The sequence below is a fragment of the Kluyvera sp. genome, from assembly GCF_047971185.1.
Taxonomy (GTDB): domain Bacteria; phylum Pseudomonadota; class Gammaproteobacteria; order Enterobacterales; family Enterobacteriaceae; genus Kluyvera.
On record NZ_JBKDZH010000003.1, the window covers coordinates 1 to 87,493 of the forward strand.

80 protein-coding genes and 7 tRNA genes are annotated in these 87,493 nt (G+C 56.2%); 23 read left to right on the forward strand and 64 right to left on the reverse strand.

Features of this window, described 5'->3' with window-relative positions:
* The first annotated feature begins 221 nt into the window (after positions 1–221).
* The 3 genes from cstA (at position 222) to ACK5JN_RS00195 (ending at position 3,849) form a co-directional block, all read left to right on the forward strand.
* Positions 222–2,327 carry a pyruvate/proton symporter CstA gene (cstA, locus tag ACK5JN_RS00185; RefSeq protein WP_416868301.1) on the forward strand — a complete coding sequence of 702 codons (2,106 nt, stop codon included), beginning with the start codon at positions 222–224 and terminating at the stop codon, positions 2,325–2,327.
* Positions 2,328–2,398: 71 nt separating this feature from the next.
* A complete protein-coding gene (locus ACK5JN_RS00190) occupies positions 2,399–2,596 on the forward strand; it encodes a YbdD/YjiX family protein (protein WP_006177086.1) in 198 nt (65 codons plus the stop codon).
* A gap of 92 nt (positions 2,597–2,688) precedes the next feature.
* Positions 2,689–3,849, forward strand: coding sequence for a pyridoxal phosphate-dependent aminotransferase (locus ACK5JN_RS00195; protein ID WP_416868302.1), 1,161 nt, complete (start codon positions 2,689–2,691; stop codon positions 3,847–3,849).
* Here ACK5JN_RS00195 and ACK5JN_RS00200 read toward each other — a convergent pair whose 3' ends face one another.
* The 3 genes from ACK5JN_RS00200 to citR form a co-directional block, all read right to left on the reverse strand.
* Entirely contained in the window at positions 3,850–4,476 is a 627-nt protein-coding gene (locus ACK5JN_RS00200; protein WP_416868303.1) for an IbrB-like domain-containing protein, read from the reverse strand.
* Positions 4,461–5,684, reverse strand: coding sequence for a phosphoadenosine phosphosulfate reductase (locus ACK5JN_RS00205; RefSeq protein ID WP_416868366.1), 1,224 nt, complete (start codon positions 5,682–5,684; stop codon positions 4,461–4,463). The genes ACK5JN_RS00200 and ACK5JN_RS00205 overlap by 16 nt, the downstream gene beginning before the upstream one ends.
* Positions 5,685–5,810: 126 nt before the next feature.
* The gene (gene citR, locus ACK5JN_RS00210; protein WP_416868304.1) at positions 5,811–6,710 is read right to left on the reverse strand and encodes a DNA-binding transcriptional repressor CitR; all 900 of its coding nucleotides are present in this window, start codon (positions 6,708–6,710) and stop codon (positions 5,811–5,813) included.
* Positions 6,711–7,353: 643 nt separating this feature from the next.
* Here citR and ahpC point away from each other — a divergent pair.
* Together ahpC and ahpF are read left to right on the forward strand one after the other, a co-directional pair.
* A complete protein-coding gene (ahpC, locus tag ACK5JN_RS00215) occupies positions 7,354–7,917 on the forward strand; it encodes an alkyl hydroperoxide reductase subunit C (RefSeq protein ID WP_035895873.1) in 564 nt (187 codons plus the stop codon).
* A 179-nt stretch (positions 7,918–8,096) separates the two neighbouring features.
* Positions 8,097–9,662 carry an alkyl hydroperoxide reductase subunit F gene (ahpF, locus tag ACK5JN_RS00220; protein ID WP_416868305.1) on the forward strand — a complete coding sequence of 522 codons (1,566 nt, stop codon included), beginning with the start codon at positions 8,097–8,099 and terminating at the stop codon, positions 9,660–9,662.
* Positions 9,663–9,736: 74 nt separating this feature from the next.
* Here ahpF and uspG read toward each other — a convergent pair whose 3' ends face one another.
* Positions 9,737–10,165: a universal stress protein UspG gene (gene uspG / locus ACK5JN_RS00225; protein WP_416868306.1), complete on the reverse strand. Its 429-nt coding sequence runs from the start codon at positions 10,163–10,165 to the stop codon at positions 9,737–9,739.
* A 162-nt stretch (positions 10,166–10,327) separates the two neighbouring features.
* Complete coding sequence (gene rnk, locus ACK5JN_RS00230; RefSeq protein WP_416868307.1) at positions 10,328–10,738, reverse strand: nucleoside diphosphate kinase regulator; 411 nt, start codon at positions 10,736–10,738, stop codon at positions 10,328–10,330.
* A 234-nt stretch (positions 10,739–10,972) separates the two neighbouring features.
* Here rnk and ACK5JN_RS00235 point away from each other — a divergent pair, with 234 nt between their 5' ends.
* Positions 10,973–11,803, forward strand: coding sequence for an alpha/beta fold hydrolase (locus ACK5JN_RS00235; protein ID WP_416868308.1), 831 nt, complete (start codon positions 10,973–10,975; stop codon positions 11,801–11,803).
* A gap of 35 nt (positions 11,804–11,838) precedes the next feature.
* Here the strand turns inward: ACK5JN_RS00235 and rna are convergent, their stop codons facing one another.
* Positions 11,839–12,639, reverse strand: a complete 801-nt coding sequence (gene rna / locus ACK5JN_RS00240; protein WP_416868309.1) for a ribonuclease I — start codon at positions 12,637–12,639, stop codon at positions 11,839–11,841.
* Between the two features lie 93 nt (positions 12,640–12,732).
* Positions 12,733–14,103: an anaerobic C4-dicarboxylate transporter DcuC gene (gene dcuC, locus ACK5JN_RS00245; protein WP_416868310.1), complete on the reverse strand. Its 1,371-nt coding sequence runs from the start codon at positions 14,101–14,103 to the stop codon at positions 12,733–12,735.
* Positions 14,104–14,757: 654 nt separating this feature from the next.
* Here dcuC and pagP point away from each other — a divergent pair.
* Positions 14,758–15,333 (forward strand): lipid IV(A) palmitoyltransferase PagP, encoded by a 576-nt coding sequence (pagP, locus tag ACK5JN_RS00250; protein WP_416868311.1) that lies wholly within the window; start codon positions 14,758–14,760, stop codon positions 15,331–15,333.
* A 162-nt stretch (positions 15,334–15,495) separates the two neighbouring features.
* Positions 15,496–15,705: a transcription antiterminator/RNA stability regulator CspE gene (cspE, locus tag ACK5JN_RS00255; protein ID WP_000034825.1), complete on the forward strand. Its 210-nt coding sequence runs from the start codon at positions 15,496–15,498 to the stop codon at positions 15,703–15,705.
* A gap of 58 nt (positions 15,706–15,763) precedes the next feature.
* Here the strand turns inward: cspE and crcB are convergent, their stop codons facing one another.
* Positions 15,764–16,147 (reverse strand): fluoride efflux transporter CrcB, encoded by a 384-nt coding sequence (gene crcB / locus ACK5JN_RS00260; protein ID WP_416868312.1) that lies wholly within the window; start codon positions 16,145–16,147, stop codon positions 15,764–15,766.
* 116 nt (positions 16,148–16,263) lie between these two features.
* Between crcB and ACK5JN_RS00265 the strand changes: the two genes are divergently transcribed.
* A complete protein-coding gene (locus tag ACK5JN_RS00265; protein ID WP_416868313.1) occupies positions 16,264–17,052 on the forward strand; it encodes a deaminated glutathione amidase in 789 nt (262 codons plus the stop codon).
* A gap of 126 nt (positions 17,053–17,178) precedes the next feature.
* A complete protein-coding gene (gene tatE / locus ACK5JN_RS00270) occupies positions 17,179–17,379 on the forward strand; it encodes a twin-arginine translocase subunit TatE (RefSeq protein WP_416868314.1) in 201 nt (66 codons plus the stop codon).
* Between the two features lie 212 nt (positions 17,380–17,591).
* Here tatE and lipA read toward each other — a convergent pair whose 3' ends face one another.
* The 15 genes from lipA to leuS all read right to left on the reverse strand — a co-directional run bounded on the left by lipA (position 17,592) and on the right by leuS (position 33,158).
* On the reverse strand, positions 17,592–18,557 hold the full coding sequence (gene lipA / locus ACK5JN_RS00275) for a lipoyl synthase (RefSeq protein WP_416868315.1): 966 nt from the start codon (positions 18,555–18,557) through the stop codon (positions 17,592–17,594).
* Positions 18,558–18,757: 200 nt separating this feature from the next.
* The gene (locus ACK5JN_RS00280; RefSeq protein ID WP_416868316.1) at positions 18,758–19,714 is read right to left on the reverse strand and encodes a YbeF family transcriptional regulator; all 957 of its coding nucleotides are present in this window, start codon (positions 19,712–19,714) and stop codon (positions 18,758–18,760) included.
* Between the two features lie 292 nt (positions 19,715–20,006).
* Complete coding sequence (gene lipB / locus ACK5JN_RS00285; protein ID WP_416868317.1) at positions 20,007–20,648, reverse strand: lipoyl(octanoyl) transferase LipB; 642 nt, start codon at positions 20,646–20,648, stop codon at positions 20,007–20,009.
* 97 nt (positions 20,649–20,745) lie between these two features.
* Positions 20,746–21,009 carry a DUF493 family protein YbeD gene (gene ybeD, locus ACK5JN_RS00290; RefSeq protein WP_416868318.1) on the reverse strand — a complete coding sequence of 88 codons (264 nt, stop codon included), beginning with the start codon at positions 21,007–21,009 and terminating at the stop codon, positions 20,746–20,748.
* A 106-nt stretch (positions 21,010–21,115) separates the two neighbouring features.
* Positions 21,116–22,315, reverse strand: a complete 1,200-nt coding sequence (gene dacA, locus ACK5JN_RS00295) for a D-alanyl-D-alanine carboxypeptidase DacA (protein ID WP_416868319.1) — start codon at positions 22,313–22,315, stop codon at positions 21,116–21,118.
* Positions 22,316–22,454: 139 nt separating this feature from the next.
* Positions 22,455–23,582, reverse strand: a complete 1,128-nt coding sequence (gene rlpA / locus ACK5JN_RS00300; RefSeq protein ID WP_416868320.1) for an endolytic peptidoglycan transglycosylase RlpA — start codon at positions 23,580–23,582, stop codon at positions 22,455–22,457.
* A gap of 10 nt (positions 23,583–23,592) precedes the next feature.
* Positions 23,593–24,705 (reverse strand): peptidoglycan glycosyltransferase MrdB, encoded by a 1,113-nt coding sequence (mrdB, locus tag ACK5JN_RS00305; RefSeq protein WP_416868321.1) that lies wholly within the window; start codon positions 24,703–24,705, stop codon positions 23,593–23,595.
* A 2-nt stretch (positions 24,706–24,707) separates the two neighbouring features.
* Positions 24,708–26,609, reverse strand: coding sequence for a peptidoglycan DD-transpeptidase MrdA (gene mrdA / locus ACK5JN_RS00310; protein WP_416868322.1), 1,902 nt, complete (start codon positions 26,607–26,609; stop codon positions 24,708–24,710).
* A gap of 26 nt (positions 26,610–26,635) precedes the next feature.
* On the reverse strand, positions 26,636–27,103 hold the full coding sequence (gene rlmH, locus ACK5JN_RS00315; RefSeq protein ID WP_064548242.1) for a 23S rRNA (pseudouridine(1915)-N(3))-methyltransferase RlmH: 468 nt from the start codon (positions 27,101–27,103) through the stop codon (positions 26,636–26,638).
* Positions 27,104–27,106: 3 nt separating this feature from the next.
* Positions 27,107–27,424, reverse strand: a complete 318-nt coding sequence (rsfS, locus tag ACK5JN_RS00320; RefSeq protein WP_416868323.1) for a ribosome silencing factor — start codon at positions 27,422–27,424, stop codon at positions 27,107–27,109.
* Between the two features lie 260 nt (positions 27,425–27,684).
* Positions 27,685–28,296, reverse strand: coding sequence for an adenosylcobalamin/alpha-ribazole phosphatase (locus tag ACK5JN_RS00325; protein WP_416868324.1), 612 nt, complete (start codon positions 28,294–28,296; stop codon positions 27,685–27,687).
* A 9-nt stretch (positions 28,297–28,305) separates the two neighbouring features.
* A complete protein-coding gene (gene nadD, locus ACK5JN_RS00330; protein WP_416868325.1) occupies positions 28,306–28,965 on the reverse strand; it encodes a nicotinate-nucleotide adenylyltransferase in 660 nt (219 codons plus the stop codon).
* A complete protein-coding gene (holA, locus tag ACK5JN_RS00335) occupies positions 28,958–29,989 on the reverse strand; it encodes a DNA polymerase III subunit delta (protein ID WP_416868326.1) in 1,032 nt (343 codons plus the stop codon). The genes nadD and holA overlap by 8 nt, the downstream gene beginning before the upstream one ends.
* Positions 29,989–30,561 carry an LPS assembly lipoprotein LptE gene (lptE, locus tag ACK5JN_RS00340; RefSeq protein ID WP_416868327.1) on the reverse strand — a complete coding sequence of 191 codons (573 nt, stop codon included), beginning with the start codon at positions 30,559–30,561 and terminating at the stop codon, positions 29,989–29,991. Before lptE ends, holA begins: the two co-directional genes overlap by 1 nt.
* Before the next feature lie 14 nt (positions 30,562–30,575).
* Positions 30,576–33,158 (reverse strand): leucine--tRNA ligase, encoded by a 2,583-nt coding sequence (gene leuS / locus ACK5JN_RS00345; protein WP_416868328.1) that lies wholly within the window; start codon positions 33,156–33,158, stop codon positions 30,576–30,578.
* A gap of 225 nt (positions 33,159–33,383) precedes the next feature.
* Between leuS and ACK5JN_RS00350 the strand changes: the two genes are divergently transcribed.
* Complete coding sequence (locus ACK5JN_RS00350) at positions 33,384–33,866, forward strand: zinc ribbon-containing protein (protein ID WP_416868329.1); 483 nt, start codon at positions 33,384–33,386, stop codon at positions 33,864–33,866.
* A gap of 89 nt (positions 33,867–33,955) precedes the next feature.
* Here the strand turns inward: ACK5JN_RS00350 and rihA are convergent, their stop codons facing one another.
* The 10 genes from rihA to miaB all read right to left on the reverse strand — a co-directional run bounded on the left by rihA (position 33,956) and on the right by miaB (position 44,237).
* The gene (gene rihA / locus ACK5JN_RS00355; protein WP_416868330.1) at positions 33,956–34,891 is read right to left on the reverse strand and encodes a pyrimidine-specific ribonucleoside hydrolase RihA; all 936 of its coding nucleotides are present in this window, start codon (positions 34,889–34,891) and stop codon (positions 33,956–33,958) included.
* Between the two features lie 118 nt (positions 34,892–35,009).
* Positions 35,010–35,735: an amino acid ABC transporter ATP-binding protein gene (locus ACK5JN_RS00360; protein WP_065355519.1), complete on the reverse strand. Its 726-nt coding sequence runs from the start codon at positions 35,733–35,735 to the stop codon at positions 35,010–35,012.
* Positions 35,735–36,409: a glutamate/aspartate ABC transporter permease GltK gene (gene gltK / locus ACK5JN_RS00365; RefSeq protein ID WP_416868331.1), complete on the reverse strand. Its 675-nt coding sequence runs from the start codon at positions 36,407–36,409 to the stop codon at positions 35,735–35,737. The genes ACK5JN_RS00360 and gltK overlap by 1 nt, the downstream gene beginning before the upstream one ends.
* On the reverse strand, positions 36,409–37,149 hold the full coding sequence (locus tag ACK5JN_RS00370; protein ID WP_416868332.1) for an amino acid ABC transporter permease: 741 nt from the start codon (positions 37,147–37,149) through the stop codon (positions 36,409–36,411). Before ACK5JN_RS00370 ends, gltK begins: the two co-directional genes overlap by 1 nt.
* 166 nt (positions 37,150–37,315) lie before the next feature.
* Positions 37,316–38,224: an amino acid ABC transporter substrate-binding protein gene (locus tag ACK5JN_RS00375; protein ID WP_416868333.1), complete on the reverse strand. Its 909-nt coding sequence runs from the start codon at positions 38,222–38,224 to the stop codon at positions 37,316–37,318.
* 403 nt (positions 38,225–38,627) lie between these two features.
* Positions 38,628–40,166, reverse strand: coding sequence for an apolipoprotein N-acyltransferase (lnt, locus tag ACK5JN_RS00380; protein ID WP_416868334.1), 1,539 nt, complete (start codon positions 40,164–40,166; stop codon positions 38,628–38,630).
* A gap of 5 nt (positions 40,167–40,171) precedes the next feature.
* Positions 40,172–41,050 carry a CNNM family magnesium/cobalt transport protein CorC gene (corC, locus tag ACK5JN_RS00385; RefSeq protein WP_064548409.1) on the reverse strand — a complete coding sequence of 293 codons (879 nt, stop codon included), beginning with the start codon at positions 41,048–41,050 and terminating at the stop codon, positions 40,172–40,174.
* A gap of 98 nt (positions 41,051–41,148) precedes the next feature.
* The gene (gene ybeY / locus ACK5JN_RS00390; protein WP_416868335.1) at positions 41,149–41,616 is read right to left on the reverse strand and encodes an rRNA maturation RNase YbeY; all 468 of its coding nucleotides are present in this window, start codon (positions 41,614–41,616) and stop codon (positions 41,149–41,151) included.
* The gene (locus ACK5JN_RS00395; protein WP_416868336.1) at positions 41,613–42,659 is read right to left on the reverse strand and encodes a PhoH family protein; all 1,047 of its coding nucleotides are present in this window, start codon (positions 42,657–42,659) and stop codon (positions 41,613–41,615) included. The genes ybeY and ACK5JN_RS00395 overlap by 4 nt, the downstream gene beginning before the upstream one ends.
* A 153-nt stretch (positions 42,660–42,812) precedes the next feature.
* A complete protein-coding gene (gene miaB, locus ACK5JN_RS00400) occupies positions 42,813–44,237 on the reverse strand; it encodes a tRNA (N6-isopentenyl adenosine(37)-C2)-methylthiotransferase MiaB (RefSeq protein WP_416868337.1) in 1,425 nt (474 codons plus the stop codon).
* 149 nt (positions 44,238–44,386) lie between these two features.
* Between miaB and ubiF the strand changes: the two genes are divergently transcribed.
* Positions 44,387–45,550: a 3-demethoxyubiquinol 3-hydroxylase gene (gene ubiF, locus ACK5JN_RS00405; RefSeq protein WP_416868367.1), complete on the forward strand. Its 1,164-nt coding sequence runs from the start codon at positions 44,387–44,389 to the stop codon at positions 45,548–45,550.
* An 86-nt stretch (positions 45,551–45,636) separates the two neighbouring features.
* On the opposite strand, the gene ACK5JN_RS00410 is transcribed toward ubiF, so the two are convergent.
* The 12 genes from ACK5JN_RS00410 to nagB all read right to left on the reverse strand — a co-directional run bounded on the left by ACK5JN_RS00410 (position 45,637) and on the right by nagB (position 52,681).
* A tRNA-Gln gene (locus tag ACK5JN_RS00410) sits at positions 45,637–45,711 on the reverse strand.
* 105 nt (positions 45,712–45,816) lie between these two features.
* Positions 45,817–45,891: transfer RNA gene (locus ACK5JN_RS00415), tRNA-Gln, on the reverse strand.
* 45 nt (positions 45,892–45,936) lie between these two features.
* Positions 45,937–46,013: transfer RNA gene (locus tag ACK5JN_RS00420), tRNA-Met, on the reverse strand.
* A gap of 16 nt (positions 46,014–46,029) precedes the next feature.
* Positions 46,030–46,104: transfer RNA gene (locus tag ACK5JN_RS00425), tRNA-Gln, on the reverse strand.
* Between the two features lie 36 nt (positions 46,105–46,140).
* Positions 46,141–46,215, reverse strand: a tRNA-Gln gene (locus ACK5JN_RS00430).
* Positions 46,216–46,238: 23 nt separating this feature from the next.
* Positions 46,239–46,323: transfer RNA gene (locus ACK5JN_RS00435), tRNA-Leu, on the reverse strand.
* Between the two features lie 8 nt (positions 46,324–46,331).
* A tRNA-Met gene (locus ACK5JN_RS00440) sits at positions 46,332–46,408 on the reverse strand.
* A 280-nt stretch (positions 46,409–46,688) separates the two neighbouring features.
* Positions 46,689–48,353: an asparagine synthase B gene (asnB, locus tag ACK5JN_RS00445; protein ID WP_416868338.1), complete on the reverse strand. Its 1,665-nt coding sequence runs from the start codon at positions 48,351–48,353 to the stop codon at positions 46,689–46,691.
* Between the two features lie 270 nt (positions 48,354–48,623).
* Entirely contained in the window at positions 48,624–49,376 is a 753-nt protein-coding gene (locus ACK5JN_RS00450) for an HAD-IIA family hydrolase (protein WP_035892682.1), read from the reverse strand.
* 68 nt (positions 49,377–49,444) lie between these two features.
* Positions 49,445–50,665, reverse strand: coding sequence for a DNA-binding transcriptional regulator NagC (nagC, locus tag ACK5JN_RS00455; RefSeq protein WP_416868339.1), 1,221 nt, complete (start codon positions 50,663–50,665; stop codon positions 49,445–49,447).
* Positions 50,666–50,673: 8 nt separating this feature from the next.
* A complete protein-coding gene (gene nagA, locus ACK5JN_RS00460; protein ID WP_416868340.1) occupies positions 50,674–51,822 on the reverse strand; it encodes an N-acetylglucosamine-6-phosphate deacetylase in 1,149 nt (382 codons plus the stop codon).
* 58 nt (positions 51,823–51,880) lie between these two features.
* Positions 51,881–52,681: a glucosamine-6-phosphate deaminase gene (gene nagB, locus ACK5JN_RS00465; protein WP_416868341.1), complete on the reverse strand. Its 801-nt coding sequence runs from the start codon at positions 52,679–52,681 to the stop codon at positions 51,881–51,883.
* Between the two features lie 339 nt (positions 52,682–53,020).
* Here nagB and nagE point away from each other — a divergent pair, with 339 nt between their 5' ends.
* The 4 genes from nagE to chiQ all read left to right on the forward strand — a co-directional run bounded on the left by nagE (position 53,021) and on the right by chiQ (position 59,012).
* The gene (gene nagE / locus ACK5JN_RS00470) at positions 53,021–54,970 is read left to right on the forward strand and encodes a PTS N-acetyl glucosamine transporter subunit IIABC (protein ID WP_416868342.1); all 1,950 of its coding nucleotides are present in this window, start codon (positions 53,021–53,023) and stop codon (positions 54,968–54,970) included.
* Between the two features lie 183 nt (positions 54,971–55,153).
* Positions 55,154–56,812, forward strand: coding sequence for a glutamine--tRNA ligase (gene glnS, locus ACK5JN_RS00475; protein ID WP_416868343.1), 1,659 nt, complete (start codon positions 55,154–55,156; stop codon positions 56,810–56,812).
* A gap of 410 nt (positions 56,813–57,222) precedes the next feature.
* A complete protein-coding gene (gene chiP, locus ACK5JN_RS00480; protein ID WP_416868344.1) occupies positions 57,223–58,629 on the forward strand; it encodes a chitoporin ChiP in 1,407 nt (468 codons plus the stop codon).
* A gap of 50 nt (positions 58,630–58,679) precedes the next feature.
* Positions 58,680–59,012, forward strand: coding sequence for a ChiQ/YbfN family lipoprotein (gene chiQ, locus ACK5JN_RS00485; protein WP_416868345.1), 333 nt, complete (start codon positions 58,680–58,682; stop codon positions 59,010–59,012).
* 52 nt (positions 59,013–59,064) lie between these two features.
* Here chiQ and ACK5JN_RS00490 read toward each other — a convergent pair whose 3' ends face one another.
* The 8 genes from ACK5JN_RS00490 to ybfF form a co-directional block, all read right to left on the reverse strand.
* The gene (locus tag ACK5JN_RS00490; RefSeq protein WP_416868346.1) at positions 59,065–60,360 is read right to left on the reverse strand and encodes an MFS transporter; all 1,296 of its coding nucleotides are present in this window, start codon (positions 60,358–60,360) and stop codon (positions 59,065–59,067) included.
* Between the two features lie 55 nt (positions 60,361–60,415).
* A complete protein-coding gene (tcuB, locus tag ACK5JN_RS00495) occupies positions 60,416–61,555 on the reverse strand; it encodes a tricarballylate utilization 4Fe-4S protein TcuB (RefSeq protein WP_416868347.1) in 1,140 nt (379 codons plus the stop codon).
* Positions 61,542–62,945: an FAD-dependent tricarballylate dehydrogenase TcuA gene (tcuA, locus tag ACK5JN_RS00500; protein ID WP_416868348.1), complete on the reverse strand. Its 1,404-nt coding sequence runs from the start codon at positions 62,943–62,945 to the stop codon at positions 61,542–61,544. The genes tcuB and tcuA overlap by 14 nt, the downstream gene beginning before the upstream one ends.
* Before the next feature lie 97 nt (positions 62,946–63,042).
* Complete coding sequence (gene tcuR, locus ACK5JN_RS00505; protein ID WP_416868349.1) at positions 63,043–63,969, reverse strand: tricarballylate utilization LysR family transcriptional regulator TcuR; 927 nt, start codon at positions 63,967–63,969, stop codon at positions 63,043–63,045.
* Between the two features lie 117 nt (positions 63,970–64,086).
* The gene (gene fur, locus ACK5JN_RS00510) at positions 64,087–64,539 is read right to left on the reverse strand and encodes a ferric iron uptake transcriptional regulator (protein WP_013367108.1); all 453 of its coding nucleotides are present in this window, start codon (positions 64,537–64,539) and stop codon (positions 64,087–64,089) included.
* A 292-nt stretch (positions 64,540–64,831) separates the two neighbouring features.
* Entirely contained in the window at positions 64,832–65,362 is a 531-nt protein-coding gene (gene fldA / locus ACK5JN_RS00515; protein ID WP_064548295.1) for a flavodoxin FldA, read from the reverse strand.
* Positions 65,363–65,513: 151 nt separating this feature from the next.
* Positions 65,514–65,807 (reverse strand): LexA regulated protein, encoded by a 294-nt coding sequence (gene ybfE, locus ACK5JN_RS00520; protein WP_416868350.1) that lies wholly within the window; start codon positions 65,805–65,807, stop codon positions 65,514–65,516.
* Between the two features lie 129 nt (positions 65,808–65,936).
* Complete coding sequence (gene ybfF / locus ACK5JN_RS00525; protein WP_416868351.1) at positions 65,937–66,701, reverse strand: esterase; 765 nt, start codon at positions 66,699–66,701, stop codon at positions 65,937–65,939.
* A gap of 183 nt (positions 66,702–66,884) precedes the next feature.
* Here ybfF and seqA point away from each other — a divergent pair, with 183 nt between their 5' ends.
* Both seqA and pgm read left to right on the forward strand, forming a co-directional pair.
* A complete protein-coding gene (seqA, locus tag ACK5JN_RS00530) occupies positions 66,885–67,457 on the forward strand; it encodes a replication initiation negative regulator SeqA (protein ID WP_416868352.1) in 573 nt (190 codons plus the stop codon).
* Between the two features lie 38 nt (positions 67,458–67,495).
* Positions 67,496–69,136, forward strand: a complete 1,641-nt coding sequence (pgm, locus tag ACK5JN_RS00535) for a phosphoglucomutase (alpha-D-glucose-1,6-bisphosphate-dependent) (protein ID WP_416868353.1) — start codon at positions 67,496–67,498, stop codon at positions 69,134–69,136.
* Between the two features lie 41 nt (positions 69,137–69,177).
* On the opposite strand, the gene ACK5JN_RS00540 is transcribed toward pgm, so the two are convergent.
* The 10 genes from ACK5JN_RS00540 to kdpF form a co-directional block, all read right to left on the reverse strand.
* The gene (locus ACK5JN_RS00540) at positions 69,178–69,654 is read right to left on the reverse strand and encodes a pyridoxamine 5'-phosphate oxidase family protein (RefSeq protein ID WP_416868354.1); all 477 of its coding nucleotides are present in this window, start codon (positions 69,652–69,654) and stop codon (positions 69,178–69,180) included.
* A 70-nt stretch (positions 69,655–69,724) separates the two neighbouring features.
* Positions 69,725–71,041: a putrescine-ornithine antiporter gene (potE, locus tag ACK5JN_RS00545; protein WP_416868355.1), complete on the reverse strand. Its 1,317-nt coding sequence runs from the start codon at positions 71,039–71,041 to the stop codon at positions 69,725–69,727.
* On the reverse strand, positions 71,038–73,233 hold the full coding sequence (gene speF / locus ACK5JN_RS00550) for an ornithine decarboxylase SpeF (protein WP_416868356.1): 2,196 nt from the start codon (positions 73,231–73,233) through the stop codon (positions 71,038–71,040). Before speF ends, potE begins: the two co-directional genes overlap by 4 nt.
* A 244-nt stretch (positions 73,234–73,477) precedes the next feature.
* Positions 73,478–73,582: a leader peptide SpeFL gene (gene speFL, locus ACK5JN_RS00555; RefSeq protein ID WP_106875989.1), complete on the reverse strand. Its 105-nt coding sequence runs from the start codon at positions 73,580–73,582 to the stop codon at positions 73,478–73,480.
* Between the two features lie 279 nt (positions 73,583–73,861).
* On the reverse strand, positions 73,862–74,539 hold the full coding sequence (gene kdpE, locus ACK5JN_RS00560) for a two-component system response regulator KdpE (RefSeq protein ID WP_416868357.1): 678 nt from the start codon (positions 74,537–74,539) through the stop codon (positions 73,862–73,864).
* The gene (kdpD, locus tag ACK5JN_RS00565) at positions 74,536–77,223 is read right to left on the reverse strand and encodes a two-component system sensor histidine kinase KdpD (protein WP_416868368.1); all 2,688 of its coding nucleotides are present in this window, start codon (positions 77,221–77,223) and stop codon (positions 74,536–74,538) included. The genes kdpE and kdpD overlap by 4 nt, the downstream gene beginning before the upstream one ends.
* 2 nt (positions 77,224–77,225) lie before the next feature.
* Entirely contained in the window at positions 77,226–77,801 is a 576-nt protein-coding gene (gene kdpC, locus ACK5JN_RS00570; protein WP_416868358.1) for a potassium-transporting ATPase subunit KdpC, read from the reverse strand.
* Positions 77,802–77,811: 10 nt separating this feature from the next.
* On the reverse strand, positions 77,812–79,860 hold the full coding sequence (kdpB, locus tag ACK5JN_RS00575; protein ID WP_416868359.1) for a potassium-transporting ATPase subunit KdpB: 2,049 nt from the start codon (positions 79,858–79,860) through the stop codon (positions 77,812–77,814).
* Between the two features lie 20 nt (positions 79,861–79,880).
* A complete protein-coding gene (gene kdpA, locus ACK5JN_RS00580; protein WP_416868369.1) occupies positions 79,881–81,560 on the reverse strand; it encodes a potassium-transporting ATPase subunit KdpA in 1,680 nt (559 codons plus the stop codon).
* Positions 81,560–81,649, reverse strand: coding sequence for a K(+)-transporting ATPase subunit F (kdpF, locus tag ACK5JN_RS00585; protein WP_077625464.1), 90 nt, complete (start codon positions 81,647–81,649; stop codon positions 81,560–81,562). Before kdpF ends, kdpA begins: the two co-directional genes overlap by 1 nt.
* 305 nt (positions 81,650–81,954) lie before the next feature.
* On the opposite strand from kdpF, the gene ACK5JN_RS00590 reads away from it, so the two are divergent.
* Together ACK5JN_RS00590 and phrB are read left to right on the forward strand one after the other, a co-directional pair.
* On the forward strand, positions 81,955–82,161 hold the full coding sequence (locus ACK5JN_RS00590; RefSeq protein WP_416868360.1) for a YbfA family protein: 207 nt from the start codon (positions 81,955–81,957) through the stop codon (positions 82,159–82,161).
* 140 nt (positions 82,162–82,301) lie between these two features.
* Complete coding sequence (gene phrB / locus ACK5JN_RS00595; RefSeq protein WP_416868361.1) at positions 82,302–83,720, forward strand: deoxyribodipyrimidine photo-lyase; 1,419 nt, start codon at positions 82,302–82,304, stop codon at positions 83,718–83,720.
* A gap of 10 nt (positions 83,721–83,730) precedes the next feature.
* Here phrB and dtpD read toward each other — a convergent pair whose 3' ends face one another.
* Positions 83,731–85,212 carry a dipeptide permease DtpD gene (gene dtpD / locus ACK5JN_RS00600; RefSeq protein ID WP_416868362.1) on the reverse strand — a complete coding sequence of 494 codons (1,482 nt, stop codon included), beginning with the start codon at positions 85,210–85,212 and terminating at the stop codon, positions 83,731–83,733.
* A 281-nt stretch (positions 85,213–85,493) separates the two neighbouring features.
* Between dtpD and ACK5JN_RS00605 the strand changes: the two genes are divergently transcribed.
* The 3 genes from ACK5JN_RS00605 to ACK5JN_RS00615 all read left to right on the forward strand — a co-directional run.
* On the forward strand, positions 85,494–86,237 hold the full coding sequence (locus ACK5JN_RS00605) for a type 2 GTP cyclohydrolase I (RefSeq protein WP_416868363.1): 744 nt from the start codon (positions 85,494–85,496) through the stop codon (positions 86,235–86,237).
* A 15-nt stretch (positions 86,238–86,252) separates the two neighbouring features.
* Positions 86,253–86,909, forward strand: coding sequence for a 5-oxoprolinase subunit PxpB (gene pxpB, locus ACK5JN_RS00610; protein ID WP_416868364.1), 657 nt, complete (start codon positions 86,253–86,255; stop codon positions 86,907–86,909).
* On the forward strand, positions 86,903–87,493 hold a 591-nt coding region (locus ACK5JN_RS00615; RefSeq protein ID WP_416868365.1), incomplete at its 3' end, for a biotin-dependent carboxyltransferase family protein. The genes pxpB and ACK5JN_RS00615, both read left to right, overlap by 7 nt.

Here is an 87,493-nt window from a genome sequence, read left to right on the forward strand (position 1 = left end):
CTACCCCGAAATTGTAGCCCGGCCAAGCAAAGCGCCGCCGGGAAGCTCTCAATTTTCCCCACCATCTCTCATCCGTTTTTCTGACTTAAGTGATCCCGTTAACAATGTGATGTAAATGTCTGGTGTTGTTCCTGTTCTTATTCGTATCAAGGTTGTTAAATCATAGGTGTTGATACGGACACAAAATGTAACATCCTCTGCTACTGATACGGAAAATAACGATGAACAATTCAGGGAAATACCTTATATGGGCATTGCTCTCCATTGTTGGAGCCTTTGCCCTGGGCTATATCGCCCTCAACCGGGGTGAGCAGATAAATGCGCTGTGGATCGTCGTCGCCGCGGTCTGCGTGTATCTGATCGCCTATCGCTTTTACGGTCTTTATATTGCCAAAAACGTGCTCAAGGTGGATCCGACCCGCATGACGCCTGCGGTGCGTCATAACGACGGACTCGACTATGTGCCGACGGATAAAAAAGTGCTGTTTGGCCACCACTTTGCGGCGATTGCCGGGGCGGGGCCGCTGGTCGGCCCGGTGCTGGCGGCGCAGATGGGCTATCTGCCGGGGATGATCTGGCTGTTAGCCGGGGTGGTGCTGGCCGGTGCGGTGCAGGACTTTATGGTGCTGTTTGTCTCTACCCGCCGCGACGGCCGTTCGCTGGGCGAGCTGGTGAAAGAGGAGATGGGGCCGACGGCAGGGGTGATTGCGCTGATCGCCACCTTTATGATTATGGTGATCATCCTGGCGGTGCTGGCGATGATCGTGGTGAAAGCGCTGACCCACAGCCCGTGGGGGACTTACACCGTGGCGTTCACCATTCCGCTGGCGCTGTTTATGGGGATTTACATTCGCTATCTGCGCCCGGGGCGCATTGGCGAAGTGTCGGTGATTGGCCTGGTGCTGCTGGTATTCGCTATCATTTCCGGCGGCTGGGTGGCCGAGAGCGAAACCTGGGCGCCGTGGTTTGACTATACCGGCGTACAGCTGACCTGGATGCTGGTGGGCTATGGCTTTGTGGCCTCGGTGCTGCCGGTATGGCTGTTGCTGGCGCCGCGTGACTACCTTTCAACCTTCCTGAAAATCGGTACCATCGTCGGGCTGGCGATCGGTATTCTGATTATGCGTCCGACGCTGACCATGCCGGCGCTGACCAAGTTTGTCGACGGCACGGGCCCGGTCTGGACCGGCGACCTGTTCCCGTTCCTGTTTATCACCATCGCCTGTGGCGCGGTGTCTGGCTTCCACGCGCTGATCTCTTCCGGCACCACGCCGAAGATGCTGGCCAACGAAGGTCAGGCCTGCTTTATCGGCTATGGCGGCATGCTGATGGAATCCTTCGTGGCGATTATGGCGCTGGTTTCCGCCTGTATTATCGACCCGGGCGTCTACTTTGCGATGAACAGCCCGATGGCGATGCTGGCACCGGCCGGTACCGCTGATGTGGTGGCCTCGGCGGCGCAGGTGGTCAGTTCGTGGGGCTTCGCGGTGACGCCGGACCTGCTGCATCAGATTGCTAACGAAGTGGGCGAGCAGTCGATTATCTCCCGTGCGGGCGGTGCGCCGACCCTGGCGGTGGGGATGGCCTATATCCTCCACGGTGCGCTGGGCGGGTTGATGGATGTGTCGTTCTGGTATCACTTCGCCATTCTGTTTGAAGCGCTGTTCATCCTGACGGCGGTGGACGCCGGGACCCGTGCGGCGCGCTTTATGCTGCAGGATCTGCTGGGGGTGATCAATCCGGGACTGAAGCGCACCGATTCCCTGCCCGCTAACCTGCTGGCGACGGCGCTGTGCGTGCTGGCCTGGGGCTACTTCCTTCATCAGGGCGTGGTGGATCCGCTGGGCGGTATCAACACCCTGTGGCCGCTGTTTGGTATCGCCAACCAGATGCTGGCGGGGATGGCGCTGATGCTGTGCGCGGTGGTACTGTTCAAGATGAAACGTCAGCGCTACGCGTGGGTGGCGCTGGTGCCAACGGCGTGGCTGCTGGTGTGTACGCTGGTGGCGGGCTGGCAGAAATCGTTTAGCGAAGATACTCGCGTCGGCTTCCTGGCGATTGCCAACAAGTTCCAGGCGATGATCGACAGCGGCAACATTCCTCCACAGTACACCGAATCGCAGCTGGCGCAGCTGGTGTTCAACAACCGTCTTGATGCCGGGCTGACCATCTTCTTTATGGTGGTTGTTGTTGTCCTGGCGGTGTTCTCTCTCAAAACCGCGCTGGCGGCGCTGAAAGAGGACAAACCGACGGCGAAAGAGACGCCGTACGAGCCGATGCCAGCGGATGCGGAGAATCTGGTGGCACAGGCGAAACGCGCGCATTAATCTGCGTAATTTGCTGATGTTGTAGCCCGGCCGAGCGCAGCGACGCCGGGTTTACCCAAAGGACAAAAACGATGTTTGATACTCTCTCGAAAGCCGGAAAATACCTCGGGCAGGCGGCCAAGATGATGATTGGCGTGCCGGACTACGACAACTACGTCGAGCATATGCGCGTTACGCACCCCGACCAAACGCCGATGACCTACGAAGAATTTTTCCGCGACCGTCAGGACGCGCGCTACGGCGGGAAGGGCGGCGCGAAATGCTGCTAATAACCATTTAGACATCTAAACGTCTCGATTGCCAAACGCGTTCGCCGTGTTATATTGATGTTAACTTTGGCATCACGAGCGGCAGACGTAAAATGACAAATAAGCAACTCATCCCACAGAGTAAGTTACCCCACCTCGGCACCACTATTTTCACCCAGATGAGCGCGTTGGCGCAGCAGCATCAGGCGATCAATCTGTCGCAAGGTTTTCCCGATTTTGACGGCCCGATTTACCTTCAGCAGCGGCTGGCGCACCACGTGGCAAGCGGCGCAAACCAGTATGCGCCGATGACCGGCGCACTGGCGTTGCGGGAAGCTATCGCCGAGAAAACCGCGGCGCTGTATGGCCACACGCCTGACGTTAACAGCGAGATTACGGTAACTGCGGGCGCTACCGAAGCGCTGTATGCCGCCATAACCGCGCTGGTGCGTGAGGGCGATGAGGTGATCTGCTTTGACCCGAGCTACGATAGCTACGCGCCAGCGGTGGCGCTGTCCGGCGGCGTGGTGAAGCGCATCGCGCTACAGCCGCCGCACTTCCGCGTCGACTGGCAGGCTTTTGCCGAACAGTTAACGGAAAAGACGCGGCTGGTGATCCTCAATACGCCGCATAACCCGTCGGCGACGGTCTGGCAGGCGGCGGATTTTGCCGCGCTGTGGCAGGCTATCGCCGAACGGGAAATTTACGTGCTGAGCGATGAAGTGTACGAGCATATCTGCTTTTCCGAAGGCGGGCACGCCAGCGTGCTAGCGCATCCGCAGCTGCGTGAACGCGCGGTGGCGGTATCCTCGTTTGGTAAAACCTATCATATGACCGGCTGGAAGGTGGGGTACTGTGTGGCCCCCGCGCCCATCAGCGCGGAGCTGCGGAAGGTACATCAGTATCTGACCTTCGCCGTCAATACGCCGGCGCAGCTGGCGCTGGCGGATATGCTGCGCACGGAGCCGCAACACTATCGTCAGTTGCCGGAATTTTACCGTGCGCGGCGTGACCTGTTTATCGATGCGCTCAGCCAGAGCCGGCTGAAGCTGCTGCCATGCGAAGGCACCTATTTCCTGCTGGCCGATTACAGCGACATCTCCGAGCTGGATGACGTGAGCTTCTGCCGGTGGCTAACCACCGAAGTGGGCGTGGCGGCGATTCCGCTGTCGGTATTTTGCGCCGAGCCGTTCCCGCATAAGCTGATACGACTGTGCTTTGCCAAAAAGGAGGCGACCCTGCTGGCCGCCGCCGAGCGTCTTTGCCGACTGTAGCTATTTGACGGTCCAGGCCTGTGAGAACTGGCGGTTGCCAAACATTTCGCACAGGCCGTTAATCTGTTTCAGGCGCAGAATTTCGTCGGCGTCCATCCCCAGCTCCTGGCTCATTTTTTCATCGCTCCAGCCAAGATGGCTCAGTTCGCGCACGATATCGGATATGGCGCCGATCTGGTGCCGCCCGCGCGCGCGGTTATGGCGGATAGTGGCCGCCATGCGCGAGGAAAGCGAACCGTCATTGTTCTCCAGCTGCGTGATGGGCAAATAGCCCTGAAAGCGTTTTTTCAACGTCGCCTTAGAGTGTGAAAGCTGGTGACGGTGGAAACCGTCGACGATCTCATAGCTGCATGCCTTTTTCTCAATGACCACAATCGGCTGGGTGAAGCCGTCGGCCTCAAGTGATTTAGTGAGCAGGCGTTTCTCCTGCGGCGCCATGTTATTCGGGTTGTAGTCGTTGGGTGAAACCTGCTTCTCTTTTACCCACAGCACGCAGTCGATAGGCTGGTCCCTGAATGGGCTCTCATCGTGGAGCGCCAGACGGAACTGGTTGATGGCCTCGATTTTGTCGTCCCCGGAAAGGGTTTGCAGATAGTCATGCAGCTGATTGATTAATTTTTGTCGCATAAAATCCCCCATTGTTGACGTTTATTTTCCATGCGCGCGCGATAGCGCTGGTAATGACAGGATTTGGTCGGGCTGAATGACAACATTCGACACCAGTAATCGTTATTTAATAGCGCTTTACAGATTCTTCGCCAGGAGGGGATATCCTTTGAACCCAGATCCTTTTCCTGGCTATCGGGGATATCTTCCCAACCCTGTTTCTGATACCAGTGCAGGTAGACGGCGATTTTATTGCGGTAGTGTTCGGCCGTGGCTTCCGGCATGCTGTTTAACAGGAAATGGGCGTAGCTGCGCCAGCTATGATTGGCCGGTTTATCAATTTTGCGATGGCCATAAAACTGGTTATCCTGGCCTGCATAGATACCACCACTGTGCACGCCGCTCACGCGTTGGCACATATCAGCCCAGCGCTCGGGTTCCAGCACGTGATAGAGCCACAGCCCCTGACGCTGTTCTGGGCCAAACGGTTCACAAATGCGCATATAGCGCAGCGGTACACCTGCCTGATACATCAGGTTATACAGTGGGTTATAGGGCAGCTGGGTTTTGGCAAACCAGGTCCAGATATCGGCGGTTTTCCAGTCGTAGATAGGGTAAACATACCAGGCGTGCTTGCCTGGGGCGATAGTCGTCCAGGGTTTGTCATCCGCAAAGCGGCGTTTGCGCTGAGAGGCGATGGTCAGAAAGCGGTTATACGATTCGTCGGCGCGGATCCCGACCATTACGGCGGCGGGGCGCTGCTGCGAGAACCATTCGGCAAATTTTTGTACGAACAGCTCAAAGGTCATTCCTGACTGATAAAAAGAGAAAAAAGTTGGGTCAGTGATGGCTTCCGGCGGCGGCTGCCGTACCCATTTGGCTCCCGGCTCCCAGCACTGCCATTCGGGTGTAAACTGAGTGAGGGAATTTTGCGTTGTCAGCGGTAGAGCTACCCAATAAAAATCGTCAATGACGTCCTGATATAACGCGCGTATGTTTTCGCAGTGGGTGATGGTATATGAAAATTGCGCTTCCCAGTCGATAAAGAGCACGCTGATTTTTTTTCCGGCTCGACGCGCCTGTAGTGCGGTTAAATGTAACATCACCGTCGAATCTTTTCCGCCAGAAAAAGAAACGCAGACGCGGGGGAAGTTATCTAATGTCCAGGTAATCCTTTCTTCACTTGCTTCAAGCACGGAATGAGGTAGCGGAAGCTTGCTCATCGGCATATATCCGAGATCCTTTATGACGTGTTCAATGAAAAGAACTGGCATCATACCGTGATGCCAGTAAAGAGTGATAAGTTTATTTTACATTTTTAGCGGGGTTTATAAAATTAATGTAATTTATTGGCATTATTGAGCGGTGATTTTTGAAATAACTTTATTAAATGGATCTGAATTTAACATTGATCTGTTGTATATAGTATAGAGATTAAGTTTCATCATATCGACGGGAATGTCAACCCGCTTCAGCGCCATTGCATCCTTAAGGAGTTCGTAGAAAGGTGTCGGAATGATACCAATAATATCGGTTTGTCCTATGGTATTAATAATTGACATTATGGATGATGAATAAAAAGCAAACTGTCGGCGGCTATAAAACGGATTATCACAGTGCTGATACTGCACGATATGGGGATCTTTGGTCATCAACTGGGTGAATTTTTCGTTAAGCACTTCTTCCACCGTTGCGGAGTCACCGAGGCGTGGATGGTCTTTACGGCATACTAGCGCCGTGTCAATCTGATGGAAAGGGTTACAGACAAGCGCACGGTTATTGATTGGAGCCATTGATAAAACAATATCAGCCTTACGGTAGTTCATTAGCTCTTCAACGCTATCTTTTGACGATTCATAGTTGTGATATTCAACTTCAAAATTCGCCTCGGAGATTAAGGCATCCATCAATGCCGTAAATTTAGGGGAGCAGTAAAATTGTGGACCATAGATCACAAAACGCTTGTTTAATCCCGAATGATTCATCAAGTTTATTGTTTGTTCGAGGCTATTAAGGTTTTCGGCAAGATGTTGATGTAAATTGGTGGCGACCGTCGTCGGCGTTATGCCTTTTCCAGCACGAATAAAAAGCGGATCGTCAAGCTGCGTTCGCAATCGCTGTAGCGATTGGCTGACGGCAGAAGGGGTGATAAAAAGCATTTCAGCGACTTTGCTGATGCTTAACTGTTGATATATACATTCAAAAATGACAAGAAGGTTGAGATCGAAACGCTTGAGTTCGTAGAGGTTAGCCATATTTTATCCTATAAATTCAGGCATATGATGAGTCCGCCTAGAGATCGCTACTGTCCATGTATTCGAAAAACTAAATTCATAGTGAATCAAAAGTAAATATATAATAATGTCTAATCGTTATCTAGCAAATAATTATTCCGGTACTGGGTTATTGAGTTGTTATTTATATAAATGATAATAATTTGTTTTTCATTTTTTAGCTGTGCCGCTACGGCAAAGACGGCGTAAAGAAGGCTGTAACTCGGAAAATATCTGTAAAATCAGTCGGTAGACGGTGCGTTACGGTATAGCCTATCACAATCATAGGTAAGACCAGCGTCAGGTTGATTGCCCTTTATAAAACAAGGTGATGTAATCCTTACGCTGTCAGCGCCTTTGTTAAGGTGATGTCGAGCGCAACACATAGCCAGCCTGGCTGGCGCTGAATTCACCTGCGGGCGATTCAGGTAATCAGGCCGCCTCGTTGCGGCCTTTTTACTTCTGGGGGATGAGCGATTCGTGCCTATCCTCGAACATAGGTTCACAAAGCTGTCTTGTTCTGGTTGTTAGATAACGCTTATTGATTCGATAATGTAAACGCATTGGTCGAATCGGGAAAAGTTCGTTAACTTAGACCTCAACGAAAACACGGAGGAAGTACTCGATGTCTTTAATTAATACTAAAATCAAACCTTTCAAAAACCAGGCGTTCAAAAACGGTGAATTTGTAGAAGTTACCGAGAAAGATACCGAAGGCCGCTGGAGCGTCTTCTTCTTCTACCCGGCTGACTTCACCTTCGTATGCCCGACCGAACTGGGTGACGTTGCAGACCATTATGAAGAACTGCAGAAGCTGGGCGTGGACGTGTACTCTGTGTCTACCGATACTCACTTCACTCACAAAGCATGGCACAGCAGCTCCGACACCATCGCCAAAATCAAATACGCGATGATCGGCGACCCGACTGGCGCCCTGACCCGTAACTTCGACAACATGCGTGAAGATGAAGGCCTGGCCGACCGCGCGACCTTCGTTGTTGACCCGCAGGGTATCATCCAGGCGATCGAAGTTACCGCTGAAGGTATCGGCCGTGACGCTTCTGACCTGCTGCGTAAAATCAAAGCCGCTCAGTACGTTGCTTCCCACCCAGGTGAAGTATGCCCGGCTAAATGGAAAGAAGGCGAAGCGACTCTGGCTCCGTCTCTGGACCTGGTCGGTAAAATCTAAATTTCCGTCGTCTTTCGCGCCACAGCGCCATGCTGTGACGCGAATTACTCAGGAAATCACCCCCTTTAAAAACGGGTGCATCAGCACCCGAATTTCTGACTAGCGTCCATGATGCAAGCGCATTCAGGCAGCCGCGTGAGGCCGCTTGCATGATGATGTTTTAAGCCCAGGAGATAACAATGCTCGACACCAACATGAAAACCCAGCTCAAGGCCTATCTTGAGAAGCTGACCAAACCTGTTGAGCTGATTGCCACGCTGGATGACAGCGCTAAATCGGCAGAGATCAAGGAACTGTTGGCTGAAATCGCTGAACTGTCTGACAATGTCACCTTCAAAGAAGACAACAGCCTGGCGGTGCGTAAACCGTCGTTCCTGATTACTAACCCCGGTTCCCTCCAGGGGCCGCGCTTTGCGGGTTCCCCGCTGGGCCACGAGTTTACCTCGCTGGTGCTGGCGCTGCTGTGGACCGGCGGCCATCCGTCGAAAGAAGCGCAGTCTCTGCTTGAGCAAATCCGCGATATCGACGGCGATTTTGAATTTGAAACCTATTATTCGCTGTCTTGCCATAACTGCCCGGACGTGGTGCAGGCGCTGAACCTGATGTCGGTGCTGAACCCGCGTATCAAGCATACGGCGATTGACGGCGGTACCTTCCAGAACGAAATCACCGAGCGTAACGTGATGGGCGTTCCGGCAGTGTATGTGAACGGTCAGGAATTTGGTCAGGGTCGTATGACGCTGGCGGAAATCGTGGCGAAAGTGGATACCGGTGCGGAAAAACGCGCGGCGGAAGAGCTTAACAAACGCGATGCGTATGAAGTGCTGATCGTCGGTTCCGGTCCGTCCGGCGCGGCGGCGGCGGTTTACTCGGCGCGTAAAGGTATTCGTACCGGTCTGATGGGCGAACGCTTTGGCGGTCAGGTGCTGGATACCGTTGATATCGAAAACTACATCTCCGTGCCGAAGACCGAAGGTCAGAAGCTGGCGGGCGCGCTGAAGGCACACGTTAGCGAATATGATGTGGACGTGATTGATTCCCAGAGCGCGGCTAAGCTGGTGCCAGCGTCAGTTGAAGGCGGCCTGCATCAGATTGAAACCGCGTCCGGCGCGGTGCTGAAAGCGCGCAGCATTATTATCGCCACCGGCGCCAAATGGCGTAACATGAACGTGCCGGGTGAAGACCAGTATCGTACCAAGGGCGTCACCTACTGCCCGCACTGCGACGGCCCGCTGTTTAAAGGCAAACGCGTGGCGGTGATTGGCGGCGGTAACTCCGGCGTGGAAGCGGCAATCGACCTGGCGGGCGTGGTTGAACACGTTACGCTGCTGGAATTTGCTCCGGAAATGAAGGCCGACCAGGTGCTGCAGGATAAAGTTCGCAGCCTGAAGAACGTCGACATCATTCTCAATGCGCAGACCACCGAAGTGAAAGGCGACGGCACCAAAGTGACCGGCCTGCAGTACCGTGACCGCGTGAGCGGCGATGAGCATCACGTGGCGCTGGCTGGGATCTTCGTGCAGATTGGTTTGCTGCCGAACACCACCTGGCTGGAAGGTGCGGTTGAACGTAACCGGATGGGTGAAATCATTATCGATGCGAAATGCGAAACCAACGTGAAGGGCGTATTCGCCGCGGGTGACTGCACCACCGTGCCTTACAAACAGATTATTATTGCCGCCGGCGAAGGTGCGAAAGCGTCTCTGAGCGCGTTTGATTATCTGATTCGCACCAAAACAGCATAAAAAAGAAGACAATGCCTGCAATGTCAAAGGCCACCGAAAGGTGGCCTTTTTTTGTTTGGCAGATATCGCCGGGGTTAACGGACGACTAATACGGGAATATGCGCGTGGCGAATGACGCTGGAGGCATTAGAGCCAAGAAGGTGGGTGCTGATTGACGGGTTACGTGAACCAATCACCACCATGTCGGCGTTCAGCTCTTCCGCCAGTTCGTTCACCGCGTCGCGGACGCTGCCTAAACGAACGTGCAGTTTGATGCGGGAAGGATCGAGCGAGAAGTGGCTGACCATGGTGGTCAGGCGGCTTTCCGCTTCCTGCTGAAGGTGTTCCTCAAAGCGTCGCAGATCGGAAGCAAAGCGGCTCATGGTGTAGCTGGCCGACGCGGGCAGCACGTGCAGCAGATGGATAATGCCGTCCTGCTGGGCCAAAAACTCTGCGTGACGGATAGCTTTGTCACTCAACTCCATTTCAAAAACATCAACTGGCATAATGATTGTTTTGTACATAGGCTCCTCCTTGTTTCTGTAGAATAATCAAAACACATAATGCGTTTTGAATATGTCATTCAGTTCGCAAAATAGTTTATCGGAGCGTCGCGAGTTGTAAAGTTTGGTCAGGCGGGCAGAAAGAGGATGCCTGGCACCCTCTTAATCAGCGATAGCGCGGGATTAGCGATGAAATTCGCCAGCGGCTTCCGGTTGATACAGCAGCTCAAGGACTTCGAGGTGGGTTGACGCGCCGCCTGGTAGCTCCCAATGGATGGTGCTGCCCGCGCGCAGGCCGAGCAGGGCCGCTCCCACTGGCGCCATGACCGAAAGCTGGCTGCTGCTGTCGGTCATCTGGTTCGGGAAGACCAGCGTCCGCACGCGTTCTTCGCCGGTGGTGAGATCGCGGAATCTGACCTGGCTATTCATACTCACCACATCGTGCGGCATGTCCTCTGGGGCACACATCTGGGCACGATCCAGTTCGTCGTTTAGCGCGCTCGCCACCGGGGAATTTGCGTAAGCGGGTTGCTCAAGCAGGCGGTCGATACGCTCGGCATCGAACTCATTAATAATGATGGCAGGTCTGGTCATTATTTACTCCATGTCTATCGATTATCCAAAAGAAAACCCTCACCGCCAGCGGCAAGGGTTCATCTTCTTCCATCATACTGATCCTGGCGTCAGGTTTGAAGTGATGAAGCGCACATTCACAGATGGCAATCCGCTACGCTGTGTGAATTTTATGCGAAATACGTCGCAATCTATAAATATGGATTATTCTTTTTAGGCTGCGTGTGGCAGCGTCCAAACTCCATGGGAGATCGTATGAGCGGTTTCGATAAACTGACCCTGAAAGATGGTAGTTATCTCTGGTTTAAAGATTGGGGGAGCGGACAACCCATCGTATTTAGCCACGGTTGGCCGCTAACGTCCGATGCGTTTGAGGATCAGATGCTGTATCTGGGTTCCAAAGGGTATCGAGTCATCGCCCACGATAGACGAGGCCACGGACGTTCGGCACAGCCCTGGGACGGGCATAATATGGACCAGTATGCCGACGATCTGGCTGAACTCACCGCGCACCTTAATCTGAAAGACGCGGTGCACGTCGGCCACTCCACCGGCGGTGGTGAAGTGGCGCGCTACATTGGCCGCCACGGTACCAGCCGGGTGGCGAAGGCGGTGCTGATTGGCGCGGTAACGCCTATCATGGTCAAGACCGATTTCAACCCTGACGGCGTACCGCTCGAGGTGTTTGACGGCATTCGCAACGGCGTGGTGGAAGATCGCGGCGCGTTCTTCTACGAGCTGTCGGCGGCGTTCTATGGCTATAATCGCGCCGGCGCAAAGGAATCAAAAGCGGTGCGTGAAGGTTTTACCGAACAGGGGCTACAAGGCTCAATAAAAGCGCTGTACGACTGTATCAAAGCGTTTTCGGAAACCGATCTGCGTGAAGACCTGCGCAAGATAACGGTACCTACGCTGGTGATTCACGGCGATGACGATCAGATTGTGCCGTTTGAAACCTGCGGCAAGGTGGCGGCGCAGATCCTGCCGGACGCCGAGCTGAAGGTATATAAAGGCGGATCGCACGGGATCTGTACCACCCACAAGCACCAGATCAACGACGATCTGCTGGCGTTTATACAAAAGTAACGATAGGCCGCCCCCGCCAACGCGGGGACGGGCGATCAATAGCCGTTTTTATCGATCACGAACTGTTTGCCGCAGTTGCCGGGATGCGGCTGTGGCAGCAGAGAGGCGGCGGTCAGCGGGTCGTTGATGCTGGCGGATTTTATGGCAATCTGCATTTCTGTCAGGTAAGCCGGGTTGCCGTTACAGGTGAGCTTAACGGCTTTCACGTTCTCTTTGCCGAAAGCGGCCGCTACCGCGCTGTCGAAGCTGGCGCGGGTCACGGTTTTACCGTAGTTGGCCGCCAGGAACTGGCCGAGCGCGCCCTGCTTCACTTCCGCGTTCAGGCGGACCATCGTACTGAAGTAGGCGTCCGGATCGAAACCAAAACAGACGCCGTGCTTGGCGTATTCATAGCGCTCAAGACAGCTTTTTCCACCGCTACCGGGCATCACCTGATTGAGCTTATTGGCCACTTCCAGCGACAGTCCGGTCTCTTCGGCGGCGCATTTACGGCTGGCTTTGGCTTCCGGCATATTGGGGATGGGGCGCGTGGCGCAGCCGAAGCGCATCCAGCGGTTGTTATCGACGCCGCGTGAGGCGATTGACGCGGGCAGACCAGGCCACAGGCCGTGTACCGTCAAGTAGTCGGCTTTGTTGACCGCTTCTTTTGGCTGCTGACATTCCAGCGGTTCTTTGCGATTTCTATCATGCTGGCTCTGGCAAAAGCCCGTTTGCCAGGAGAGGGCCAACACGTAACGATCGAAGTCACCATATTGCGTTGGGGCGAGAGGGGCGGCCTGTAGGCTACCCGCGCAGAGCAGCAGCGCGCATCCCGACACAATATTCTTCCTTAGCATTTTTCTGACTCCACGTTTTTAATCATTTAGTGACGTTATTACATAATAAAATAAGGCGCCCTCAGGCGCCTTATTTATTTCATCAGTCAATGATTACGCGGCTGAGCCGGGAACCAGAATTTCCGTAGCGATAATGACCACAATCAGGCCGACAATGACCGGTACTGAGGTACGCTTGACCACTTCGAACGGCGAGATTTTTGCCATCCCGGCAACCGCCACTACCACGCCGGAAACCGGGGAGATGGTACGACCCAGGTTGGAGGCCTGCAGCATCGGGATGGAGAGATACGCCGGGTTAATGCCGGAGGAGTGCGCCAGCTTTGGAATCATCTCAACGAAGGCATAGAACGGTGCGTTACCGGAACCCGTGGTCATGGCCGCGAGCATGGTCAGCACCACCAGTACCAGCATCAGAATGATACTGGCGGAACCGAACGAGGTCGCGATAGAAATCAGGCTGTTGATAAAGCCGATGGTGCTCAGGCCCTGAGCGAAGACGCCGGCGGCAACCAACAGCATAACCACGCCAGCAAAGGCGTCGGCCATTCCGCGATAGGCGACTTCCAGGCCAGCAAAGACGTTCTGGGTATTAAAGCCGCGGAAGAATTCCAGCACGGCGGCGAGCAGCATGCAAATCACCAGAATGGCGATAATATGCAGCTCGGGGCCCCATTTACCGTCGAAAATCAGCACGCCAATAATCGGCGTAAACGGCAGAATGGCGTAGAAGCTCGGCGCGGTGGTGGTAATTTCGCTGACGTCCAGCATCTCGTGAGAGATATTCTCTTTTTTATCCAGATAACGTTGCCAGAAGAAATGGGCGATAGCCATCGCGATAATTGCGGCGATGGAAATAGGCAGCGTGGTTTTAAAAGCGAAATCAATCAACGGCATTTCAGCGGCTTTCGCCGCCAGTACGACGTCACCGGAGGTCGGTGAAAGAATAATGGCGGCAGGGGAGGCGCAGATCGCGGCAGCGGCCCCGCGGCTAATTCCCACGTTAACCATAACCGGGAACAGCGTCGCCATCAGCAGTACGCCAAGACCGGTGGCGGACGAGACGGCGAGCGACATCAGGCAGGCGACAAAATAGGCCGCAATCATCAGCAAATACGGGGAGTTAATATATTGCAGCGGTTTGGAGGCCAGCTTTACGACCATATCGTTAGCGCCGATATGGGTCATATAAGCCGCAAAACCACAAAGCATCATAATCATCATGCCGAGGTCGCCACCGCGGCTCATCAGCAGAATTTTAATATATTCAACGATATCGGTAGCGGAATAACCCGTGCTCGTTGCGCTGCTCGGTAAAATCTTATGTCCCATCAATGCGCTAGCAATCAGCAGCAGCAGACCGCCAACGAAGAGGACCCCCGTCGCGGAATAACCTTTGATGATGTAGCGGGCCACGCCCACGATAACCACAACACCAATCAGGAGTTCAAAGAACGTTAACATTATTAACACCTATCGCCCAGTTGTAATATTGATGCACAGGCGCATCAAAAGTAAGTGGTGAAATGTGCCGAAAAAAACGGCAAATTTAGCTGATGAAAATCAAAAAATAGACTAATTAAAGACGATGACTTTGCAATTTACACGATGTACTCACAAAGCGGAACATCGTCATCGCCATAAGTATAGTTGGCTGATGAAATAATAAACAGAAAAGGTAAATGAAATGTTGATTTTTCAGGCAGATAGGGAGTGCGGATACCCTGTGGTCGCTGGGTGACTGCGCTTACTGGTAAAGCCGGATATAATCGCATTGGGTTCCACGGTGACAGATTAATGGCTATTTTTATATTTTTAAAATACGTAAATACACTCATTAAAGAGAGATATTTCGTCAGGAAAGATAATATTGCACAGAGTGTATTTAATATTAAAAGCGTAGGGGGTAATCGGCAAACGGTCTGGTATGCATATAGTTGATGTTATGGGGTGATATTTATTCAGTTGGGCAAAGTGGTGGCTTTGATAGTTTATCTAAGAAAATTCTAATTTATAATTAGCCTGAAGAAAAAAGAGCGGCAATTGATACCGTTGGGGTGCAATTGAGTTTATTCTTGTTAGACTATTCTTAATTGATACTTTATTGGCAAGTCTATCGTGTTAAAAGTAAATAAATTTTTCCCACTGTCGTTGATTTTCGCAGGGCTGTCCGGTGCGGCGCTTCCTGCCGCGGCCTCTTTTACAGAAACCATCAAAGATGGCTACCACACCCTCAGCAATAACATCGTCCAGACCTGGGATGAACCACAGCATTACGATCTGTACGTGCCAGCAATTACCTGGCATGCGCGTTTTGCCTACGATACAGACAAAACCGACAGGTACAATGAGCGTCCCTGGGGGGCGGGTTTCGGCATGTCGCGCTGGGATGATAAAGGCAACTGGAACGGCATCTATCTGATGGCTTTTAAGGACTCCTACAATAAATGGGAGCCGATCGGCGGCTATGGCTGGGAAAAAACCTGGCGGCCGCTGGCGGACGATAACTTCCATCTGGGGTTGGGTTACACCGTCGGGATCACCGCTCGCGATAACTGGAATTATATCCCTGTCCCGCTGGTGCTACCGCTGGCCTCTATCGGCTACGGGCCGGCAACGTTCCAGATGACCTACATTCCGGGCACCTATAACAACGGTAATGTCTACTTTGCGTGGCTGCGTTTTCAGTTCTGATTACGGGTCCTGGAACAAGCTGCGGGATAAAGTCAACCTGCAAACAAAAGTTAGCGACATTTATCACTTTTTAACGAACTTAGGCTGGACAAAACGCACGACAATTGTTGTACTGTTAACTGACACAGATTAGTGTCGTTTTTTCATATAAAGGTAATTTTGATGTCTAAGATTAAAGGTAACGTTAAGTGGTTTAATGAGTCCAAAGGATTCGGTTTCATTACTCCGGAAGATGGTAGCAAAGACGTATTCGTACACTTCTCTGCAATCCAGACCAACGGTTTCAAAACTCTGGCTGAAGGTCAGCGCGTAGAGTTCGAAATCACTAACGGTGCCAAAGGCCCTTCTGCTGCTAACGTCATCGCTCTGTAAGCGAAAAATAGCAGTCAGAATTCAAAACCCGCTTAAGTGCGGGTTTTTTTTATTCTTTTTACCCCTGACTGCTGGCGCTGAACAGCCAGAATGCCAGTGCGGTCATGGCGAAAGAGCCAAGCAGGTTAACCGCCACGTTCAGCAGGGCCCAGCTGAATTTCCCTGCTTGTAAAAGAAAGACCACCTCCGCCGAGAAGGTCGAGAAGGTGGTCAGCCCGCCGCAGAAACCGGTGGTGATCAGGACTTTCCAGATCGGGTCGATATGCGGCAGCCGGTTAAACCAGGCAAGGCCCGCGCCGATAATAAAGGCGCCCAGCAGGTTTGCCGCCAGCGTCCCTAGCGGTAGCGCATGGTGCAGGGGATTAAAGCGAAAGCTGATCAGCCAGCGGGCGACGCTGCCGGTACCGCCGCCGATAAACACGGCTAACATAAGTTGCATCATGCGGATTTCCTGCCATTTTCGAATCGTGAGCAGAGTTTAACCCTGTCGGGCGAATCTGGCTATATACTCATCTGTATTCATCATCTTGATATATTAGACATACTTAAGGAGATGCTATGCGAGTTGCCGCAGGGCAGTTTATCGTCACGCCTGAGTGGCTGGTGAATGCGCAAACCTGCGCGTCGCTGATGCAGGCAGCAGCGGAGCAGGGGGTTGACCTGCTGGTGCTACCCGAAGCGCTGCTGGCGCGCAGCGATAGCGATCCGGATATGTCGGTGAAGTCAGCGCAGCCGCTGGACGGCGGTTTTATGCAGCATCTGAAGATGCAAAGCCTGTGCGATACGATGACCACCGTGCTTACCATCCATACCCCTTCAACGCAGGGAAGGGCCTGCAATACGCTGGTGGCACTGCGCGACGGTGAGGTGATTGCCTACTATCATAAGCTGCATCTCTATGACGCTTTTGCTATCCAGGAGTCGAAGCGGGTGGACGCGGGCAACGAGCTGCCGCCGCTGATTGAGGTCGCGGGCTTTAACGTCGGGCTAATGACCTGCTACGACCTGCGTTTTCCAGATATGGCGCTGGCGCTGGCGTTGCAGGGGGCTGAGATTCTGGCGCTGCCCGCCGCCTGGGTGCGCGGGCCGTTGAAAGAGCACCACTGGGCCACGCTGCTGGCGGCGCGCGCGCTGGATACCACCTGTTATATCGTTGCCAGCGGCGAGTGTGGCACGCGGAATATCGGCCAGAGCCGAATTGTCGATCCGCTTGGCGTGACGCTCGCCGGGGCGTCTGTGGAGCCGCAGCTGATTGTTTCCGACCTGCGGCGTGACGATCTGCTACGCATTCGCCAGCAGCTTCCGGTTCTGCAAAACCGGCGCTTTGCGCTACCGCAATTAACGTGACGTTTTTTTAAACAACGCTTGATTCACCTTGTTACAGATTGCTATTGTGTGCACGCGCCAGATGACCGTTAATAAGTGACGGTCATCTGGCGCATTTTGCAGCCTGTTTTTGAGAAGAAGGTATCTATGGGTGAGATTAGTATTACCAAACTGCTGGTAGTGGCAGCACTGATTGTTCTGGTGTTTGGTACCAAGAAATTACGGACTCTGGGTGGAGATCTGGGTTCAGCGATCAAAGGCTTTAAAAAAGCGATGAATGACGATGAAACCACTGCGCAGAAAAGCGCGAACGAGACTCCGGCAGAAAAGCTCTCTCATAAAGAGTAAGCAGGGCAGCGTTTAAGATGGCATGCCGGCCATTGCGTGTCATCCGCGAGCGTTCAACGTTCGCAAAAGGGGGCTTCAGCATGACGATGCGGAGGCCCTTTTTCATGGGATTGGATTTCCGAATGTATTTCATTGAAACAATTTGTTTCTCTGATAGATACTAAAAAAGCCGCTGTCGAGAGAGAGCGGCTTTTTTGCGTCGGGCGGTGGCCTTACTTCACTTCCAGACCTTTAGCCTGCAGGTCGGCGTGGTAGGACGAGCGCACGAACGGGCCGCAGGCCGCGTGGGTGAAGCCCATCGCCAGCGCTTCGGCCTTCATCTCTTCAAACTCGTCCGGGCTAACATAGCGCTGTACCGGCAGGTGGTGACGGCTTGGCTGCAGGTACTGGCCCAGCGTCAGCATGGTCACGCCGTGGCGGCGCAGATCGCGCATCACTTCGACAATTTCAGCGTTAGTTTCACCCAGGCCAACCATCAGGCCTGATTTGGTCGGGATGTCTGGATGCGCTTCTTTAAAACGCTCGAGCAGCTTCAGCGACCAGTTGTAGTCAGCGCCAGGGCGCACCTGACGATAAATACGCGGCACGTTTTCCAGGTTGTGGTTAAACACATCCGGCGGCGTTTCGGTCAGGATCTCTAAGGCGCGATCCATACGGCCACGGAAGTCTGGTACCAGCGTTTCGATCTTGATGGTCGGGCTCTTTTCACGAATGGCGGTGATGCAGTCAGCAAAGTGCTGAGCGCCACCGTCGCGCAGATCGTCACGATCCACGGAGGTGATCACCACGTAACGCAGCGCCATATCGGCAATGGTCTGTGCCAGCTTCTGCGGTTCATTGGCGTCCGGCGCGACCGGGCGGCCGTGGGCCACGTCGCAGAACGGGCAGCGACGGGTACAGATAGCGCCGAGGATCATAAAGGTGGCGGTGCCGTGGTTGAAGCATTCTGCCAGATTCGGACAGGAGGCCTCTTCACAGACCGAGTGCAGACCATTTTTACGCATGGCCGCTTTGATACCCTGGATACGGGAAGAGTCTGCCGGAAGTTTAATTTTCATCCATTCCGGTTTTCGCAGCAGCGCTTCGCGCTCTGTTGCCACGTTTTTAACCGGGATAAGGGCCATTTTATCGGCGTCGCGGTACTTAACACCGCGTTCCATCACAATGGGTTTACTCATAGCGTACGTGTTCCAGTTCCGAGTATCAGGGGAAAGCGTTTCAATTCAAGGGAATGTTGTATTTATCAACTATTTTTGAATTAATGGCACGCAGTATACCATTTAAATGGGGTATAAAGCAGCCTGCCTGGCCGGCAAATTGTAAAATAGTTGTTGAATAATGCTTTTTTGCCGGCAAGGGGGAGAGCGTGGTGTAGGGATCAGAACGCCTGTTGAATGACGTTGATAATGTTTTGCATTACCGGGTCCCGTAAACTGAGTTTGTTGTAATGCAATGAAAAATCGACCCGTTCCTGCTGCAAGGGTTCAAAGTTCAGCGTGCACAGCGGCCAGCACTGCTTAAAGATGTGGTAGAAGCGCAGCGGCATAATGCCAATCAGGTTGCTCGAGGCGAGGAGTGACGCGATGGTAAACAGGTTGTAACTGCTTACGCTGACCTGGCGGTCGGGGAGCATATCGCGAATACGCTTGTACTGATCGTTTTGCCCGGCCCCGTCCATCGTCAGCAGCGTATGCTCATACTGCATCAGCGTCTCTAGCGAGGGTTCCTCATTGAGAGCCGGGTGCTGCTGGCGGCAGACCAGCACCAGGTTGTCGCTAAACAGCGCATGACGTCCCAGCGTGCGCGGGTTGTTATGCTCGTGGTTGTCGATGACCAAATCCGTCTGGAACTGGCTGAGCTGGGTGTTGGCGTCGGTAACCGCGACGTTCCGCAGCAGCACCTGCGGATAGGTTTGTTTTACCACCTGATAGATAACCGGCATGACGATAGCCCCAACCGATGCCGCCGTACCAATTGTGATTACCCGCTGCTTATCGTAGCTGCCGTCCAGATCCAGCGCCCCGAGAATTGATTCCAGCCCCTGGCTAATGTATTCATGCAGGTGCATCGCGTAGGCCGTTGGGGTAACGCCCTGTCCTTTACGAATGAACAGCGGGTCGGGAAAGAGGAGCCGGAGTTTCTGGATGGATTGGCTAATGGCTGACGGCGTGAGATTCAGGATTTTCGCCGCATTGACGATGCCTTTATGCACATATACCGCTTCAAATATGGTCAATAAGTTAAGGTCTATATTACGCAGGGTACGAAATATTTGTGGCGTCTCATTATCGACATTCAGGTTTATTTTATTTTCGGGCTTCTCGTTATAATCCACACTACTCACTCCATATTCATTCACTCCATGAATGATAGTTGATGATTTCATTATTATTATGATTGGTGAATCAGCCTTACCGCAAGATGTAAATCGGAATTTTCTTTATTGCTCAATGTATTAATGATGCTAATGCTTCATTAAGTGTATATCGTTGACGTGATTTTGCAAAAAAATGAGAGGCAAGCGTCATTTTTAAGATAAAAAATCGATAATTCTGATGATGATATTAAGGGGCAAGCCAGAGACAGCCCGCGACCCAATGCAATATCGGGCCGCGATGTATAATATATTAAGCAGAGATATATTCGTGCGGGGGATTGTTTAGCAACGCTAAAAATTGGGAGACCAGAATGGGAGATATATTTTCCGGTTTTGCCTCTTCAACCCACTGAGAAACCTGCGCCATCTCCATGCCCGCATAGCCACAAGGGTTAATACGCAGGAAAGGGGATAAATCCATAGCAATATTCAGCGCCAGTCCGTGGAATGAGCAGCCCTTGCGGATTCGCAGCCCCAGCGAGCAAATTTTCTTTTCACCCACGTACACGCCCGGCGCATCGGCGCGTGGATGGGCCTCAATACCCAGCTCGGCCAGCGTGTTGACCACGGTTTGCTCCAGCAGCGTCACCAGCTCGCGGACGCCCAGCTTGCGGCGCTTCAAATTCAGCAGGACATACATCACCTGCTGGCCCGGACCGTGGTAGGTCACCTGGCCGCCGCGGTCGCTCTGAATGACCGGAATATCGCCCGGTACCAGTACGTGTTCTGCCTTACCCGCCTGACCCTGAGTGAAAACCGGCTGATGCTCAACCAGCCAGATCTCGTCCAGCGTTGATTCATCGCGGTTGTCGGTAAAGTCGTGCATCGCCTGAGATACGGGCGCGTAAGGCTGCAGGCCCAGTTGACGGATGAGGAGGGTATTAAAGTCCAAAACAGCGTCTCCACAGAGGGAAAATGATGGACGCAGAGTATATCACAGGCAGGAGGGGGGAGGCGTTACCCGGCAGTGCCGGGTAACGGAGATGCGATTACAGCACCATACGGACAATTTCAATATTGCCCAGCTCTTCGTACAGCGTCTCAACCTGCTCAATGTGGGTGGCATTGATGGTAATCGACACCGAGTGGTAATTGCCGTTGCTGCTCGGTTTTATCTGCGGAGAGTAGTCACCTGGCGCATGGCGCTGTACCACTTCAACCACCAGGTCAACCAGCTCAGGTTTCGCCAGACCCATTACTTTGTAAGTAAACGGTGTAGGGAATTCAAGCAGTTCGTTCAGTTTGGTTTTCATGTCAGCTCCAGTGTTAAAAAAGAATAACTCCCGCATGGTTAGCGGGAGTTATTTTAGCTATGCATAGTATATGGGGATGGAAATCACACTTTCAAGTGGGTGATTTTTAACCAAACCAGTGATGGAACATTAATTTAATGTAATCAATGATTTTGCCAAAGAAGTTGCCTTCAGGAATTTCCTGCAGCACCACCAGCGGACGCTGATCGATAGTTTTGCCGTCCAGCTGGAAGTTGATGGTACCCACAACCTGGTTTTTCTGCAGCGGCGCGTGCAGTTCGCTGCTGGTCAGCACGTAGCTGGCCTTCAGATCTTTCATGCGGCCGCGCGGGATGGTCAGGTATACGTCTTTGTCGACGCCCAGGGAGGCGCGGTCGGTATCACCAAACCAGGCCGGCTCAGAGGCGAACTCTTTACCTGCCTTGATAGGATTAACGGTTTCAAAGAAGCGGAAGCCCCAGGTCAGCAGCTTTTTGCTTTCGGTTTCACGGCCCTTATAGGTACGGCCGCCCATCACGGCGGAGACGAGGCGCATCTGGCCTTCGGTCGCGGAAGCCACCAGGTTATAACCGGCTTTGTCGGTGTGGCCGGTTTTGATGCCGTCTACGTTCAGGCTGTTGTCCCATAGCAGACCGTTACGGTTCAGCTGACGGATACCGTTAAAGGTGAACTCTTTCTCTTTATAGATGGTGTATTCGTTCGGCACATCGCGGATCAGCGCTTGACCAATCATCGCCATATCGCGTGCGGAGCTGTACTGGCCATCGGCATCCAGGCCGTGGACGGTCTGGAAGTGGGTGTTTTTCAGACCCAGCGCGTTGACGTAGCTGTTCATCAGGCCAACGAAGGCGTCCTGGCTACCGGCGACATAGTCGGCCATCGCCACGCAGGCGTCGTTACCGGACTGCAGGTTAATCCCGCGGATCAGCTGTGATACCGGTACCTGCATGCCTGGCTTCAGGAACATCAGGGAGGAACCCTTGAAGACCGGGTTGCCGGTGGCCCACGCATCGTTACCGATGGTGACCAGATCGGACTCTTTGAATTTGCCTGCTTTCATGGCCTGGCCGATGACGTAGCTGGTCATCATTTTGGTCAGGCTTGCCGGATCGCGGCGGGAGTCAGCGTTCTGCTCTGCCAGTACCTTACCGGAGTTGTAATCAATAAGAATGTACGACTCGGCGTCAATCTGCGGAACGCCTGGAATCATAGTTTTGATGTTCAGGTCATCGGCGTGGGCAGCGGAGGTCAGTGCTGCGACGGAGAGCGCCGGAATGAGTAAGCAAGCGAGAAAAGAGGTCTTCATGGTCAAAACAACGACATCCGTGATGGAGTTAAAAAAAGTGCCTTACTATAGCAAATGCCCTGCAGACAGGCATCCGACATCGCATATGACTTTGTTAATGACTTTTACATATACGAAAAATCGGACACCTCTGAGCGCTTTAGTTGGCGCGTGTAATAAACGATTGCAGCTGTGCTTCGCTCTGCAAACGCTGTTGTAGGGTGCTGGCTTCGCCTTTGCTGGCGAACGGGCCGAGCTGAATCCGCCAGACCGCGCCGTTTTGCGTGACGCGACCCGGTACCGAGAACTGCTGGCTCAGACGCTGCTGATACTGCTGCGCGCGGGCCTGGTCGCTCACTGCGCCAACCTGAACCACATAATCGCCGGTGGCTGCCGCAGCGGGAGCCGCAACGGCTGCGGTTGCAGCAGGGGCCGCGCTGGCAGGCGCAGTGACCGGTGCCGTTGCTGGGGCTGTTACGGGTGCCGCGACGGGGGCGGCCGCTGTTGGCGCAGACTCTTCGATCACGCCGTTATTCAGCGGCGTGGGGGCGCCGAGGAAGCCGCTGCTTTTCACCGGTGCGCCTTCGCCGCTGTCGGCGGCGGTGAGCGTATCATTGCTGATGGCGCGCACGTCACCCTGCGGTGCCGCGGCCTGTGGCGCGGACGAGACGCTGCCCATCCCGCCGCTCAGGTCCGGGCGGCTCGGCAGCGCGTAGGTTTGTTTTGCCACGGTGGTACAGGCCATACCTGGGCCTGAAAGCGAACCGTCCTGCGCGACGATAATCGGGTCAATACGGACTTTGGTATTGTTTGAGGTGTTCAGACGATCCGCCGCCGCGCGGGAGAGTGAAATCACGCGATCGTTGCCGTACGGGCCACGATCGTTAATGCGCACCACGATCATCCGGCCATTCGCCAGGTTGGTAATACGCGCGTAGCTTGGCACCGGCAGCGTCGGATGCGCCGCGGTGAGCTGCATCGGATCGAAGGTTTCGCCGATCGCCGTCAGGTTGCTGCCCGGCTCCGCATCATAGATGGCGGCCAGACCGGCCTGGCTGAAGTTCGCCGGATCCTGCACGATTTTGTACTTCTTACCGTCGCGTTCGTAGTCCTGATTCGCCGTCGCGTTCAGAGGTTCAAAGCGTGGATCGGCCCCGCTGATTTCCACCGTTGGGCCATTACATACCGCAGGTTGTGGCGTGGAGACGGTTTGTTGCTGAACATTATCACTCGAACAAGCCGCCAGCAGCCCTGCCGCTATGCAGACCCCAAGCCATTGCTTACGCATTGAGCACCCCTTAGACGCTTTTTGACAACATTTTTCTGTGGGTGTGTATCGACATCACGATACCAAACCCGGCCATCAGTACGATCAGGGCCGAGCCCCCGTAGCTGACCAGCGGCAGCGGTACGCCTACCACCGGCAAGATGCCACTTACCATACCAATATTTACGAAGACATATACGAATAAAATCAGCATCAAACCGCCGGCCATCACGCGGCCAAAGGTGGTTTGCGCCTGGGCGGCAATCCACAGGCCGCGCATGATCAACAGCACGTACAGCGCCAGCAGCACCAGAATGCCGATCAGCCCCAGCTCTTCCGCCAGTACCGCAAAAATAAAGTCGGTATGACGCTCCGGCAGGAACTCAAGCTGCGACTGCGTGCCGTGTAGCCAGCCTTTACCGCGCAGGCCGCCGGAACCGATAGCAATTTTAGACTGGATAATGTGGTAGCCCGCACCGAGCGGGTCTGACTCCGGATCCATCAGCATCATCACGCGCTGGCGCTGATAGTCGTGCATCAGGAAGAACCACAGTATCGGAATGAAGCAGGCCACCATCACTACGGCGACGAGAATTAAGCGCCAGCTCAGGCCCGCGAGGAACAGCACGAACAGACCGGAGAGGGCGACCAGGATCGAGGTACCGAGGTCTGGCTGCGCGGCAACCAGCAGCGTCGGCATGAAAATCAGCACCAGCGCGATGCCGGTGTTTTTCAGCGTCGGCGGGCAGACGTCGCGGTTGATAAAGCGCGCCACCATCAGCGGCACGGCGATTTTGGCGATTTCGGACGGCTGGAAACGCACGATGCCGAGATCCAGCCAGCGCTGCGCCCCTTTGGAGATGGCGCCAAAGGCGTCGACCGCCACCAGCAGAATGATACAGATGATATAGAGCCACGGCGCCCAGCCTTCGTACACCCGCGGCGGGATCTGCGCCATTACCACCATGATAACCAGGCCCATGGCAATCTGGCCGATTTTACGCTCCGTCATCCCCATATCCTGGCCGCTGGCGCTCCAGATAACCAGCGCGCTGTAGGTCAGCAGCGCCAGTAAAATCAGCAGCATCGCGGGGTCGATATGGATTTTATCCCAGAACGATTTTTTGTTCGGATTATCCGTCATGATTATTGGTCCTCCGACGCGGCCGCAGCAGGGTTCTCGGTCGGTAATTCGGTATTGTTGTCGCCCAGCATAATGTGGTCAAGGATCTGACGCATGATGGTACCGACAGCCGGGCCCGCGCCGCCGTTCTCCAGGATAATCGCCACGGCGACCTGAGGATCGTTATACGGCGCAAAAGCGGTCATTAATTTGTGGTCACGCAGACGCTCAGCGATACGGTGAGCGTTATAGGTTTCGTTAGCCTTCAGGCCAAAGACCTGCGCGGTACCGGATTTCGCCGCGATTTTATACGGCGCGCCGGCAAAGTATTTGTGCGCGGTGCCGTTCGGACGGTTGGCTACGCCATACATCCCGTCTTTGGCAATTTCCCAGAAGCCGGAGTGAATATCGCCAATCGGCGGCTCCTGCGGCTGCGTCCACGGCACTTTTTTGCCGTCTTCCACCTTGCTGGCGAGCAGGTGAGGGATCTTCACCACGCCGTCGTTAATCAGGATCATCAGCGCCTTGCTCATCTGAATTGGCGTGGCCGTCCAGTAGCCCTGGCCAATCCCGACCGGGATGGTATCGCCCTGATACCACGGTTTCTTGAAGCGCTTGAGTTTCCATTCGCGGGTCGGCATGTTACCCGAGCGCTCTTCCGCCAGGTCGATACCGGTGTAGTCGCCGTAGCCGAACTTGCTCATCCATTCTGAGAGGCGGTCGATACCCATATCATAAGCGACCTGATAGAAGAAGGTATCCGCTGACTCTTCCAGCGCCTTGGTGACGTTAAGGTGGCCGTGGCCCCATTTTTTCCAGTCACGGTAGCGTTTTTCCGAACCCGGCAACTGCCACCAGCCCGGGTCGAACAGGCTGGTATTGCGGTTGATAACCCCGGCGCTGAGGGCGGAGACGGAAACGTACGGTTTGACCGTCGAAGCCGGCGGGTAAACCCCCTGGGTCGCACGGTTAACCAGCGGCGTGTTCGGGTCGTTCAGCAGGCCGCTGTAGTCTTTGCTGGAGATCCCGTCGACAAACAGGTTCGGGTCGTAGCTTGGCGTTGACACCAGCGCCAGAATGCTGCCGGTGCGCGGATCGGTCACCACTACCGCGGCGCGGCTGCCCGCCAGCAGCGTTTCGATGTACTGCTGGAGCTTGAGGTCGAGCGTCAGGTAAATATCGTGCCCGGCTTGCGGTGGAACTTCCTTAAGCTGGCGGATCACGCGACCGCGGTTGTTGACTTCAACCTCTTCGTAGCCGGTTTGCCCGTGCAGCATATCTTCGTAATAGCGCTCAATACCCAGCTTGCCGATATCGTGGGTGGCCGCGTAGTTGGCCAGCTTGCCGTCTTTATCCAGGCGGTCGACGTCTTTATCGTTAATTTTTGAAACGTAGCCGATCACGTGGGTCAGCGCGGAGCCGTAAGGATAGAAGCGGCGTTTATAGCCCTTCACCTCAACGCCGGGGAAGCGGTACTGGTTGACGGCAAAGCGCGCGACCTGCACTTCCGTGAGGTTGGTTTTAAGCGGAATCGAGGTAAAGCGATGCGAACGGGCGCGCTCTTTCTTAAAAGCGGCGATATCATCATCGCTCAGGTCAACCACGTTGCGCAGGCCGTCGATGGTCTGCTGCACGCTGTCGACTTTTTCCGGCATGATTTCCAGCTGGTAGATGGTGCGGTTCAGCGCCAGCGGGGTGCCGTTGCGATCGTAAATGATGCCGCGGCTTGGCGCGATAGGCACCAGCTTAATGCGGTTTTCATTAGAACGCGTCTGATAGTCGGTAAAGCGAACGATCTGTAAATTGTAGAGGTTGGCAATCAGCACGCCGGTAAGCAGCAAAATTCCCAAAAAAGCGACCACTGCCCGGCGCACAAAGAGCGCGGACTCTGCCGTATAGTCGCGAAAAGAATTCTGTAGTTTCATTCGCTGCTTATTCTACCTAGGTCTCATTACTCGCGGTGGTAAGGGTGGTTGGTGGTAATGCTCCACGCCCGGTAGAGGCTTTCAGCCACCAGCACGCGCACGAGCGGGTGGGGGAGCGTCAGGGTGGAGAGCGACCAACTTTGTTCTGCTGCAGCCTTGCATGCCGGAGAAAGTCCTTCCGGCCCGCCGATTAACAGGCTGACATCACGACCGTCACCCTTCCAGCGTTCCAGTTCGCGCGCAAGCTGTGGCGTATCCCAGGGTTTGCCAGGGATATCCAGCGTGACGATGCGGTTTTTTCCTGCGGCGGCGAGCATCATCTCGCCTTCTTTATCCAGAATACGCTTGATGTCCGCGTTTTTACCGCGCTTGCCGGCGGGAATCTCCACCAGCTCGAACGGCATATCTTTCGGAAAACGGCGAAGGTATTCGGTAAAACCGGTTTGTACCCAATCCGGCATTTTGGTGCCGACGGCGACCAACTGCAGCTTCACAACTTAACTCCAGAGCTTTTCCAGTTCATACAGGCGACGGCTCTCTTCCTGCATGACGTGGACAATGACATCGCCTAAATCAACGACAATCCAGTCGGCTACGTTTTCGCCTTCAACGCCCAGCGGCAGCAGGCCGGCAGCGCGGGATTCCTGAACCACATGGTCGGCGATGGACATAACGTGACGGCTGGAGGTACCGGTGCAGATAACCATGCAATCGGTGATGCTGGATTTACCCTGAACATCGATGGTGACGATATCCTGACCTTTTAAATCATCAATTTTGTCGATTACAAAATCCTGGAGTGCTTTACCCTGCAAGTGTTCCCCCTGGGGTGTGAAGATGAACGATATAAAACAGCCTGACAGTATACCTGAACTGAAATTATTGTCGGGACAAAAAATCACCAAACGGCCTTTCAGGCGGGGTATCATCCCATTCCTGCATGTCGATTGCATCGCCATTTTTGTAAAACAATTTCTGTCTACAAATGCTGGAGGGGGAGGATTCAGGCTGCGGAGAATAACAGCCTAATAATTAGTGTCAATGGGTTGGCTACGCTGTGACGCAGAAATCGGTTCTATCCCTCTTCCGGCAGCCAAATCGCCCGGCTGTTCAGCACCCTCAGTGTGGTAAATTGTGGCGTAAAATCAATCATGCTCCACGCGCCGTGGTCAATGCGAAAATGCCACATGCTGGCGGTCGGCATCCCCAGTAAGCGCGCCGTTAACAGGCTAAGCACGCCCTGATGGCTGACGATGAGTAAATTCTGGTAGGAATAGTGTGCCAGCTCTTCGGCGAAGGCGGCGACGCGGCGGGAAAAAGCGGGAAAACCTTCGCCATTGGTGGGGGCGACGTGCTGCCAGTCAGCGCACCAGGCGGCGTAATTCTCTTTATCTTCTACCTGCAGGTCGCGGTGGTGGCGCATCTCCCAGTCGCCGAAAAACATCTCGTTGAGCAGGGGATTGGCGGCCAGCGGTACGTCGCGCTCGCCCAGCAGCAGCTGTGCGGTACGCTGCGTACGCTCAAGCTCGCTGCACAGCGCATAGTCGAAGGGCACCTGATGTAGCATCTCGCCAAGTCGCTCTGCCTGCCGTTGGCCTTTGGCCGTGAGCGGCGTTGGCGCGTGGCCGCTGTACAGCCCAGCCACGTTGGCTTCGGTTTCGCCATGACGAACTAACCACAGTTTCATGCCGCTTCCTTATACGCCGTGGTGGTACAAGCCCTGCTGCATGATGTAGGTGAGCACCGCTTCCGGCATCATCTCGTCGCACGGCTCATCACGCTCCAGCCGTTCGCGAATCAGCGTAGCGGAGACGTCGAACCAGGGGGTTTCCGCGAGGTAGATTTTCCCCGCAGGCTGGTTGTGCAGATCCTCAATATTGTTGGTGAGGTGGCGATCCAGCCAGTGCTGATGTTCTTCCTGCTGCATGGCCAGCGGATAGCCCGGACGGCGAGTCACCAGCAGATGCGCGTTATCGAGGATGGTCTCGTAGCGATGCCAGCTGGGGAAGGTGAGCAGCGAGTCCTGGCCGATAATGAAGGCCAGCGGCTTATCCGGCCCCTGTTCCGCGCGCCATTCCTGAAGCGTATCCGCCGTAAAGGAGGGCGTGTCGCGGCGCAGTTCGCGTTCGTCGAGCACAAACAGCGGCTTATCGGCGATGGCCAGTTCCACCATTAATTTACGCTGTTCGCTGGTGGCCTCCGGCTGTGGGCGGTGCGGCGGCACATTGTTGGGCATAATGATGACCCTGGACAGACCAATCTGGTTAGCCAGAATCTCGACCGGCTTCAGGTGACCATAATGGATGGGATCGAAAGTCCCCCCGAAAAGCGCCTGTAGTTTTTCCATATCATCCATCGATAAATACGTCGGCTAGCGCTTTATGGCAAAGCAGTAGCGACAAACTTTCCAGTTCAGCCCAGATAGACTGACCGTAATCCTGTTTTAACGTCAGCTCCGCGCGGCTGAGCAGGGTCACCGCCTGGCGCAGCTGCGGGCCGCTCAGCCGGTTGACCGCCTCGCCAACCAGCGCCCGGCGGTTTTGCCAGACGCGGTGTTTATCAAACAGGGAGCGTAGCGGCGTGTGCGCACTCTGGCGCTTGAGGCTCACCAGCAGCAGCAGCTCGCGCTGCACGGTGCGCAGCAGGATCACCGGCTCGCTGCCTTCAAGACGCAGCTGCTGCAGAATGTGCAGCGCCCGCTTGCTCTTCCCGGCCAGCAGGGCATCAACCCAGTGGAACGGCGTAAAGTGCGCAGCATCATTGACCGCCTGTTCAACGCGCGGCAGCGTGAGTTTACCGTCCGGCCACAGCAGCGACAGGCGCTCCAGCGCCTGCGCCAGCGCCAGCAGGTTGCCTTCATAGCAGTAGCACAGCAGCTGGCTGGCGGGTTCATCAAGCTGAAGATTATTCTGTTTGGCGCGGTTAGCCAGCCAGCGCGGCAGCTGAGCCGGCTCCGGCGTCTGGCAGCTAATCTGCACGGCACGGGTGGCCAGCGCCTGGAGCCAGGCGGCATTTTCCTGCGATTTAGTGAGCTTGTTGCCGCGTACGATCAGCAGCAGATCGTCATGCAGCAGGCTTACCAGCGTAGCTAGCTGTTCGTTGATGGCGGCGTTTGGGCCGTTTTCCGGTAGCAGCAACAGCAGCGTCTGACGACTGGCGAACAGGCTCATGGCCTGGCATAGCGAGAAGATCTCGTTCCAGTCGGTGCTGGCGTCCAGCGTGATGGTATGGTGCTCGATAAAGCCTTCGCTGACGGCGGCGTGCCGTATCGCGTCCTGACTTTCCTGAAGGAAAAGAGGGTCATTACCGAGCAGGAGATAGGCCGCGCGCAGCCCTTCAGAGAGCTGCGCGCGGAGTTGTTCTGGGTACAACCGAATCATCAGTTACCCAGAGTGGTCGAGACGCGAGAGCCGTCAGCAGGCGCGGTGGCCGCGTCATTAGTGCTCTCTTTTACATCAGCGATGTGCACGCTTGGCAGCTTACGAATCAGCTGTTCGGCGGCCCTCTGGTACATTTCCTGAATGATCATGCTTTGTTCGTTATCCTTCGCCAGCGCTTTTTGCGGGTTGTCGAAGAAGGAACGATACACTTTGGCAGAGATCGGGAAGATATCCTGACCCGGTATCAGCACCGAAGCGCGAACCGTCATCACCATCTGATACTCCGCTGTCTGACCATTCTGGAAGACGGAGGCCGTATCTTTAGAGATGCTGGCGCCACCCAGACGCAGCGACGGCACGTCCTGACGAAGCGTGCTCTGATCCAGCACCGAGATACCATTGCTTCTCAGCTGCTCGCGTACCGCACGGCTCAGCGGGCCGTTAGGATCGCTGGACTGAAGGATCAATGTTTTCATTTCGTCCGGCACCTGCGTGGTACTACGCAGATGCCAGCCGCATCCGGCGGTGACCAGCACCGCCAAAGATAACAACAATGTTGTCAGATATCGCACGCTTCCTCCCGCGCTTAGCCTACAACCAGGTTAAGCAGTTTACCCGGTACGTAGATGACTTTACGTACGGTAACGCCCTCAAGGTATTTCGCGACCAGGTGTTCCTGGCCTGCGCGTTCACGCACCTGTTCTTCAGTCGCATCGACCGCAACGGTGATTTTCCCACGCACTTTACCGTTAACCTGCACGACGACCAGCGTGGTGTTTTCCACCATCGCCTTCTCGTCAGCCACCGGCCACGGCGCATTGTCGATATCCCCTTCGCCGCTCAGCTCCTGCCACAGGGTGAAGCAAACGTGCGGGGTGAACGGGTTGAGCATACGCACGACGGCCAGCAGCGCTTCCTGCATCAGCGCGCGGTCCTGCTCGTCTTCCTGCGGCGCTTTCGCCAGCTTGTTCATCAGCTCCATGATCGCCGCAATCGCGGTGTTGAAGGTCTGACGGCGGCCGATATCATCGGTCACTTTCGCGATCGTTTTGTGGACATCACGGCGCAGCGCCTGCTGATCTTCGCTCAGCGCGTCGATGTTCAGCGCGGCGACCGGGCCACGAGCGGTGTGCTCGTAAACCAGTTTCCAGACGCGCTTCAGGAAGCGGTTAGCCCCTTCAACGCCGGATTCCTGCCATTCCAGCGTCATGTCAGCCGGTGAGGCGAACATCATAAACAGACGTACGGTGTCCGCGCCGTAGCGTTCAACCATTACCTGCGGGTCGATGCCGTTGTTTTTGGACTTGGACATTTTGCTCATGCCGGTATACACCAGCTCATGGCCCGCCGCGTCCTTCGCTTTCACGATACGACCTTTCTCGTCACGTTCAACGATAGCATCAACCGGAGAGACCCAGTTACGCTCGCCGTTGGCGCCCACGTAGTAGAACGCATCCGCCAGCACCATGCCCTGACACAGCAGCTGCTTAGCCGGCTCGTCAGAGTTGACCATGCCCGCGTCGCGCATCAGTTTGTGGAAGAAGCGGAAGTAGAGCAGGTGCATGATGGCGTGTTCGATACCGCCAATGTAGATATCGACCGGCAGCCAGTAGTTAGCGGCTTCTGGGTCCAGCATGCCTTCGTTGTACTGCGGGCAGGTGTAGCGCGCGTAGTACCAGGAGGATTCCATAAAGGTATCGAAGGTGTCGGTTTCACGCAGCGCAGGCTGACCGTTAACGGTGGTTTTCGCCCATTCCGGATCGGCTTTGATCGGGCTGGTGATACCGTCCATGACCACGTCTTCCGGCAGGATAACCGGCAGCTGATCTTCTGGGGTTGGCAGCACGGTGCCGTCTTCCAGAGTCACCATCGGGATTGGCGCGCCCCAGTAACGCTGACGGGAAACGCCCCAGTCGCGCAGACGGTAGTTCACTTTACGTTCGCCAACGCCTTTCTCGGCCAGTTTATCGGCAATGGCGTTGAAGCCTGCTTCGAAGTCCAGACCGTCGAACTCGCCTGAGTTGAACAGCACGCCTTTCTCGGTCAGCGCCTGCTCGGAGAGATCCGGCGCAGAGCCGTCGGCGGCCAGAATAACCGGCTTGATGGTCAGACCGTATTTGGTAGCAAATTCGTAGTCGCGCTGGTCGTGACCCGGAACGGCCATCACCGCACCGGTGCCGTATTCCATCAGCACGAAGTTAGCCGCCCATACCGGGATTTCTTCGCCAGTCAGCGGGTGAACCGCTTTAAAGCCGGTGTCGACGCCTTTTTTCTCCATGGTCGCCATATCGGCTTCGGCCACTTTGGTATTGCGGCATTCGTCGATGAAGGCAGCCAGCTCAGGATTGTTCTCTGCCGCTTTCTGCGCCAGCGGGTGGCCGGCAGCCACCGCCAGGTAGGTGGCACCCATAAAGGTGTCCGGGCGGGTGGTGTAGACGGTCAGCGTGTTGTCGTAACCGGTCACGTCAAAGGTGATTTCCACGCCTTCAGAACGGCCGATCCAGTTACGCTGCATGGTTTTCACGGTGTCCGGCCAGTGATCCAGGTTGTCCAGATCGTTCAGCAGCTCGTCCGCGTAGGCGGTGATTTTGATAAACCACTGCGGGATCTCTTTACGCTCAACTTTGGTATCACAGCGCCAGCAGCAGCCGTCGATAACCTGTTCGTTCGCCAATACAGTCTGGTCGTTCGGGCACCAGTTAACGGCGGACGTTTTCTTGTACACCAGCCCTTTTTTGTACAGCTCGGTGAAGAATTTCTGCTCCCAGCGGTAGTATTCCGGGGTGCAGGTCGCCAGCTCGCGGCTCCAGTCGTAGCCGAAGCCCAGCATTTTGAGCTGGTTTTTCATGTAGGCGATGTTGTCGTACGTCCACGGTGCCGGGGCGGTGTTGTTTTTTACTGCCGCACCTTCCGCAGGAAGACCGAACGCATCCCAGCCAATAGGCTGCAGCACGTTTTTGCCCAGCATGCGCTGATAGCGCGCAATCACGTCGCCGATGGTGTAGTTACGAACGTGGCCCATGTGTAGTCGACCAGAAGGATAGGGAAGCATCGACAGGCAGTAATACTTCTCTTTGCTCTCGTCTTCAGTAACTTCAAATGTGCGCTTCTCGTCCCAGTGAAGCTGGACTTTCGATTCTATCTCTTCCGGGCGGTATTGCTCTTGCATGGCGGCCAGTAATCCTGTTTTCAATACAGCTACATCAGTAGCCAATAGATGTGGTATTTCAGATCCGCATAGCATAGCCCAAACGTGCACGTCAAAACAGCCTTTCGCACGTTAAGGCGGTGAAAAGCTCGGGCGGTAATGATTGAACTCTGTGGCGAACCTGGCAAAGCGAAATTGAAATAACGGCTATTATTAGAAGAGGTTAACTAGCTGGGAGAGGAAACGATGAACAAGGTTGCTCAAATTTACCGTGAACTGATCGCAACGCTGACCGAACGTTTGCGTAACGGCGAACGTGATATCGACGCGCTGGTCGCACAGGCGCGGGCGAAAATCGCGCAAACCAGCGAGTTAACGCGCAGTGAAATCGATGACCTGCTGCGCGCCGTGCGTCGCGACCTGGAAGAGTTTGCGATGAGCTATGGCGAAAGCCAGGAGGACGAGTCCGACAGCGTTTTTCTGCGGGTGATTAAAGAGAGTCTCTGGCAGGAGCTGGTGGATATTACCGACAAAACGCAGCTGGAGTGGCGCGAGGTGTTCCAGGATTTGAATCACCACGGCGTGTACCACAGTGGGGAAGTGGTCGGGCTGGGGAATCTGGTCTGCGAGAAGTGCCACTATCATCTGGCGGTGTACACTCCGGACGTGCTGCCGAGGTGCCCGAAGTGCGGGCACGATCAGTTCCTGCGCAGGCCGTTTGAGCCATAACACCAATCCCGGCGTCACTGCGTTCGGCCAGGCTACATTCATTAACAGCTGGGGTAGCCCGGGTGAGCGCTAGCGACCCCGGGAGCGGCTCAGCCGTAAAACGCCAGCCGCTCCGCCAGTAAGTCCACAAACCCCTGGCGGTCCACATCGACCATCACCTGCGCATTCGGGGTATTCCCCGTCAGGAAGTAATAATCCACCACCGTCATCCCCTGGGTATATTTACCCTGCGTCTCCACGCCTACCCAGCGTTCTACGGTGGTAAACAGTTCAGGCTTCAGCAGCCAGGCGATGGTGCAAGGGTCGTGCAGCGGCGCGCCGACAAATCCCCATTTCTCATCTTTGTGGTACTCCATAAAGAAGTCCAGCAGCTCGGCGACGATGGTGGCGATGGGGTTGCCAATGGCGCGAAAGCGTTCGATGTCGGCGGCGTGGATCTGCGCTTTATGGGTGACGTCGAGCCCGGCCATGACGACCGGAATACCTGACTGGAAGACGATTTCCGCTGCTTCCGGGTCGACGAAAATGTTGAACTCGGCGGCGGGTGTCCAGTTCCCCAGGGTCATGGCGCCGCCCATGATCACGATGCGGGCGATGTTCGCATGCAGTTCAGGGTGGCTATTCAGCAGCAGCGCCACGTTGGTTTGTGGGCCAGTGGAGACGATGGTGACCGGCTGTGCGCTCTCGCGCAGGGTTTTGGCCATCAGCTCGACGGCGGTACAGTCTTGCGGAACGAACGAAGGCTCCGGTAGCGCCGGGCCATCGAGCCCGCTCTCACCGTGGACGTTATCGGCAATAATCAGCTCGCGCATCAGCGGCTTCACCGCGCCGCCGGCGACCGGGATGTCCGGGCGTTGCAGCAGCGTCAGCATACGCAGCACGTTGCGCAGAGTTTTCTCCGGCGTCTGGTTACCGGCGGAGGAGGTGATGGCTTTGACCTCGAGCTCTGGGGAAGCAAGCGCGAGGACGATAGCGATCGCGTCATCATGACCCGGATCGCAATCAAGAATAATCGGCAGTGCCATAGCAGTTCCTTGTTCGCGTTATTTTGTGACAAGGGTAAGGCTTGCTAATGGAATGAACGAGCAGATAGGCGTTAAAGCGTGATGCAGCGCGCACTCTGCCGAGTGCGCGCCGGGAAGGTTAGTGCAGGATTTTGGCGAGGAAGTCTTTGGCACGCTCCGATTTCGGATTGGCAAAGAAAGCTTCTTTTTCGGCATCTTCGACGATTTTACCCTCGTCCATAAAGATAACCCGGTTTGCCACTTTACGGGCGAAGCCCATTTCGTGGGTTACCACCATCATGGTCATTCCTTCGTTGGCCAGTTCGACCATCACGTCCAGCACTTCGTTGATCATTTCCGGATCGAGCGCCGAGGTGGGTTCATCGAACAGCATCGCCACCGGATCCATACACAGCGCTCGGGCGATCGCCACGCGCTGCTGCTGGCCGCCGGACAGCTGTGCCGGGAACTTGTTGGCATGAGCGGACAGACCCACGCGCTCGAGCAGCTTCAGGCCTTTGTCACGGGCCGCGGCTTTATCGCGCTTGAGCACTTTGACCTGCGCCAGCGTCAGGTTCTCGATAATCGACAGGTGCGGGAACAGCTCGAAGTGCTGGAACACCATGCCAACATGCGAACGCAGCTTTGCCAGATCGGTTTTCTTGTCGTTCACCTTCGTGCCGTTGACGAGGATCTCCCCCTGCTGCACCGGTTCGAGACCGTTGACGGTTTTAATCAGGGTGGATTTACCGGAGCCGGACGGCCCGCACACCACCACCACTTCGCCTTTTTTCACTTCCGTGGAGCAGTCGGTCAGCACCTGAAAGTGACCATACCATTTAGAGACGTTTTTCAGGGTAATCATTATACGGTCCTTTTCTTCAAGTAGCTGACCAGCAGCGAAGCGCTAAGGCTAATAACAAAATAGACAAAACCAGCGAACAGAATCATTTCCACCTGGGTTCCATCACGCTCACCTATTGTTGAAGCGGTACGGAAGAAGTCGGCAAGGCTCAGCACGTACACCAGTGAGGTATCCTGGAACAGGACGATCCCCTGGGTCAGCAGCAGCGGCACCATGGCGCGGAAGGCCTGCGGCAGAATAATGAGCTTCATCGACTGCCAGTGGGTCATCCCCAGCGCCAGCGCGGCGCTGGACTGGCCGCGGGAAATACTTTGAATCCCGGCGCGGATAATTTCTGAATAGTAAGCGGCTTCAAACATCGAGAAAGCCACCATCGCCGAGATCAGACGAATATCCGTTTTCGGCGACAGCCCCAGCACGTTTTGCAGGAAGCCGGGCACGATCAGATAGAACCACAGCAGCACCATCACCAGCGGCACGGAGCGGAAGACGTTTACGTAGGCTTTGGCAAACCAGGCGATCGGTTTGAACGCAGACAGGCGCATTACCGCCAGAATGGTGCCCCAGACGATACCGATAATAATTGCCGTGACGGTAATTTTAAGGGTGATCACCAGCCCTGCCAGCAGGTAGGGCATCGACGGGACAATCGAACTCCAGTCAAATTCGTACATTATTTACCCCCCAGGTTGCCCGGCAGGCGGATTTTGCGTTCCACCAGCGCCATTACCAGCATAATCACGGCGTTAATCAGGACATAGGCGAGGGTAATCGCGGTAAAGGATTCCCAGGCGTGCGCGGAGTAGTCGAGCAGTTTGCCCGCCTGCGCCGCCATATCCACCAGACCAATGGTTGAGGCGATGGCCGAGTTTTTCACCAGGTTCATCATTTCCGAGGTCATCGGCGGGACGATCACCCGGTAGGCATTCGGCAGCAGCACGTAGCGGTAGGCTTGCGGCAAGGTCAGCCCCATCGCCAGCGCGGCGTTTTTCTGCCCACGCGGCAGCGATTGAATGGCGGCACGCACCTGCTCGCAGACGCGTGCGGCGGTGAACAGGCCCAGACAAATCATTGATGAGAGGAAGAACTGGATATTGGGATCCAGCTCAGCTTTAAACCACATGCCGAGGCTTTCCGGCAGCAGCTCTGGCACCACGAGATACCAGGTAAAGAACTGTACGATCAGCGGAACGTTACGGAACAGTTCAACGTAGCAGGTGCCGATTGCCGCTAAAAAGCGGTTCGGTACGGTACGCAGAATGCCGAACAGCGAGCCGACGAGAAAAGCGATAACCCACGCGGTAATCGACAGCGCGATGGTGACCTGGAAACCGCTCCAGATCCAGCCGAGATAGGTGGTGTTGCCGAAAGGGGCCTGTTGTAAAAAGATTCCCCAGTTCCAGTCTATTGACATAATGAACTCCAGAAAAAAAAGGGTAGCAGTTCCACCTGCTACCCTCGAAGATTGTTGAACAGCGTTTTGCGGTATTCAGGCCAGGTGGGGAACGACCACCTGGCATATAGTCTGTCCGTGCTGCACGACAATCGAGAGGGCAGTTTTTTCCGCCCCGTATTTTTTATTAGTTAAGTGCTTTATCGTTTGGCGTTTTGAACAGCGCTTTCATCTCGTCAGAGAGCTCAAAGTTCATGTTCAGATTTTTTGGCGGAATCGGGTTTTTGAACCATTTCTCAAACCATTTCGCCGCTTCGCCGGAGGTCTGCGCCTGGGCGATGGTATCGTCCATCAGCTTTTTAAACTCGGTATCGTCTTTACGCAGCATACAGCCGTAGGCTTCTTCAGACTGCGCCTTGCCGACGATTTCCCAGTTGTCGGGTTTCTTCGCCTTGGCGCGCTCGCCCGCCAGCAGCGCGTCATCCATCATAAACGCCACCGCACGGCCGCTTTCCAGCGTACGGAAGGAGTCACCGTGGTCTTTGGCGCTGATGATACGCATATTCATTTTTTGCTCGTCATTCAGCTTGTGCAGCAGAACTTCGGAGGTGGTACCGGAGGTCACGACAACGGCTTTGTCTTTCAGATCCGGGAAGTCTTTAATGTCGCCGCCTTTTTTGGTCAGCAGACGCGTGCCCACCACGAAGATGGTGTTGGAGAAGGCGGCCTGTTTCTGACGCTCAACGTTGTTGGTGGTTGAGCCACATTCGAAATCAAAGGTCCCGTTTTGCAGCAGCGGGATACGGTTCTGCGAGGTAATCGGGATCAGCTTGACCTGAAGGTCAGGTTTATTGAGCTTCTTCTTCACCGCCTCAACGATGGCGTTGGAATAATCCTGAGAGTAGCCCACCACTTTCTGCTGGTTATCGTAATAAGAGAACGGCACCGAAGACTCACGGTGACCGACGACGATGACGCCGTTTTTCGCGATTTTAGCGAGCGTGCCGCCTGCTGCAGGGGCCGCATCTTCCGCATGGGCCAGACCGGCTGACATCCCCATGACCAGCATTGCTGTGGCTAGCTTACGTAAGTGCATCTCCACCTCCTTCATCGTCTGCGTCATGGACGCATTGAGACCCAGTGTGAGTGTTGTGTTGTTATCACTGCGTCTTTAGCGTGCAGCGTTATCTGTGTTTGTTAGCATTTGGTTTGGCTTAATGTAAAGATTTTGCTGCTTTATTGTTTATTTTTGCGAGGCGTGCCGCACCGCTTTGAGGCAAAAATCGCAGTTTGCACAATAATGGTGCTACCGATGTCTTGTTATGGTGCAACCAGGTTGCGCTCGGCGAAGATATGCAGCGTCTTGATTATATTAAGCAAATGGCGTGCCAGAGTGGCGGGGGGGAGAGGAGAGAGTCCCGGCGTCGCTAACGCTCGGCCGGGCTACAAGTGATGCAAACCGTAGCCCGGCCGAGCGTTAGCGACGCCGGGGAGCGCCGTTACCGACGGCGCTGACGCAGGCTCATCACCAACGCGCCAAAACCAAACAGAACCGTCATAATCCACACCGTCCAGTCGCCGGTGCGCGCGTACGGGGTTAAGCCGGTGGTCGGCGTCACGCGGGTGGTCAGTACCTGGCGGGTAAACTGTGGGATCATCGCCTGAATTTCACCGCGCGGGCCAATCACGGCGGTAATGCCGTTGTTGGTGCTGCGCAGCAGCGGGCGCGCCAGCTCCAGCGCGCGCATCCGCGCCATCTGGAAATGCTGCCACGGGCCAATCGACTTACCAAACCACGCATCGTTCGAGATGGTCAGCAGGAAGTTGGTGTCCGGGCGGAAGTTATCGCGCACCTGCTGGCCGAGGATAATCTCGTAGCAGATGGCGGCGGTCAGCTTCAGGTTATGCGCCTGCAGCTGCGGCTGAATGTACGGGCCGCGGCTGAACGATGACATCGGCAGGTCAAAGAACGGCGCTAACGGGCGCAGAATCGACTCCAGCGGTACAAACTCGCCGAACGGCACCAGGTGGTTTTTGTTATAGCGATTGTGGGATTCGTAGCTGTACGGGCTGTCTTTACCCAGCGTGATGATGGTGTTGTAGGTGTCGTAGCGATTCTGCTTATTGAGGCGCGCATCGACGATACCGGTAATCAGCGTGCTGTCTTTCGCGCGTAGTAAATCATCCATCATGCTGAGGAAGCGCTGCTGGTTAATTTCCAGATCCGGAATCGCCGACTCCGGCCAGATAATCAGCTGCGATTTGCCCATTAGCGGCTCGGTGGCGTCGAGATAGACCTTCAGCGTGTTGAGCAGCTGATTTTCATCCCACTTCAGCGCCTGCGGAATGTCGCCCTGCACCAGCGAAACCTGAGTGGTTTTGTCGGTTTGCAGGGTATACCACTGGATATAGCGCAGCGGGAAGGGCAGCGCGAACAGGATCACGCCGACTACCAGCGGACGCCAGTTGCGGGAGACCAGCGCCAGCACCAGCAGGCCGCTGACCATCATCAGCAGGAAGTTAATCGCGGTGACGCCCATCAGCGGGGCCAGCCCCTGTAGCGGGCCGTCGATCTGGCTGTAGCCAAACTGCAGCCACGGGAAGCCGGTCAGTACCCAGCCGCGCAGGAATTCCGTTAGCTGCCAGACCACCGGTGCGGCAATGGCGACGCGCAGCCAGTGGGTTTTCGGCCACAGGCGCGACAGAATGCCGGCAAACAGGCCGGTATACAGCGACAGATAAGCCGCCAGCAGCACCACCAGGAAGACGTTAACCGGGCCGGGCATGCCGCCAAACTGCGCGATGCTGACGTAGACCCAGTTGATACCGGTGCCGAACAGGCCAAAGCCCCAGAAATAACCAATGGCCGCTGCCTGCACCGGGCGACGGTTGAGCGTCAGCCCCTGCAGGCCCATCAGCGAGATAATCGCCGCAGGCCAGATGTCATAAGGAGAAAAAGCCAGCGTACCGCTGGCTCCGAAAAGTAGCGCCAGCAGCAGGCGAATGCGCTGGCGTTCAAGCAATGAGGCAAATGCCATGGAGATTATTCGTCCAGTTTCGGTTGGGGGGAATCGTCCGGAATCTTAACATGAACCTGAATAATACGACGGCTGTCGGCCATCGCCACCTTAAACTGGTAACCATCGATGTCGATGGTTTCCCCACGCGCCGGCAGGTGACCGAAGGCCTGCATCACCAGGCCGCCGATGGTATCGACCTCTTCATCGCTGAAGTGGGTGCTGAAGGCATCGTTAAAGTCTTCGATAGAAGCCAGCGCGCGCACCGTCCAGGTGTGGCGGCTGAGCTGACGGAAGTCGATATCATCTTCTTCGTCATACTCGTCTTCGATTTCGCCGACGATAAGCTCCAGAATATCTTCGATCGTCACCAGGCCAGAGACGCCGCCAAACTCATCGATAACGATGGCCATATGGTAGCGCTGGGAGCGGAATTCCTTGAGCATACGGTCAACCCGTTTGCTTTCCGGTACGACAACCGCGGTGCGTAACACTTTGTCCATGCTGAAGGCTTCGGCGTCGCTGCGCATAAACGGCAGCAGGTCCTTGGCCATCAGAATCCCTTCAATGTGATCTTTGTCCTCGCTGATCACCGGGAAACGCGAGTGGGCGGACTCGATAATCACATCAAGACATTCGTCCAGGGTCTGGTTGCGTTTCAGGGTAATCATTTGCGAGCGCGGGATCATGATGTCGCGGACGCGCTGGTCGGCGATATCCATTACCCCTTCGAGCATGTCGCGCGTATCTTCATCGATAAGCTCGTTCTGCCCGGAATCACGGATCAGCGCCAGAAGGTCGTCACGGTTTTTCGGTTCACCGTGGAAAAGCTGGCTGAGTAAGAGGGAGAAAAATCCCTTTTTGCTGTTTACTGTGTCACTACTGTGTGAATTGTCGTCGCTCATGGCGTCGTTTGGGTTCTCATGTTGATTTAAATGTCGCTCGTCGCGCGTAAACTCAGCGCCGGACGGCATGGATAAACATTGGGCCGAAGCCCAATGCGTTATTCTTTCTCGGAAATGTACGGGTCCTCATAGCCCAGAGCAAGCATTATCTCTGTCTCAAGGCTTTCCATCTCTTCCGCTTCGTCGTCTTCAATGTGGTCGTAGCCCAGCAGATGCAGGCTTCCGTGCACCACCATGTGCGCCCAGTGCGCTTCCAGCGGTTTGCCCTGCTCAACGGCTTCCTGCTCCACCACCTGACGGCAGATGATCAGATCGCCCAGCAGCGGCATCTCGATCCCCGGCGGCGCTTCAAACGGGAAGGAGAGCACGTTAGTCGGTTTATCCTTACCGCGGTAGGTGAGGTTCAGCTCGTGGCTTTCCGCTTCATCCACCAGGCGAATCGTTACTTCCGATTCTTCCTGAAACTGCGGGATAACGGCATCCAGCCAGCCCTGGAACTGACTTTCTTCTGGCAGGCCGGTGTTGTTTTCACAGGCCAACTGGAGATCGAGGATCACCTGACTCATTTCTGCTCCTGCGCCTGAGCTTCGCGTTTACGTTCTGCGGCCAGCTCGGCTTTACGTTTTTGATCGGCTTCTTCCCACGCCTCATAGGCGTTAACGATACGGGCAACCACCGGGTGGCGCACCACGTCTTCGCTGTGGAAGAAGTTAAAGCTGATTTCATCAACTTCGGCCAGCACTTCGATAGCATGGCGCAGGCCTGATTTGGTGCTGCGCGGCAGGTCAATCTGGGTGACGTCGCCGGTGATAACCGCTTTAGAGTTAAAGCCGATACGCGTCAGGAACATCTTCATCTGTTCGATGGTGGTGTTCTGGCTTTCATCAAGAATGATAAACGCATCGTTCAGCGTACGGCCGCGCATGTAGGCCAGCGGGGCGACTTCAATAACGTTGCGCTCCATCAGCTTCTCGACCTTTTCGAAGCCCAGCATTTCGAACAGTGCGTCGTACAGCGGGCGCAGGTACGGGTCGACTTTCTGGCTCAGATCGCCCGGCAGGAAGCCGAGTTTTTCGCCTGCTTCCACCGCCGGACGGGTCAGCAGAATACGGCGAATCTCCTGGCGTTCGAGCGCATCGACCGCAGCCGCTACCGCGAGGTAGGTTTTACCGGTACCCGCCGGGCCGACGCCGAAGGTAATGTCGTGGTCAAGAATATGGGCGATGTACTGCGCCTGGTTCGGCGTACGCGGCTTGATCACCCCACGCTTGGTTTTGATATTAACGGCTTTACCGTATTCCGGCACGCTCTCGGCGCTTTGCTCCAGCACGCGGGCTTCTTTAATGGCCAGATGGATCTGCTCTGGCTCAATATCCTGAATCTGGCCGCGCATTGGGGCGGTGTCCACGTACAGGCTGCGCAGAATATCGGCAGCGGCGGTCACGCAGATGGCGCGTCCCGTCAGTTTGAAATGGTTATCGCGGCGGTTGATTTCGATGCCCAGTCGTCGCTCCAGCTGTTTGATGTTGTCATCAAACGGGCCGCACAGGCTCAGCAGACGGGCATTGTCTGCCGGCTCCAGGGTAATTTCGCGAGTGTCTATGTTCAAACTGTTCCTCTTATGTCTGTATAGCCGTAGGACAAGCGTCCTGGGCACGTAAAGGAATTATTCACGCCGCAGTCAAAAGGCGCAAGCATTGCGATAAATATGGGGGTGGCAGGAGGAAATACAAGGCCCGCCAGAGCTGACGGGCCTGGAAGATTACGGCTGGTAGATGCCTACGCCCAGCTCGCTCTCTCTGCGGGTACGGGCAATAACCGATTCCGGCGTTTCAACCACGCGCAGGCCCATCTCGTCTTCGGTACGCACCAGCTTACCGCGCAGCGAGTTGGTATAGACGTCGGTAATCTCCACGTCGACAAATTTACCGACCATCTCCGGCGAACCTTCAAAGTTGACCACGCGGTTGTTCTCGGTGCGCCCGGTCAGCTCCATGATGCTCTTACGCGAGGTGCCTTCCACCAGAATACGCTGGACGGTGCCCAGCATACGGCGGCTCCAGGCCATGGCCTGCTGGTTGATGCGCTCCTGAAGAATGTACAGGCGCTGCTTTTTCTCTTCTTCCGGCACGTCGTCGACCATATCGGCCGCCGGCGTCCCCGGACGGGCGGAGAAGACAAAGCTGAAGCTGACGTCAAAGTTCACGTCGGCAATCAGCTTCATGGTCTGTTCGAAGTCCTGGGTGGTTTCGCCCGGGAAGCCGACGATAAAGTCGGAGCTGATCTGGATATCTGGACGCGCGGCGCGCAGTTTACGAATAATCGATTTATATTCCAGCGCGGTATGCGGGCGGCCCATCATCGTCAGCACGCGGTCGGAACCGCTCTGAATCGGCAGGTGCAGGAAGCTCACCAGCTCCGGCGTATCGCGATAGACGTCGATGATGTCGTCGGTGAACTCGATCGGGTGGCTGGTGGTGAAGCGCACGCGGTCAATGCCGTCAATGGCGGCCACCAGACGCAGCAGCTCGGCGAACGAGCCGGTGGTGCCGTCGTAGTTCTCGCCGCGCCAGGCGTTAACGTTCTGCCCCAGCAGGTTGACTTCACGCACGCCCTGCGCCGCCAGTTGGGCTATCTCAAACAGGATATCGTCGCACGGGCGGCTGACTTCTTCGCCGCGAGTGTATGGGACCACGCAGTAGGTGCAGTATTTGTTGCAGCCTTCCATGATTGACACAAATGCGGTCGGGCCTTCGGCGCGCGGCTCCGGCAGACGATCAAATTTCTCGATTTCCGGGAAGCTGACGTCAATCACCGGACGGCGATTATTGCGCACCGCGTCGATCATTTCCGGCAGGCGGTGCAGGGTTTGCGGCCCAAAAATAATGTCCACGTAGTGGGCGCGTTGGCGAATGAGCTTGCCTTCCTGGGAGGCGACGCAGCCGCCGACACCAATAATGACCTTGGGATTTTTGGCTTTAATGAGTTTCCAGCGGCCTAACTGGTGGAAGACTTTCTCCTGCGCTTTCTCACGAATTGAGCAGGTGTTCAGCAGCAGGACATCGGCTTCTGCTGCGTTTTCAGTCAGTTGATACCCATGAGTGGCATCCAGCAGATCGGCCATCTTCGATGAATCGTATTCGTTCATCTGACAGCCCCAGGTTTTAATATGGAGTTTTTTTGTCATCGACTTGCTCTTGCTCAATTATGAATAGCCAACATTGCAGGGCGCGTATTGTAATGCTTTGATGCCGTTGTGACCAGCATGGCGGATATTCGCCGCGACGGGCAAAAGTCCGGTAAACTTAAGGGATTCGGCTTTAAGGATAATAAATGATGACAATTCGACATACAGACGTTGCCATAATCGGCGGTGGGATGGTCGGCGGCGCCCTGGCGCTGGGGTTGGCGCAGAATGGTTTTTCGGTGACGGTGCTGGATAAAGCGCCGCCGCCAGCTTTCGATCCCGCGGCTCAGCCGGACGTGCGTATTTCGGCCATCAGCGCCGCGTCGGTGCAGCTGTTGCGCAGCCTGGGCGTGTGGGACGCGGTGCTGGCGATGCGCGCCCATCCGTGGCGTCGGCTGGAGACCTGGGAGTGGCAGACCGCCCACGTGGTGTTTGATGCCGCCGAGCTGAAGCTGCCAAACCTCGGCTATATGGTCGAGAACAACGTGCTGCAGCTGGCGCTGTGGCAGGCGCTGGAGGCGCATCCGCAGGTCACGCTGCTGCACGGCAGTGCGTTAAAGAAAATGGACGGCCAGCACCTGCACCTGGCAGATGACACTGAGATTGTTGCTCGTCTGGTGGTCGGTGCCGACGGGGCGCAGTCGCAGGTGCGGCAACTGGCGGGGATCGGCGTGCACGGCTGGCAGTATCCGCAGTCCTGTATGCTGATTACCGTGAAGTCCGAAAACGAACCTGGTGACAGCACCTGGCAGCAGTTTACGCCGACCGGGCCGCGTGCCTTTTTACCGCTTTACGATAGCTGGGCCTCGCTGGTGTGGTACGACACCCCGGCGCGCATTCGCCAGCTACAGTCGCTGTCGATGACGCAACTCCAGCGAGAAATCAGCGCGCATTTTCCGGAGCGTTTAGGAAATGTTACGCCGGTGGCGGCAGGGGCATTCCCGCTGACGCGCCGCCATGCGTTGCAGTATGTGCAGCCGGGGCTGGCGCTGGTGGGCGACGCCGCGCATACCATTCATCCGCTGGCGGGGCAGGGCGTGAATCTGGGCTACCGTGACGTTGATGCGCTGCTGGACGTGCTGGCGAACGCGCGCAGCGTCGGCGAAGACTGGGCCAGCCTGCCGGTGCTCGAACGCTATCAGTCGCGCCGCCGGGTGGACAATCTGCTGATGCAGAGCGGAATGGATCTGTTCTACGCCGGTTTTAGCAACAGCCTCGGCCCGCTGCGTATTTTGCGTAATGTCGGATTAATGGCGGCACAGCGGGCGGGCGTATTGAAGCGTCAGGCGCTGAAGTACGCGTTGGGGTTGTAGTCAGGAGTAGCCCGGGCGAACGCAGTGACCCCGGGAAACATTGGCACAAAAACAAAAAAAGCTCGCCGAAGCGAGCTTTTTGAATTTGGCTGGGGTACGAGGATTCGAACCTCGGAATGCCGGAATCAGAATCCGGTGCCTTACCGCTTGGCGATACCCCAATTGTTTGTTGGTCATCTTGCTGTACGTGCCGGACTCAGCCCGATACCTTACAGCCTAGCGATACCCCAACGGGCGCATTCATCAGGATGAACGACTTTTAAAATTGGCTGGGGTACGAGGATTCGAACCTCGGAATGCCGGAATCAGAATCCGGTGCCTTACCGCTTGGCGATACCCCAACAAATTGTTTTCGGATAACCGAGTGAACTCGATGCTCCTGAATATGGTGGCTACGACGGGATTCGAACCTGTGACCCCATCATTATGAGTGATGTGCTCTAACCAACTGAGCTACGTAGCCAGATTGTTTTCTTCGATGGCTGGGGTACCTGGATTCGAACCAGGGAATGCCGGTATCAAAAACCGGTGCCTTACCGCTTGGCGATACCCCAATACCGTCGCGGTGAACCGCAAATATCGAAGAAATATGGCTGGGGTACCTGGATTCGAACCAGGGAATGCCGGTATCAAAAACCGGTGCCTTACCGCTTGGCGATACCCCATCCGTGCAACGCTTACTGGTGAATGGTGCGGGAGGCGAGACTTGAACTCGCACACCTTGCGGCGCCAGAACCTAAATCTGGTGCGTCTACCAATTTCGCCACTCCCGCAAAAAAGATGGTGGCTACGACGGGATTCGAACCTGTGACCCCATCATTATGAGTGATGTGCTCTAACCAACTGAGCTACGTAGCCATCTTTTTTTCGCGTTACCTTATCGGCGTTGCGGGGCGCATTATGCGTATTGAGCCCTGGACCGTCAACACCTTTTTCAATGAAATTCACCGGAATGTGACTGTTTGGCTAGGTTGCGAACAGCATGGCGCATTATTCGGCAGTTATTGGCTATTTATCGTTATCTCAGGCACCCAATATACTCTCATGCGCGGCGGGACTATTGGGTTAATACACTAACGGCCAAAACAAAAAAGCCCCCGATGTTTCCCTCGGGGGCTGTTCTATTCAACCATCACGCCTACTTATAAGCCGACTGATGCACGCCTACCGCACGGCCAGACGGATCGTCCATGGTTTTGAACGCTTCATCCCACTCAATCGCTTTCGCCGAGGAGCAGGCTACGGACGGGCCGCCCGGCACGCATTCCGCAGCGCTCGGCACCGGGAACAGCTCTTCAAAGATTTCGCGGTACAGATAGCCTTCTTTGGAACTCGGCGTGTTGTACGGGAAGCGGAAGTGCGCGGTTTCCAGCTGCTGATCGGTCACCTGTTTTGCCGCCACTTCTTTCAGCGTATCAATCCAGCTGTAGCCCACTCCGTCGGAGAACTGCTCTTTCTGACGCCACGCAACGCTGGCCGGCAGATAAGACTCGAAGCACTCGCGCAGCACGTGTTTTTCCATCTTGCCGTTGCCGCACATTTTGTCCTGCGGGTTGATACGCATCGCCACGTCGAGGAATTTTTTATCCAGGAACGGTACGCGCGCTTCCACGCCCCAGGCGGACATCGCTTTGTTGGCGCGAGCGCAGTCGTACATGTGCAGCGCCTGCAGCTTACGCACGGTCTCTTCGTGCAGCTCTTTGGCGTTTGGCGCTTTATGGAAGTACAGGTAGCCGCCGAACACCTCATCGGAACCTTCGCCGGACAGCACCATTTTGATGCCCATCGCTTTGATTTTACGTGACATCAGGTACATCGGCGTTGAGGCGCGGATGGTGGTCACATCGTAGGTTTCGATGTGGTAGATAACGTCACGAATCGCATCGAGGCCTTCCTGCACGGTGAAGTGAATTTCATGGTGCACGGTGCCGAGATGGTTAGCCACTTCCTGCGCGGCTTTCAGGTCGGGTGAACCTTCCAGGCCAACGGCAAAGGAGTGCAGCTGCGGCCACCAGGCTTCAGAGCGTTCCTGATCTTCAACGCGACGGGCGGCGAATTTCTTGGTGATCGCCGAGATAACCGAAGAGTCCAGACCGCCGGAGAGCAGCACGCCGTAAGGCACGTCGGACATCAGGTGGCTTTTCACGGACTCTTCCAGCGCCTGGCGCAGTTCGTTTTTGTCGGTAACGTTGTCTTTCACCGCGTCGTAATCGAACCAGTCACGCTGGTAGTACTGACGGATTTCACCGTCTTTGCTCCACAGATAGCTGCCTGCCGGGAATTCCTGAATGGTGCGGCAAACCGGGGTCAGCGCTTTCATTTCAGAGGCAACGTAGAAGTTACCGAATTCGTCGTGGCCCATATACAGCGGAATAATACCAATATGGTCGCGGCCAATCAGGTATGCGTCTTTTTCGCTGTCGTACAGCGCGAACGCGAACATGCCCTGCAGATCGTCAAGGAAATCGACGCCTTTTTCCTGATACAGCGCGAGGATAACTTCACAGTCGGAACCGGTCTGGAACTGGTAGCGATCGGCATATTCCGCGCGCAGCGCCTGATGGTTGTAGATTTCACCGTTGACCGCCAGAGCGTGCGTTTTCTTTTCGTTATACAGCGGCTGTGCGCCGGCGTTCACGTCAACAATCGACAAACGTTCATGCGCAAGAATGGCTTTATCGCTGGCATAGATACCGGACCAGTCCGGGCCGCGATGGCGCATCAGGCGGGAGAGCTCAAGCGCTTTTTTACGCAGCTCGCCCGCGTCAGTTTTAATATCCAGTACACCGAAAATAGAACACATAGACTTCTCCGTTAACCCTGTGGTGTTGTGCTGTGTAAGCGTGCGGCGTGTGCCGTTATTGAGATAAAAAATGCCGCAAAGGGGGGAGAGACGCAAGGTTTTTAGCGATGGAAAAGCAAAAACCTCAACAGGGGTTGTTGAATGTTGAAAAATGGTGATTCCATGAGCGTGATTTTTGATGAATCATCAAAAATAAGCGGTTTTTATTAGATTCTGCACTTCTATTGGTGGGGTGAAAATAAAAAACCACGTCCGGGGACGTGGTTTCGATTAGAGGATGTCGATTTCTGCCACCGACGGGTAAATCCATGAAGGCCGGAACGGCATATTATCGATGTCATCCACGGTGGAGACGCCGGAGAGCACCAGAATCGTTTCCAGCCCGGCCTGGAAGCCAGCCAGAATATCAGTGCGAAGGTTATCACCGACGATCACCGTCTGCTCTGAATGGGCCTGCATTTTGTTAAGCGCGGCGCGGATGATCCACGGGCTTGGCTTGCCAACCACAAACGGCTTACGGCCGGAGATTTTTTCGATGCCGGCGCACAGTGCGCCACAGGCTGGGTAATAGCCACGGCCGTGCGTATCCGGGTTCGTGGCGATGAAGCGTGCACCATTGGCCACAAAGAAGGCCGCTTTGTGCATCATTTCCCAGTTAAAGGAGCGCGTTTCACCCACGATAACGAAGTCCGGGTTGACATCGGTAATGGTGAACCCGGCTTTATACAGTTCGTGAATCAGCGCGCCTTCACCGACCACATAGGCTTTTTTCCCTTCCTGGCGACGCAGAAAGTCAGCGGTGGCCATGGCCGAGGTATAAAACACGCTGTCAGGCACATCGATGCCCGCGGTGGCGAAGCGGTTCGCCAAATCCTGACCCGTCTGTGAAGGGTAGTTAGTCAGACAGAGAAACGGCATACCTTTATCCAGTACGCGCGCGACGAATTCCGCCGCGCCCGGCACGGCAACGTTGTCGTGCATCAGCACGCCGTCAATATCACAGATTACATTCTGAATGGTCATGGACTACCCGGTGTTTGTTTTCGAAGAGGCGTAATTATACACGTTATCCCCCGCATTACCTCTCAGGACTAACCTTCCAGCAAATGTTGCAGCAGAATCCCGTTCAGCATTGCCCGCTTAACCAGCGCAAAAGCGCCGATCGCGGAGCGGTGGTCAAGCGTCGAGCGCACCACCGGCAGATTCTTGCGAAACGCCTTCAATACCTGAGTATTGATGCAGCCTTCGATAGCGGGTAGCAGCACGCGGTCGGCTTCAATGATTTCACCGGCAATCACCACCTTTTGCGGGTTAAACAGGTTGATGGCGATGGCGATGGTTTTTCCGAGATGGCGGCCCACGTGTTCAATCACTTCCGTGGCCAGCGGATCGCCTTTGTTGGCGGCCTTACAGATGGTTTTGATGTGGCAATCGTTCAGCGTGACGCGGCTCTGGTAGCCTTGCTCCAGCAGATGTCGTACGCGTTGTTCAATCGCGGCGTTGGCGGCGACGGTCTCCAGGCAGCCAAAGTTGCCGCAGTGGCAGCGTTCGCCGAGCGGGTCGACCTGAATATGACCAATTTCGCCGACGTTGCCGTTACGGCCGATAAAAATACGCCCGTTGGAGATGATTCCCGCGCCGGTACCACGGTGTACGCGCACCAGAATGGAGTCTTCACAGTCCTGGCTTGCACCAAAGTAGTGCTCCGCCAGCGCCAGACTGCGGATATCGTGACCAACAAAACAGGTGACTTTGAAGCGTTTTTCCAGCGCCTCCACCAGACGCCAGTTTTCGACCGGAATGTGCGGCATATAGCGAATGACGCCGCTTTCCGGGTCGACGAGGCCGGGAAGAATGACCGAAATGGCGATCAGCTCGCGGATTTTACGCTGGCATAACTCAATAAAGGTGGCAATGGTGTTGAGCAGCGCGTGTTCCAGCGTTTCCTGGGTGCGCTCCGGCAGCGGGTAGTGCTCTTCGGCGACCACTTTACTGCTGAGATCGTACAGCGTCAGCGTCGTGTCATGACGACCTAAACGGACGCCAATCGCGTGGAAGTTGCGGGTTTCGGTGATGATAGAGATAGCGCGGCGGCCCCCGGTGGAGGCCTGCTGATCGACTTCTTTGATCAGCCCGCGTTCAATAAGCTGACGCGTGATTTTGGTCACGCTGGCGGGAGCAAGCTGGCTCTGCTCGGCAATCTGGATTCGCGAGATTGGCCCATGCTGGTCAATCAGGCGGTAAACGGCCGCGCTGTTAAGCTGTTTTACGAGGTCAACATTACCAATTTGAGCTTGTCCGCCTGATGTCATACTTTCTCTTACTCAGTAACGACCTCGTCGCCATTAACGATGGTCTTGATGATTTTAAAATCGTGCGTAAATGCGGTCAGGTTCGCCACTTTACCCGGGGCGATGCTGCCGAGGTGTTTTTCAACGCCGATCGCGCGAGCAGGGTAGAGCGTCGCCATACGCAGCACTTCGTCCAGCGCAATATTGGCATGCTCGACCAGATTACGGACGCCTTCGATCATCGTCAGGGACGAGCCGCTCAGGGTGCCGTTTTCGTCAACGCAGAGACCGTTGCGGTAGTATATTGTTTTACCGGCAAAAATGAACTGATCAATATTGGCGCCTGCTGGGGCGGTGGCATCGGTCACCAGGCACAGCTTATCGCCTTTGAGACGTTTGGCGTTACGGATATTAATAAAGTCGACGTGCAGTCCGTCGGCGATAATCCCGCAGTAGATTTCATTCGCGTCGAGAATCGCGCCGGTCAGGCCCGGTTCACGGCCAGACATGTACGGCATGGCGTTAAACAGGTGCGTCGCGAAGGTGATACCGGCACGGAAACCGACGCGCGCTTCTTTCGCAGTTGCGTTAGAGTGACCGGCGGACACCACGATACCGGCGTTAGCCAGCGCGGTGATGACTTCCGGTGCGACCATCTCTGGCGCCAGCGTCACTTTGGTGATTACGTCAGCGTTGTCGCAAAGGAATTGCACCAGTTCGTGATCCGGCTTACGCACGAATTCCGGGTTGTGGGTGCCTTTTTTCACCAGGTTCAGCCACGGGCCTTCAAGGTGCAGGCCCAGCGCCTGATTCGGGTGTTTAGCCAGATATTCGCGCATCACGCGCACGCCCTGTTTCATCAGGTCGTCGCTGGTGGTAATCAGCGTCGGCAGGAAGCTGGTGCAGCCCGATTTCTCGTTGGCTTTCTGCATAATTTCCAGCGTTTCAACGCTGACCGCCTCGGCGGTGTCGTTGAACTGCACGCCGCCGCAGCCGTTAAGCTGGACGTCGATAAAACCAGGGGCGAGAATGGCGCCATTAACGGAACGCTGTTCGACGTTCGCTGGTACATCAGCCAGTGGGCAAATACGTTCAATAAGGCCATTGGCGACGATTATCGCATGGTCATCCAGAATTTCGTGACCGGTAAAGATCCGGCCATGGGTTAATGCATACATTACGACCCCCGGTGTTCAAAAAATGTTGTCCCGCGCCGAGGCGCAGGACGGTAAGACATTACAGACCTTTGATATTTTCCGCTTCTAATTCAGTAAAATATTTCAGGGTCTTCACCTTCAGCTCCATCGTGGATGGCTCGTCACAAACGATCAGCGATTTCGGATGCAGCTGCAGACAGGTAATGGTCCACATATGGTTGACGTTGCCTTCTACGGCCTGTTGCAGGGCCAGCGCTTTCGTTGCGCCCTGCACCAGGATCATCACCTCTTCGGCATCCAGCAGCGTACCGACGCCGACGGTCAGCGCGTATTTTGGCACCAGCGCAACGTCACCGTCGAAGAAGCGGGAGTTTGCCACGCGGGTTTCGTGCGTCAACGTCTTGATACGGGTACGGGAAGAGAGGGAAGACGCCGGTTCGTTGAAGGCGATATGACCGTCGTTACCGACGCCGCCCATGAACAGGTGAATTTTACCGTAAGAACGAATTTTTTCTTCATAACGACGGCATTCTGCATCAACATCCGGCGCGTTGCCGTTCAACAGGTTGATGTTTTCTTCCGGAATATCGATATGATCGAAGAAGTTACGGTGCATGAAGCTGTGGTAGCTTTCCGGATGCTCTTTCGGCAGGCCAACGTATTCGTCCATGTTGAAGGTGACAACATGCTTAAAGCTAACCTGGCCCGCTTTATGCATTTCGACTAAGACTTTATAGGTCGCCAGCGGGGTGCCACCGGTTGGCAGGCCGAGGACAAACGGGCGATCTGCGGTAGGTTTAAACGCGTTGATGCGGTTAACGATATGGCGAGCAGCCCATTTGCCGACTTGTTCAGCGTTAACGAGAGGAATCAGTCTCATTCTTCACCTCAAAATTTAAATGTAAGAAGTTGGCGGATGGCGTCTCCGTGCACTCTCTAAGCGTAACCTGTTTGCATCGATAGGGAGCAATCCGTTTTGATTTTTTGAATGATAAAATAAGTTTTCATAGTTAGCCAGTGAAAGGGAGTGGTGAGAACAATATTTGGTGACTATAGTCACAAAAAACACGCGTTTAATTTGCGATACGAATTAAATTTTCACACACTCTGATGTCTCAACAGGTATATATGCAATTTATAAGACATCGCAGTGTCATGCTTTTGCACAATAAAAAAATGGCTTAGATAAGCCGTCTCGGGGTCTCGTAGGGGGAATAAGATGAATATTTTAGGTTTTTTCCAGCGACTCGGTAGGGCGTTACAGCTCCCTATCGCCGTGCTGCCGGTGGCGGCGCTGTTGCTGCGATTTGGTCAGCCAGATTTACTGAACGTCGCGTTTATCGCGCAAGCGGGCGGGGCTATCTTCGATAACCTGGCGCTGATCTTCGCGATTGGTGTGGCGTCCAGCTGGTCGAAAGACAACGCGGGCGCGGCAGCGCTGGCTGGTGCGGTCGGTTACTTTATTTTGACCAAAGCCATGGTCACCATTAACCCAGCCATCAATATGGGTGTGCTGGCGGGTATCATTACCGGCCTGGTCGGCGGTGCGACCTATAACCGTTGGGCGGGTATCAAACTGCCTGACTTCCTGAGCTTCTTCGGCGGCAAACGCTTTGTCCCGATCGCCACCGGCTTCTTCTGCCTGGTGCTGGCTGCTATCTTCGGCTACGTATGGCCGCCGGTGCAGAACGCCATCCATGCGGGCGGTGAATGGATCGTCGGCGCGGGCGCGCTGGGTTCCGGTATCTTTGGTTTCATCAACCGTCTGCTGATCCCAACCGGTCTGCATCAGGTGCTGAACACCATCGCCTGGTTCCAGATTGGTGAGTTCACCAACGCAGCCGGTGCGGTCTTCCACGGCGACATCAACCGCTTCTATGCGGGTGACGGCACCGCGGGGATGTTCATGTCCGGCTTCTTCCCGATCATGATGTTCGGTCTGCCGGGTGCGGCGCTGGCGATGTACTTCGCTGCGCCGAAAGCGCGTCGTCCGATGGTCGGCGGTATGCTGCTGTCCGTTGCGGTCACCGCATTCCTGACCGGCGTCACCGAGCCGCTGGAATTCCTGTTCATGTTCCTGGCGCCGGTACTGTACCTCCTGCACGCGATTCTGACCGGTGTGAGCCTGTTTATCGCCACGCTGCTGGGTATCCACGCGGGCTTCTCCTTCTCCGCAGGCGCTATCGACTACGTGTTGATGTACAGTCTGCCGGCAGCGAGCCAGAACGTCTGGATGCTGGTGGTGATGGGCCTGGTGTTCTTCGTTATCTACTTCGTGCTGTTCAGCGTGGTTATTCGCATGTTTAACCTGAAAACGCCGGGCCGCGAAGATAAAGACGACAGCGTCGTGACCGAAGAAGCCAACAGCAATACTGAAGAAGGTCTGGATCAGCTGGCCACCAGCTACATCGCGGCCGTCGGTGGTACTGACAACCTGAAAAATATTGATGCCTGTATCACGCGTCTGCGTCTGAGCGTTGCTGACTCCGCGAAGGTTAACGACGCCGTCTGCAAACGTCTGGGTGCTTCCGGCGTGGTGAAACTGAACAAACAAACCATCCAGGTTATCGTGGGCGCGAAAGCGGAAGCGATTGGCGATGCGATGAAGAAAGTGGTTGCGCGTGGCCCGGTTGCCGCCGCAGCAGCGGAAAGCGCGCCGGCAGCGGCGACCACGGCGGCTAAACCGCAGGCTGTGGCCAACGCGGCAACCGTTGAAACGCTGGTTTCACCGATTACCGGTGATGTGGTGGCGCTGGAACAGGTGCCTGACGAAGCGTTCGCCAGCAAAGCGGTAGGCGACGGCGTGGCGGTGAAACCGACGGACAAGATCGTGGTTTCTCCGGCGGCGGGCACCATCGTGAAAATCTTCAATACCAACCACGCGTTCTGTCTGGAAACAGATAAAGGTGCGGAGATCGTTGTCCACATGGGTATCGATACCGTCGCGCTGGAAGGTAAAGGCTTCAGCCGTCTGGTGGAAGAGGGGGCGATCGTTGCAGCAGGTCAGCCAATCCTGGAAATGGATCTGGACTTCCTGAACGCGAACGCGCGCTCAATGATTAGCCCGGTGGTTTGCAGCAACAGCGATGATTTCGGCGGCCTGGTCATTAAAGCCGAAGGTCACGTGGTGGCGGGTCAAACGCCGCTGTATGAGATTAAAGGTAAATAATCGCTCCTGAGTAAAGTGGATTAATGCCTTAAGCGGCGGGGGAATTCCTCCGCCGCTTTTTTTTGCCGCAAATTCCCGCTATTCATCGGCGCAACGCCTTTTTGTGCAACTAATAGTTGTCTCCGGGCGCGGCTTATAAGATCATATGCCGTTATACGTTGTTTACGCTTTGAGGAATCCACGATGAGTGAGGCTGAAGCCCGCCCGACAAACTTTATTCGTCAGATCATCGATGAAGATCTGGCAACCGGTAAGCACAATACGGTGCATACGCGTTTTCCGCCAGAGCCGAATGGCTATCTGCATATCGGTCACGCGAAATCTATCTGCCTGAACTTTGGCATCGCGAAAGACTATCAGGGCCAATGCAACCTGCGCTTCGATGACACCAACCCGGTGAAAGAAGATATCGAATACGTAGAGTCAATCAAAAACGATGTCGAGTGGTTAGGTTTTCACTGGTCTGGCAACGTTCGCTACTCCTCGGATTATTTCGATCAGCTGCACGCCTACGCGGTAGAACTGATCAACAAGGGGCTGGCCTACGTTGATGAACTGACGCCGGAGCAAATCCGTGAATATCGCGGCTCGCTGACCGCGCCGGGCAAAAACAGCCCGTACCGCGATCGCAGCGTGGAAGAGAACCTGGCGCTGTTCGAAAAAATGCGTACCGGCGGCTTTGCGGAAGGTACCGCCTGCCTGCGCGCTAAAATCGACATGGCGTCGCCGTTTATCGTGATGCGCGATCCGGTGCTGTACCGCATTAAATTTGCCGATCACCACCAGACCGGCACCAAGTGGTGCATCTACCCGATGTACGACTTTACCCACTGCATCAGCGATGCGCTGGAAGGCATTACCCACTCGCTGTGTACGCTGGAATTCCAGGACAACCGTCGCCTGTACGACTGGGTGCTGGACAACATCACCATCCCGGTTCACCCGCGTCAGTACGAATTCTCGCGCCTGAATCTGGAATACACCGTGATGTCCAAGCGCAAGCTGAACCAGCTGGTGATGGAAAAACACGTAGAAGGCTGGGACGACCCGCGTATGCCGACCATCTCCGGTCTGCGTCGTCGTGGCTACACCGCGGCGTCTATCCGCGAGTTCTGCAAACGCATCGGCGTGACCAAGCAGGACAACACCATTGAGATGGCGTCGCTCGAGTCCTGCATTCGTGAAGATCTCAACGAAAACGCGCCGCGCGCGATGGCGGTTATCGATCCGGTGAAGCTGGTTATCGAAAACTACCCGCAGGGCGAGAGCGAAATGGTGTCGATGCCTAACCATCCGAATAAGCCGGAAATGGGCAGCCGTGAGGTGCCGTTCAGCGCTGAAATCTGGATCGATCGCGCAGACTTCCGTGAAGAGGCGAACAAGCAGTACAAGCGTCTGGTGATGGGTAAAGAAGTGCGTCTGCGTAACGCCTATGTGGTGAAAGCAGAGCGCGTGGAGAAAGATGCTGAAGGCAATATCACCACCATCTTCTGCACCTACGATGCGGAAACGCTGAGCAAAGATCCGGCCGATGGCCGCAAAGTGAAGGGCGTGATCCACTGGGTTAGCGCCGCGCACGCGCTGCCGGTAGAGATTCGCCTGTACGATCGTCTGTTCAGCGTGCCGAACCCGGGCGCCGCAGAAGACTTCCTGGCGGTGATGAACCCTGAGTCACTGGTTATCAAGCAGGGCTATGCTGAGCCGTCTCTGCAGGCCGCTGAGGCCGGTAAAGCGTACCAGTTCGAGCGTGAGGGTTACTTCTGCCTCGACAGCCGCTATACCACCGCGGATAAGCTGGTCTTCAACCGTACCGTTGGTTTACGCGATACCTGGGCTGGCTAATCAGATCTATCTTCAAAACGCCGCTTTTGCGGCGTTTTTTTTATCCGCCATCCGCGCTAGTTTCGCGTAGCGAATTAATACGAATTTCCTGCCGCTAAGATTTTTTCTTTTTGTCACACTCTGCGTTACAAATCCGATGTGTAAACGGTCTCATTAACATTTCATTCAAGCCCCGCAAGGGCTGGAACGGCAAAATGTTAATAACGCATTGCGTTACACATTGAAACCAAATATGTGCGCTTTGTCATAATCCTGCACTCTTGTTGCGGAAAAGGATTGATAATTCGCGTCGCGAAAAATAGTCTATCAGTGTACTGAAGCACCTTTTTCCAGAAGTTCATTTTTTTAGCGTTTTATTTTTTTGCTTCTGCTTTGCAGCGGCATTTTTAAAAGTCAAAGAGGATATAACTATGCGTACGTTTAGTGGCAAACGTAGTACGCTGGCGCTGGCTATCGCCGGTGTGACAGCAATGTCAGGCTTTGTAATGACCCCGGAAGCGAAGGCAGAAGGGTTCATTGATGATTCAACGTTAACCGGCGGTATCTATTACTGGCAGCGTGAGCGTGACCGTAAAGATGTTACCGATCACGACAAATATAAAACCAACCTTTCTCACTCCACCTGGAACGCCAACCTCGACTTCCAGTCCGGCTATGCGGCTGATATGTTCGGTATTGATATTGCGGCGTTTACCGCGATTGAAATGGCGGAAAGCAGCGAAAGCGGCCACCCGAACGAAATTGCCTTCTCGTCAAAAAATAAAGGCTACAGCGAAGACTACAGCGGTGATAAGAGTGGTATCAGCCTGTATAAAGCGGCCGCTAAATTCAAGCTCGGCCCAACCTGGGCGCGTGCCGGTTACATTCAGCCAACCGGGCAAACCCTGCTGGCGCCGCACTGGAGCTTTATGCCGGGTACCTATCAGGGTGCTGAAGCCGGGGCCAACTTTGACTACGGCGATAACGGCGCGCTGAGCTTCTCTTACATGTGGACAAACAACTATAAAGCGCCGTGGCATCTGGAGATGGATAACTTCTATCAAAACGACCAGAAGACCAAAGTCGATTACCTGCACTCCGTCGGTGCGAAATATGATTTTAAAAATGACCTGGTGCTGGAAGCAGCATTCGGTCAGGCGGAAGGCTATATCGATCAGTACTTCGCCAAAGCCAGCTACAAGTTTGATATCCCTGGCGGCCCGCTGACCACCAGCTACCAGTTCTACGGTACCCGCGATAAAGTCAGCGATGGCGGCGTGAACGATATTTACGACGGCACCGCGTGGCTGCAGGCATTGACCTTCGGTTACAAGCTGAATGAAGTGTTCGACTTCCGTCTGGAAGGAACATGGGTTAAGGCCGATGGTCAGCAGGGCTACTTCCTGCAGCGTATGACCCCAACCTACGCATCGTCCAACGGTCGTCTGGATATCTGGTGGGATAACCGCTCTGACTTCAACGCCAACGGCGAAAAAGCGGTGTTCTTCGGCGGTATGTATGACCTGAAGAACTGGAATCTTCCGGGCTGGGCAGTGGGCGCGTCTTACGTTTACGCATGGGATGCGAAGCCTGCCACCTGGCAGATGAACCCGGATGCCTACTACAACAAAAACAACACCATCAGAGAATCTGCATACAGCCTCGACGCGATGTACACCGTACAGGAAGGCCGTGCGAAGGGTACCCTCTTCAAACTGCACTTCACTCAGTACGACAACCACTCCGATATCCCAAGCTGGGGCGGTGGTTACGGCAACATCTTCCAGGATGAGCGTGACGTGAAATTCATGGTTATCGCACCGTTCACCATTTTCTGATGCATGATGCGGCAGGGGGAAGCCTCTGCCGCCGCGAAGAGGCTCATCGTATGAAAAAACTAATTATTGTGGCCCTGATGGCCGCTGGGCTTACCGCTTGCGCTCAGCCATCCGCGCCGAAAGAAGACAGTAAGCTGAAGGATGCCTACAGCGCGTGCATCAATACCGCGGAAGGGAATCCAGACAAAATCCAGGCCTGCCAGAGCGTGCTGAACGTGCTGAAGCAAGAGAAACAGCATGAACAGTTCGCCAACCAGGAAAGCGTACGCGTGCTGGACTACCAGCAGTGTATTCAGGCAACCCGTACCGGTAACGACCAGGCGGTAAAAGCCAAATGCGATAAGATGTGGCAGGAAATTCGCAGTAATAACGCCACGAAATAACGATTGTTACGATAACCCAACGGGCGGAGCATGTTCTCCGCCCGTTGGCGTTTCAGAGCTGGTTCTCTGCAGGCTGGTAATTGCGGCTCAGGCGGACAAACAGCATCGCGGTAGCGGCCAGTCCGCAAAGTGCAGCGCACATCAGCCACCATCCTGGCGAGCTTTTATCGCCGGTTATCTCAATCAGTGCGGTTGAAATGGCGGGCGTCAGACCACCAAAAATAGCGGTGGCGAGGCTGAAGGCGAGTGAGAATCCAACGGTACGCACATAGACCGGCATCACCTCGGTGAGCGCCGCAACCATGGCACCGTTATACATGCCAAAGAAGAACGAAAACCACAGCAGGACTACCGTCATCCGGGTGAAATCCGGCGCGGCGGTCAGCCAGTGCATGGCCGGCCAGGTGGTAACCAGCGCCAGCAGCGTAATGCCCATCAGTACCGGTCGGCGGCCAATGCGATCGGAAATCGCGCCGCCAATCGGCAACCAGATAAAGTTAGAAATGCCGACCAGCATGGTGACAATCAGGCTATCACGTGCGCTCAGGTTCAGCACCGCTCGGCCATAGGTTGGGGTATAGACGGTAATAAAGTAGAAGGTCGTGGTGGTCATCGCGACCAGCAGTGTTCCGGCGGTAATAATGCGCCAGTTTTTCACTATGGTGGTAAAGATTTCACGGGTGTCGGGGCGGTGCTTGCGCTGCAAGAAGGCTTCCGTTTCCTGCAGCGAGCGACGTAAAACAAAAATCAGCGGGATGATCATGCAGCCGATAAAGAACGGAATGCGCCAGCCCCATTCGGCGATGTTGTCATGTCCCAGCGTGAGGTTCAGGCCGTAACCAATCATCGCGGCGGCGACGATCGCCACCTGTTGGCTGGCTGATTGCCAGCTGGTGTAGAACCCTTTATTGCCGGGCGTGGCAATCTCGGAAAGATAGACTGAAACTCCGCCCAGCTCGACGCCAGCAGAAAATCCCTGTAGCAGCCGTCCCAGCAGCACCAGCGCCGGGGCGAGCAGGCCAATACTCTGATAACCGGGAACCAGAGCAATCAACAGCGTGCCACAGCCCATAATCGCCAGCGTCACCATCAGCCCCTTGCGGCGGCCGATTCGGTCGATGTAGGCACCGAGCACAATGGCCCCGATAGGACGCATCAAAAAACCAGAACCAAAAACGGCAAAGGTGAGCATCAGCGATGCGAACTCACTCTCGGCGGGGAAGAACGTCTTTGCGATATAGGTGGCGTAAAATCCAAACAGGAAAAAATCAAATTGTTCGAGGAAGTTACCGCTGGTCACCCGCAGTATTGCGCCAAAGGTGCCAGCGCGGGATGGTTGTTGGGCCATGAGGTTTGCTCTCCATTGTCTTTATCTTGTTTTTATAGAGGTAAGAGTGTGGGGGTCAGTCGCCTGCGACCCCCGCCTGTTTTCCACGTCGCTTCTCAATCGCCCATTTGAGTAAGGAAGCGCAGCGGTAGAATCCGTGGGCAAATTTTCCGTAGGGCAGCGTCAGGAACAGCGCCATCACCACCCCGAGATGTACGGCCAGCAGGATCCCCATCCATGAGGTGTCTCTTCCGGCAAGCAGCGCCAGGCCGGTTGAGCTGGTAAGCAGCAGCAGTAAAATGAAACCGCGATCCATCGGCTTCTGTCGCGCATCGCCGTGCAGCGGCGAGCGCCGCAGGTTCAGCCATAAAAGCCCCGCAGGCCCAACGATCAGGCCAATCCCTCCCAGCGTGCCGAGGATGACCGGCACGCTGAAGAAGGGATAGGGCGCTTCCCAACCGGCGAAGTAGTGATAGCCCGTCGCCACGATGGTGGCCGCGAAGCAGAGCATGAAACCGTAGAAAGTGAAGTGGTGAAAGCGACGACGCATCAGGGTGAAGGCGTCATCGGACTCATTGCAGCCCTTACCGTGGCCGCCGTCGAGGTACTTCAGCGTGAGGGCGTTATGCGATGCTTCGGCAATTTCCGCCGTTCGCGGTACGCCGGGGGCAATCTCCCGCCAGAAGCGGATAACCCCCGCCATCAGCAAACCAATCGCCGCCACAAAGATCGAGCCAAACATCCACGCCAGCAGGTTATGGGGGAAAATCTGGTAGAAATCGCCCGCCAGCGGCGGATGCGTCAGGGAACCTTTCAGCCCCATGGCGAGTAGCAAAAAGAGGATCAGGCTAAACACCAGCGCCAGCGTGACGGTCACGCCAGCGCGACGATACAGCGCGCCGAACGCGGCGGGCATGGCGTAATGCTGATAGGTCTCAAAGCGAACTTCCGCCATGGCTTTGGGGACATTGATAGCAAATTCATGCGGTGGGGCGTACTGACAGGCATGCAGACAGGCACCGCAGTTATGACACAGATTCGCCAGGTAGTTGATGTCCGCTTTACCAAACTCCAGCCGTTGGGTCATTGCCGGGAAGACGGCGCAAAAACCCTCACAGTATCGGCAGGCGTTACACACCTGCATGACGCGTTCGACTTCCGCTTCCGGCTCGGTAAGGATTTTCGCCTCAATGATCAGGTTCTCAAGCGACTTCATGATGTTGCTCCTTCAGTGCGGCCTGCGCGGCTTCATGTCCAGCAATCCGGCCAAATGTGGTGCCGATGGACATGCCTACGCCAGCGGTATAGCCCTTGCCCAGCACGTTCCCCGCCATCATTTCTCCGGCCACAAACAGGTTGCGGCTGGGCATCCCGGCGAAGTGCACGGCGGCCCGTTCGTTCACCTTTAACCCCAGATAGGTGAAGGTGATCCCCGGGCGTAGGGCGTATCCGTAGAAAGGTGGGGTATCGATAGGACGCGCCCAGTGCGTTTTGGGCGGTGTCAGATTGGCCGTCGCACAGTTATCGAGCCTGGTGTGGTCGAATTTTCCGGGCCGGCAGGCGCGGTTATATCGCTGCACGGTCTGAGTTAAGCGCGTGGGATCCAGCCCCAGTTGCTGAGCCAGCTCTTCCAGCGTATTCGCCTGTGCGCCGGGGAAAACGGGCGGCATAAAGTGGCCGATGGCTTGACTGTCGATAATGGAATAGCCAATTTGCCCCGGCTGGTGGGCGACCAGCCGCCCCCAAATGGCGTAGCGCTTCGGCCAGAAATCTTCGCCTTCATCGTAAAAGCGCTCGCCCTCACGATTGACGACAACCCCCAGCGAGACGCAGTCCACGCGTGTACAGATGCCGCCATCATACAGAGGGGCGCGGGCGTCAATCGCCACGCAGTGTGACTGGGAAGGATCGCCGATAATATCCGCACCGGCGTCGATCATGAATTTGAGCAGCACGCCCTGATTAAAACGGGTGCCGCGAATCAGGAAGTTGTCGGCGGGCCACTCGCCGCGTTCATTTTGCCCCCAGGCTTCGCGCAACCACTGGCGATTCGATTCAAATCCTCCGGCGGCGAGCACGCAGGTTTTCGCCTCAATACGTTCCGTTCCCGCCAGCGCCGCCACAAACTCCCCGTGATGCAGCTCAAGCGCTTGCACCGGCGTGTTGTAGCGAATCTGGACGCCCAGTTGCTCCGCGCTACGATAATAGGCGTTAACCAGCGCTTTGCCGCCGCCCATAAAGAACGCGTTGGTGCGCGCGACGTGTAGCGCACCGGAGAGGGGAGGCTGGAAGTTGACGCCGTGGCGGCGCATCCAGTCGCGACATTGTGAAGAGGTGCGAATCACCAGCCGCGCCAGCGCTTCGTTGGTATTCCCCTCCGTGACGCGCCAGAGATCCTGCCAGAACTCCTCTTCGGGATAGCTTTCAACCAGCACGTCCTGGGGCGCATCGTGCATGCAGCGTAAATTGCGGGTGTGCTGCGAATTTCCGCCACGCCATTCCCGGGGGGAAGCTTCCAGCAGCAGCACAGATGCGCCGGCTTCCCGAGCGGTTAAGGCGGCGCATAATGCGGCATTGCCGCCGCCAATCACCAATACATCAACCATCGTACACTCCATTACCATTTAACTAATTGTTAAATTTGTAATTGAAATGTATATGCAGGAGTCGTGTTGGCGCTATGGCGCGATGCTAAAGAGCCCTTTAGTTTGCGTAAAGGGTTGCCCCTGGCCAGCTTCCTTCCTCCACCAGCTGGCGCATGACTTTTGTCAGCACCACGCGGGCAGCAAGGCCTGCCGGGGTGAGCTCGTCATCAGAAAGGCTCACCAAAAAATTCGGGCGGCTGAGGATGGGATTGTGGACGCCGATCACCCTTAACGCCTGTTGGTCGACCTGGGAAATGGCGGCGCCGGGCTGAAGGGTGGCGCCAAGGCCGCTGCGTACGGCGTGCATCAGCAGGGCCAGACCGTCAATTTCAGCCACGATATCGAGGTTGAGCGCATGTTCCTGACAGATAGCATCCAGTCTGCCTCGCAGCCCATGACCCTGGCTTGGCATAATCAGCGGTATGTGCGCAAGCTGCGCTGGTGATATTTTCGGTTGCGTGATGCTGGCCAGCAGTGGCGGCGTTCCAATCAAAAACAGCTGCTCTTCGAGGATCGGCCTGGCGCTCCAGCGAAGGATCTTCTCTTTTTGAAACACGATGGCTAAATCAATCTGGCGTGTATGGATCATCTTCTCCAGGTTACCGGACAGACTCTCCACCACATGAAGGCGGACATCGGCGTAGGTTTCGCGCATGGCGTGAATAAACGGCATGCCGAGAATCGATGCGGTACTCGGCGCCATGCCGACGCTCACGTGCCCGGAAAGGCGCGCCTCGCGGGCGGCCAGAATGGCGTCGTCCGCATGACGCAGCGCCAGCTGAGCCTGGGAATAAAAGGCCAGCCCGGCGTTGGTCGGCGTGACGCCGCGCGAGGTCCGCTGGAACAGGCGGATGGCAAGCTCGCTTTCCAGCTTCGCCATCTGCTGGCTGAGCGCCGAGACGCCAATGTCGAGATCGAGCGCTGCATTGCCCATACTGCCGGTTTCCACAATACGGACAAAATAACGCAGCTGGCGAAGTTCCATTTCGGGTCTCCTGGCGGGCAAAGTTGCTTTTACCATACGTAAGGTGAAGCAAATTGACCAGATTACGCCCATAAAAAAAGCCAACCTTCAGGCTGGCTTTTCAGGCATCATGAAACGCTATTTTTCAACGCCATCATGCGCATGTTCATCTTCGCGGCAGTCGCCTTCAGCGCAGTGGCCGTAAAGATAAAGACTGTGGTTGGTCAGACGAATTCCGTGCTTCGCGGCGATTTCGCGCTGGCGAGCTTCAATAGAGTCATCGCTGAACTCGATCACTTTGCCGCAGTCGAGGCAGATCAGGTGATCGTGGTGATGCTGCTGGGTCAGTTCGAAAACGGATTTGCCGCCTTCAAAATTATGACGGGTAACGATACCTGCGTCATCAAACTGGTTCAGAACACGGTAAACCGTGGCCAGGCCAATTTCTTCACCCATGTCGATCAGGCGTTTGTATAAGTCTTCCGCGCTGACATGGTGGTTATCCGGTTCCTGAAGAACTTCCAGAATCTTTAACCGTGGAAGTGTGACTTTCAGGCCAGCCTTCTTTAATGCGGTATTATTGTCAGTCATGCGGAATCTGTCCTGTTGCTAAACGATTAACTTCCATCAGCGAAAGTATCACAGAGAATTCACCCGTTTTAATGCGTCTCATTATAGAATGACCCTATCAAAATGAAAACAGCAAGGCTTGGGTAAACTAAGCTTTCAAAAACGAGGCTTCACCGACAAATAGAGTGATGAGACCGCGCTAAATCAGAAGATATTGTACAGGTATGTGCTGAAAAGTTAAAAAATTGTAGCTATTATTTTGATTGGTTCTACCTATTAATGAGGCGCGATTTATTATCGCGCCTCAAAATAATCAGGCGTTCTTGATTTCGTCGAGGTGCAGCTCTTCAGCCACCTGCTTAACCCATTTTTCCACGCGCTCAGCGGTCAGCTCCGGCTGACGGTCTTCGTCAATCGCCAGACCCACGAAGTGGTCGTCATCGGCCAGGCCTTTCGACGCTTCGAAGTGGTAGCCCGCGGTCGGCCAGTGACCGACGATAGTCGCGCCGTTTGGCTCAATGATGTCGCGAATGGTGCCCAGCGCATCGCAGAAGTACTCCGCGTAGTCTTCCTGGTCGCCGCAGCCAAACAGGGCCACCAGCTTGCCGTTGAAGTCCACTTCTTCCAGGGACGGGAAGAAATCATCCCAGTCGCACTGCGCTTCACCGTAGTACCAGGTCGGGATACCCAGCAGCAGGATATCGTAGCCCGCCAGGTCTTCTTTGCTGCTCTTGGCAATGTCGTGAACGTCAGCGACATCTTTACCAAGCTGTTTTTGAATCATTTTTGCGATATTTTCGGTGTTCCCGGTGTCGCTACCGAAGAAGATGCCAACGATTGCCATGAGTAAAATAACCTCTTGAAACTTAATGAGATGGTGGTGGCTTATTGCCCACAGATAAGGGCAATCATAGCAGAACAGAGAAGGGTGCGGAAACAGCTATCGTGCCGTACTGCACACTCTGCTACATGAAAGTGTCTTCAGGGGGGATTTTTCAGACTTTCCCCTGTCCGTGCAGCTGGGCGAGCTGGCTCATCAAAATCTCTTCGATAAGTTCGCTGCGGCTCATATCACGGGCAGTCGCCAGCTCGTTGAGCGCATCAACGGCGTCGCTATTCAGCTTCAGCTCGACGCGCTTCAGCCCACGAACCTTGTCGCGTTTAAGCTGGTTGCGCTTATTAATGCGGAGCTGTTCGTCACGCGAAAGCGGATTGGTTTTGGGTCTTCCCGGCCGACGCTCATTTGCGAACAAATCTAATGTCGTACGGTCCGTTTGTTCTTTTGCCATGGTTCAGAGTGACTTCGGGGAAACAAGCTACCGGGCGGCGCCCGGTGCAGACAGCGCGCAATCATACAACAGTGGAACCCGCACGCCAACGACCACGGCCATTATGGCGCGCGGTCGATGGATTTTTAATCACTCGGCGAGGTAGCGGCGGATAGCGCGCAGCACGGCGTCCGGTTTTTCCGCATGCACCCAGTGGCCCGCGCCGGCGATGACGTGCGCTTTCGCCTGCGGGAACTGCGCCAGCAGATCCTCGCGACAGGCTTCGGTGACGTACGGCGAGTTGCCGCCGGGAATGAACAGCGCCGGATGCTCCCAGGCCGGAATGGTTTCCCAGCCGACAATGTGTGGATACTGTTCCCACAGTACCGGCACGTTAAAGCGCCAGCCACCGTCAACAAACGACTTCAGCAGGAACTGGATCACGCCTTCTTCATGCAGATATTCGCGCATCACCGTTGCCGCCTGCTGGCGCGTGGCGACGCCGGCGCTGGTCACCGCGTTGATGGCGGCAAAAATTTCATCGTGGCGGCGAACGTGATAGTCCACCGGGGCGATGTCGATAGCCACCAGGCGATCGATACGTTTCGGGGCCAGCGCGGTGAGGGCCATAACCGCTTTACCGCCCATCGAGTGGCCGATAAAGGTTGCCTTGTCGATGTTCGCCGCGTCGAGCGTGTCACGCAGATCTTCGGCCATTGCCGGGTAGTTCATCACGTCTGAACGCGGTGACAGACCGTGGTTACGCATATCGACCTGGATGATGTCGTGGTCGGCAACCAGGTCGCGGGCCAGGATGCCCAGGTTATCCAGGCTGCCAAACAGGCCGTGGACCAGGACGATGGGGGAATTATTGTGCAGGTTTTGTGCAGATTGCGCTCGGAAATTCAATTTCATAGCAAAGTTCTTTTTTTCGCATTGTCGGGTTAGGGTATCATGTTGGACATTCTAACGCTCAGGGGCAAGTGAGGAACTCATCCGAATTTTGCCGTTCCCCTGGTTTGGCGCTACCCGCTGTTGGGAATTGACTTTATAATCCCAATGAAACTGTATTCAGAAAATTTATCGCACCGGATTAAGATGAAAACGATCGAAGTTGATGACGAGCTCTATCGCTATATTGCAGCCCACACTCTGCGCATTGGCGAGAGCGCGTCCGACATTTTACGGCGTATGCTGAAATTCTCCGCCGCTTCCCAGCCGGCAGCCGTGGCCGCCGCGCCGGTCGTCAAAGCAGAACCGGTTGCCGCTCCGGCGCCCGCTGCTGCCCCCGTTGCTGAGGTGAAAACGGTTAAAACCACCAAAGATAAAGTCCGCGCCATGCGCGAACTGCTGCTCTCCGACGAGTATGCCGAGCAGAAGAAAGCGGTAAACCGCTTCATGCTGGTGCTGACCACGCTGTACTCGCTGGACAACAACGCGTTTGCTGAGGCAACCGAATCCCTTCACGGCCGTACCCGTGTCTACTTTGCCGCCGACGAGCAAACGCTGCTGAAAAACGGTAACCAGACGAAACCGAAACAGGTACCGGATACGCCATACTGGGTCATTACCAATACCAATACGGGCCGTAAATGCAGCATGGTCGAACACATCATGCAGTCAATGCAATTCCCGGCGGAATTGATTGAGAAGGTTTGCGGTACCATCTAATACTGACAATCTAACCCTTGCATAAGAAGGACCAGGCAATGGCAAACCATACCCGTGCGGGTCAACCTGCACAGCAGAGTGATTTGATCAACGTCGCTCAACTGACGGCCCAGTATTACGTGCTGCAGCCGGACGTGAGCAATGCGGAACATGCGGTGAAGTTCGGTACCTCCGGCCATCGCGGTAGCGCAGGTCGCCACAGCTTCAACGAAAAGCATATTTTAGCCATTGCTCAGGCAATTGCTGAAGAGCGCGCGAAAAACGGAATTTCGGGCCCATGCTATGTCGGAAAAGACACGCACGCGCTTTCTGAGCCGGCGTTCATCTCCGTGCTGGAAGTGTTAGCGGCGAATGGCGTTGATGTGATTGTACAGGAAAACAATGGCTTCACGCCGACCCCGGCGGTTTCCAACGCTATCCTGGTGCACAACAAGAAAGGCGGCCCGCTGGCCGATGGCATCGTGATTACGCCATCCCACAACCCGCCGGAAGACGGTGGCATCAAGTACAATCCGCCAAACGGCGGCCCGGCTGATACCAACGTCACCAAAGTGGTTGAAGACCGCGCCAACGCGCTGCTCGCCGCAAACCTGGATGGCGTGAAGCGTATTTCCTACGATGCGGCGCTGGCGTCGGGTCATGTGAAAGAAGTGGATCTGGTGCAGCCGTTTATCGAAGGGCTGGCGGATATCGTCGATATGGCGGCTATCCAGAAAGCAGGGCTGACGCTGGGCGTCGATCCGCTGGGCGGTTCCGGTATCGAATACTGGAAACGTATCGCCAAACACTACAACCTGAACCTGACCATCGTTAACGACCACGTTGACCAGACTTTCCGCTTTATGCACCTCGATAAAGACGGCGCAATCCGTATGGACTGCTCCTCCGAGTGCGCGATGGCGGGCCTGCTGGCGCTGCGCGACAAGTTTGACCTGGCGTTTGCTAACGACCCGGATTACGACCGTCACGGTATTGTGACTCCGGCCGGGTTGATGAACCCGAACCACTATCTGGCGGTGGCGATCAACTATCTGTTCCAGCACCGTCCACAGTGGGGCAAAGAGGTTGCCGTGGGTAAAACGCTGGTCTCTTCCGCAATGATTGACCGCGTGGTGAACGACCTGGGCCGCAAGCTGGTGGAAGTGCCGGTGGGCTTTAAGTGGTTTGTTGACGGGCTGTTCGACGGCAGCTTCGGCTTCGGCGGCGAAGAGAGCGCGGGCGCGTCCTTCCTGCGCTTCGACGGTACGCCGTGGTCGACCGATAAAGACGGCATCATCATGTGCCTGCTGGCGGCGGAAATCACCGCGGTAACCGGTAAGAACCCGCAGGAGCACTACAACGATCTGGCAGCACGCTTCGGCGCGCCAAGCTACAACCGTCTGCAGGCGAGCGCGACCTCCGCGCAGAAAGCGGCGCTGTCTAAACTCTCCCCAGAAATGGTGAGCGCCAGCACGCTGGCCGGTGACCCGATTACCGCACGCCTGACGGCGGCGCCGGGTAACGGTGCTTCCATTGGCGGCCTGAAGGTGATGACCGACAACGGCTGGTTCGCCGCGCGTCCGTCCGGTACGGAAGATGCGTACAAAATTTACTGCGAAAGCTTCCTTGGCGCTGAGCATCGCCAGCAGATTGAGAAAGAAGCGGTAGAGATTGTTAGCGAAGTGCTGAAAAACGCCTGATATCATCGCTGTTAAGACAAAGGAGCCGTAAGGCTCCTTTTTCATATTCCCTGATGCTGGCGGCAGGTTAGCGTCTGGCAATCCATTCGCACGACGCATACCGCTTTCATCATATCGTCACGATAGCTGAAGGTTTTACCCGGTACGGCCTGCCGCATGATGAGGTCCAGCCCGGTGGTCATTTCTTCGTACTCTTGCAAAATCGAGGCTTGTCCACTGGCGAGGATGCTGGCGTACGCACAGCTATAATCGCAGGCATCCTCGGCGGGAATTAAGTGGTAATCACCGTCTATTTCCAGACTGATCGCTGGATTTTTGCGCAACAAGCGCATCTTTTTACCGGTGCGCGCACCGTGGAAATAGAACGTCCAGCGTCCGTCCTGATAGAAATAACCAAAATTGACCGGAACAATGTACGGGCTGCTCTCATCGTTCAGTGCGATACGGCAAATTTGCTGGCGGTGAATAAGACGGCGGATCAGTTCTGGGTCGGAGACAATACGATCTGGATTACTCAAGTTAGCTGCCCTATCAACGAAAGAAAAAAAAGCGGGCTGTAGTCGCCTACAGCCCGGATGGGGTAATTAATTATCCGTGTTTATTCTTTAACTCGAAACGCGGCGACACCAGACCGTACAGCGTCCAGCCGAGGAAGGTCACGATCGAGCCGTACAGCATCGCTTCTTCACCGGAAGAGAACAGCGCATAGAAGCTGTACATCGCACCAATAAACGCCACAATGTTAGCCATACGCGCTTTGCCAGCCGGAACGTTCGCCATTCGCTGGATGATGACCAGCGCCGCCATCGACAGAATGTACGGAATAATGTTGGTCACCACCGCCAGGTTAACCAGCACGTTGAACTGGTTGTTCAGCGACGGGCTAATGGTCATCAGCGACAGCCCGGACTGAATCACCACGATCACCAGCATTCCTTTAACTGGCGCATCCGCCTTGCTAACCTGAGAGAACACTTTCGGGAAGTAGCCTTCGTCCGCTGAAGATTTGAAGACCTGAGCGATGGTGAACTGCCAGCCGAGCAGCGAACCGCAGCAGGACATCACCATCAGCGCCATGATCACTTTACCCACTTCTGGTGTGAACATCTGCGCAAAGGCCAGGCCAAACGGCGCGGTGGAGTTGGCCAGATCCATATTCGGCACAATCCCGGCAATCACGTTGGTGGAGATGATGTAAATCACCGCTGCCCCGAGCGTCCCGCCGAGCACGGCGATCGGCACGTTACGTTCCGGGTTTTCCACCACTTCGGCGTTAGCACAGGCGGATTCCAGACCGAGGAATGCCCACAGCGTCATGGCGATGGAAGAGCCGACGGCGCTAAAGAACGGTACGTGGTGCGGGTTCCAGGACTCGACGTACATCGTCGGGCTGAACCAGAACCAGCCAATCACGCACAGACCGACCACCGGGATAATGACACCCCATACCGTGATGCTACTGATCTGTCCGGTAATGCGCGCACCACCGAAGTTAGCCACGGTGCAGATCCACAGCACGCCGATGGTGGCCAGCCCAATCTGTACCGGGCTAAGCGTGGCACCGAAAAGCTCGGTGCCATAACCCACAGCCGAAATCGCGATAGCGACGTTGGCGATCAGCAGTGAAACCCCGTAGGTATAGTTGGCCATAAAGTTGCCCGACTTACCAAAGGCATACTCGGCATAGCCGCCCATGCCGCCGGATTTCTTGCTGAACATCCCGCACTTCGCGAAGGCCCAGGCCAGCGCCATCGAACCGACGGCGGTGACCAGCCAGGAAATAATCGAAATGGTGCCGACTTCAGCGAGCTTGGTGGGCAGCATGATGATACCGGAGCCCATCATGTTCACCATCGTCAGGATGGTGAGCTGAACAACACCCATTTTGTTGTTGGCTTTGCTCATAATTTCTCCCCTTTCAGCAGCGCAGGCAGCGGCTGCTGAGGTTTAATCACGTTGCACCACACTTCTTTGCGACCGTCGTGTTCCTGGATGTAAACCCCCTGCAGCTCTGGCGCGAAGCCCGGCAGCAGGTTGATGCCTTCTTCCAGCGCTTTGAAGTAGCGCAGCACGGAATCTCCCCAGATTTCACCCGGGACGACGCACAGCACGCCAGGAGGATACGGCAGGGCGCCCTCGGCGGCGATTTTGCCTTCCGCCATCGACAGCGGCACCAGATCGACCTCGCCGCGAATGTAGGCAAAGTTCGCATCCTGCGGGTTCATGCTGACGCGCGGGAAGTGCGATTTACGGAACATCTCTTTTTGCAGCTGTTTGACGTTGTGGCGGGCATACAGGTTATGCATTTCCTGGCACAGTTGACGCAGGGTATAGCCGGCGTAACGATCTTTATGCTGACCGTAGAGCGACGGCAGCACCTCTTGCAATGGCGCGTCAGATTCCAGCAGCGTTTCGAAGCGCACCAGCAGCGCCACCAGCTGCTGTAGCTTGGCCATATCTTCCGCTGGCGTCAGCAGGAACAGGATTGAGTTGAGGTCGCATTTTTCCGGTACCACGCCGTGTTCACGCAGGTAGTTGGCCAGAATGGTGGCCGGCACGCCAAAGGTGTCGTACTCGCCGTTAGCGTCAATGCCCGGGGTAGTCAGCAGCAGTTTGCACGGGTCAACGAAGTACTGATGCTCCGCGTAGCCTTCAAAGCCGTGCCAGCGTTCCCCCGGTACGAAGTGGAAGAAACGCAGGTCGTTAGCAATCTGCTCGGTCGGCCAGGACTGCCACGGTTTACCGTCAATCTCGGCGGGTACAAACGGACGAATGTGGTGGCAGTTATCGAGAATCAGCTTACGCGCTTCGATACCGGTAGAAACGCAGTCCATCCACATATTGCGGCCCGCCTGGCCTTCATGCATTTTGGCGTTGACGTCCAGCGCGGCAAACAGCGGATAGAACGGGCTGGTGGAGGCGTGCATCATAAAGGCGTTGTTAAGGCGTTTATGCGGAACGTAGCGCTGCTGGCCCTTGATATGACTATCTTTTTTATGAATCTGCGAGGTTTGAGAGAAACCGGCCTGCTGCTTGTGCACCGACTGGGTCACCAGAATTCCCGGATCGTTTTCATTCAGCTCCAGCAGCAGCGGCGAGCAGTCGGCCATCATCGGAATGAATTGTTCATAGCCGACCCACGCGGAGTCGAACAGGATGTAGTCGCACAGGTGACCGATTTTATCCACTACCTGACGGGCGTTATAGATAGTACCGTCGTAGGTCCCCAACTGAATCACCGCCAGACGGAACGGACGTTCGTTGCGCGCGCGGTTTGGCGCCACTTCGGCCACCAGCTCACGCAGATAACCTTCTTCAAAGCAGTGGGCGTCGATACCGCCGATAAAGCCGTACGGGTTACGCGCGGTTTCCAGGTAGACCGGCGTAGCCCCGGCCTGCAACAGCGCACCGTGGTGGTTGGATTTGTGGTTGTTACGGTCAAACAGCACTAAATCGCCTGGGGTCAGCAGCGCGTTGAGCACCACCTTGTTGGAGGACGAGGTGCCGTTCAGCACGAAGTAGGTTTTATCGGCGTTAAACACTTTCGCCGCGTGCTGTTGAGCAATGCACGGCGCGCCTTCGTGGATCAGCAGATCGCCCATCGCCACGTCGGCGTTACACAGGTCGGAGCGGAACAGGGTTTCGCCGAAGTACTCGACAAACTGGTTCCCGGCCGGATGGCGGCGGAAGAATTCACCGCCCTGGTGCCCCGGGCAGTCAAAGGCGCTGTTGCCCTGTGCCACGTAATCGACCAGCGCGCTAAAGAACGGCGGGCGCAGATTGACTTCATACTTGTGGGCGGCAGCCTCCAGCTGGCGGCCGTAGAAATCGTTGCGGGTTTCGTCGTGCTCAAATACCCCTTGAATGCGAGCAAGATATTCAGCCGGAACAATCTGGTCTTTATTAATAGCAATAAACACCGGCAGGTTATAACCTGTAGCATCTATTTCATCGAGTTTACCGCACTCAACATCTTCAATAGATAATACGGCCGCCGCGACATCAATAAAGTGGGTGTCGCAGGTATTGATAATACTACGCTGGGTAGTGAAGCAGTCAGGGCATGAACGACTAACGGCAATTTTTAATTCAGACATTTTTTCGACTCTTTATTTTAGGTAATAGCAGTCCCTCAATTTCTCTATGGAGAAATTGATATCGCCGGAAAAAAAGCAATACGATCCCGCTGACAATAAAATCAGAACATTGCTTTTTTCAGAATGTGGCAAACCCAACCGGTCCGGTGGCCGGCAGATACAGGTTTGTCATGGCGAGCGCTGGCAGCAGGCTAGAAGCCTGAATTAGCAAGGAATAACTGCGAGGCGCCCGAAGTCGGCAGACTTATCGGGCGTTAAAGAAGTGAAAGTCGAAACTATTACGGTGGGCAAACATCATAATATGTGTAGTCCGCCGTATGTGGGGCATCAATCGGTTATTGTTTTCCATTTCGTATACCTCAGATGAATATCCTAAAGCGCAGTCATTTTATCTCCAGATGGGCTTAAAACTGTGAGTCCGATCAACAATAAGAGATCATTTATAAAATAATTCGTTGCATGCTGCTCTATCGCCAGGATTAAATTCTGAATTGTTTATGAAGTGTAAATTAATTGTGATTCATTTAATTTAAATGAAGGGTAGGGAGAGATAAGAATATTATTTAATTGATAGGATGTTTCTTACAATAATAATGTAAAAGAGGGCGGTATCATTATGAATAATTATTCATAAAATAAATCGATAGCCAATCCCAGTTTCCGTTAGTAAATGCTTTGGACGCGCGGGATCGTTCTCCAGCTTCTGACGTAAATGCCCCATATAAATGCGTAAATAATGACTATGCTCCACCGCATTGGGTCCCCAGACATGGTTCAGTAGCTGACGTTGGGTAAGGACTTTTCCGGCATTATTCAGCAACATTGCCAGCAGGCGAAACTCGATAGGTGTTAAATGAATCTCTTCGCTGCCGCGGGTGATGCGATGAGCGGCCAGATCGACCGTAATATCGGAGAAGGTCATTACCGCCTCGCCAGGCTGCGTCCCCGCATGGCGACGCAGCGCCACGCGCAGCCGTGCCTGTAGCTCGCCGATACCAAACGGTTTGCTGAGATAGTCGTCGGCACCGGCGTCCAGCGCCGCGATTTTATCGTTTTCTTCGCTGCGCGCGGACAGCACGATTATCGGCACCGGGCTCCACTGGCGAATATCACGAATAAAATCGAGGCCATCGCCGTCCGGCAGGCCGAGGTCAAGGATCACCAGATCGGGTTTACGCGTCGCCGCCTCCAGTAAACCGCGCTGGAGGGTGTCGGCGTCAAAGACGCGCAGATCTTCGGCTTCCAGCGCGGTGCGCAGAAAACGGCGAATGGCGTGTTCATCTTCAACGATCAAAACGCTGGTCACAGCTTCTCATATCCCTCTTCAAGTTCAGGCGGTTGTTCCAGTGGAAGTGTAACACGAAAACAGGCGCCGCCTTCCGGGCGGTTGCTGGCGGATAGGGTGCCGCCGTGAATCTCGACGATGGCCTGACAAATCGCCAGCCCCAGCCCCACGCCGGGAATGGCCGACTCTTTATGGCCGCGGGCGAATTTAGCAAAAATATGCTGCTCCTGGCCGCCGGGAATACCCGGCCCGCTGTCCCAGACGTCCAGCAGAAGCTGGTGATTTTCGGTGGCCGCGCGAATGCCGATTTGCGCCTCGCTGCCGGCATACTTGACGGCGTTCTCCAGCAGATTGTTGAGCACCCGCTCAAACAGCGGGCCATCGAGATGCACTAGCATCAGCGGGTCGGGCAGGGAGAGGGTGATTTTGCGCCCGCCGAGGGTGGGCTCCAGCGTACGCAGCGCGCTGCCAACCACTTCCTCCAGCGTCAGCCACTCTTTATTGAGGTTAAAGCCGCCGGACTGAATCCGCGCCATATCCAGCAGATTGTTCACCAGCCGGGTGGTGTTCAGCACGTGCTGGCGAATCTCGTTGGCCTGCGGCGCGTAGGGCGAACCGCTGCTGGCAAGGTCGAGCGTCAGAATTTCCGCCTGGCCAAACAGCACGGTCAGCGGCGTGCGCAGGTCGTGCGACAGCGCGGCGAGCAGTGAGTTACGCAGGCTTTCACGTTCGCTGATAAGCCTGGATTGCTCTTCGCTGGCCGTCAGCGCCAGCCGCTCCAGCGCGCTGGCCACCAGCAGAGTAAAGGTCTCCAGCAGCCGCTGCTGCTCTGGCACCATCAGCTGGCGGAGATTATTCGGCTCAACGACCACCAGGCCGTGGGTTTTATCGGCGCTGCGTAGGGGCAGCAGCAGATAGGGCACGCCGGGCAGGGTGTCGGTTCCCGCCCCGGCGGGCAGCCCTTTGTCAAAACTCCAGTGGGCGATGGCCTGATCCCAGGGCGTCATGCCCTCCTGATGGTTTAACGCCGCCAGCTTGCCGTTTTCATCCGGCAACAGCACCTGGCTGCGGGCGTGAAAGGTTGAGCGAATATACTGCTCGCAGGTGAGGGCGATATCGCGAGCGTTGCGCCCCACCGCCAGCGTTTTCGACATCTCATACAGGTGGCGCGTTCGCTGCTCGCGATAGCGGGCCACGCGCGCCTGATAGCGCACGCCGGCGGTGAGATTACCGATCACCAGCCCGACGGTGAGCATGACGGCGAAGGTCAGCAGATACTGCACGTCGGACACCGCCAGCGTGCCGCGTGGGGCAATAAAGAAGAGATCGAAGCTGACCACGTTGATGACGGTCGCCAGCACCGACGGCCAGCGGCCGTAGAACAGCGCGACGATCACCACGCCCAGCAGGTAGAGCATCACCAGGTTGGCGGCCTCAAAGGCCATCAGCCACTGGTTGGCGACCAGCGTAATGGCGGCGCACAGCCCCAGCGCCACCAGACAGCCGCGGATTTGCACCCGCCATTTGTCGATAAACGGCCGGCGATCGCCTGGGCGTTCGGGCAGCGGCAGCGGCGTTTCGTCCACGCCAATCACCAGCAGATCAAGCTCCGGCGCGTGGCGGGAAAGACGGTCGCTGAAACGTTCGCCGCGCCACCAGCGACGCTGCTGCTGACGGCCAATCACGATTTTGCCGAGGTTGTGTTCGCGGGCATAGCGAATGACCGCCGCCTCTTCAGACGGGTCCGACAGCGTCGCGGTCTCGGCCCCCAGCTCCTGCGCCAGGCGCAGGGCGCTGAGAATGGCGCGCCGCTGCGCTTCGGGCAGGCGGTGTAGGGTGGGGGTTTCAACGTAAACGGCGTGCCAGACGCTGCCCAGACGGGCGGCCAGGCGCGCGGCGGTGCGCACCAGCTTTTCGCTGCCGGTATGGTGGCCAATACACAGCAGGATCGCATCCTGGGTATGCCACACTTTTTCCTGCCCCTGAGCGTCACGCCAGGCGCGCATCTGATCGTCCACCCGCTCGGCGGTACGGCGCAGCGCCAGCTCGCGCAGGGCAATCAGATTGCCTTTGCGAAAGAAGTTCTCGATGGCGCGTTCGGCCTGACCGGCCAGATAAACCTTGCCTTCGTTAAGACGCTGGCGCAGATCGTCCGGCGGCAGATCCACCAGCACCACCTCATCGGCGGCATCAAAAAAAGGATCCGGCACGGTTTCCCGCACCTGAATGCCGGTAACGCCGCTGACGACATCGTTCAGGCTCTCCAGATGCTGCACGTTGACGGTGGTGAACACGTCGATGCCCGCCTCCAGCAGCTCGTCGATGTCTTGCCAGCGTTTGGGATGACGGGAACCGGGGGCGTTGCTGTGGGCCAGCTCGTCCATTAACACCAGCGCCGGGCGGCGGGCAAGGGCGGCATCGAGGTCGAATTCTGTCACGTAGCGGCCGCGGTAGGCGGTGCGCTTCGGCGGCAGCATGCTCAGGCCGTTCAGCATCGCGGCGGTCTCTTTGCGCCCGTGGGTCTCCACCACCCCCGCCAGCACGTCTAACCCCTGAGCGCGCAGCCGCTGCGCCTCCGCCAGCATCGCCCAGGTTTTACCCACCCCGGCGCAGGCGCCGAAGAAAATCTTCAGCTTGCCGCGATGCGCGTCGGCGGTTTGTTCCAGCAGGCGGTCCGGGTTGGGACGCAGCGGCTCGTCGGTCATCATCAATTATCCTTGTGGGCATCCAGCGCCATATTCAGCTCAATAATATTTACCACAGGTTGGCCGAGAAAGCCGAGCAGCGGCGTATGGGTGGCTGCCTGTACCTGCTGCGTTAACCATTGCGGCGAGAGCCCGCGCGCTTTGGCGATACGCGGTACCTGCCACAGCGCGGCGGCGGGCGTCAGGTTGGCGTCCAGCCCGCTGGCGGAGGCGGTGACCAGCTCGACCGGTACCGTGCGGCTGGCGTCCGGGTTAGCGGCGCGCAGCGCGGCGATGCGGTCGGTAAACAGCTTATCCAGCGCCGGGTTGCTGCCCGCCAGATTACTGCCGCCGGAGGCCAGCGGGTTATCCGGCGCGTCGGTGGTGGCGGACGGACGGCCCTGAAAATAGCCGGGATCGCTAAAGTACTGGCCGATCAGCATCGATCCGCGAATCTGCTGGTTTGTGAAAATCAGCGAACCGTTGGCCTGAGCCGGGAACAGCCACTGCCCGAGCGCGATGGTCAGCAGCGGATAAACGCCGCCGGTCATCAGCGCCAGAAACAGAAAAATAACAACAGCAGGACGTAATGCAGACATGGTTATTTCCTCACACCAGACCCAGCAGGGTTAACAGCACATCAATCACTTTAATGCCGATAAACGGCACCACCAGCCCGCCCGCGCCGTAAATCCACAGGTTGCGGCGCAGCATCGCCGACGCCGACAGCGGGCGGTAGCTCACCCCTTTTAACGCCAGCGGCAGCAGGAAAACGATGATCAGCGCGTTGAAAATCACCGCGCTGAGGATCGCCGAATTGGGCGAATGCAGGTGCATGATGTTGAGCACGCCCAGCTGCGGCCAGCTGGCGGCAAAGGCCGCCGGGATAATGGCGAAATACTTCGCCACGTCGTTGGCGATACTGAAGGTGGTCAGCGAGCCGCGGGTCATCAGCATCTGTTTACCGATGTGGACGACCTCAATCAGTTTGGTCGGGTTAGAGTCGAGGTCGACCATGTTGCCCGCCTCTTTCGCCGCCTGCGTACCCGAGTTCATCGCGACCGCCACGTCGGCCTGCGCCAGCGCCGGAGCGTCGTTGGTACCGTCGCCGGTCATCGCCACCATCCGGCCTTCGGACTGGTACTGGCGAATCAGCGCCAGCTTGGCTTCCGGCGTGGCCTCGGCCAGAAAATCATCCACCCCCGCCTCGGCGGCGATTGCAGCGGCGGTCAGCCGGTTGTCGCCGGTGATCATCACCGTTTTAATGCCCATTTTGCGCAGCTGGGCGAAGCGCTCTTTGATGCCGCCTTTGACGATATCCTTCAGCGCAATCACGCCGAGCACCTGCGCGCCTTCCGCCACCACCAGCGGCGTGGCCCCCAGGCTGGCAACGCTTTCGACTTTATGCTCCACATCAAGCGGGAACTGGCCGCCGTTGCTCTCAATATGGCGGCGAATGGCATCGACCGAACCTTTGCGGATCATGCGGTTATCAATGTTGATGCCGCTCATTCTGCTCTGGGCGGTAAACGGCACGAAAGTGGCGTGCAGCGCCTGCACGTCGCGCTCGCGCAGGTTAAAGCGCTGTTTGGCCAGCACCACGATGCTGCGGCCTTCCGGCGTTTCATCGGCAAGCGACGAGAGCTGCGCGGCGTCGGCCAGCGTTTTCTCTTCCACGCCCTGAGCGGGCAGGAACTGCGAGGCCTGGCGGTTACCGAGGGTGATGGTGCCGGTTTTATCCAGCAGCAGCACGTCGACGTCGCCCGCCGCTTCTACCGCGCGGCCGCTGGTGGCGATAACGTTGGCGCCGAGCATACGGCTCATCCCCGCCACCCCGATGGCCGACAGCAGGCCGCCGATGGTGGTCGGAATCAGGCATACCAGCAGCGCGACCAGCACGGTGACGCTAATCGGCGCGCCGCTCCAGGCGGAGAACGGCCAGATGGTCGCCGTTGCCAGCAAGAAAACAAGGGTCAGCGCCACCAGCAGAATCGTCAGCGCGATTTCATTTGGCGTTTTGCGTCGCTGCGCGCCTTCGACCATGGCGATCATCCGGTCAAGGAACGTTTCGCCCGGGTTGACGCTACAGCGCACCACCAGCCAGTCGGAGAGAATACGCGTCCCGCCGGTGACCGAAGCGAAGTCGCCGCCGGATTCACGAATGACCGGCGCAGACTCCCCGGTAATCGCGCTTTCATCTACCGACGCGCCGCCTTCTATTACTTCGCCGTCGCAGGGAATAATGTCACCGGCTTCCACCAGCACCACGTCGCCTTTACGCAGATCGTCGGCCGGCACGTGGTCCATCGCCGCGCCGTAGCGCGCTTCGCGCAGCTTGCGGGCAAAGGCGGTTTTCTTCACCCCTTTCAGGCTGTTGGCCTGCGCTTTGCTGCGGCCTTCCGCCATCGCTTCGGCAAAGTTGGCGAACAGCACGGTAAACCACAGCCACAGGGCAATCGCGCTGCTGAAGCCGACGTTGCCGGGCAGCGCGCCCAGCGCCATGGCCACCGCCAGTGCGCTGGTCAGCACGCTGCCAATCCAGACGATAAACATCACCGGATTGCGCCACTGGACGGTGGGGCTGAGTTTCTTCACGGCGTCGATCAGCGCCTGGCGAACCAGCGACGGTTCAAACAGGCCCAGTTGTTTGCGACTCATAACCAATAGCTCCGCATCACTCAAAACAGGGAAAGGTGTTCCGCCACCGGGCCAATCGCCAGGGCGGGAATAAAGGTCAGGGCGCCCACCAGCAGCACGGTGCCAATCAGCAGGCCAATAAACAGCGCGTCGTGCGTGGCGAGCGTACCCGGCGTTGCGGGCTGGATCTTTTTATTCACCAGCGATCCGGCAATCGCCAGCACCGGCACGATCACGCCGAAGCGGCCGATGAACATGCACGCCGCCAGCAGGCAGTTCCAGAACGGCGTGTTGGCGCTGAGCCCGGCAAAGGCGCTGCCGTTGTTATTGGCGGCGGAGGAGACGGCGTACAGCACTTCGCTAAAGCCGTGCGAGCCGGGGTTGGCCATGGCGCTGCGTCCGGCGTCGGTCATCATCGCCAGCGCGGTGCCGAGCAGTACCAGCGTCGGGGTGACCAGAATCGCCAGCGCGGTCATTTTCATCTCCGGCACGTCGATTTTTTTGCCAAGATACTCCGGCGTGCGGCCAATCATCAGTCCGGCGATAAACACCGCCAGCAGCACGAACAGCAGCATGCCGTACAGGCCGGAACCGACGCCGCCGAACACCACTTCACCAATCTGCATCAGCCACAGCGGGATCATCCCACCCAGCGCGGTAAAGGAGTCATGCATGGCGTTCACCGCCCCGCAGGAGGCCGCCGTGGTGACCACCGCGTACAGGCTGCTGGCGAGAATGCCGAAGCGGCTTTCTTTGCCTTCCATATTGATGCTGCTGTCCGCACCGAAGGCCAGCAGATGCGGGTTGCCCCGCGTTTCTGCCCACATCACCACCGCCACGCAGACCACGAAGATAAGGGTCATCGCCCACAGAATTGCCCGCCCCTGGCGGTTATCGCCTACCGCCTCGCCGAAGGCGAAGCACAGCGCCGCCGGGATCAGGAAGATCGCCAGCATCTGCACGAAATTGGTCAGCGCCGTCGGGTTTTCGAACGGGTGTGAGGAGTTGGCGTTAAAGAAACCGCCGCCGTTGGTGCCCAGCATTTTGATCGCTTCCTGCGAGGCGACTGGCCCCATCGGCAGGAGCTGATGCGCGCCTTCCAGCGTGGTAAATGGCTGGTAGGGCAGGAGATTCTGCAATGCGCCTTGCTGAATAAAGAACAGGGCCAGTACCAGCGAAATCGGCAGCAGCAGCCACAGGGTAATGCGGGTGATATCGACCCACGCGTTGCCTAACGTGCCGACGCTCTGGCGCGCAAACGCGCGGATCAGCGCAAACAGCACGGCGATACCGGTGGCGGCGGAAAGGAAGTTCTGCACCGTCAGCCCCGCCATCTGGCTAAAGTAGCTCAGGGTGGTTTCGCCGCTGTAGGACTGCCAGTTGGTGTTGCTGACAAAACTGACGGCGGTATTGAGCGCCAGGTGCCAGGAGAGGCCCGGCAGCCGCTGCGGGTTCAGCGGCAGATAGCCTTGCAGCATCAGCATGGCGAACAGCACGACCAGCCCGCACAGGTTGAGCAGCAAAATGGCGCTCACGTAACGCCCCCAGCCCATTTCCTGGCCGGAAACGCCGAGTACGCGCCACAGCACATTTTCAGTACGGGCCAGACCCGGCAGCGGTACGTCGCCGATCATCGCCGCCAGCATTTTGCCGAGCGGCCGAGCGAGAATAAACAGCACCAGCAGGAAGCTGGCGATGAGTAAAAATCCCTGAGCAGCCATCACAGCGCCTCCGCCTTCAAAAGGGCATACACCAGATACGCCAGTAACAGGAACACCAGCACCACGCCGGCTATTACGCCTGTAGTCACAATCCACCTCCGGATGGTTGAGTTATGGCGCTAAGCGTAGGATTTTGGGTGCAAAGATTTCGCAAAAATCATCGGGCGGGGTGTAAAAAAAGTATAAAAATGGCAAAAGCCACAATTTAACTAATGGTTAGTATTGATTTAACAATCTCGTAACTAAGTTACGGCGTGAATGTAAAAAAAGACAAAATAGACCAGAAATAGTGGTCGGATGAGTAGTAAAATTACACAAAAAGCGGTACTCTTTTAGTCAGATTACTGAGTTTTATTTTCCGGCGAGCGTTGCCGGCCAACTTAGGGGAGAGAATATGGAACTGTATAAGAAATATCCTGCGCATATCATAGTCATGCGTCGTACTTTCGCCGTGGTGGCGGGAATTGTGGCGCTGCCGGTGATGCTGTTCTGGAAAGAACGCGCTCGTTTTTATAGCTATCTGCACCGCGTCTGGTCGAAAACCAGCGAGAAGCCGGTATGGATGGAACAGGCTGAAGAAGCGGCCTGCGACTTTTATTAATCGCTGTCGCCAGGAAATGACCGAAGCCGCGCCTGCAAAGGGGCGGCTTTTTTGTTTTGTCGGCAGTGCCAGTGTCGGAAAGGTGTGGTGAAATAATTGGTGTAATATGAATGTATTAGTTAAATACATTCAGGATTTTTATGCCCACTCATCTGGTCTGGTTCCGCGCTGATTTGCGCCTGCATGACAATCTCGCCCTTGCCGCCGCCTGCCGCGATCCGCAGGCACAGGTGCTGGCGCTGTATATCGCCACCCCGCAACAGTGGGCGGCGCACGCCATGGCTCCTCGCCAGGCGGCCTATATTGCCGCGCAGCTGAACGCGCTTCGCCTGGCGCTGGCAGAGAAAAACATTCCGCTGGTGTTTCACGAGGTCGCCGATTTTGCGGCCAGCGTCGAGGTGCTACAGGACGTCTGTCAAACCCACGGCGTGACGCATCTTTTTTACAACTATCAGTATGAATTCAACGAGCGCCAGCGCGATGCGGCGGTGGAGCGCCTGCTTTCTGACACGGTGTGTCAGGGCTTTGATGATAGCGTGATCCTGGCGCCGGGCGCGGTGATGACCGGCAGCCACGAGATGTATAAAGTGTTTACACCGTATAAAAACGCCTGGCTGCGTCGGTTAAAGGAACATCAGCCGGAGTGCGTTCGCGCGCCGTCTGTCCGCCATGCACCCGCGGTAGCCGCCTGCGACACCATTCAGTTTAACTATCCCCAGCAGGCCTTCGACGCAGCGCTGTTTCCCGCAGATGAAAAGGCGGCCATTGCGCAGCTACGCCATTTCTGCCAGCAGCAGGCAGCAGAGTATGAAGCCCAGCGCGATTTCCCGGCCATTGAGGGGACCAGCCGTCTATCGGCCTGCCTGGCCGTGGGCGTACTGTCGCCGCGCCAGTGCCTGCATCGGCTGCTGGCCGAACAGCCGCAGGCGCTCAACGGCGGCGCGGGGAGCGTCTGGCTTAACGAGCTTATCTGGCGCGAATTCTACCGCCACCTGCTGACTTATTATCCTGAATTATGCAAACACCGGCCGTTTATCGCCTGGACTGATGGCGTGCGCTGGAATACCGCACCGGAGGCGCTGAAGGTCTGGCAGCAAGGGGAAACCGGCTACCCGATTGTGGATGCCGCAATGCGCCAGCTGAATAAAACCGGCTGGATGCACAACCGCCTGAGAATGATCGTCGCCAGTTTCCTGGTGAAGGACCTGCTGATCGACTGGCGGGAAGGGGAGCGCTACTTTATGTCGCAGCTGGTGGACGGCTGCCTGGCGGCCAATAACGGCGGCTGGCAGTGGGCGGCCTCCACCGGCACCGACGCCGCGCCTTATTTCCGTATCTTCAACCCGACTACCCAGGGCGAGCGGTTTGATAAAAGCGGCGCGTTTATTCGCCAATGGCTACCAGAATTGAAATCTGTCCCCGAGAAGGCGATTCATCAGCCGTGGGCGTGGGCCGATAAGCAGGGCGTAAAACTGGATTATCCGCGACCGATCGTCGATCACGCTAAGGCGAGGGGGGAGACGTTGGCCGCCTATGAGGCGGCCAAAAAGCAGGCATAGCCGGGAAAGATTACGCTTCCGCCGCCAGGCGACGGCTGCGCACTTTCACCGAGTGATACAGCCAGATGACCAGCACCACGCCCACGCAGGCCAGCGCGCCCCAGGTGATTTGGCTGAAGACGTCGATATAGGCGTTAATCGAATAGTCTGCCGCGCCTGCGGAGTCGAACGACGCCTGCGACGTCTGGTCGGCTATGATGCCGGCCACATAGTTTGCCACCGCGCCGGAAAGCAGCATGTAGATGCCAGTCAGCACGCCGGTGACGCCCGGGATCTGGATGCGGGTGATCTGCGACATGGCCACCGGGTCGATAAACAGCTCGGCAAAGCCCATCACCGACAGCCCCAGCAGCATCAGCGGCATGGAGGAATGACCGTAGGTTGCCGACCAGCGGGCGCTCAGGGTCAGAATACAGAACCCGGCGCTCATCAGGCCCAGACCCAGCGCGTATTTGCCCCAGATACGCAGGTCGCGGTTGCGGGTGACCTGCTCTTTAATCAGCCACGCCAACACCACGCCGCACAGCATGACCGCAAAGGCGTTGACCGACTGGAACATGGCGGTCGGCACTTCATAGCCCAGCACGTCACGGTTAACGAAACGGTCGATATACAGGCTGATTGAGCTGCCGCCCTGCTGGGCAAAGGCCCAGAACAACAGGCTGAAGAAGGTGAGCACCACGATCAGACGCAGGTCCTTACGCTGCTCGGCGGTTTCGGCGCGACGGTAAATCTTCGCCAGCACCGCCAGGCCGATAATCGACGCGGCGATCAGCGCATACACCGACCACTCCTGCCAGAACAGCACGGTGATAAACAGCGGCGCGACCACCAGCAGCACCAGCAGCCAGCCCCAGTTCGGCAGCAGGAAGCTGCGTGCGCACAGCACCTCTTTGTTTACCCCACGGGTGTGGGCAAAGTGGCGGCGTCCGCTGATGAAAATGACCAGCCCGGCCAGCATCCCGACGGCGGCCAGCGTAAAGCCCATCGCCCAGCTATACTGCTCTTGCGCGAAGCCACAGGCGATAGGCGCAATGATGGAACCGACGTTGCCCGCGGCGTACATCAGCGAGAAGCCGCCGTCGCGACGCGGGTCGGTCGGTTCGTACAGTTCGCCCAGCAGGCAGCTGACGTTGGATTTAAACAGCCCGTAGCCGCAGACAATAATCGCCAGCGACAGATACAGGAACATTGGCGCAATTTCGCTGGCGCCGAGCACCATATGGCCAACGACCATCAACAGCGCGCCGAGCATCACCGCCACGCGGTTGCCGAGCACTTTATCCGCCAGGTAGCCGCCGAGGATGGGTGTAACGTACACCAGCGAGCAGTAGGCGCTGAACAATTCGTAGGCGTGGGTATCGTTGTATTTCAGCTGATTGGTGAGATACAGAATCAGCAGCGCGCGCATGCCATAGAAGCTGAAGTATTCCCAGATTTGCAGGGCGACGACGTAATAAATCGCCTTTGGCTGCGATTGTGATTTATTCATTGCACATTTGACCTCGAAACCCGGCAACGGCATGCTGCGTAAGGCTTTGTTTCATTTATGTAATAATACGTAGAAAAGCGTATTATCTTTGTAATATGCGGTATGGTTGCATAAATATACATGATCCTGGTCACATGAAAAGAGACAAATCGTGTTATCTAAGCAATAAATTTGCGTATTTAAGCGGTACTTTGGTGGGTGTAACAAATTGTGTATCGACGAACGCCCTGCGTAACGCTATTTTATTCTGTTGAACAGCATCGAAGGCGAAGGGAGTGATAATGAAAAATACCGAGCTAGAACAACTCATTAACGAGAAACTCAACGTTTCCGCCTTTAGCGATTACGCGCCTAACGGGCTGCAGGTTGAGGGGCGTGAAACGGTGCAGAAGATTGTCACCGGAGTGACGGCCAGCCAGGCGCTGATTGATGAGGCCGTTCGCCAGCAGGCGGATGCGATAATTGTGCATCACGGCTATTTCTGGAAGGGCGAGTCGCCGGTGATCCGCGGGATGAAACGCAATCGCCTGAAGGCGCTGCTGGCGAACGACATTAACCTGTACGGCTGGCATCTGCCGCTGGACGCGCATCCTGAGCTGGGCAATAACGTCCAGCTGGCGCAGCTGCTGGGGATTAACGTGCAGGGGGAAGTTGAACCGCTGGTGCCGTGGGGCGAGCTGTCGATGCCGGTTTCCGGCCTCGAGCTGGCTTCGTGGATTGAAGCTCGTCTCGGGCGCAAGCCGTTGTGGAGCGGCGATACCGGGCCGGATAAAGTTTCACGCGTTGCCTGGTGTACCGGCGGCGGCCAGGGCTTTATCGATAGCGCCGCGCGTTTTGGCGTTGATGCGTTTATTACCGGCGAAGTGTCGGAACAAACCATCCATTCCGCTCGTGAACAGGGGCTGCATTTCTATGCCGCGGGCCATCATGCCACCGAACGCGGTGGGATCCGCGCGCTGAGCGAATGGCTCAACGAGACGACCGATCTGGATGTAACCTTTGTTGATATCCCCAATCCGGCCTGATGATGAGGAAATAAAGTGCAGCGAGCGCGTTGTTATCTGTTAGGTGAAACGGCGGTGGTACTGGAACTGGAGCCGCCGGTCACGCTGGCGGCGCAAAAGCGGGTCTGGCGATTGGCCCAGCGTCTGGCGGAGATGCCCAACGTGGTTGATGCCATTCCTGGGATGAATAATATCACCGTCACGCTGCGCCAGCCGGAGACGCAGGCGCTGGACGCTATTGAGCGTTTACAGCGCTGGTGGGAAGAGAGCGAGGCGCTGGAACCGGCGTCGCGGCAAATGGAGATTCCGGTCATCTACGGCGGCGACAGCGGCCCGGATCTGCCGGAGGTGGCGCGGCTGAGCGGCTTGACGGAAAAGCAGGTAGTTGAGCTGCACGCGTCGGTGGACTACGTGGTGTGGTTTCTCGGCTTCCAGCCCGGTTTCCCTTATCTCGGTGGCCTGCCGGAGCCGCTGCATATGCCGCGCCGCGCGGAGCCGAGGCTGAAGGTGCCCGCCGGGTCGCTGGGTATCGGCGGCGCGCAAACCGGGATTTATCCGCTGGCCACGCCCGGCGGCTGGCAGCTGATTGGCCGCACCCCGCTGGCGCTTTTTTCGCCGAATCGTGACGATCCTATCCTGCTGCGCCCCGGCGATACGGTGCGCTTTGTGCCGCAAAAGGAGGGCATATGCTAAAGGTCATTCGCGCGGGCATGTATACCTCGGTGCAGGACGGCGGGCGCGACGGGATGCGCCAGCTGGGCGTAAGCCGCTGCGGGGCGATGGATAAACCGGCGCTGATCGCGGCCAACCTGCTGGTGGGCAACGAGGCCAACGCGGCGGCGCTGGAAATTACCCTGGGTGCGGCGGCGTTTCAATTTGCCCGCGACGGCTGGTTTGCGCTGACCGGCGCGGGCTGCGAGGCAACGCTCGACGGTGAAGCGGTGTGGAGCGGCTGGCGTCACTGGGCCGTGGCCGGGCAGACGCTCACGCTGCATCGTCCCCAGCACGGTATTCGCAGCTACCTGGCGCTGGCGGGCGGCATTGATGTGCCGATGGTGCTGGGTTCACGCAGCACCGACCTCAACGCCGGGATCGGCGGCCTGGAAGGGCGGCGGCTGCGGGATGGTGACGTGCTGCCGCTCGGCAAACCATTGCGTAGCTTTCGCGAGCCGCGCGGCGTGAAGCCGCTGCTGGCCAGCAACCGCATCCGCGCGCTGCCGGGGCCGGAATATCATGAGTTTGACGAGGTGTCGCAGGCGGCCTTCTGGCGCTCGCCC

Coding starts and splice junctions, on each gene's coding strand:
- cstA (WP_416868301.1), top strand. CDS start 222: ATGAACAATTCAGGGAAATACCTTATATGGGCATTGCTCTCCATTGTT.
- ACK5JN_RS00190 (WP_006177086.1), top strand. CDS start 2,399: ATGTTTGATACTCTCTCGAAAGCCGGAAAATACCTCGGGCAGGCGGCC.
- ACK5JN_RS00195 (WP_416868302.1), top strand. CDS start 2,689: ATGACAAATAAGCAACTCATCCCACAGAGTAAGTTACCCCACCTCGGC.
- ACK5JN_RS00200 (WP_416868303.1), bottom strand. CDS start 4,476: ATGCGACAAAAATTAATCAATCAGCTGCATGACTATCTGCAAACCCTT.
- ACK5JN_RS00205 (WP_416868366.1), bottom strand. CDS start 5,684: ATGCCGATGAGCAAGCTTCCGCTACCTCATTCCGTGCTTGAAGCAAGT.
- citR (WP_416868304.1), bottom strand. CDS start 6,710: ATGGCTAACCTCTACGAACTCAAGCGTTTCGATCTCAACCTTCTTGTC.
- ahpC (WP_035895873.1), top strand. CDS start 7,354: ATGTCTTTAATTAATACTAAAATCAAACCTTTCAAAAACCAGGCGTTC.
- ahpF (WP_416868305.1), top strand. CDS start 8,097: ATGCTCGACACCAACATGAAAACCCAGCTCAAGGCCTATCTTGAGAAG.
- uspG (WP_416868306.1), bottom strand. CDS start 10,165: ATGTACAAAACAATCATTATGCCAGTTGATGTTTTTGAAATGGAGTTG.
- rnk (WP_416868307.1), bottom strand. CDS start 10,738: ATGACCAGACCTGCCATCATTATTAATGAGTTCGATGCCGAGCGTATC.
- ACK5JN_RS00235 (WP_416868308.1), top strand. CDS start 10,973: ATGAGCGGTTTCGATAAACTGACCCTGAAAGATGGTAGTTATCTCTGG.
- rna (WP_416868309.1), bottom strand. CDS start 12,639: ATGCTAAGGAAGAATATTGTGTCGGGATGCGCGCTGCTGCTCTGCGCG.
- dcuC (WP_416868310.1), bottom strand. CDS start 14,103: ATGTTAACGTTCTTTGAACTCCTGATTGGTGTTGTGGTTATCGTGGGC.
- cspE (WP_000034825.1), top strand. CDS start 15,496: ATGTCTAAGATTAAAGGTAACGTTAAGTGGTTTAATGAGTCCAAAGGA.
- crcB (WP_416868312.1), bottom strand. CDS start 16,147: ATGATGCAACTTATGTTAGCCGTGTTTATCGGCGGCGGTACCGGCAGC.
- ACK5JN_RS00265 (WP_416868313.1), top strand. CDS start 16,264: ATGCGAGTTGCCGCAGGGCAGTTTATCGTCACGCCTGAGTGGCTGGTG.
- tatE (WP_416868314.1), top strand. CDS start 17,179: ATGGGTGAGATTAGTATTACCAAACTGCTGGTAGTGGCAGCACTGATT.
- lipA (WP_416868315.1), bottom strand. CDS start 18,557: ATGAGTAAACCCATTGTGATGGAACGCGGTGTTAAGTACCGCGACGCC.
- ybeD (WP_416868318.1), bottom strand. CDS start 21,009: ATGAAAACCAAACTGAACGAACTGCTTGAATTCCCTACACCGTTTACT.
- dacA (WP_416868319.1), bottom strand. CDS start 22,315: ATGAAGACCTCTTTTCTCGCTTGCTTACTCATTCCGGCGCTCTCCGTC.
- rlpA (WP_416868320.1), bottom strand. CDS start 23,582: ATGCGTAAGCAATGGCTTGGGGTCTGCATAGCGGCAGGGCTGCTGGCG.
- mrdB (WP_416868321.1), bottom strand. CDS start 24,705: ATGACGGATAATCCGAACAAAAAATCGTTCTGGGATAAAATCCATATC.
- mrdA (WP_416868322.1), bottom strand. CDS start 26,609: ATGAAACTACAGAATTCTTTTCGCGACTATACGGCAGAGTCCGCGCTC.
- ACK5JN_RS00325 (WP_416868324.1), bottom strand. CDS start 28,296: ATGAAACTGTGGTTAGTTCGTCATGGCGAAACCGAAGCCAACGTGGCT.
- nadD (WP_416868325.1), bottom strand. CDS start 28,965: ATGGATGATATGGAAAAACTACAGGCGCTTTTCGGGGGGACTTTCGAT.
- holA (WP_416868326.1), bottom strand. CDS start 29,989: ATGATTCGGTTGTACCCAGAACAACTCCGCGCGCAGCTCTCTGAAGGG.
- leuS (WP_416868328.1), bottom strand. CDS start 33,158: ATGCAAGAGCAATACCGCCCGGAAGAGATAGAATCGAAAGTCCAGCTT.
- ACK5JN_RS00350 (WP_416868329.1), top strand. CDS start 33,384: ATGAACAAGGTTGCTCAAATTTACCGTGAACTGATCGCAACGCTGACC.
- rihA (WP_416868330.1), bottom strand. CDS start 34,891: ATGGCACTGCCGATTATTCTTGATTGCGATCCGGGTCATGATGACGCG.
- ACK5JN_RS00360 (WP_065355519.1), bottom strand. CDS start 35,735: ATGATTACCCTGAAAAACGTCTCTAAATGGTATGGTCACTTTCAGGTG.
- gltK (WP_416868331.1), bottom strand. CDS start 36,409: ATGTACGAATTTGACTGGAGTTCGATTGTCCCGTCGATGCCCTACCTG.
- ACK5JN_RS00370 (WP_416868332.1), bottom strand. CDS start 37,149: ATGTCAATAGACTGGAACTGGGGAATCTTTTTACAACAGGCCCCTTTC.
- ACK5JN_RS00375 (WP_416868333.1), bottom strand. CDS start 38,224: ATGCACTTACGTAAGCTAGCCACAGCAATGCTGGTCATGGGGATGTCA.
- lnt (WP_416868334.1), bottom strand. CDS start 40,166: ATGGCATTTGCCTCATTGCTTGAACGCCAGCGCATTCGCCTGCTGCTG.
- corC (WP_064548409.1), bottom strand. CDS start 41,050: ATGAGCGACGACAATTCACACAGTAGTGACACAGTAAACAGCAAAAAG.
- ybeY (WP_416868335.1), bottom strand. CDS start 41,616: ATGAGTCAGGTGATCCTCGATCTCCAGTTGGCCTGTGAAAACAACACC.
- miaB (WP_416868337.1), bottom strand. CDS start 44,237: ATGACAAAAAAACTCCATATTAAAACCTGGGGCTGTCAGATGAACGAA.
- ubiF (WP_416868367.1), top strand. CDS start 44,387: ATGACAATTCGACATACAGACGTTGCCATAATCGGCGGTGGGATGGTC.
- asnB (WP_416868338.1), bottom strand. CDS start 48,353: ATGTGTTCTATTTTCGGTGTACTGGATATTAAAACTGACGCGGGCGAG.
- ACK5JN_RS00450 (WP_035892682.1), bottom strand. CDS start 49,376: ATGACCATTCAGAATGTAATCTGTGATATTGACGGCGTGCTGATGCAC.
- nagC (WP_416868339.1), bottom strand. CDS start 50,665: ATGACATCAGGCGGACAAGCTCAAATTGGTAATGTTGACCTCGTAAAA.
- nagA (WP_416868340.1), bottom strand. CDS start 51,822: ATGTATGCATTAACCCATGGCCGGATCTTTACCGGTCACGAAATTCTG.
- nagB (WP_416868341.1), bottom strand. CDS start 52,681: ATGAGACTGATTCCTCTCGTTAACGCTGAACAAGTCGGCAAATGGGCT.
- nagE (WP_416868342.1), top strand. CDS start 53,021: ATGAATATTTTAGGTTTTTTCCAGCGACTCGGTAGGGCGTTACAGCTC.
- glnS (WP_416868343.1), top strand. CDS start 55,154: ATGAGTGAGGCTGAAGCCCGCCCGACAAACTTTATTCGTCAGATCATC.
- chiP (WP_416868344.1), top strand. CDS start 57,223: ATGCGTACGTTTAGTGGCAAACGTAGTACGCTGGCGCTGGCTATCGCC.
- chiQ (WP_416868345.1), top strand. CDS start 58,680: ATGAAAAAACTAATTATTGTGGCCCTGATGGCCGCTGGGCTTACCGCT.
- ACK5JN_RS00490 (WP_416868346.1), bottom strand. CDS start 60,360: ATGGCCCAACAACCATCCCGCGCTGGCACCTTTGGCGCAATACTGCGG.
- tcuB (WP_416868347.1), bottom strand. CDS start 61,555: ATGAAGTCGCTTGAGAACCTGATCATTGAGGCGAAAATCCTTACCGAG.
- tcuA (WP_416868348.1), bottom strand. CDS start 62,945: ATGGTTGATGTATTGGTGATTGGCGGCGGCAATGCCGCATTATGCGCC.
- tcuR (WP_416868349.1), bottom strand. CDS start 63,969: ATGGAACTTCGCCAGCTGCGTTATTTTGTCCGTATTGTGGAAACCGGC.
- fur (WP_013367108.1), bottom strand. CDS start 64,539: ATGACTGACAATAATACCGCATTAAAGAAGGCTGGCCTGAAAGTCACA.
- fldA (WP_064548295.1), bottom strand. CDS start 65,362: ATGGCAATCGTTGGCATCTTCTTCGGTAGCGACACCGGGAACACCGAA.
- ybfE (WP_416868350.1), bottom strand. CDS start 65,807: ATGGCAAAAGAACAAACGGACCGTACGACATTAGATTTGTTCGCAAAT.
- ybfF (WP_416868351.1), bottom strand. CDS start 66,701: ATGAAATTGAATTTCCGAGCGCAATCTGCACAAAACCTGCACAATAAT.
- seqA (WP_416868352.1), top strand. CDS start 66,885: ATGAAAACGATCGAAGTTGATGACGAGCTCTATCGCTATATTGCAGCC.
- pgm (WP_416868353.1), top strand. CDS start 67,496: ATGGCAAACCATACCCGTGCGGGTCAACCTGCACAGCAGAGTGATTTG.
- potE (WP_416868355.1), bottom strand. CDS start 71,041: ATGAGCAAAGCCAACAACAAAATGGGTGTTGTTCAGCTCACCATCCTG.
- speF (WP_416868356.1), bottom strand. CDS start 73,233: ATGTCTGAATTAAAAATTGCCGTTAGTCGTTCATGCCCTGACTGCTTC.
- speFL (WP_106875989.1), bottom strand. CDS start 73,582: ATGGAAAACAATAACCGATTGATGCCCCACATACGGCGGACTACACAT.
- kdpD (WP_416868368.1), bottom strand. CDS start 77,223: ATGACCGACGAGCCGCTGCGTCCCAACCCGGACCGCCTGCTGGAACAA.
- kdpC (WP_416868358.1), bottom strand. CDS start 77,801: ATGTCTGCATTACGTCCTGCTGTTGTTATTTTTCTGTTTCTGGCGCTG.
- kdpB (WP_416868359.1), bottom strand. CDS start 79,860: ATGAGTCGCAAACAACTGGGCCTGTTTGAACCGTCGCTGGTTCGCCAG.
- kdpA (WP_416868369.1), bottom strand. CDS start 81,560: ATGGCTGCTCAGGGATTTTTACTCATCGCCAGCTTCCTGCTGGTGCTG.
- ACK5JN_RS00590 (WP_416868360.1), top strand. CDS start 81,955: ATGGAACTGTATAAGAAATATCCTGCGCATATCATAGTCATGCGTCGT.
- phrB (WP_416868361.1), top strand. CDS start 82,302: ATGCCCACTCATCTGGTCTGGTTCCGCGCTGATTTGCGCCTGCATGAC.
- dtpD (WP_416868362.1), bottom strand. CDS start 85,212: ATGAATAAATCACAATCGCAGCCAAAGGCGATTTATTACGTCGTCGCC.
- ACK5JN_RS00605 (WP_416868363.1), top strand. CDS start 85,494: ATGAAAAATACCGAGCTAGAACAACTCATTAACGAGAAACTCAACGTT.